This is a genomic window from Streptomyces sp. NPDC058001, assembly GCF_042886315.1.
Classification (GTDB): Bacteria; Actinomycetota; Actinomycetes; order Streptomycetales; family Streptomycetaceae; genus Streptomyces.
Genome location: NZ_JBHVQT010000008.1, coordinates 112,693 through 225,539, shown reverse-complemented (window position 1 = coordinate 225,539; position 112,847 = coordinate 112,693). Strand labels below are relative to the sequence as shown.

At 69.6% G+C, this 112,847-nt stretch carries 104 protein-coding genes and 4 pseudogenes (1 of these 108 running past the window's edge); 61 read left to right on the top strand and 47 right to left on the bottom strand.

The genetic code is table 11. From position 1 onward, the window contains the following. From ACFVT5_RS21460 to ACFVT5_RS21450, 3 genes and pseudogenes are all read right to left on the bottom strand, one after another. Positions 1-1,397: the 5' portion of a BTAD domain-containing putative transcriptional regulator gene (locus ACFVT5_RS21460; protein ID WP_389890051.1), read on the bottom strand. 457 nt of this gene lie to the left of the window's left edge; only the first 1,397 of its 1,854 coding nucleotides appear in the window; the start codon lies at positions 1,395-1,397; its stop codon lies beyond the left edge, outside the window. 242 nt (positions 1,398-1,639) lie between these two features. Further along, positions 1,640-3,667, bottom strand: coding sequence for a BTAD domain-containing putative transcriptional regulator (locus ACFVT5_RS21455; RefSeq protein WP_389890048.1), 2,028 nt, complete (start codon positions 3,665-3,667; stop codon positions 1,640-1,642). Positions 3,668-3,987: 320 nt separating this feature from the next. Next, positions 3,988-4,421 (bottom strand): annotated as a pseudogene (locus ACFVT5_RS21450) (FAD-dependent oxidoreductase); the annotation flags it as partial. Between the two features lie 386 nt (positions 4,422-4,807). Between ACFVT5_RS21450 and ACFVT5_RS21445 the strand changes: the two are divergent. After that, positions 4,808-5,309: pseudogene (locus ACFVT5_RS21445) on the top strand (2Fe-2S iron-sulfur cluster-binding protein); the annotation flags it as partial. Between the two features lie 7 nt (positions 5,310-5,316). Next, a pseudogene (locus tag ACFVT5_RS21440) lies at positions 5,317-6,063 on the top strand (enoyl-CoA hydratase/isomerase family protein); the annotation flags it as partial. Positions 6,064-6,278: 215 nt separating this feature from the next. Here the strand turns inward: ACFVT5_RS21440 and ACFVT5_RS21435 are convergent. Then, entirely contained in the window at positions 6,279-6,959 is a 681-nt protein-coding gene (locus ACFVT5_RS21435) for a DUF2637 domain-containing protein (protein WP_389890045.1), read from the bottom strand. A gap of 287 nt (positions 6,960-7,246) precedes the next feature. Further along, positions 7,247-8,119 (bottom strand): ketopantoate reductase family protein, encoded by an 873-nt coding sequence (locus ACFVT5_RS21430; RefSeq protein WP_389890043.1) that lies wholly within the window; start codon positions 8,117-8,119, stop codon positions 7,247-7,249. A 70-nt stretch (positions 8,120-8,189) separates the two neighbouring features. Here ACFVT5_RS21430 and ACFVT5_RS21425 point away from each other — a divergent pair, with 70 nt between their 5' ends. Then, complete coding sequence (locus tag ACFVT5_RS21425; RefSeq protein WP_389890040.1) at positions 8,190-8,819, top strand: TetR/AcrR family transcriptional regulator; 630 nt, start codon at positions 8,190-8,192, stop codon at positions 8,817-8,819. Positions 8,820-8,848: 29 nt separating this feature from the next. Here the strand turns inward: ACFVT5_RS21425 and ACFVT5_RS21420 are convergent. Further along, a pseudogene (locus ACFVT5_RS21420) lies at positions 8,849-9,091 on the bottom strand (hypothetical protein); the annotation flags it as partial. A gap of 472 nt (positions 9,092-9,563) precedes the next feature. On the opposite strand from ACFVT5_RS21420, the gene ACFVT5_RS21415 reads away from it, so the two are divergent. Continuing rightward, entirely contained in the window at positions 9,564-9,731 is a 168-nt protein-coding gene (locus ACFVT5_RS21415; protein WP_389890037.1) for a hypothetical protein, read from the top strand. Next, complete coding sequence (locus ACFVT5_RS21410) at positions 9,728-10,219, top strand: hypothetical protein (protein WP_389890035.1); 492 nt, start codon at positions 9,728-9,730, stop codon at positions 10,217-10,219. Before ACFVT5_RS21415 ends, ACFVT5_RS21410 begins: the two co-directional genes overlap by 4 nt. An 823-nt stretch (positions 10,220-11,042) precedes the next feature. Here the strand turns inward: ACFVT5_RS21410 and ACFVT5_RS21405 are convergent. Continuing rightward, a complete protein-coding gene (locus ACFVT5_RS21405; protein ID WP_389890033.1) occupies positions 11,043-11,447 on the bottom strand; it encodes an ArsR/SmtB family transcription factor in 405 nt (134 codons plus the stop codon). A 113-nt stretch (positions 11,448-11,560) separates the two neighbouring features. Here ACFVT5_RS21405 and ACFVT5_RS21400 point away from each other — a divergent pair, with 113 nt between their 5' ends. Together ACFVT5_RS21400 and ACFVT5_RS21395 are read left to right on the top strand one after the other, a co-directional pair. After that, complete coding sequence (locus ACFVT5_RS21400) at positions 11,561-13,543, top strand: heavy metal translocating P-type ATPase (protein ID WP_389890031.1); 1,983 nt, start codon at positions 11,561-11,563, stop codon at positions 13,541-13,543. After that, positions 13,540-13,944 carry a (2Fe-2S) ferredoxin domain-containing protein gene (locus ACFVT5_RS21395; protein ID WP_389890028.1) on the top strand — a complete coding sequence of 135 codons (405 nt, stop codon included), beginning with the start codon at positions 13,540-13,542 and terminating at the stop codon, positions 13,942-13,944. Before ACFVT5_RS21400 ends, ACFVT5_RS21395 begins: the two co-directional genes overlap by 4 nt. A gap of 78 nt (positions 13,945-14,022) precedes the next feature. On the opposite strand, the gene ACFVT5_RS21390 is transcribed toward ACFVT5_RS21395, so the two are convergent. The 4 genes from ACFVT5_RS21390 to ACFVT5_RS21375 form a co-directional block, all read right to left on the bottom strand. Beyond that, a complete protein-coding gene (locus ACFVT5_RS21390; RefSeq protein ID WP_389890725.1) occupies positions 14,023-14,382 on the bottom strand; it encodes a low molecular weight phosphatase family protein in 360 nt (119 codons plus the stop codon). Further along, positions 14,267-14,704 carry a three-helix bundle dimerization domain-containing protein gene (locus ACFVT5_RS21385; protein WP_389890722.1) on the bottom strand — a complete coding sequence of 146 codons (438 nt, stop codon included), beginning with the start codon at positions 14,702-14,704 and terminating at the stop codon, positions 14,267-14,269. Before ACFVT5_RS21385 ends, ACFVT5_RS21390 begins: the two co-directional genes overlap by 116 nt. A gap of 126 nt (positions 14,705-14,830) precedes the next feature. Continuing rightward, on the bottom strand, positions 14,831-15,829 hold the full coding sequence (trxB, locus tag ACFVT5_RS21380) for a thioredoxin-disulfide reductase (RefSeq protein WP_389890025.1): 999 nt from the start codon (positions 15,827-15,829) through the stop codon (positions 14,831-14,833). Continuing rightward, positions 15,826-16,239 carry an arsenate reductase ArsC gene (locus tag ACFVT5_RS21375; protein ID WP_389890022.1) on the bottom strand — a complete coding sequence of 138 codons (414 nt, stop codon included), beginning with the start codon at positions 16,237-16,239 and terminating at the stop codon, positions 15,826-15,828. The genes trxB and ACFVT5_RS21375 overlap by 4 nt, the downstream gene beginning before the upstream one ends. Before the next feature lie 91 nt (positions 16,240-16,330). On the opposite strand from ACFVT5_RS21375, the gene ACFVT5_RS21370 reads away from it, so the two are divergent. Next, entirely contained in the window at positions 16,331-16,639 is a 309-nt protein-coding gene (locus ACFVT5_RS21370) for an ArsR/SmtB family transcription factor (protein WP_389890019.1), read from the top strand. Continuing rightward, the gene (arsB, locus tag ACFVT5_RS21365; protein WP_389890016.1) at positions 16,636-17,748 is read left to right on the top strand and encodes an ACR3 family arsenite efflux transporter; all 1,113 of its coding nucleotides are present in this window, start codon (positions 16,636-16,638) and stop codon (positions 17,746-17,748) included. The genes ACFVT5_RS21370 and arsB overlap by 4 nt, the downstream gene beginning before the upstream one ends. A gap of 36 nt (positions 17,749-17,784) precedes the next feature. On the opposite strand, the gene ACFVT5_RS21360 is transcribed toward arsB, so the two are convergent. Then, positions 17,785-18,141 carry an ArsR/SmtB family transcription factor gene (locus ACFVT5_RS21360; RefSeq protein ID WP_389890013.1) on the bottom strand — a complete coding sequence of 119 codons (357 nt, stop codon included), beginning with the start codon at positions 18,139-18,141 and terminating at the stop codon, positions 17,785-17,787. Between the two features lie 259 nt (positions 18,142-18,400). Between ACFVT5_RS21360 and ACFVT5_RS21355 the strand changes: the two genes are divergently transcribed. Beyond that, positions 18,401-19,765: an NAD(P)-binding domain-containing protein gene (locus tag ACFVT5_RS21355; RefSeq protein WP_389890010.1), complete on the top strand. Its 1,365-nt coding sequence runs from the start codon at positions 18,401-18,403 to the stop codon at positions 19,763-19,765. Positions 19,766-19,793: 28 nt separating this feature from the next. Further along, complete coding sequence (locus ACFVT5_RS21350) at positions 19,794-20,261, top strand: ArsI/CadI family heavy metal resistance metalloenzyme (RefSeq protein WP_389890007.1); 468 nt, start codon at positions 19,794-19,796, stop codon at positions 20,259-20,261. A gap of 55 nt (positions 20,262-20,316) precedes the next feature. On the opposite strand, the gene ACFVT5_RS21345 is transcribed toward ACFVT5_RS21350, so the two are convergent. Continuing rightward, positions 20,317-20,577 carry a DUF3093 family protein gene (locus ACFVT5_RS21345; RefSeq protein WP_389890004.1) on the bottom strand — a complete coding sequence of 87 codons (261 nt, stop codon included), beginning with the start codon at positions 20,575-20,577 and terminating at the stop codon, positions 20,317-20,319. Positions 20,578-20,811: 234 nt separating this feature from the next. Beyond that, the gene (locus tag ACFVT5_RS21340; protein WP_389890719.1) at positions 20,812-21,501 is read right to left on the bottom strand and encodes a cytochrome c oxidase assembly protein; all 690 of its coding nucleotides are present in this window, start codon (positions 21,499-21,501) and stop codon (positions 20,812-20,814) included. 41 nt (positions 21,502-21,542) lie between these two features. On the opposite strand from ACFVT5_RS21340, the gene ACFVT5_RS21335 reads away from it, so the two are divergent. The 7 genes from ACFVT5_RS21335 (at position 21,543) to ACFVT5_RS21305 (ending at position 27,938) form a co-directional block, all read left to right on the top strand. Further along, positions 21,543-22,055: a hypothetical protein gene (locus ACFVT5_RS21335; protein ID WP_389890002.1), complete on the top strand. Its 513-nt coding sequence runs from the start codon at positions 21,543-21,545 to the stop codon at positions 22,053-22,055. 181 nt (positions 22,056-22,236) lie between these two features. Then, on the top strand, positions 22,237-22,710 hold the full coding sequence (locus tag ACFVT5_RS21330; protein ID WP_389889999.1) for a GNAT family N-acetyltransferase: 474 nt from the start codon (positions 22,237-22,239) through the stop codon (positions 22,708-22,710). A gap of 92 nt (positions 22,711-22,802) precedes the next feature. Continuing rightward, the gene (locus tag ACFVT5_RS21325; protein WP_389889996.1) at positions 22,803-23,342 is read left to right on the top strand and encodes a DUF6328 family protein; all 540 of its coding nucleotides are present in this window, start codon (positions 22,803-22,805) and stop codon (positions 23,340-23,342) included. 245 nt (positions 23,343-23,587) lie between these two features. Beyond that, a complete protein-coding gene (locus ACFVT5_RS21320; RefSeq protein ID WP_389889993.1) occupies positions 23,588-24,655 on the top strand; it encodes a zinc-dependent alcohol dehydrogenase family protein in 1,068 nt (355 codons plus the stop codon). A 93-nt stretch (positions 24,656-24,748) separates the two neighbouring features. Then, positions 24,749-25,390, top strand: a complete 642-nt coding sequence (locus tag ACFVT5_RS21315) for a CBS domain-containing protein (RefSeq protein ID WP_389889991.1) — start codon at positions 24,749-24,751, stop codon at positions 25,388-25,390. Between the two features lie 82 nt (positions 25,391-25,472). After that, entirely contained in the window at positions 25,473-26,111 is a 639-nt protein-coding gene (locus tag ACFVT5_RS21310; protein WP_389889988.1) for a CBS domain-containing protein, read from the top strand. Between the two features lie 114 nt (positions 26,112-26,225). Further along, a complete protein-coding gene (locus ACFVT5_RS21305; RefSeq protein WP_389889985.1) occupies positions 26,226-27,938 on the top strand; it encodes a GAF domain-containing protein in 1,713 nt (570 codons plus the stop codon). 21 nt (positions 27,939-27,959) lie between these two features. Here the strand turns inward: ACFVT5_RS21305 and ACFVT5_RS21300 are convergent, their stop codons facing one another. Next, positions 27,960-28,649: a response regulator gene (locus ACFVT5_RS21300; RefSeq protein ID WP_389889982.1), complete on the bottom strand. Its 690-nt coding sequence runs from the start codon at positions 28,647-28,649 to the stop codon at positions 27,960-27,962. Positions 28,650-28,875: 226 nt separating this feature from the next. On the opposite strand from ACFVT5_RS21300, the gene ACFVT5_RS21295 reads away from it, so the two are divergent. Further along, on the top strand, positions 28,876-29,484 hold the full coding sequence (locus tag ACFVT5_RS21295; protein WP_389889979.1) for a hypothetical protein: 609 nt from the start codon (positions 28,876-28,878) through the stop codon (positions 29,482-29,484). Between the two features lie 162 nt (positions 29,485-29,646). On the opposite strand, the gene ACFVT5_RS21290 is transcribed toward ACFVT5_RS21295, so the two are convergent. Then, positions 29,647-30,372: a helix-turn-helix domain-containing protein gene (locus ACFVT5_RS21290; RefSeq protein WP_389889976.1), complete on the bottom strand. Its 726-nt coding sequence runs from the start codon at positions 30,370-30,372 to the stop codon at positions 29,647-29,649. A 348-nt stretch (positions 30,373-30,720) separates the two neighbouring features. Between ACFVT5_RS21290 and ACFVT5_RS21285 the strand changes: the two genes are divergently transcribed. Then, on the top strand, positions 30,721-33,123 hold the full coding sequence (locus tag ACFVT5_RS21285; RefSeq protein ID WP_389889973.1) for a glycoside hydrolase family 65 protein: 2,403 nt from the start codon (positions 30,721-30,723) through the stop codon (positions 33,121-33,123). A gap of 33 nt (positions 33,124-33,156) precedes the next feature. On the opposite strand, the gene ACFVT5_RS21280 is transcribed toward ACFVT5_RS21285, so the two are convergent. The 4 genes from ACFVT5_RS21280 to ACFVT5_RS21265 form a co-directional block, all read right to left on the bottom strand. Continuing rightward, positions 33,157-33,615, bottom strand: coding sequence for a cyclic nucleotide-binding domain-containing protein (locus ACFVT5_RS21280; RefSeq protein ID WP_389889970.1), 459 nt, complete (start codon positions 33,613-33,615; stop codon positions 33,157-33,159). A gap of 29 nt (positions 33,616-33,644) precedes the next feature. Then, positions 33,645-34,154 carry a flavodoxin domain-containing protein gene (locus ACFVT5_RS21275; RefSeq protein ID WP_389889967.1) on the bottom strand — a complete coding sequence of 170 codons (510 nt, stop codon included), beginning with the start codon at positions 34,152-34,154 and terminating at the stop codon, positions 33,645-33,647. A gap of 64 nt (positions 34,155-34,218) precedes the next feature. After that, positions 34,219-34,878, bottom strand: a complete 660-nt coding sequence (locus ACFVT5_RS21270) for a CBS domain-containing protein (protein ID WP_389889964.1) — start codon at positions 34,876-34,878, stop codon at positions 34,219-34,221. Positions 34,879-34,928: 50 nt separating this feature from the next. Then, positions 34,929-37,616: a GNAT family N-acetyltransferase gene (locus tag ACFVT5_RS21265; RefSeq protein ID WP_389889961.1), complete on the bottom strand. Its 2,688-nt coding sequence runs from the start codon at positions 37,614-37,616 to the stop codon at positions 34,929-34,931. 227 nt (positions 37,617-37,843) lie between these two features. On the opposite strand from ACFVT5_RS21265, the gene ACFVT5_RS21260 reads away from it, so the two are divergent. Further along, positions 37,844-38,719 (top strand): universal stress protein, encoded by an 876-nt coding sequence (locus ACFVT5_RS21260; RefSeq protein ID WP_389889959.1) that lies wholly within the window; start codon positions 37,844-37,846, stop codon positions 38,717-38,719. A gap of 255 nt (positions 38,720-38,974) precedes the next feature. Beyond that, positions 38,975-39,598, top strand: a complete 624-nt coding sequence (locus ACFVT5_RS21255; RefSeq protein WP_389889956.1) for a hypothetical protein — start codon at positions 38,975-38,977, stop codon at positions 39,596-39,598. 140 nt (positions 39,599-39,738) lie between these two features. Here the strand turns inward: ACFVT5_RS21255 and ACFVT5_RS21250 are convergent, their stop codons facing one another. Both ACFVT5_RS21250 and ACFVT5_RS21245 read right to left on the bottom strand, forming a co-directional pair. Next, positions 39,739-40,287, bottom strand: a complete 549-nt coding sequence (locus tag ACFVT5_RS21250) for a serine/threonine-protein kinase (protein WP_389889953.1) — start codon at positions 40,285-40,287, stop codon at positions 39,739-39,741. A gap of 2 nt (positions 40,288-40,289) precedes the next feature. Continuing rightward, positions 40,290-40,652, bottom strand: a complete 363-nt coding sequence (locus ACFVT5_RS21245; protein WP_389889950.1) for a hypothetical protein — start codon at positions 40,650-40,652, stop codon at positions 40,290-40,292. Between the two features lie 418 nt (positions 40,653-41,070). Here ACFVT5_RS21245 and ACFVT5_RS21240 point away from each other — a divergent pair, with 418 nt between their 5' ends. From ACFVT5_RS21240 to ACFVT5_RS21170, 15 genes are all read left to right on the top strand, one after another. Beyond that, positions 41,071-42,075, top strand: a complete 1,005-nt coding sequence (locus ACFVT5_RS21240) for an amino acid ABC transporter permease (RefSeq protein ID WP_389889947.1) — start codon at positions 41,071-41,073, stop codon at positions 42,073-42,075. Continuing rightward, complete coding sequence (locus tag ACFVT5_RS21235; protein WP_389889945.1) at positions 42,072-42,860, top strand: amino acid ABC transporter ATP-binding protein; 789 nt, start codon at positions 42,072-42,074, stop codon at positions 42,858-42,860. The genes ACFVT5_RS21240 and ACFVT5_RS21235 overlap by 4 nt, the downstream gene beginning before the upstream one ends. A 64-nt stretch (positions 42,861-42,924) precedes the next feature. After that, positions 42,925-43,950: an ABC transporter substrate-binding protein gene (locus ACFVT5_RS21230; RefSeq protein WP_389889942.1), complete on the top strand. Its 1,026-nt coding sequence runs from the start codon at positions 42,925-42,927 to the stop codon at positions 43,948-43,950. Between the two features lie 89 nt (positions 43,951-44,039). Further along, positions 44,040-44,840: a GNAT family N-acetyltransferase gene (locus ACFVT5_RS21225; RefSeq protein ID WP_389889939.1), complete on the top strand. Its 801-nt coding sequence runs from the start codon at positions 44,040-44,042 to the stop codon at positions 44,838-44,840. Positions 44,841-44,859: 19 nt separating this feature from the next. Next, positions 44,860-46,077: an LLM class flavin-dependent oxidoreductase gene (locus ACFVT5_RS21220; RefSeq protein ID WP_389889936.1), complete on the top strand. Its 1,218-nt coding sequence runs from the start codon at positions 44,860-44,862 to the stop codon at positions 46,075-46,077. 19 nt (positions 46,078-46,096) lie between these two features. Then, the gene (locus tag ACFVT5_RS21215; RefSeq protein ID WP_389889933.1) at positions 46,097-47,482 is read left to right on the top strand and encodes an NtaA/DmoA family FMN-dependent monooxygenase; all 1,386 of its coding nucleotides are present in this window, start codon (positions 46,097-46,099) and stop codon (positions 47,480-47,482) included. Continuing rightward, positions 47,479-48,570, top strand: coding sequence for an LLM class flavin-dependent oxidoreductase (locus tag ACFVT5_RS21210; RefSeq protein ID WP_389889930.1), 1,092 nt, complete (start codon positions 47,479-47,481; stop codon positions 48,568-48,570). Before ACFVT5_RS21215 ends, ACFVT5_RS21210 begins: the two co-directional genes overlap by 4 nt. A 14-nt stretch (positions 48,571-48,584) precedes the next feature. Continuing rightward, positions 48,585-49,712: an LLM class flavin-dependent oxidoreductase gene (locus tag ACFVT5_RS21205; protein ID WP_389889927.1), complete on the top strand. Its 1,128-nt coding sequence runs from the start codon at positions 48,585-48,587 to the stop codon at positions 49,710-49,712. A 498-nt stretch (positions 49,713-50,210) separates the two neighbouring features. After that, entirely contained in the window at positions 50,211-51,653 is a 1,443-nt protein-coding gene (locus ACFVT5_RS21200; protein ID WP_389889924.1) for an aldehyde dehydrogenase family protein, read from the top strand. Between the two features lie 42 nt (positions 51,654-51,695). Further along, a complete protein-coding gene (gene iolD / locus ACFVT5_RS21195) occupies positions 51,696-53,660 on the top strand; it encodes a 3D-(3,5/4)-trihydroxycyclohexane-1,2-dione acylhydrolase (decyclizing) (RefSeq protein WP_389889921.1) in 1,965 nt (654 codons plus the stop codon). Continuing rightward, the gene (locus tag ACFVT5_RS21190; protein WP_389889918.1) at positions 53,657-54,541 is read left to right on the top strand and encodes an HpcH/HpaI aldolase/citrate lyase family protein; all 885 of its coding nucleotides are present in this window, start codon (positions 53,657-53,659) and stop codon (positions 54,539-54,541) included. The genes iolD and ACFVT5_RS21190 overlap by 4 nt, the downstream gene beginning before the upstream one ends. Further along, a complete protein-coding gene (locus ACFVT5_RS21185; RefSeq protein WP_389889915.1) occupies positions 54,538-55,773 on the top strand; it encodes a Gfo/Idh/MocA family protein in 1,236 nt (411 codons plus the stop codon). The genes ACFVT5_RS21190 and ACFVT5_RS21185 overlap by 4 nt, the downstream gene beginning before the upstream one ends. Before the next feature lie 4 nt (positions 55,774-55,777). Next, on the top strand, positions 55,778-56,725 hold the full coding sequence (locus ACFVT5_RS21180; RefSeq protein ID WP_389889912.1) for an NAD(P)-dependent oxidoreductase: 948 nt from the start codon (positions 55,778-55,780) through the stop codon (positions 56,723-56,725). Further along, the gene (locus ACFVT5_RS21175; RefSeq protein ID WP_389889909.1) at positions 56,722-57,612 is read left to right on the top strand and encodes a sugar phosphate isomerase/epimerase family protein; all 891 of its coding nucleotides are present in this window, start codon (positions 56,722-56,724) and stop codon (positions 57,610-57,612) included. Before ACFVT5_RS21180 ends, ACFVT5_RS21175 begins: the two co-directional genes overlap by 4 nt. After that, positions 57,609-58,457 (top strand): sugar phosphate isomerase/epimerase family protein, encoded by an 849-nt coding sequence (locus ACFVT5_RS21170; protein WP_389889906.1) that lies wholly within the window; start codon positions 57,609-57,611, stop codon positions 58,455-58,457. Before ACFVT5_RS21175 ends, ACFVT5_RS21170 begins: the two co-directional genes overlap by 4 nt. 81 nt (positions 58,458-58,538) lie before the next feature. On the opposite strand, the gene ACFVT5_RS21165 is transcribed toward ACFVT5_RS21170, so the two are convergent. The 4 genes from ACFVT5_RS21165 to ACFVT5_RS21150 form a co-directional block, all read right to left on the bottom strand. Beyond that, positions 58,539-59,558 carry a Gfo/Idh/MocA family protein gene (locus ACFVT5_RS21165; protein WP_389889903.1) on the bottom strand — a complete coding sequence of 340 codons (1,020 nt, stop codon included), beginning with the start codon at positions 59,556-59,558 and terminating at the stop codon, positions 58,539-58,541. After that, a complete protein-coding gene (locus ACFVT5_RS21160) occupies positions 59,558-60,559 on the bottom strand; it encodes a Gfo/Idh/MocA family oxidoreductase (RefSeq protein ID WP_389889900.1) in 1,002 nt (333 codons plus the stop codon). The genes ACFVT5_RS21165 and ACFVT5_RS21160 overlap by 1 nt, the downstream gene beginning before the upstream one ends. A 77-nt stretch (positions 60,560-60,636) precedes the next feature. After that, positions 60,637-61,398 carry an SDR family oxidoreductase gene (locus tag ACFVT5_RS21155; RefSeq protein WP_389889897.1) on the bottom strand — a complete coding sequence of 254 codons (762 nt, stop codon included), beginning with the start codon at positions 61,396-61,398 and terminating at the stop codon, positions 60,637-60,639. A gap of 54 nt (positions 61,399-61,452) precedes the next feature. Then, entirely contained in the window at positions 61,453-62,631 is a 1,179-nt protein-coding gene (locus tag ACFVT5_RS21150; RefSeq protein WP_389889895.1) for a phytanoyl-CoA dioxygenase family protein, read from the bottom strand. A gap of 108 nt (positions 62,632-62,739) precedes the next feature. On the opposite strand from ACFVT5_RS21150, the gene ACFVT5_RS21145 reads away from it, so the two are divergent. Further along, a complete protein-coding gene (locus ACFVT5_RS21145; RefSeq protein WP_389889892.1) occupies positions 62,740-63,786 on the top strand; it encodes a LacI family DNA-binding transcriptional regulator in 1,047 nt (348 codons plus the stop codon). A gap of 107 nt (positions 63,787-63,893) precedes the next feature. Here the strand turns inward: ACFVT5_RS21145 and ACFVT5_RS21140 are convergent, their stop codons facing one another. The 5 genes from ACFVT5_RS21140 to ACFVT5_RS21120 are packed head-to-tail and all read right to left on the bottom strand — an operon-like array spanning position 63,894 to position 67,667. Further along, positions 63,894-64,709 (bottom strand): SAM-dependent methyltransferase, encoded by an 816-nt coding sequence (locus ACFVT5_RS21140; RefSeq protein ID WP_389889889.1) that lies wholly within the window; start codon positions 64,707-64,709, stop codon positions 63,894-63,896. Positions 64,710-64,756: 47 nt separating this feature from the next. Next, positions 64,757-65,146, bottom strand: a complete 390-nt coding sequence (locus ACFVT5_RS21135; protein ID WP_389889886.1) for a hypothetical protein — start codon at positions 65,144-65,146, stop codon at positions 64,757-64,759. After that, positions 65,143-66,762 (bottom strand): glycosyltransferase, encoded by a 1,620-nt coding sequence (locus ACFVT5_RS21130; protein WP_389889883.1) that lies wholly within the window; start codon positions 66,760-66,762, stop codon positions 65,143-65,145. Before ACFVT5_RS21130 ends, ACFVT5_RS21135 begins: the two co-directional genes overlap by 4 nt. Before the next feature lie 8 nt (positions 66,763-66,770). After that, positions 66,771-67,139: a tail fiber domain-containing protein gene (locus tag ACFVT5_RS21125; RefSeq protein WP_389889880.1), complete on the bottom strand. Its 369-nt coding sequence runs from the start codon at positions 67,137-67,139 to the stop codon at positions 66,771-66,773. Continuing rightward, positions 67,140-67,667, bottom strand: coding sequence for a hypothetical protein (locus ACFVT5_RS21120; protein ID WP_389889877.1), 528 nt, complete (start codon positions 67,665-67,667; stop codon positions 67,140-67,142). A 434-nt stretch (positions 67,668-68,101) separates the two neighbouring features. On the opposite strand from ACFVT5_RS21120, the gene ACFVT5_RS21115 reads away from it, so the two are divergent. Genes ACFVT5_RS21115 through ACFVT5_RS21095 form a run of 5 tightly spaced genes read left to right on the top strand, consistent with a single transcriptional unit; the run spans position 68,102 to position 75,035 of the window. Next, positions 68,102-69,766, top strand: a complete 1,665-nt coding sequence (locus tag ACFVT5_RS21115) for a fatty acyl-AMP ligase (RefSeq protein ID WP_389889875.1) — start codon at positions 68,102-68,104, stop codon at positions 69,764-69,766. Next, entirely contained in the window at positions 69,750-70,598 is an 849-nt protein-coding gene (locus tag ACFVT5_RS21110) for a class I SAM-dependent methyltransferase (RefSeq protein ID WP_389889872.1), read from the top strand. The genes ACFVT5_RS21115 and ACFVT5_RS21110 overlap by 17 nt, the downstream gene beginning before the upstream one ends. 13 nt (positions 70,599-70,611) lie before the next feature. Next, entirely contained in the window at positions 70,612-70,872 is a 261-nt protein-coding gene (locus ACFVT5_RS21105; RefSeq protein ID WP_389889869.1) for an acyl carrier protein, read from the top strand. Further along, complete coding sequence (locus ACFVT5_RS21100) at positions 70,869-71,687, top strand: acyl-ACP desaturase (protein WP_389889866.1); 819 nt, start codon at positions 70,869-70,871, stop codon at positions 71,685-71,687. The genes ACFVT5_RS21105 and ACFVT5_RS21100 overlap by 4 nt, the downstream gene beginning before the upstream one ends. Positions 71,688-71,690: 3 nt before the next feature. Continuing rightward, a complete protein-coding gene (locus ACFVT5_RS21095; protein WP_389889863.1) occupies positions 71,691-75,035 on the top strand; it encodes an aminotransferase class I/II-fold pyridoxal phosphate-dependent enzyme in 3,345 nt (1,114 codons plus the stop codon). 44 nt (positions 75,036-75,079) lie between these two features. On the opposite strand, the gene ACFVT5_RS21090 is transcribed toward ACFVT5_RS21095, so the two are convergent. Together ACFVT5_RS21090 and ACFVT5_RS21085 are read right to left on the bottom strand one after the other, a co-directional pair. After that, positions 75,080-76,078: an NAD-dependent epimerase/dehydratase family protein gene (locus tag ACFVT5_RS21090; protein ID WP_389889860.1), complete on the bottom strand. Its 999-nt coding sequence runs from the start codon at positions 76,076-76,078 to the stop codon at positions 75,080-75,082. Beyond that, complete coding sequence (locus ACFVT5_RS21085; RefSeq protein ID WP_389889857.1) at positions 76,075-78,399, bottom strand: MMPL family transporter; 2,325 nt, start codon at positions 78,397-78,399, stop codon at positions 76,075-76,077. The genes ACFVT5_RS21090 and ACFVT5_RS21085 overlap by 4 nt, the downstream gene beginning before the upstream one ends. A gap of 179 nt (positions 78,400-78,578) precedes the next feature. On the opposite strand from ACFVT5_RS21085, the gene ACFVT5_RS21080 reads away from it, so the two are divergent. Further along, positions 78,579-79,745 (top strand): GNAT family N-acetyltransferase, encoded by a 1,167-nt coding sequence (locus tag ACFVT5_RS21080; RefSeq protein WP_389889854.1) that lies wholly within the window; start codon positions 78,579-78,581, stop codon positions 79,743-79,745. Between the two features lie 103 nt (positions 79,746-79,848). On the opposite strand, the gene ACFVT5_RS21075 is transcribed toward ACFVT5_RS21080, so the two are convergent. After that, complete coding sequence (locus tag ACFVT5_RS21075) at positions 79,849-82,092, bottom strand: MMPL family transporter (RefSeq protein WP_389889851.1); 2,244 nt, start codon at positions 82,090-82,092, stop codon at positions 79,849-79,851. A gap of 232 nt (positions 82,093-82,324) precedes the next feature. Here ACFVT5_RS21075 and ACFVT5_RS21070 point away from each other — a divergent pair, with 232 nt between their 5' ends. Then, the gene (locus tag ACFVT5_RS21070) at positions 82,325-83,059 is read left to right on the top strand and encodes a TetR/AcrR family transcriptional regulator (RefSeq protein WP_389889849.1); all 735 of its coding nucleotides are present in this window, start codon (positions 82,325-82,327) and stop codon (positions 83,057-83,059) included. Between the two features lie 153 nt (positions 83,060-83,212). Here ACFVT5_RS21070 and ACFVT5_RS21065 read toward each other — a convergent pair whose 3' ends face one another. Both ACFVT5_RS21065 and ACFVT5_RS21060 read right to left on the bottom strand, forming a co-directional pair. Then, positions 83,213-83,755, bottom strand: coding sequence for a DUF1707 domain-containing protein (locus tag ACFVT5_RS21065; protein ID WP_389889846.1), 543 nt, complete (start codon positions 83,753-83,755; stop codon positions 83,213-83,215). A 96-nt stretch (positions 83,756-83,851) separates the two neighbouring features. Then, a complete protein-coding gene (locus ACFVT5_RS21060) occupies positions 83,852-84,415 on the bottom strand; it encodes a TetR/AcrR family transcriptional regulator (RefSeq protein ID WP_389889843.1) in 564 nt (187 codons plus the stop codon). A gap of 347 nt (positions 84,416-84,762) precedes the next feature. Between ACFVT5_RS21060 and ACFVT5_RS21055 the strand changes: the two genes are divergently transcribed. Continuing rightward, positions 84,763-85,905, top strand: coding sequence for an oxygenase MpaB family protein (locus tag ACFVT5_RS21055; RefSeq protein WP_389889840.1), 1,143 nt, complete (start codon positions 84,763-84,765; stop codon positions 85,903-85,905). A 44-nt stretch (positions 85,906-85,949) separates the two neighbouring features. Here ACFVT5_RS21055 and ACFVT5_RS21050 read toward each other — a convergent pair whose 3' ends face one another. After that, a complete protein-coding gene (locus ACFVT5_RS21050) occupies positions 85,950-86,414 on the bottom strand; it encodes a MarR family winged helix-turn-helix transcriptional regulator (protein WP_389889837.1) in 465 nt (154 codons plus the stop codon). Positions 86,415-86,559: 145 nt separating this feature from the next. Here ACFVT5_RS21050 and ACFVT5_RS21045 point away from each other — a divergent pair, with 145 nt between their 5' ends. After that, positions 86,560-87,207 (top strand): nitroreductase family protein, encoded by a 648-nt coding sequence (locus tag ACFVT5_RS21045; RefSeq protein WP_389889834.1) that lies wholly within the window; start codon positions 86,560-86,562, stop codon positions 87,205-87,207. A gap of 91 nt (positions 87,208-87,298) precedes the next feature. On the opposite strand, the gene ACFVT5_RS21040 is transcribed toward ACFVT5_RS21045, so the two are convergent. After that, on the bottom strand, positions 87,299-89,032 hold the full coding sequence (locus ACFVT5_RS21040; RefSeq protein WP_389889831.1) for a right-handed parallel beta-helix repeat-containing protein: 1,734 nt from the start codon (positions 89,030-89,032) through the stop codon (positions 87,299-87,301). 93 nt (positions 89,033-89,125) lie between these two features. On the opposite strand from ACFVT5_RS21040, the gene ACFVT5_RS21035 reads away from it, so the two are divergent. The 6 genes from ACFVT5_RS21035 to ACFVT5_RS21010 all read left to right on the top strand — a co-directional run bounded on the left by ACFVT5_RS21035 (position 89,126) and on the right by ACFVT5_RS21010 (position 96,088). Further along, a complete protein-coding gene (locus ACFVT5_RS21035) occupies positions 89,126-90,049 on the top strand; it encodes a TetR/AcrR family transcriptional regulator (protein ID WP_389889828.1) in 924 nt (307 codons plus the stop codon). Between the two features lie 52 nt (positions 90,050-90,101). Next, positions 90,102-90,551: a MarR family winged helix-turn-helix transcriptional regulator gene (locus ACFVT5_RS21030; protein ID WP_389889825.1), complete on the top strand. Its 450-nt coding sequence runs from the start codon at positions 90,102-90,104 to the stop codon at positions 90,549-90,551. 283 nt (positions 90,552-90,834) lie between these two features. Continuing rightward, the gene (locus tag ACFVT5_RS21025; RefSeq protein ID WP_389889822.1) at positions 90,835-93,273 is read left to right on the top strand and encodes a SpoIIE family protein phosphatase; all 2,439 of its coding nucleotides are present in this window, start codon (positions 90,835-90,837) and stop codon (positions 93,271-93,273) included. A gap of 153 nt (positions 93,274-93,426) precedes the next feature. Next, positions 93,427-93,924: a hypothetical protein gene (locus ACFVT5_RS21020; RefSeq protein ID WP_389889819.1), complete on the top strand. Its 498-nt coding sequence runs from the start codon at positions 93,427-93,429 to the stop codon at positions 93,922-93,924. Positions 93,925-94,112: 188 nt separating this feature from the next. Continuing rightward, positions 94,113-94,370: an SHOCT domain-containing protein gene (locus ACFVT5_RS21015; RefSeq protein WP_389889816.1), complete on the top strand. Its 258-nt coding sequence runs from the start codon at positions 94,113-94,115 to the stop codon at positions 94,368-94,370. A 143-nt stretch (positions 94,371-94,513) separates the two neighbouring features. Continuing rightward, a complete protein-coding gene (locus ACFVT5_RS21010) occupies positions 94,514-96,088 on the top strand; it encodes an acyltransferase (protein WP_389889813.1) in 1,575 nt (524 codons plus the stop codon). Here the strand turns inward: ACFVT5_RS21010 and sigJ are convergent. Next, on the bottom strand, positions 95,974-96,936 hold the full coding sequence (gene sigJ, locus ACFVT5_RS21005; protein ID WP_389889810.1) for an RNA polymerase sigma factor SigJ: 963 nt from the start codon (positions 96,934-96,936) through the stop codon (positions 95,974-95,976). The two genes, ACFVT5_RS21010 and sigJ, sit on opposite strands and share 115 nt — an antisense overlap. Positions 96,937-97,133: 197 nt before the next feature. Here sigJ and wrbA point away from each other — a divergent pair, with 197 nt between their 5' ends. Next, on the top strand, positions 97,134-97,754 hold the full coding sequence (gene wrbA, locus ACFVT5_RS21000) for an NAD(P)H:quinone oxidoreductase (protein WP_389889807.1): 621 nt from the start codon (positions 97,134-97,136) through the stop codon (positions 97,752-97,754). Between the two features lie 103 nt (positions 97,755-97,857). On the opposite strand, the gene ACFVT5_RS20995 is transcribed toward wrbA, so the two are convergent. After that, on the bottom strand, positions 97,858-98,682 hold the full coding sequence (locus ACFVT5_RS20995) for a FadR/GntR family transcriptional regulator (protein ID WP_389889804.1): 825 nt from the start codon (positions 98,680-98,682) through the stop codon (positions 97,858-97,860). Positions 98,683-98,902: 220 nt separating this feature from the next. Between ACFVT5_RS20995 and ACFVT5_RS20990 the strand changes: the two genes are divergently transcribed. From ACFVT5_RS20990 to ACFVT5_RS20965, 6 genes are all read left to right on the top strand, one after another. After that, positions 98,903-99,712: a carbon-nitrogen hydrolase family protein gene (locus ACFVT5_RS20990; RefSeq protein WP_389889801.1), complete on the top strand. Its 810-nt coding sequence runs from the start codon at positions 98,903-98,905 to the stop codon at positions 99,710-99,712. Further along, positions 99,702-101,129: an APC family permease gene (locus tag ACFVT5_RS20985; RefSeq protein ID WP_389889798.1), complete on the top strand. Its 1,428-nt coding sequence runs from the start codon at positions 99,702-99,704 to the stop codon at positions 101,127-101,129. The genes ACFVT5_RS20990 and ACFVT5_RS20985 overlap by 11 nt, the downstream gene beginning before the upstream one ends. 488 nt (positions 101,130-101,617) lie before the next feature. Then, positions 101,618-101,896 (top strand): hypothetical protein, encoded by a 279-nt coding sequence (locus ACFVT5_RS20980; RefSeq protein WP_389889795.1) that lies wholly within the window; start codon positions 101,618-101,620, stop codon positions 101,894-101,896. A 113-nt stretch (positions 101,897-102,009) separates the two neighbouring features. Beyond that, entirely contained in the window at positions 102,010-102,618 is a 609-nt protein-coding gene (locus ACFVT5_RS20975; protein WP_389889793.1) for a hypothetical protein, read from the top strand. Positions 102,619-102,639: 21 nt separating this feature from the next. Then, positions 102,640-103,113: a hypothetical protein gene (locus ACFVT5_RS20970; protein WP_389889790.1), complete on the top strand. Its 474-nt coding sequence runs from the start codon at positions 102,640-102,642 to the stop codon at positions 103,111-103,113. A gap of 179 nt (positions 103,114-103,292) precedes the next feature. Continuing rightward, positions 103,293-104,105: an SAM-dependent methyltransferase gene (locus tag ACFVT5_RS20965; RefSeq protein WP_389889787.1), complete on the top strand. Its 813-nt coding sequence runs from the start codon at positions 103,293-103,295 to the stop codon at positions 104,103-104,105. 9 nt (positions 104,106-104,114) lie between these two features. Here the strand turns inward: ACFVT5_RS20965 and ACFVT5_RS20960 are convergent, their stop codons facing one another. The 7 genes from ACFVT5_RS20960 to ACFVT5_RS20930 form a co-directional block, all read right to left on the bottom strand. Next, positions 104,115-105,053, bottom strand: a complete 939-nt coding sequence (locus ACFVT5_RS20960; RefSeq protein WP_389889784.1) for a helix-turn-helix domain-containing protein — start codon at positions 105,051-105,053, stop codon at positions 104,115-104,117. A 117-nt stretch (positions 105,054-105,170) separates the two neighbouring features. Further along, entirely contained in the window at positions 105,171-105,413 is a 243-nt protein-coding gene (locus tag ACFVT5_RS20955) for a DUF397 domain-containing protein (protein ID WP_389890716.1), read from the bottom strand. Positions 105,414-105,685: 272 nt separating this feature from the next. Then, positions 105,686-106,489, bottom strand: a complete 804-nt coding sequence (locus ACFVT5_RS20950; RefSeq protein ID WP_389889781.1) for a hypothetical protein — start codon at positions 106,487-106,489, stop codon at positions 105,686-105,688. Beyond that, positions 106,489-110,562, bottom strand: a complete 4,074-nt coding sequence (locus ACFVT5_RS20945) for an SGNH/GDSL hydrolase family protein (protein WP_389889778.1) — start codon at positions 110,560-110,562, stop codon at positions 106,489-106,491. Before ACFVT5_RS20945 ends, ACFVT5_RS20950 begins: the two co-directional genes overlap by 1 nt. A 241-nt stretch (positions 110,563-110,803) precedes the next feature. Continuing rightward, positions 110,804-111,187, bottom strand: a complete 384-nt coding sequence (locus tag ACFVT5_RS20940) for a signal peptidase I (RefSeq protein ID WP_389889775.1) — start codon at positions 111,185-111,187, stop codon at positions 110,804-110,806. 48 nt (positions 111,188-111,235) lie between these two features. After that, entirely contained in the window at positions 111,236-111,649 is a 414-nt protein-coding gene (locus ACFVT5_RS20935; RefSeq protein WP_389889772.1) for a GNAT family N-acetyltransferase, read from the bottom strand. A 36-nt stretch (positions 111,650-111,685) separates the two neighbouring features. Continuing rightward, positions 111,686-112,204: a DJ-1/PfpI family protein gene (locus ACFVT5_RS20930; RefSeq protein WP_389889769.1), complete on the bottom strand. Its 519-nt coding sequence runs from the start codon at positions 112,202-112,204 to the stop codon at positions 111,686-111,688. Positions 112,205-112,320: 116 nt separating this feature from the next. Between ACFVT5_RS20930 and ACFVT5_RS20925 the strand changes: the two genes are divergently transcribed. Next, positions 112,321-112,785, top strand: a complete 465-nt coding sequence (locus tag ACFVT5_RS20925) for a UTRA domain-containing protein (RefSeq protein ID WP_389889766.1) — start codon at positions 112,321-112,323, stop codon at positions 112,783-112,785. Positions 112,786-112,847 lie beyond the last annotated feature (62 nt).

The window sequence follows — 112,847 nt, the reverse complement described above, 5'->3', positions numbered from 1 at the left end:
GGTTCGGCGGCGACGCGCTCCGCTCCCAGCCGGTGCGTCAGCAGGTCACGTGACTCGGCCTCGCTGAGCAAGTCCAGCGGTAGAGAGTAGGCGCCGTCCAAGGCGACCAGGCCCGGCAGCCGGTCTCGGCTGGTTACCAGGACCAGACAACCGGCCGTGCCGGGCAGCAAGGGCCTGACCTGATCGGAGTCGCGGGCGTTGTCGAGCACGACGAGCATGCGCTGTCCTGCGAGGAGGCTGCGATAGAGCCGGACCTGGTTCTCAAAATCCGCCGGTATTTGTTCCGGACGAACTCCGAGCGTATGAATGAATCCGCGGATCACCGTAGCGGGCTCCAGCGGGGTGCTGGTCGGGCCGAATCCATGAAGATTTACGTATAGTTGTCCGTCCGGAAAAAGATGGCCGGCTTTGTGGGACCAGTGCACGGCCAGTGCTGTTTTTCCGACACCCGCGGGTCCCGTGATGGTGGATATCATCACCGTGCGCTCTGCTTTCCCGGCGAGCGCGGTGATGGCTGTCTGTTCGCCCGTGCGTCCCGTGAAGTGAGGCAGGTCCGCCGGTAGCTGTGCCGGCTTCGGTGTCGGGGTGGTCGTCTTCGCTGACGGCGTGCTCGCTGAAGTGGATGCTGGGGCGGGAGCGGAGCGCAGTAATGTGGGATCGTTGTCCAGGATGCGCTGATGCACCGTGCTCAGCGCCTGGCCGGGGCCAACACCCAACTCCTTCCTCAGTCGGCGGCTGGTCATATAGAAGAAGTTGAGTGCGTCGGCCTGCCTGCCGGCGCCATAGAGCGCCATTACCTGAAGCTCGCAGAGACGTTCGCGCAGTGGATGGGAGGCGACGAGCGCGGAGAGCTCTGCGGCGGCCTGGTTGTAGGCTCCGAGCTCAAGAGTGCATGCCAGGCGCTCTTCCTCGGCAATCAAATGCAATTCGGTGAGCCGTGTTCGCTGAGCGGCCGCGTAGGGGCCCGGGATGCCTGCTAACGCGGTTCCAGTCCAAAGGGCGAGGGCATCGGCGTAACGAGCTGCGGCGGACACTGTGTTTTCGGCCTTGTGAGACTCGCGGGCCTGAGTGACGAGGCGCGTGAAGCGGGAGAGATCACTCGAATCGGGTCCGGTTTCCAGGAGGTATCCACCCCCCATCGACCTGATGCAGAGCCTGCCGTGTGATCCCAATATCTTCCGGAGGCGGTAGATATATGTACGTATCTGACGTGCCGATGAATGGGGGGCGCCCTCTCCCCAGACGCCGTCGACCAGCTCATCGAGCGTCGCGAAGGCCCCTTCCCGCACGAGCAGGGCGGCCAGAACAGCCCGTTGCTGGGGATAGCCCAGGTCCAGCTCGACTTCGTGGTGCCAGGCGCGGACCGCACCCAGCACGGTGAACGTAACGTCCGTCATGTACGGAACTCCAGGGAATGGAATGTGGCAAAGTCAGAAACCGGTCGAGTTTCACCCGGTGCAGGGCCTTGAAGGTGACCTTCGGCAAGGCGTTGGCGCGTTCGGCGACGGTGTGGGCGCCGAGGATCATCGCGTTGAACACCTGGTCGCACTCGGGGAGTTCACTGCCCTTGGGTTTCTTGACCGGGGGGCGGAAACCTTCCACGGACGCGCGAGCCGATCGAGCACGCAGCCGGCTGACTTCAGTAGCCGGCGAGCAGCCGGGTCAGCACGGCGTGTCGGTGCGCCTCGCCGTCCTCTTCGATCGCCCGTTCCCGCGCGTACGCGCGGACCAGGTCGTGCAGGCGATAGCGCGGCCGGCTCGTCTCGTCCACGCCTGCCGAATCGACCAGATGTACTGCGAGTAAATCGTCCACTATGGAGGTTCCAGGATCGGCCGCCGTCACTCCACTGCCGGACCGGCGCTGCCCACCACCGGCACCGTCGGCGGCCACGCCGACCCTGGGGAGTTCCGCTGCGGCGGCGAAGACCCAGGCCGGAACGTTCGGCGCGTCGAGCAGAGAGACCATACGCAGCGCGCGCCGGTGGTCAGGCGGCAACGCCCGGTACGACAGGCCGATGCTGGCTCGTACGTCAAGATCTCCGGCGGCGAACAGGTCCAGCCGTTGGCCCTCGTCCGCCAGTTCTGCCGCTGCTGCCGCCAGTTCGCGGTCGGGGCGGGTCTTGAGACGAATCGCCGCGATCCGCACGGCCAGCGGTAGCCCCGCGCTACGCCGGACGATGTCAGCCGCCGCTGCCGGATCGAGCGCCAGCCGTTCTTCGCCGACGACGGACCCGAGCAGGCGGAGCGCCTCGGCGTCGGAAAACGACCCCAGCGTCAGCCGGTGCGCCCCTTCAAGGCCGGCCAGCGGGCGGCGGCTGGCGACCAGCACGACGCTACCGGCGCCGGGCAGCAAGGGCCGCACCTGTGCCTCATCCGCCGCGTCGTCAAGCACAAACATGTAGCGACGGTCAACCGTGAGCGATCGTAACAGCGCCGAACACTCATCGACGTCCTGCGGAACGGAGGCGTGTGGCACCCCCAGGGCCCGCAATATCTGTCCCACGGCCTCCGCCGGGGTACGCGGCGCCGAGAGACCATGCAGGTGCAGGTAGAGCTGCCCGTCAGGGAAGGCGGACCGGAGCTGGTGTGCGACGTGAACGGCGACCGTGGTCTTACCGGCGCCGGCCGCGCCCGACAGGACGACCATGGTGCGCTCGCCGCTCGACCCGACCTCCTGGCACGCCTTGACCAGTTCACCGACGACGTCCGCGCGACCGGCGAAGTCGGGGATACCAGCGGGCAGGGTGCATGGTGCCCGCCGTGCCGGTTCAGGGTCCGTCGGGGTTCGCTGCTGCGGCTCCGAGATATGGGCCTCCTGTCGCTGCGCCGTGACCACACGGGTTGCTATCACCCGCTCCTGTTTCCGCTTGGCCGGCGCCGGGGTCGGTGTGGTCGGCGCGGTCCGGTCCACCTCACTGTGCAGTACCGACTGGTAGAGAGAGCGCAGTTCAGCTCCGGGCTCGGCGCCCAGCTCCTTGACGAGCCGTCGCCTTGTTGCCGCGAACACCTGGAGAGCTTCGGCGTCACGCCCAGCCGCATGCAGCGCACGCATCAACCCCGCAGCGAGCGGTTCCGCCAACGGGTGCTCGCCGATCAGTGCGTGCACCCGGGGTATGACCGCCTCGTGGTTGCCCAGCTCCAACTCGATCCGGGCCCACGCCACCATGGCCTCCACGCGGTACAGATCAAAATGTGCCCTGGTCCACTCTGCCCATGATCCGTCCACACCTTCCAGCGGGCGTCCCCGCCACAGTTCGAGCGCCTCACGCAGCAGCGCAACCCGTGCGCTGTCGTCCAGGTTCTTGCCAAGCGCCAGTTCGGCGAGCTGACGGAAGCGAAGCAGGTCAACCCAATCAGGATTGAGATCAAGGAGGTACCCACCGGCCTGGCGCTCCAGCTTCACCGGGGTGCCGTCAGCTGTCGTCACCTTGCCCAGCAGCCGGCGGATACGCGTGATGTGCGCGTACAGGGCATTGCGGACCCCTGCCGGTGGAGACTCGTTCCATACCCGGTCCACCAGGACGGACACCGCCACCGGCTGGCCGGAGTCCATGGCAAGGGCTGCCAACACCGCCCGCTGCTTGGGTGGCCCGAGATCAATGGCCCGTCCACCGGCCCTCAGCTCCACCGGCCCGAGTAGCTGAAGTTCCGCCACGCTCTCCGACATGCTGTGGACACGCGTCTGCGTAGTCGGACGATCGCGCATATGCCCGTCAACTCCCTTGCTTCATGATCGAGTTCACACTCACGCCCAGGGACTCAACCGGTCGTTTCCGGAACTTGAAGTCGAGCAGTGGTTGTGTGCATCGGCAAATCAACGCAGCGTTCAACCCAAGGGCCTGGTGCTGCTGGTCAGGAGGTCGTCGTCGACTTCATGGCAAGCCCGCGGTTGGCGAGCCACTCCTCGAAGACGTCCGATACGCCGCCAGGACTGCGAGTTCAGCGTGGCAGCGGCCGAGGGCTACGGCCTCGACCGGCCGCGCGGCCAGGAATGCCGCTAACCGGCGGCAGCTTCATGGCGCGGCGCAACCGCTCAGGTACGAGCGCTGCCGCCCAGGTGCGGAAGTCCGAGTCGAGGTTGCCCGTTCGGACCAGCGGCGCAGCGGTCTCAACAGGGGGAACAAAGGGATGCGGCGCCGCAGAGTTCCCCGATGCCGGAAACGCATCCGGGTGCCCTCCAGCGGCGGGATCGGGGCGAGCGGTAGGAGTAGATCGCTTTGCCGCAGCCGGGTCCAGTGGTGTCCGCCTTTGTGGAGGGCGTGCGGGCCCTCGTTCGTCCGGTACGGGCCCTCGGCCATCCGTGCCCGGCCGCCCGGGGTGTGGTGGGCCTCGTACACGGTGACCTTGGCGCCCGCCTCGGCTGCGTTGATCGCCCCGGTGAGTCCGGCGAAGCCGCCGCCGATGACGGTGATCCGGTGCATGGCTGGGGGTCTCCCTGGCGGTCGCTGGTGCTGTCAGGAGTAGGACGGTTCGGGGGAGCGGAAATGTGACATCGGGGCGCGGGCGGTGCGGTTGGCGGTGCGGCCGGAGCTGCGGACAGATGGGCGCCACCGATCCTGGCGGCCTATGCGACAAGGGCTTCACGTCGAGTGGGCATGCCACCACTGTGGTCCGGGGTAGGACCGTGATCACGGGCTCTAGGCGGTGAGTTGGGGGTGGTGACAACACCACCCCGTAAGGTCTGGCCAGAGACGGGGTGGGGAAATCGTGGCGGAGATATACACAGGTCGGACATCGCAGCCGCCTTGGGATTGGCGACGGAGGTGGACGAAACGCTCGTCATACGACGGACTGTCCATGACCTAGGGGCCGTTTTGACGCCGGCCGACTCGCCACGCTCATCCATGAACTGGTCGATGCCGATCACGTCGACTAGTGGTGGCTGTGCGGACCGCACGGGATGGTCCGAGGCGCCCGGAGCACCTTGACCGGTCTCAGGATTCCTGCCGATCGAATTCACCGAGAACTGTTCTTCGCCGATGACACCCCTGTCCGGGAGATACGGTCACGAAGACGCCACGGTCCAGGGCGCCGTCAGCCAAGTCACCATCACGCTCGATGGACGCTCCACCACCAGCGCGCTGCCGCGCACGGAGACGATCCTGGACGGCGCACCGAAGACACGCCCCGACCTGCCGTTCGCCTGCAAGGGCGGCGTCTGTGGCACGTGCCGCGCCCTGGTGGCGGACGGGACGGTCGACATGCGTCGCAACTACGCACTTGAGCCCGCTGAGGTAGACGCGGGCTACGTCCTCACCTGCCAGAGCTTCGCCGTCTCCGAAACCCTGACCGTCGACTTCGACACCTGAGGAACCCATGACACCCCGTCTGGAAGTCGCCGAAGGCGAAGCCGTCGGCACTCTCCGTCTGGACAGCCCGCTGATGAACGCCCTCGACGCCGCCACTCAGGACCGAGTGAAGGAACTTGCGGAAGAGGCAGCAGGCCGACGCGATGTCAGAGCCATAATTGTTTACGGCGTCGAAATGGTGTTCGCCGCCGGAGCCGACATCAAAGAGATGCAGCACAGGGACCACACCGCGATGGTCCTGCGAGCCCGCGACCTTCAGGACTCCTTCACGGCCGTGACACGCATCCCAAACCTGTCGTCGCGGCCATCACGGGCTTTGCCTTCGGAGGAGGTTGCGAGCTGGCCCTGTGCACCGACTACCGCATCGCGGGAGACAACACCAAGCTGGGCCAGCATCCCGAGATCCTGCTGGGCCTGATTCGCGGTGCGGCTTCCCGGGCTGGTCGGCCCTTTCAAGGCCAAGGACCTGACTTTCACCGGCCGCCAAGTCCCAGCCGACGACGCCCTCTCCACGGGGTTGGTGGATCGCGTCGTCCCAGCCGCCGACGCGGTCCACGGAGGCTCAGGCGTGGGCAACGGGACTCGCTTGTGGTCCGGCGATTGCGCTGCGTGCGGCGAAGGAAGCTGTCGACCCGGCAATCGAAACGGACGTGGACACCGGGCTCACGGTCGAACGGACTTGGTTTGCGGGCCTGTTCGCAACCGAGGACCACTTGCGGGCATGCGCAGCTTCGTGGAGGAGAGTCCTGGGCAGGGCGATGTTCCTTTGACGTCCGGCAACGGCAACGTGTTGGGTCGACTGCGGAGTATGCTGCCGCCCGAGCGGGTGCGGGATGTCCCCTGACGAATCTTTTGTCGCTCCAGCGACCTGAGTGCATCGCTCTTCTTGCCGAGTGCCTTTGCGTTCCTGCTGCGGCCAAGTTTGGAGCCCGTCAACGGCCAGAGTTCGGCCGTCTTTGAATGTCCCGCCTACGCGCTCGGGTGCGTGACGCCGTGACCGTTTCTCATGGAGCGCACCTCTGCGACCAGCCTCCTGGACTTGGCGGCGCTGATGTGGAGTTCCTTGCGGAGTGTTTCGGCGGAGATGGGGCGTTGCGTTCGATCTCGGTGGAGTGCGTCTTCCTCAAGTGCGCGGATAAGCATGGGGTCAGGCGGGTCGTCGGCCAGCGCATCTGTCGCGCCGGGGGAATGTTGGTGGCGTGGCGGTGTGCACGTGGAGTCCGCAGGCCCGCTGTGGGTGAGTAGTTCGACGGCCAGGAGCAGTGCGACGGGTGGCCAGCCCGCGACCAGGACCGGCTGCCATGCCAGCGAGGGTGCGGCGGCGATGTTGGCGGCGAGGGAGACGACGATGCCGAGGAGGAAGGCCGACCAGATCGCGAAGCGCGCACGGCCACGGGAGTGGCTGGACCCGTTCAGGAGGCCGACGGTGGCCAGGAGGAGTAGCCCGTCGACGGACAGCGGCCACAAGGTGGCGCTGATCTGGTCGGCTCCGCCGCGGATCGCGAAGCTCCGCTGGTGGACGTATGAGGCGTACGCGGCCACGGCCGAGACGACCAGGGCGCAGCCGCGCCGCAGAACAGCGTCCAGGTCGATGGCGCGGCCCCGCCGCTGAGCGGTGGGCTGCTTTCCTGCGAGGTGTCCGATGTCCATCTAACCCACCACCAGCGTCGTCTGCTGGGCGAAAGCGTGGGCGTAGTGTTCAAGTCCCCCCTCGGACACTTTGATCTTCATACCCCGGTGCTGGCCGAACTTCGGCCGGCACCGTTCGCGTTTCATCGGGCGGAGAAACCACGCCAACTCCGAAGGCCGGACGCTTCATTGCTACCGAAACGGTCATGAGGTCAGCGGTTGGTGTCCGTGGAGCCGGCGGAGCTGGGTTCGAGGACTGCGGGACTGGCGGTGGTGTGCGTGGTGGGGTTTTCGCCGTCCTGGGTCGCTCAGCGGGCTTCCGCAGGGGCGCGGAGCTGTTCGGCCAGCCGCTTGAGTTCGGCCGCCGTGGCAGGCGAGGGGTCGTTGAGTCCGCTGTGCACGGCCGTCGGGCTCTTCAGGAAGCGCCGGAGCACGGCCACAAGGAGCCCTTGCGGCAGAGCCCGCAACGCGGCGAACGCGCGAGGTACCAGCGGCGTCTCCATCGCGGCGAGGTTCTGCCGCATGAGGTGGAGCATGGCGCGGACGGCGTCCGGGTCGTCGGCCAGCGCTGCCGGGCCGCCCGCCGCGTGTACCGCCTGCCCGAGCGGGACCTCGAACGCGGCGTGCGTCCTGAGCCAGGTATCCATCTGCGGCTCGGCTTTCGCGTTGATCCCGGCAGTACGGAACGTCTCGACGATCCTTACCAATCGCGGGGTGGTACGGCCGTCGGGCTCGCCGATCGGTATCGCGACCCGGCGGGTGATGAAATTGCTCTTGCGGTAGCGGACCACGTCGCCGTCCATCGTGCCGCCAGTCGTGGGGAAGCCGAGCAGCACCCGTTCGTGGCCGATCACCGCACCCAGCGTCTCCGGGCCGGCTGCCCAGTTGAGCAGGAACAGCACGTCACCTTGGACACCGGCGAGTGATTCCAGCACCGCATCCACCTGGTGGGTGCGGACGAAGACGGTGATCAGGTCGTACCCGCCGTCCGGGTGCTCGACCACCGGTACCGGCACCCGCTGGACAGCCGGGCCGTCTTCCTCGGCGAGTTGCACTCCGCGCCGGCGCAGGGCGGTCAGGCGCTCGCCCCGGGCGAGGAGCGAGACGTCGTGGCCGGCCTCATGCATGCGGGCGGCGAACAGGCTGCCGCAAACCCCGGCGCCGTACACGAGCAGCTTCATGACAGCCCTCTTTCACACGTTCGTTTGACTCATACGTTCGTTTCATTCAAACATATGTAGAGTCCCTCGTGTGGCGACCCCAGACACCCGCACCCAGATCCTCGACGCGGCCGAGCACCTCTTCGCCGAGCACGGATACCGCGGCACCTCGGTCCGCGCGATCACCAAACTCGCCGGAGCGAACCTGGCCGCCGTCGGCTACCACTTCGGCTCGAAGGCAGAGCTGATGGCCGCAGTCGCCCGCCGCGTGATCGAGCCCATCAGCGCTGCCCAGTGCGCCGGGCTCGACACATTGCTCGCCCGGACCCCCGACCCACCGGTCAGCGAACTGGTGGAGGCATTCGCGGGGCCGCTGTTCGACGAGATGCCGGCCGGCGACGAGGGCGGCGCCCGGACGTCCCGGCTGATCGTGACGATCCTCAGCGACCCGGCCGAGGAGGCACGCAGCTGGACCGGCCCGGCCGAGGACTCGGTCCGCGAGCGCTACCTCGCAGCCTTCGCGCGCGCACTGCCCGGCCTTTCCCCGGAGGAGCTGCGGTTCCGGATGCGGGGGATCCTCGCCGTGACGGCCGTCGACCGCCTTGAGGTCCACCAGCAGCCCTCCCCTGGCTGTGTGTCCCCGGTAGCGGGCGAGGCGGCCCGGCGATGGGCGATCACGTTCCTGACGGCAGCGATGAGTGCGTCACCGACCCGGACCTGACGACCCAGGACAGACGCCGGCGGCGCGGGTCAGGCGGCGTGCGCCCTGTGGACGAGGGCAGTGAGACGCTTGTCGGCGGCGTTCTTGTTCCGCCAGCTGATGTATCGGCGGATCACACTGCCCTGGGCCTTGTGGGTCGGGTGGTCGGTGCCGTCGAGGGCGAAGTAGCGAAGGGTGGCGAACTGGGCCTCGATCCTGTTCAGCCAGGAGCTGTTGGTCGGGGTGTAGGCGATCCCGGCGTTATTGGCAGCCGCCCACGCGCCGACCCGCTCACCGACGTCGGCCGGGCGTCCTGCATGGCGGAGAGGGAGTGCTCGATGCCGGCCGGGGCGAATGCCCGGGTCAGACAGGAGTTGATGGGCCCGCGCAGCTCACGCTCGCGGAGGTAGACGTTCTGCGGGTGGTCGAGGTGGTTCGCATCCAGGTACCCGGAGCGAGGAGCAGCATGGGCTGCCCCAACTGAGCGCAGGTGACGACGATTTCGGCGATGGTGTCCGGTGGACAAGGCTCGATTACGTGGTCGTCGTCACGGCTCGAATGCCGGGTGAGCGGTCGGCTAGAGGCGTGACGTGACGGTCTCTCAGGGATGCGTCGACCAAGGAAGATACGTACCGCAAGGGGGTTGGCCCGACGCTGTCGACCTACAACGGCGCCTCCCAGGTTGCCGAGTCGACATTCACTTCGGAAGCCAGCGGCGAAGTCGGGGTCAGCGTCTCCAGCGGTCTGACGGTCAGCGTCAACACGATGGTCGCGAAGATCGAGGGCAAGTACGATGTGAACCTCTTCATGACGCTCAGCGCGAAGCTGGGCATCAGTGTCAAGGTCAAGACACCGCCGAAGAAGACCGCGGACGGCAAGTACGGCGCCTTCAGGGTCGGCTGGTACTTCTTGGAGGGGTGTTGTTTCCAGTGACACGGCTGACGGATCTCCGTGGCGCCGTTGCCATCTGCACGGTGCTGGGCTGCCTTGCACTTGGCGGCTGCACGGACAGCGATGGTGCAGACAGCCCCCGGTCCGATGCCGCGACAGCCGCTGCCCCATCGGTCACCCCGGCCAAGAATCCCGACAGACCGGAGCACAATTCCGGGGAGTCCGTCACGCGGGCACCCAAGCTGGTATCGGGTACACCGCTCACCGAGGTCGCCTCGGCCAAGGGCAACCGTGTCATGGAGATCGGGGAACTCCAGGCGCAGCAGCTGTCCGTGCTCGTGAACTGCCAAGGCGAGGCGACGCTGACGGTGGAACTGGAGCCCGTCGGCCTGAGTTTCCCGCTGGAATGTGTGACCGAAGAGGTCAGCAGCATCGACAACGAAATGCGGCTCAATCAGCCCAGGAAGAAGGGAACGGTCTCCGTGACCGCTCCCTCCACCGTTCGCTGGTCCCTGACCGTAGGTCAGTAGGCGTCCACGCCGACAAGGATGTCGCCATCGCCTTCGGCGGCTCTGCCCTCGCTCTCGTCGCCGTCTCCCTTGCCTGGCCACACGCTCGGCCCGCTGCGGCGAGCCGGCGGGGGCAGGTATCCGGGGCCTCCCAGCGGTCGCGCCGCCAAGAACGCCCTCGGCTTGTCGGCACCGAGCGAGGGGAACTCGCAGGCGCGCCATGCACCTCGGTCCGACGCCGGCCCACATCACAGGATCGTCGACTCGCCGACCGGGCCGAACTCGGCCTTGGGCCAAGCTGTTCCTCAGTGCTTCCCACGCTGTCCCGCCGTCGAGCAACTCATCGCCAATGTCCGAGTCCAACCGCGATCTCGCTGGGGAACCTGGTGGTGGGCGCGCTCTTCGACACCGGCGTCGGCCGGCTGCCGTGGGTCGCCCCGGCGGCCACCGGATTTGGGTGCGTGGCCTTGGTGGCACGGCTGCGCCGAACGGGACATCTCGCCGGTCGGCAGGTGGCGGTGTGACGTACGGGGTCTGTTCGTATCCCACACGCCGTACCCCACGCGCGGCGGCGGGCGAGGTGCCCTGCGGCTCTCGTCCGCGGTCCGCCGAGGCGCCGCTCAGACCACGATCCTGATCGCCATCGGACTCCTGGCCCTGATCCTGCTGGTGGTGGTGCACTTCATGAACCGTCAGGACGGCGAAACGGACTCGCCCAAGCCGGATAGCCCGCATCCGGCCAGGGGTGGTCGCCATGCGGTGGGGCCGGAGGACTGACGTCGGGCCGTCCGAGGGGCTGGTGCTCCTCGCGGCCGGTGACGGATCAATCCTTGTCGGCGGCCGGTCAGTTCGGGGCCACCGCCGGTTCGGGCGCCGCCGGAATGGCGGCGTCGACAGGGCTGTCGTGCAGGCCAAGCCGCAGGTGTTCCACGTGGTACAGGGCCTGTTCCAGGAGTTCCGCGACGTGGTTGTCGTACAGGGTGTAGACGATGGAGCGGCCACGGCGCTCACCCGTGACGAGGCCGAGGTTGCGGAGCAGTCGCAGTTGGTGGGAGCAGGCGGACTGCTCCATGCCCACCGCGTCGGCCAGTTCGCCGGCCGCGCAGGGGCCCTCCTGGAGGCGGGCGAGGATCCGCAGCCTGGACGGTGTCGCCAGTGCCTGGAGCGTGGACGCGACGTCTCCGGCACCTACCGCCTCAAGCCGTTCGCGCGGGGTGCTGGCGTTCTTGTCATCGACTCCATGGCCCATGGTGTCCATCGTACAGAAGATGAATGAAGAGGTGTTCATTCATTCCTGTATGGTGGAAGGGTCGCTTGGCGCTGCCCGTGAGTCCCTGAGTCCGTGAGAAGGAACCCCTCGTCATGTCTTTCACCGTCACCGACCGTCCCGCGCCGCCTTCGGCCGGACGGGCCGCCGTCGCCCCACGGCGGCGTACGCGCGTGTTCGCGCTGGCCGAGGCCCGCTGGGCGGCGACCGCCCTGGTCCTCTTCCTGGTCGCGCTGCCGCTCCAGCTCACGGGCGCTCCGTCCTGGGCATGGGGGCCCCTGTACGCGCTCGCGTACGTCACGGGCGGCTGGGAGCCGGCCTGGGCGGGGCTTCAGGCGCTGCGCGAGAAGACACTGGACGTGGATCTGCTCATGATCGTCGCCGCCATCGGGGCTGCCTCGATCGGCCAGGTGATGGACGGCGCGCTCCTCATCGTCATCTTCGCGACATCCGGAGCCCTGGAGGCGGTGGCGACCGCCCGCACACAGGACGCGGTACGCGGCCTCCTCGACCTCGCGCCGACCACCGCGACCCGGCTCATGGACGACGGCGCCGAGGAAACCGTCGCCACCTCCGAACTCACCGTCGGGGAGACGATCCTCATCCGCCCCGGCGAGCGCGTCGGAGCCGACGGCCGCGTCCTGGAGGGGGCGAGCGAGGTCGACCAGGCCACCATCACCGGTGAGCCGCTGCCGGTCGCGAAGGAGGCCGGGGACGAGGTGTTCGCCGGAACGCTCAACGGCACCGGCGCCCTGCGGGTCAAGGTCGAACGGGACGCCTCCGACTCGGTGATCGCCCGGATCGTGGCCATGGTCGAGGAAGCGTCCGAGACCAAGGCGCCCACCCAGCTGTTCATCGAGAAGGTCGAGCAGCGGTACTCGCTCGGCATGGTCGCCGCCACCCTGGCCGTGTTCGCGATCCCGCTCGCCCTCGGCGCCGACCTCACCAGCTCACTGCTCCGCGCGATGACCTTCATGATCGTCGCCTCACCCTGCGCGGTGGTCCTGGCCACCATGCCGCCGCTCCTTTCCGCCATCGCCAACGCCGGCCGCCACGGCGTCCTGGTGAAGTCCGCGGTCGTCATGGAACGCCTCGGGCAGATCGACGCCGTCGCCCTGGACAAGACCGGCACTCTCACCGAGGGCACCCCTCGGGTCACCGACATCCGCCCACTTCCCGGCACCGGACTGACCGAGGAAGCCCTCCTGACCCTCGCCGCCGCGGCCGAGCACCCCAGTGAGCACCCGCTCGCACGCGCTGTCGTAGACGCCGCCCGTACTCGCGGTCTGACCATCCCGGACGTGCGGGACTTCACCTCCGCTCCGGGTGTGGGTGTCACCGCCGGGGTCGGCGGCCACACGATCGCGGTGGGTGCCCCGTCCCGCCTGCTGCGGGAGGTTGAGGAGGCGCTCTCCTCCCGTGCCCTCGCGGCGGCGGCCGAACTGGAGGACAGCGGTCGCACCGCGGTCCTGGTCCAGCGCGACGGCATCCCGATCGGCGTCCTGGGCATCGCTGACCGCCTGCGCCCCGATGCGGCCACCACCGTGGCCTCCCTCGCCGCGCTGACCGGTTCGGCCCCGATGCTGGTGACCGGCGACAACCCGCGCGCGGCCGGCCACTTGGCCGCGGAGGTCGGCATCACCGACGTGCGGGCCGGGCTGCTGCCCCAGGACAAGGTCACCGCGGTACGCGAACAGGAAGCGGCCGGGCGCAAGGTGTTGGTCATCGGCGACGGTGTCAACGACGCCCCCGCGCTGGCCGCCGCCCACACCGGCATCGCGATGGGCCGGGCCGGCTCCGACCTCGCCCTGGAGACCGCCGACGCGGTCATCGTCCGCGATGAACTCGCCACCGTGCCCAAGGTGGTGGCCCTCTCCCGGGCGGCCCGTCGCCTGGTGGTGCAGAACCTGATCATCGCCGGTGTTTTCATCTCGGGCCTGGTGGTCTGGGACCTGGTGGGCCATCTGCCCCTGCCGCTCGGCGTCTTGGGGCACGAGGGTTCCACCGTCATCGTCGGCCTCAACGGACTCCGGTTGCTGCGCGACGCGGCCTGGCGGCGTGCGGGGAACCTCCAGTGAGCCGCCGACGCGGAGCCACGGCCGGTACGGAGAGGGTGGCGCGCCCCACCGTCACCGTGTGCCGGGGCTGTTGCTGCGGCACCTCCAAAGTTCCGTACCTGGACCACGAAGCCCAGATGTCCGACCTGCGTTCTTTGCTGGCCGGTGTCGCCATGGTCCGTCGTACCGACTGTCTGGATGTCTGCGAGCGCGCCAACGTCATCGTCATCCAGCCGTCGCCCGAGGGCCGCCGGGCCGGAGGACGTCCCGTCTGGCTCGGTCAGGTCAACGCCCCCGAGGCCGCCGCCGACATCACCACCTGGGTCAAGAACGGAGGCCCGGGGCTCGCCGACCCACCCGACATCCTCGACCTCTACACCTTCAGCCCTTCACGTCGGGTCCGGCACGAACTCGACGAGTAGATTCCTCGGAGGGTCGTCGGGTCTGCGCCTGGACGGGACGTTTCGCCCACTGGGGAAGCGGGCCGTCGGCAACACCCGCTACTGTTCGGCACCGGCTGGCCGTGACGCGGTGTCGGTCAGGTCCTTCAGCAGCAGCCCGATTCGTGCGTCGAGCGCGTCGCGTACCGACCGTGCGCTCTCCACGTCCAGTCCCGACAGGTCGGGCAGGTCCCAGTCCACGTAGCGCCGCCCCGGCAGGACTGCGCAGGCGTCGCGGCATCCGAGTGTGACGATGACATCGGCGGCGGCGACGGCTTCCGGGGTGACGGGCTTGGGAAACTCGTCATCGACGTCCAGTCCCCGCTCGGCCAGCAACTCCCGTACGACCGGGGCGATTTCGTCCCCCGGATCGGAACCCGCGGTGTGTACGTCGACGGAGCCGGCGGCCCTGTGTCGCAGCAGGGCGGCGGCCAGTTGCGAGCGCCCTGTGTTCTCGGTGCACGAAGAGCACTTCTGGAACGGCCTTGGGGCAGAGGCCCGAGGTCCGGGCCAGCGCGCCGAGCCGCTGGTCCGCGAAACGCTCCACGAGGACGGGCAGGTGACGCGTCGTACGGGCGCCGTGCCCGAGCAGTTCCGCGCACTCCTCGACGTAACGCGCGACGGTTTCGCGGGAGAAGGCCCGGCGATGTCGCGTCGCGAGCCGTCGCGCGATGCGTTCCAGGACGGCGTGGGTGTCTCCCAGCGCGGGGACACCGGGGCCGGATCGGCTGGGTTCGTCCATGGGGCACCTCGTCTGTTCGCCGTGGGGATCTGGGAACCTGTCGGCGAGACCGCGACCGTCTGACGTGCAGTACGACGTCATCAGGTGTGCGGTCATCTGCGGTGGGAGGTCATCTGCGATGGGAGGTCAGACGGTGGTCACGGCCGGCTCGCCCTCGGTGTGGGACTGCTTCGTACCGGTGTCGGCGAGGGCGGCGAGGTAACGCTCGGCGTCCAGTGCGGCAGCGCAGCCCGAGCCCGCCGCGGTGATCGCCTGTCGGTAGCTGTGGTCGACCACGTCGCCCGCGCCGAAGACGCCCGGGATGTTCGTGCGGGTCGACGGGGAGTCGACCTTCAGGTAGCCCTCGGAGTCCAACTCCAACTGGTCCTTGAGGAGTTCGGTGCGCGGGTCGTGGCCGATCGCGATGAACAGGCCCGTGACGTCCAGGGTGCGGGTGGTGCCCGTGAAGACGTCGCGCACCACGACTCCGGCGAGCTTGCCGTCCTGCTCCTTGATCTCGGCGATCTCGCTGTCGAAGGCGAAGGTGATCTTGTCGTCGGCGAAGGCGCGGTTCTGCATGACCTGGGAGGCGCGCAGGGTGGAGCGGCGGTGGACGACGGTCACGGAGCGGGCGAAGCGGGTGAGGAAGGTGGCCTCCTCCATCGCGGTGTCACCGCCGCCGACCACGACGATGTCGCGGTCGCGGAAGAAGAACCCGTCGCAGGTCGCGCACCAGGACACACCCCGGCCGGACAGTTCGTCCTCGCGCGGCAGGCCGAGCTTGCGGTAACCGGAGCCGGTGGCCACGATGACCGTCTTCGCCCGGTGGACCGTACCCGTGGTGTCCGTGACGGTCTTGACGTCCCCGGTGAGGTCGACCTCGACGATGTCGTCGTCGGCCATCTCGGCGCCGAAGCGTTCGGCCTGGGCCCGCATGTTCTCCATGAGTGCCGGACCGTCGATGCCCTCGGGGAATCCGGGGAAGTTCTCGACCTCGGTGGTCGTCATCAGCGCGCCGCCGGCGGAGACCGAGCCGCAGAAGACCAGCGGCTTGAGGTCGGCGCGGGCCGTGTAGAGGGCGGCGGTGTAACCGGCGGGGCCGGAACCAATGACGATGACGTCGCGAAGGTGCGTCGCGGTGGTCACGCCTGGGACTCCGGCGCGATCTCCTTGATCAGGCCCTCGACCAGCACCTTGATCTCGTCGCGGATGGGCCGTACGGCTTCGACGCCCTGGCCGGCCGGGTCCTCCAACTGCCAGTCCAGGTACCGCTTGCCGGGGAAGACCGGGCAGGTGTCGCCGCAGCCCATGGTGATGCAGACATCCGACTCCTTGACCGCGTCGACGGTGAGGATCTTCGGGACCTCGGCGGAGATGTCGATGCCGACCTCGCGCATGGCCTCGACGGCGGCGGGGTTCACGGCCGCGCCCGGGTTGGAACCCGCCGAGCGGACCTCGACGCGGTCTCCGGCCAGGTGGGTCAGCCACGCGGCGGCCATCTGGGAGCGGCCCGCGTTGTGGACACAGACGAACAGCACGGAGGGCTTGTCGGACATCAGCGGTCTCACTTGTCTCGCAACAGGGACGGGTGCGGTTCATATCAGCACCCGGTGGTGTCAGCCACCAGTGATGTGACAGTATCAGCCTATGATGACGTCAGTCGACACTGAACTGATCCGGGTGCTGGCCGACCCGCTCAGGCTCCAGATCGTGACCCTGCTCGCCCACGAGACGCTGTGCACCACCCACCTGGTGGAGGAGACCGGCGCCAAGCAGACGAACCTCTCCAACCATCTGAGAGTGCTGCGTGAGGCGGGCGTCGTGGAGACGGAGCCGTGCGGGCGCTTCACCTACTACAAGCTGCGCCCGGACGTCATCGCCCAACTCGCCGGCCAGTTCACCGATCTGGCCGAGACCGCCCGTAGCGCCGCCGAGAACAAGAGGGCCTGCCCGTGACCCCCGCCGAAGCATCCGCGACCACCGCGACGACCGAGGATTCCTCGGTCGTCGCGAAACTGTCGACGCTCGACCGCTTCCTCGCCGTATGGATCCTCATCGCCATGGCCCTCGGCCTCGGGCTCGGACGGCTGATCCCCGGCCTGAACGACGCTCTCGCGAAGGTCGAGATCGGCGGGATATCGCTCCCGATCGCCGTGGGCCTGCTGATCATGATGTACCCGGTCCTGGCGAAGGTCCGCTACGACAAGCTCGACGCCGTCACGGGCGACCGCAGGCTGATGGTGTCGTCGCTGGTCATCAACTGGCTCGTGGGCCCGGCCGTCATGTTCGCCCTGGCGTGGATCTTCCTGCCGGACCTGCCCGAGTACCGCACCGGCCTGATCATCGTCGGACTCGCCCGCTGCATCGCGATGGTCATCATCTGGAACGACCTCGCCTGCGGCGACCGCGAGGCCGCCGCCGTCCTCGTCGCCCTCAACTCGGTCTTCCAGGTCCTGGCGTTCGGCCTGCTCGGCTGGCTCTACCTCGACCTGCTGCCCGGCTGGCTCGGCCTCGGCGACGGCGAGCACCTCGACATCTCGATGTGGAAGATCGCCCTGAACGTCGTCATCTTCCTCGGCGTCCCACTGCTGGCCGGGTTCCTGACCCGCCGTATCGGTGAGAAGAAGCTGGGCCGCGAGAAGTACGAGTCCAACTTCCTTCCGAAGATCGGCCCCTGGGCCCTGTACGGGCTCCTCTTCACGATCGTCATCCTCTTCGCGCTGCAAGGGAAGACGATCACCTCGCAGCCGCTGGACGTGGTCCGTATCGCGCTCCCGCTCCTCGTCTACTTCGCGATCATGTGGTTCGGCACGTTCGCTCTCGGCAAGGTCATCGGCCTGGCGTACGACCGCACGGCGACCCTCGCGTTCACGGCGGCGGGCAACAACTTCGAGCTGGCCATCGCGGTCGCCATCGCCACCTTCGGCGTGACGAGCGGCCAGGCCCTCTCCGGGGTTGTCGGCCCGCTCATCGAGGTTCCGGTCCTGGTCGCACTTGTCTACGTATCGCTCGCCTGGCGCGGGAAGTTTGCGCCAGCCACGCTCGCGACCGCCGTGAGGGAGTAGCGATACGACGCCGTACCGTGCCGGATGGGTGGCGCGTCAGGTCGTCTGGCGGAGCATCTGACCCATCGCGGTGAGTACGGACGGTTCCACTCGGTAGTACACCCAGGTGCCGCGCCGCTCCGAGGTGAGCAGTCCCGCGTCCTTGAGCTTCTTGAGGTGATGGCTGACCGTCGGCTGCGAGACACCCACGTCGGAGATGTCGCAGACGCACGCCTCGCCGCCCTCGTGCGAGGCGACCAGCGAGAACAGGCGGACGCGGACCGGGTCTCCGAGTGCCTTGAACATCGCTGCCGTACGCACCGCTTCCTCCGCCGTCAGGGGACGCTCGGTCAGCGGCGGGCAGCACGGGGCGACGTCCGACTCCAGCAGCGGCAGCACCTCGGTATTCGACATGCGTCTATGTTGACACATGTCGAACAAAGGCTCAGGTGCTGCCGTATCCGCATTTCCGCATCTCCGCATCTCCGCGGGCGAGGGCGAGTCCGGACTGCCCGCCACCGATGACCGTGACGTCGAGTTGCTCCATCAGTCAGCCACTGCACTTGTTTCGATATTTGTCTATGTTGACGTCCATCAAAACAGGTGGGATGCTGGCGGCGGAAGCCATTGAAGAATGTCGATACAGAGCGTCGATACAGATCAGGGAGTCACCGTGAACGCGCCCACCTCCGCCCTTCCGACCGTGGTGATCGGTGCCGGGCCCATCGGTCTGGCCGCTGCCGCCCACCTTCTGGAGCGCGGCCTCGAACCGTTGGTCCTGGAGGGCGGCGAGTGCGCGGGAAACGCCGTCCGCGAGTGGAGCCATGTCCGGCTGTTCTCGACCTGGGCGGAGGTGGTGGACCCGGCGGCCGAGAAGCTGCTGGCCCCCACGGGCTGGGCGCGACCGGACGGCGCCACGTATCCCACGGGCGCCGACTGGGCGGCCCGGTACCTTCAGCCGCTCGCCGACGCCCTGGGCGACAGGGTCCGCTACGGTGCCCGTGTCACCGGCGTTTCGCGCGTCGGCCGCGACCGCGTCGTGGACGCCGACCGCGATGAGCAGCCCTTCACCGTCCACGTCCGGTACACCGACGGAACCGAGGAACGGCTCATCGCCCGCGCCGTCATCGACGCCTCCGGCACCTGGTCCACACCGGCCCCCCTCGGCGGCGACGGCCTCCCCGCACTCGGCGAGCGGGCCGTAGCCGACCGGATCACGTACCGTGTCCCCGACCTCAAGGACCCCGCCGTACGGGCCCGTTACGCGGGAAGGCGCACGGCGGTCGTGGGCTCCGGCGCCTCCGCGTTCACGGCCCTCGCCCTCCTCGCCGACCTGGCCGATGAGGCGGGGAACGGGACGCACGCGGTGTGGATCCTGCGCCGTGGCATCGGCGCGAGCACGTACGGCGGCGGCGAAGCCGACCAGTTGCCCGCCCGGGGTGCGCTCGGTCTGCGCGCCAAGGCCGCGGTCGACGCCGGCCATGCGAGCGCGGTCACGGGATTCCGTGCACAGGCTGTGGAGCGGGTGGGTGACCGGCTCGTCCTCGTCGCCGAGGACGGCCGCCGCCTTGACCCGGTGGACGAGGTCATCGTCCTGACCGGCTTCCGGCCCGACCTGTCCTTCCTCGCCGAACTCCGTCTCGGCCTGGACGAACGCCTCCAGGCCCCGGCCGCGCTGGCCCCGCTGATCGACCCGAACGTCCACTCCTGCGGCACGGTCTACCCGCACGGGGTCAACGAACTCTCCCACCCCGAGCAGGGCGTCCACCTGGTCGGCATGAAGTCCTACGGCCGCGCCCCCACCTTCCTCGCCATGACCGGCTACGAGCAGGTCCGTTCCATCGCCGCCGCACTCGCCGGCGACCAGGAGGCCGCCGAGCGCGTCGAGTTGACCCTGCCGGAGACCGGTGTCTGCGGCGGCGCGGGACTGTTCGACGAGCCGGAGCCCGCGGCACAGTCCGACGGCGGCGGATGCTGCGCCGCCCCCACCACCCTCCAGATCGGCACCGGCGCCCCGGTCTCCTCCGGCGGCTGCTGAACTTCCCACCTGTCCAGAGAGGTTCGTCATGTCCCGCGTCCAACTCGCCCTCCGCGTCCCCGACCTCGCCGCGTCCATCGCCTTCTACACCAAGCTCCTTGGCACCGGACCCGCCAAACTCCGCGACGGCTACGCCAACTTCGCCGTCGCCGACCCGCCGCTCAAGCTCGTCCTCGTCGAAGGCGCCGAGCGCGAGGAGACCCGTATCGACCACCTCGGTGTCGAGGTCGACACCACCGACGCCGTCCGCGCCGCCACCACCCGACTCGGTGACGCGGGCCTCGACACGGACGTCGAGGACGACACCACCTGCTGCTACGCCGTCCAGGACAAGGTCTGGGTGCACGGACCCGGCAAGGAAGCCTGGGAGGTGTACGTCGTCAAGGCCGACGCCGACTCCATGACCAAGCAGACAGGCAGCTCATGCCGTGCCGCTCAGACCGCCGCCGATCCAGCAGTGACCGAACCCTCCGGCGCGGGTGGTTGCTGCGGCTGACCTGAGGACGGCCTGATCGCGGCCGTCAGCGGTGGCCGGCGGGAGTCGCCGGCGATCAGAGGTCGCCGGTGACCCGGATCCGCAGCGAGCCCTGGGTGCTGACGTAGAAGCCGGCCAGGCAGGTGCCCGCCGCCAGGGCGATGAGGGCGGCGATCAGGCCGTAGGGCATGAAGACCAGGGCCATGGCGATACCGAAGAGGACGGCGATGACCCGCCACGCTGCGGGTGCCGTCAGACGTTCGTCGTATGAGAGTGCCTTGTACGCGGCCACTGCGTTCACCTTGTCGTATACGTCGAGGGCGGGGGAGCTGGTCACAGAGGGAGGAACGCTCGCGAGCGCGGCTGGTAGTGAAGGGTGGCGCCGGCGTCGACCTCTCGCTGCGCTCGGGGTCGGTGAGGCGGTGGCTGTCGTCGCGTAGGGGCATCGCCTGGGCGACCGGTTTTACGTCGAGGCCGCTGCTGCTCCGGTCGTCCGGTGAGACCAGCAGGAAGGTACCGAGGGCGGCGCCGAACGCGCCCACGATCACGGCGGCGATGTACAGGTGCTTCTTCATGATTCCTCAGGAGGACGGGAGTTGGCGGGACGGCGGTCGCGGGCGTGGAGGTTTGCGAGGTAGGCGTTGTAGGCGGCGAGTGGATCGTTGGCGTCGCCGCGGTCGATGCGGCGGTCGATGCGGCGGGCTTCCCGGGAGTCCGAGCGGATCCATTGGACGGTCAGGATGATGGTGGTGATCAGTACGGGGATGTCGCCGGTGGCCCAGGCGATGGCGCCGGCGTTGTACTGGTCGTCCAGGGCGTAGGCGACCCACGGCCGGTCGAGTGCCGACCACCAGTCCTCGCCGATCAGTGCCGTGGAACTCATCAGGGAGATGCTGAACCAGGAGTGGAACGGCATCGTCAGGATGAGCACGAACAGTCGGCCCAGGTGGGGCAGGCGGCGCGGGCCGGGGTCGATCCCGATGACGACCCAGAAGAAGAGCAGCCCCACCGCGAGGAAGTGCACCAGCATGGCCGTGTGGCCGAGGTGGCTGCGCATCAGGGTCGCGAAGAACGAGGTGTAGTAGACGGCGAAGGCGCTGCCGATGAACAGGACACCCGCCACCACCGGATGCGAGATGACCTTGAAGTAGCGGCTGTGCAGGAGCTTCATCAGCATCTCGCGCGGTCCGTCCGGCCCACCCCTGGGTGCGCCGGGCAGCGCGCGCAGCGCCAGGGTGGCGGGGGCGCCCAGGACGAGCAGGATCGGGCCGGGGTGTACGGCCCACCCTTCCCGGAGTTCTCATGAGTGTCTTCCTTGTATCGGCTCGGATCGCGTGGCTGCGGGCACGCCTGACGGTCCTGGCCGCTGTTGCCGCTGTGTTGACCCTTGCGTCCTGCGGAAGTGGTCCGGGCAGCGGCGAAGCGAAGGGCCGGCCCGGCTCGGCGTCCGCGAGTCCGAGGGTGCCGCAGGCCCGGCCGGCCCAGGTGGAGGAGTTGGCCTTGGCCATGGGCTGTACGGCACACATCACGACGGATGTCGACGACTACCGGCAGGGAGTCTGCAAGACGGGGAAGGCCAAGTACGTGTTTCTCAGCTTCGTCTCCGACCAGGGCAAGCGCGACTGGCTGGACACCGCGCAGATGTACGGCGGGGTCTATCTGGTGGGCAATCGCTGGGTGCTGTCGGCGGAGCCGAGACAGTACATGACGGCGGCCCGCAGCGAGTTGGGCGGCACCATCGAGGAGACCGGCGCGTTCGGCTCGTCGCCGTCGTCCCCCATGTCCTCGTCCCCGCCGACCTCACCGTCACAGTAGGAGACTTCTCGGCGTCGTTCCGGTGAGGCGATCCCGTACCCGTGTCCGACGGTCCGGGGTTTCATCGCGGCCCGGCGCAAGGGGATCGCAACCCAGGTGCGACCTTCGTAAGATCTTCTCGGCGGAGACGGTCAACGGCGGCCCGCCGATCCGCATCGCCGCGAAGCCCGAGGAGGTGGCCATGGCGATCGGAGTCCGGCTGTTCCGTCCCGGCGATGCCCCACGACTCGCCGAGATCGTCCAACGCTGCCTGCGAGAAGTGAACAGCCATGACTATCCGGCCGACATCATCGACAAGTTGTGCGCGTACTACACGGCCGAGCGGTTCATCGAACTGTCAAGCAGCCGTCTTGTCTACGTGGCCGAGGACGACGGAGTCCTCGGCACTGTCTCCCGAGACGGCAACAAGGTCTACACGATGTTCGTCGATCCCGATCTGGCCCAGCGAGGGACAGGTCGTCAACTCATGCGACACATCGAGGCCCTGGCCGCGCGCGACGGGTACGACCACATGGAAACCGGCGCCAGCATCACCGCTCACCAGTTCTACCTCAAACTGGGCTACACCGATGTCCGTGAGAGTGAAACCGAGTTCGGCCTCAACTACATCCTCCGTAAGCCCCTGCCATCAGCCGAAGTACCTCCGGATCAATAGGAGGAGCGCCCGGTGATGCCCATCCCAAGAGATCATCCGGGAGTTCAGTGCGCCGCGCGTTGTGGCCGCGTAGGTGCACGACAATGCGCTTCATGCCTCATACGTCTGTTCCGCCGGGTGACAGTCTCTCTCCGTTCGACCGGGAAACACCGGCGGCGCGGGCCGACCGTAACCTGCTCGAACTCCTTCAGGAACTGAGGGTCCTCCATACCGGCGTTCAGATCGTCTTCGCCTTTCTCCTCGGTGCGGCCTTCACCGCCCGGTTCCCGCAGCTCGACACCTTCCAGCGAAACACCTATGTGGTGACGCTGCTCCTGACAGTGGTCTCCTCGGCGGTCCTCGCGACTCCGGTCGCACTGCACCGCGGTCTGTTCCACCGGGGTGTCAAGATCCGGATTGTTGCTCTGTCCGCCAAGTTCGCCGAAGTCGGTCTGGCCTTCCTCGCTCTCGCGCTCAACGGCGCGATTCTCCTGCTCATCGATGTCGTTCTCGGCCGGACCGCAGCCGTCATTGTCACGGCCTGCACGCTCGCCATGTTCACCGGGCTGTGGTTCATCCTCCCAAGGGCACTGCGCCGCCCGCCCGGTACGGCGGTGGAGCCCCACCCGCATGACGCCGAACCGGAGCGGTAGCGTCACGTTTCTCGGCCCGGTTGGTGCGGTTGCAGTGCTCAGGCACGAGTTCGGTCCTCACCGGACGGCCGGTCCGTCGCGCCTGGCACGGGCCGGTGGTCCGACCGCTGACAGGGGCTGCCCGGCCTGGGCCGACAGGACCCGTTACGGGGTCGTCCGGCCCAAGCGCCCGTACCGGGCGCCGGGACAACCTGAGGTCAGGACGGGACCACAGGGGGCCGAACACCGGGAAGCAGGTCGAGGACATGAAGGCACTGGTATTCCATGGTCCGGGTCGGACGTCGTGGGACGTGGTGCCCGACCCGGCGGTCAAGGACCCGGCTGACGTGATCGTCCGGGTCGACGCGGTGACGATCTGCGGCACGGACTTGCACATCGTCAAGGGCGATGTGCCGGAGGTCGCCCCCGGAACGGTACTGGGGCACGAGGCGGTCGGCGAGGTCGTGGAGGCGGGGAGTGACGTCCGCTCGGTCAGGCCGGGCGACAGCGTCCTGGTGTCGTGCATCACCGCGTGCGGACGCTGTCGATTCTGCCGCGAGGGCCGGTACGGGCAGTGCCGCGGAGGCGGCGGCTGGTCGCTCGGGCATCTGATCGACGGCACCCAGGCCGAGTACGTCCGCGTCCCCTTCGCGGATCTCTCCGTGCACCCGCTGTCCCAGTCGGTCGACAGCGGTGAGGCTGTTCTGCTGGCCGACATCTTCCCCACCGCGTACGAGGTGGGCGTCCTCAACGGCGCCGTGCGGCCCGGCGACACCGTCGTGGTCGTCGGCGCGGGACCCATCGGGCTCGCCGTGATCGCGACGGCACGGCTGTACAGCCCGGCCCGGATCATCGCGGTCGATCTGGCGGAGAGCCGACTGGCGGCGGCGCGGGCCATGGGCGCGGACACGACCGTCGGCGCGTCCGAAGGACCCGAGCAACTGGTCGCCGATCTCACCGACGGCCTGGGCGCCGATGTGGTGATCGAGGCCGTGGGCGTGCCGGAGACCTTCGAGATGTGCACCCGGATGGTGCGCCCCGGTGGCCGTGTCGCGAACATCGGCGTGCACGGCAAGCCCGCCACGCTTCACCTCGAAGACCTGTGGATCAAGGACGTGACGATCACGACGGGCCTCGTGGACACCACGTCGACACCGCTGCTCCTGGGCATGCTGGCGGCGGGCACGCTGCCCGTGGCCTCGCTGGTCACGCACCGTTTCGAGCTGGGGCAGATGGAAGAGGCGTACGACGTCTTCGCCGGCGCCGCCGACACCGGGGCACTCAAGGTGGTGCTCGGCGGCCAGCAGCACGGCGCCGTGCTGCCGGTCGCCTGACGCGACAGGCGCGCCCGGCTCCCGTGGCCGACGATGGAGAGGGGGCGGCGGGCTCCATCGGGGAAAGCCCGAGCAGTCCAACGAGGTGATCGCATGCCCGCGTCCCCGCACATCGTGAGCGACGTGATGACGCACACCGCCGTCGCCGTGGGGCGGCACGCCCCGTACAAGCAGATCGTCGAACTCATGGACCAGTGGAAGGTCAGCGCTCTGCCCGTCCTTGAGGGCGAGGGTCGGGTGATCGGTGTCGTGTCGGAGGCCGATCTGCTGCCCAAGGAGGAGTTCCACCTCGACGAGCCGCAGGGCCCGGTCCCGTCGGTCGCGGACTCCGCCAAGGCGGGTGCCGTCGTCGCCGAGGAACTCATGTCCAGCCCGGCCGTCACCGTGCATCCGAGCGCCACTCTCCCCGAGGCCGCGCGGATCATGGCGCGCCGGCAGGTCAAACGTCTGCCGGTGGTCGACGACACCGGCATGCTGGAGGGCGTCGTCAGCCGGGGCGACCTGCTCAAGGTCTTCCTGCGGCCGGACGGGGAGATCGCCGACGAGATCCGGCACACCGTCCTCGACCACCTGCCCGCCACCGCCCGGGTGACCGTGTCCGTCGCCGAAGGTGTGGTCACCCTGGGTGGCACCCTGCCGAGCGCGACGCTGATTCCCCTGGTGGCGCGTGCCGTCCGCGCCGTCGAGGGTGTTGTCGACATCAGGCTCGACATGAACGCTCAGGAGCCGGGCTAGGTTCACGTGGCCTGTTCGGCCCGTTCGTCGGCGGCACGGCCGCGTTGGACCGGGGAACGAGGCAACAGGAGGTGTGGGAACGATGGAACACAACGATGTGGCGAGGGTGATGACCGGCGAGGTCGTGTCGGTCGTCCCGGAGACGCCGTTCAAGGACATCGCCAAGCTGCTCGCCGCCCAAGGGTTCAGCGGCCTGCCCGTGCTCGACGAGGACGACCGGGTCCTGGGCGTCATCTCGGAGAGTGACCTGCTCGCCCGGCAGGCGTCGGCCGACGCGGAGCGGCGGGAACCGGGTGGCGCTTCCCCCGGCGCCCCGGCGGAGCTGACCGCACGGTCACTGATGTCGTCGCCCGCGATCACCGTGGCGGCGAGTGCCACGGTCGTGGAAGCGGCCCGGACGATGCTGCGGCACGGCGTGGAACGCCTGCCCGTGGTGGACCAGCGGGACAGGCTCACCGGGATCGTCACGCGCCGGGACCTGCTCCGGGTCTTCCTGCGTCCCGATCCGGAGATCCGCCGGCACGTCGTGGAGGACGTCCTCGTGGACGCGCTGGGCCTTCCCTCCGACGCCGTGGGTGTCCACGTCATCGACGGAGTGGTGACGCTGGAAGGACGCCTCGGCGATGCCCGGCAGGCGGATCTCCTCATCCGTCTGGTGCGCCAGTCCGACGGCGTGGTGTCGGTGGTCGACCATCTCGTACGCCCCGACGCCGGGGGATGACGCCTGCCGTTGGGCAAATGCCCCGTGCTCATGCGCCGGACGACGGGTGCCCTCTATCGTGGAGGCACGGGGAATCGCCGGTCGGTTCGAGTGTCGCGAGTGCGCGGAGGCGTCGTGGACCGAGAGAGCGGGCGGGACCACGCGAACATCCCGCGGCTGCGCCTGGACGACCTGCTCGAAGAACTTCAGATACGGATCGACGAGGTACGGGGTACCCGGGACCGGGTGCACGGGCTCCTCGAAGCGGTTCTCTCGGTCGGCCGGGAACTGGATCTTCCGCACGTACTACGCCGGATCGTGGAAGCAGCCGTCGTCCTGGTGGACGCCGAGTACGGGGCGCTCGGAGTGATCGGTGAGGACCGGCGCCTCGCGGAGTTCCTGCCCGTGGGTATCAGCGACGACGTGCGCGCCCGGATCGGCGACCTGCCACGGGGGCACGGTCTCCTCGGCGAACTCATCCGCCACCCGGAGCCGCTCCGGCTGCCCGAACTGTCGCAGCACCCCGCGTCGTACGGATTTCCCGAGAACCATCCGCCGATGCATTCCTTCCTCGGCGTCCCCATCCGGGTACGGGACGAGGTCTTCGGCAACCTGTATCTCACCGAGAAGCGCGGCGCGAAGGAGTTCGACGACGAGGACGAGTCGGTCCTGTCGACCCTGGCCGTGGCCGCCGGAGTCGCCATCGAGAACGCCCGCCTGTACGAGGAGGCACGGCGCCGTGAGGAGTGGCTGCGGGCCGGCGCCGAGATCACCAGCAGCCTGCTCTCGGGCACCTCGACCACACAGGCGCTGCGTCTGCTGGTCGAACGGGCCATGGAGATCGTCTCCGCCGACCTGGGCATGGTCGCCGTACCGGCCAAGGACACGCCGGGGCTGCGGACCGCACTGGCCGTCGGCCGGGATGCGGGGAGGCACGACGGCGCGCTGCTCTCCCCGGACGACGGCTTCGCGCACGCCGCGTTCACGCGGGCCGAACCGGTCCTCTGCGGAGATGTCGCCGACGACGCCCGTACCGCGGGGGCCCCTGACCGTTGGGCAGGGCTCGGCCCGGCGCTGGCCGTCCCCATGGGCAGCGGCACCGTCGCGCGCGGCGTCCTCGTCCTCGCCCGCGGCGCGGGCCGCGCTCCCTTCACCCAGCGCGACTCGGCGCTGCTCCTCGGACTCGCCGGGCAGGCGGCGCTGGCCATGGAACTGGCGGAACGGCGCCGGGACGCCGAGCAGATCGCGCTCCTCAAGGACCGGGAACGTATCGCCAGGGACCTGCACGACCTCGCCATCCAGCGACTGTTCGCCACCGGTATGACCCTCCAGAGCGCGGAACGGTTCGTGGAACACCCGGAAGCGGTCGAACGGCTGGAGCGGTCGGTCCAGGACCTGGACGACACCATCAAGATCATCCGCTCCACGATCTTCGGGCTGCGGACGCACGACCGGGGCGCCGAAGCCCGGGGATTGCGCCGGCGACTGGCGGCGGCCGTCGCCGCGGCGACGGCGGCCCTGGGCTTCGCGCCGTCGCTCAGGCTGGAGGGCCTGGTCGACACCGACGTCCCCGACGCGATCGGCGACGACGCGGTCGCGGTGGTCGTCGAAGCGCTGAGCAACACCGCCCGCCACGCCCATGCGCACACCGCCGATGTGCACCTGGTCGTGGCCGACGACGCCCTGACGCTGACCGTCACGGACAACGGTGTGGGCCTTCCGGAGTCCCCGGTGCGCAGCGGGCTGAAGAACATCGCGGATCGTGCCACGGCGTCGGGCGGCACCTTCGAGCCGTCGTCCGCGCCCGGTGGGGGCACGCGACTGACCTGGCGCGTGCCACTGCGGTAGGCCCGCCCCGTACGGGCCCTCTCACGTCTCCGGGTGGTCGACCCGGTACGCGATGACGGCGGCCTGGATACGGCGGTGCACGCCGAGTTTGGCGAGCAGCCGGGAGATGTGGTTCTTGACCGTCTTCTCGGAGAGGAACAGGCGCTTGCCGATCTGCCGGTTGGTGAGTCCCTCGCCGATCAGCAGCAGGATCTCCCGCTCCCGTGTGGTGAGACCCTCCACACCGTCGGGTTCGGCGGGTGCCCCGGCCGGTTCCGTGCGCAGGCTGCTCATCAGCCGTGTCGTCGTCGCCGGATCGAGCATGGACTGGCCCGAGGCGACCGTTCGGACCGCCGACACCAGGTCGGAGCCCTTGATCTGCTTCAGTACGTATCCCGAGGCGCCCGCCATGATCGCGTCGAGCAGGGCATCGTCGTCGTCGAACGAGGTCAGCATCAGACACGCCAACTCCGGCATCCGCGACCGGAGTTCCCTGCACACGGTGATCCCGTCGCCGTCCGGAAGCCGTACGTCCAGGACGGCGACGTCGGGGCGCAGGGCGGGACCGCGCGAGAGCGCCTGATCGACGGTCGCCGCCTCGCCCACCACGTCGATGTCCGGTTCGCCGCCGAGGAGATCCGTGAGCCCGCGCCGCACCACCTCGTGATCGTCGACCAGGAACACCCGCACGGGGGTGGTCCGAAGCGATGAGGCAGGAGCTGAATCCGTCATGACCCGTCCTTCGGTCCGCTGAGCCGAGCCGGTCCGGCCCCTAGGAGGATCGTCACCCCCGCAGGTCCCGTCGCGCCAGGGCTGAACGGCCCCATCGGCCCACCCGGACGGGGCCGCACGGCCCCCGATCGGCACCATGTCGGCCCCTGACCACCACCGCACGGCCCGGCGCACGCTCGAAGCGTCGGGGACCTCGGGGACGTCGGGGGCGAGGAGGTGCGGGACGATGACGGAGCCGGAGCCGGAGAGGCGCGAGGGAAGCGTGGGTACCCGTAGGGGGCGGCTGCTCTGGAGGTGGCGCCGCAATCCACTCAGGCGCACCAGCGATCGCGCCGAGGCGTGGCTCGTGCTGTCGACCTGTGCACTGGCCGTGGCCGGCGGCGCTGTGGCCGGGGTCGCGGCGTCCCAGGCGGCGACGGCGTCATTCGACGCCCAGCGCGCGAGCCGCCACGAGGTCAGTGCCGTCCTCGTCACGAGTGCGCCCCCGGAGGTTCTGGGGACGGCGGTCGGGAGCCAGGTACGGGCTCAGGTTCGGTGGACCGCGCAGGACGGATCGGTGCATACGGGCACGACACGGGTGTGGGCCGATACGGCCGCGGGTGAGGCGGTGAAGGTTTGGACCAATCATCAGGACCGGCTGGTGTCGGCTCCTCCCACGGAGGTCGAGGGGAACATGGAGAGTGCCTTCACCGGGGTGCTGGCCGGTCTGGGCGTCAGTGGGCTGGTCGTGCTCGGTGGCCGACTGGTCCGCGTACCGCTCGACCGCATGCGTCTGCGTCAGTGGGAGACCGAGTGGGCCCGGGTCGGGCCGACGTGGCGCCGGACGACGCCGTGACGCGTGGCCGCGGTCCCGGGACGCGTCGCTGATCTCCGAGGCCGTGAGCCTTGGCGAGTCACCCAGTCACCCAGTCACCCAGTCACCCGGTCAGCCAGTCACCCGGTCAGCCAGTCGCCCGGTCACCCGGTCACCCGGTCACCCGGTCACCCGGTCACCCGGTCACCCCGCCCTCCCCGGGGGAGACAGCAGGTCGTGGCCGCCCTTCGCGGACCGGATGAGGCGGCCGGTTACGCCGCTGGGAACGATGCGGATCCAGAGATCGCGTGTGCCGCCCGCCCACGGTTCGGTTCCCGCCCGCGCGGTGAGGCGTCGCACGGTGTCCGGATCGGCGACGTGCTCGGCGGTTCCGACGACGAGGACGCTCCAGCCGGTACGCAGCTGCTCGTCCACGCGGTCCGCCTCGAAGGAGACCTCGGCACCGGGCGCGGCGGCGACCGGGCCTTCGGGGTCGGTGCGGTAGGTGACGGTGCCGCCCTCGACGGTGTAGTTGACCGGGAAGACGGTCGGCCCCGGGCGGACGGGCAGAGCCACCCGGCCGATGCCGTGGGTGTCGAGTCGGTCCCAGCATTCGCGGGTCGTGAGTTTCATGAGGACCGGGTGGTCGGCCGCCTGCGCTTGGCCGGGGGGCGGTGCGGCCGGGCCTTCCACCAGTTCCTCACGGCTCATCCCCAGTACCGTGGCCAGCCGCAGCAGGGCGGCGGGGTCGAAGTCGGCTCCGCAGTGCAGCACACGCCGGAGGTAGTGCGGGGACATCCCCGCCCGGTGCGCCGCCACTTCCCGGGTGAGTCCGAGCTGCTCGCACCGCACCGTGATGCGCCGGTCGAGGTCGGCCCGGCCGGACGATGCCCTGGTGGGTCCGGCGGACGGCGTCGCGTCCTTGTTCACTGCCCTCGACCTCCCGCCGTCGAGCACGGATATGAGCGGCAGCAGACCTCCTGGTCAGCTCCGCGGTCACTACCAGCTTCGTCCCGGCGCGGGTTCGGTGCCACAGGACGGGGCTCCCGGCCTCCGGGGCGCGGGCGCCCATCACGTGGATGTTTGTGCCGGGTGGGGCCCTGTCACATCGGGCCGGCATGCGGCACGGCGAGATCTGAGGTAGATGTCGGACGGGGAACGCCGTGTTCGGGGAACGCCCTGTTCAGATGCCATCGGTACGTCGTCCTTCAGCCGGTCCGGGGTCCACCGCGCGACACCGGGGCCGCGTGGCTTCCGGAGCAGAGGGAAGGACGGCGGATGTCGGAGTGGACGTGGGAGTGGACGGGGTACGACCCGGCGGCCGAACGGTTGCGTGAATCGCTCTGCACGCTCGGCAACGGTTACTTCGCCACGCGGGGCGCCGTGCCCGAGTGCCGGGCCGGTCTGGTGCACTACCCGGGGACCTATGTGGCCGGGTGCTACAACCGCCTGGAGTCGACCGTGGCGGGACGGCAGGTGGTGAACGAGGACCTGGTCAACCTTCCGAACTGGCTGCTTCTCCGGTTCCGGTTGCGCCGCGCCGGCGGCGCGTGGGGCCCGTGGTTGTCTCCCCACACCCACGCCCTCCTGGACCACCGGCACACCCTGGATCTTCGCCGCGCCACACTCACCCGGACCTTCCGTCACCGGGACGACGCGACGGGTGTGCTGGGCGTCGAGCAGACGCGCCTGGTGCACATGGGGGATCCTCACCTGGCCGCGCTGCGGACGGTTTTCACGGCCGAGGACTGGTCGGGAGAGATCGAGATCGAAAGCGGTCTCGACGGCGAGGTGATCAACGGCAACGTGCACCGCTACCGCACACTCAGCCGCCGCCATGTGGCGCGGGTGCGGACCGGCGCGTACGAACCGCGCACGGTCTGGCTGACCTGCCGGACCAGCGCATCGGACATCGCTGTCGCCCTGGCCGCCAGAACGACGGTCGCGGCGGACCGGGATCCGATCTCCTCGGTGCTCCGTCCGGCCCGGCACCGTGCCGTCCACAGCCTGGTCCTCCCCCTCTCTCCCGGCCGGACCGTCACCGTGGAGAAGACCGTGGCACTGCACACCTCACGGGACACGGCGATCAGCGACCCGCTCGGCGCCGCGATCGACCGGGTGTCCGCGGCGCCGGACTTCGCCGCCCTGCTGGACTCCCATGCCGCCGCGTGGGAGCGGCTGTGGCAGCGCGCGGAGATCCGGGTCCCCGGCGAGGCCGGCCGCATTCTGCGCTTCCATCTGTTCCACGTCCTGCAGACGCTCTCGCCGCACACCGCCGATCTGGACGTGGGTGTCCCCGCCCGGGGGCTGCACGGCGAGGCGTACCGGGGGCATGTCTTCTGGGACGAGCTGTTCGTCCTGCCCTATCTCAACCTGCGTTTCCCGGAGGTCTCCCGGGCGCTGCTGAACTACCGCTACCGCCGCCTCCCCCGGGCCTGCGGGGCGGCCACCGCGGCCGGACGGGCCGGGGCGATGTATCCGTGGCAGAGCGGAAGCGACGGCCGCGAGGAGACCCAGGAGTGGCATCTCAATCCTGACTCGGGCCGCTGGCTGCCGGACCACTCCAGGCTCCAGCATCACGTCGGCTCCGCGATCGCCTACAACGTGTGGCAGTACTGCGAGGCCAGCGGCGACACGGAGTATCTGCACACCAAGGGCGCGGAGATGCTGCTCCAGATCGCTCGTTTCTGGGCGGACATCGCGGTCTTCGACCCCGGCATCGACCGCTATCGGATCCGAGGCGTCGTCGGCCCCGACGAGTACCACGACCGTTACCCGGACTCCGTCCTGCCGGGGCTCGACGACAACGCGTACACCAACGTCACCGCCGCCTGGGTCCTCACCCGCGCCCTGGACCTCGTACGCCGCCTTCCCGCCTGGCGCCGCGACGAACTGTTCCAGCGGATCGGGCTCGACGCCGACGAGCTGCCGAAGTGGGAGGAGATCTCCCGGCGCCTGCGCGTGCCGTTCCACGAGGGGATGATCAGCCAGTTCGAGGGCTACGAAGACCTCACCGAACTCGACTGGGACGCCTACCGTGCCCGCTACGGCACCATCCGGCGGCTGGACCGCATCCTTGAGGCCGAGGGCGACACGGTCAACCGCTACAAGGCGTCCAAGCAGGCCGATGTCCTCATGCTCGGCTATCTGTTCTCACGTACCGAACTGCGGCGCCTGTTCCTGCGCCTCGGGTACGACCTGGACGACGACATCTGGCACAGAACCGTCGACTACTACCTGCGGCGCACCAGCCACGGTTCGACTCTCAGCGGACTCGTCCACGGTCTGGTTCTCGCCAGGGCCAGACGGGCCGACGCCTGGCAGTACGTCCGCGAGGCCCTGGAGGGGGACATCGCCGATGTCCAGGGCGGCACGACCGGGGAGGGCATCCATCTCGGGGCCATGGCCGGGACGCTCGACCTGGTCCAGCGCGGCCTGACGGGCCTGGAGACACGCGAGGACGCCCTCTGGCTGGACCCGGTGCCCCTCCCGGCACTCTCCGAGTACGGATTCGCGTTGCACTATCGCGGCCACTGGGGCATCGGCGTACGACGCCGGAGCGGACAGGTGGAGATCGCTGTGCCCGAGTCGGTGGAGTCACCGATCCGCGTGGTACTGGCCGATCGCGCGGTGACCATCCCGCCCGGGGAGATCTGCTCACTCGTCGTGCCGAACAGCTGAGAGGGCGTTCGGCGGCTTTTGATCGCACCCGCGTCAGTGGGCGATCCCGCTGCCGTGGGGCGCGTAGAGGTCCAGGAGCCGGATGCGGGCGGCCTGGAGACGGTGGGCGACCACACACCCCACCCAATGGGTGACGGCCTGTCCGATGGCGGGGTCTTCGGCACACAGGGTCCGGACGTCGGCGGCGTCGAACTCGTGGGCGCGTACCGGGGTCGCCGCCTCGGCCCCCAGATGCCACGTGTGCGGCGGGAACAGCCAGGACCAGCCGAGGAGTTCGCCATGGCCGAGTGACTCGATGACGGCGGCGCGGCGGCCCGGCACCTTCATGTCGAGTTCGACGGTGCCGCTGCGGACGACCCAGAAGCGGTCCGCGTGATGTCCTTCCTCGAAGATCCGCGTACCCGGCGGGAAGCTGACCTCCCGCGCGAGGCTCATCAGCCGCTGACGTGCGGCGGGCGACAGGGCGTTGATCATGGTCACGGATGGTGTCATCGTCTCGATCTCCTGTTCCGAAGGGGCTCTCAGGGCCCCACACGTTCGGCGACGAGTTCGTGAGCGATGTCCCGCGCCCACGAACGGATCTGCCCCTGATCCCGGAAGTCGCCTCCGCGTCCCTGCTTGAGCAGCATGCGCGCGACCCGGCCGCGCGCTCCGTCCTTCAGGCAACCGCCGAACGTGACGTGGCCCTCGACTCCGAGGCGCCGCGCTATACGGAAGGCACCGGGCACGGGGGGAATGTCCCGTTCGCTCGCCGACCGGTCCAGGGGGCCGCTGCTGAAGAGCCAGACCGGAAGGCGGACCAGGGCGTGGTGTTCGCGGCGTACGAAGCGGTGGGCGTCGCGCAGCCAGCGGCCCGCGTAGACGCCGCTGCCGAGGACCACGGCGTTGTACGCCGACACGTCGACCCGGTCGGTCACCTGCCGTGCCTCGGCCCGGAGACCCTCTCCGCGTAGCGCGTCGGCGATGACGGCCGCCACCTCGGCGGTGGATCCGTTCCTGGTGGCGTAGGCGACCAGCACGTTCGTCGTCATGGTGGGCCTCCTTGGTCATGGTGTGTGCGGGGCCATGGTGCGTCCGGTCATGGTGTGCGCGGGGTCAGGGTGTGTACGGCAGGCCCTCGCCGGTACTTCGTGGGTACCGGGCGGCGGGTCGCGGGTGGGAGTCGTCGACGCGGTAGGTGACGCGGTCCACCACGCCGACCACGCCGTCGACTTGACCGGTCATCCCGAGGACGATGGATTTCTCGCTGAGCTGCTCGACCCGCCCCGCCAGGATGACGACACCTTCCCGGACGATGACGGTCACGGCCGGCGGGGCGAGGCGCAGCGCGCCGACGATCACGGTCTCGACCACGTCACGCCGGATGTCCTCGTCCGGCCGGAGGAAGATCTGGAGCAGGTCGCGGCGGGTCACCATGCCGACGAGCCGGTCCTCCTCGTCGAGGACGGGGAGCCGTTCCATCCGGTGGGCCGCCATGGTGCGCGCCGCCTCCGCGATCGTGGCGTCGGCGTGGACCGTGATCGCGGGCGCCGACATCAACGCGCCGACGGTCCAGCCCCCGGGGGCCGCTGAGGACCGGTGCGCCGCCAGGTCGCTCGCCGAGACGACACCGATCACCTTCTCGTCGTCGTCGACGACGGGCAGCCCGCTGACCCGGTTCTCACCGAGGAGGCGCGCGGCCTCCTCGATGCGCGTCCCGTATGCGGCCTTGACCACATCGGTGACCATCACGGTCCCGACTTTCCTGTACTTCATGACGGTCCTTCCTCCCGTGTGCGCTGCGGCTCGCGGGCTTTCCGGCGAGGTCACCGAAGGCGGCGCAGATAGGGGTCGGGGATGCGGCGGGGTACCAGCCGGACACGGACGTCCAGTGGTGTCACGCCGTCCGGGCGGGCCATTACGGGGTTGAGGTCGGCCTCGGCCAACTGCGGCAGATCGGTGGCCATCCAGGAGAGCCGGAGCAGCAGTTGCTCCAGTCCTTCGAGGTCCACCGGGCCCTGGCCTCGGTAGCCGAAGAGCAGCGGGGCGCACCGGGGTGAGGTGATCAGGTCGTGGACGTCCTGGTCGCTGAGCGGTGCCAGCCGTGCCGCGTGGTCGGCGAGGAGTTCGGTCGCGGTACCGCCCAGGCCGAAGAGGACCAGCGGCCCGAACACGGCGTCCTGCGTCACCCCGGCGAACAGTTCGGTGCCGCGTGCGGCCAGCGGCTGGACGACGACGCCCGTCATCCGGTCGCCGAACCGCGCGACGAGGTCCCGGTGCGCGGCCCTGACCTGGGAGGCGCCGCGCAGGTCGAGGTGGAGGGCGTGCTGTTCGCTCTTGTGGATGAGCCCCGGCCAGTGGGCCTTGAGCACCACACCGCCACCGCCCGCGTCACTGAGACGGGCCGCGGCGGACACCGCGTCCTCCTCGGTACGGGTCCAGGCCCAGTCGAGTTGCGGGATGCCGTAGGCGTCGAGGAGGGCGGCGGTGTACTCCGGACCGAGCCAGCCGCCCTCGGTGTGGTCGGCGAGGAACTTCTCGACGGTACGCGCGGCGGCGTGCCGGTCGACTCCGGCGGGCCGGGGAAGGAGTCCGGGCGGGCGGGCCAGCCAACGGGAGCGGCGTACCGCATGGGACAGGGCCCTCGCCGCGCCCTCCGTGTCGCTGTAGGCCGGTATCCCGTTGCCGCCGGGGGCGGGCAGCAGGGCCACCCGTGGTTCCTGCGCGGGCAGGACCGCGACGACGGTGCGCGGGCGGCGTCCGCCACGCGTCAGCGCCCGGATCAGGTCGTCGCCGGTCGCGACGGCGATCGCGGTGGGTACCAGGACGACGACTACGGCGTCCACGGCCCCGTGTTCCGTCAAGCGGTCCACGCAGCGGCGCAGTTGCTCCTCGCTCACCGCCGGCGTGACGTCGACCGGGTTGGTCACACAGGCCCCTTCGGGCAGCAGGTTCCGTAGCTCGTCGGCCAGTTCGCCGCCGATGTCCGGCAGCCGCAGGCCCGCCTCGGCACAGGCGTCGGCGGCGAGGACACCGACACCGCCCGCATTGGTCACGACGGCGACGTTCGCCCCGGCCGGCAGCGGCTGGGCGTGCAACAGCGCGGCCGTGTCGAGGAGTTCGGCGACGGTCCGGGCGGCGGTGATCCCGGCCTGCGTGAACAGTGCCTGGCGGGTCATCGTCGGAATCGCGGCGGCGGCCGTGTGGGACACGGCGGCCTTGCGGCCCGCGTCCGACCGTCCCGCGTCGACCGTGAGGACGGGCATCCGGCGCGCCACGCGCCGTGCGGTCCGGGAGAAGCCACGGGGGTTGCCGAAGGATTCCAGATGCAGGATCGCGAGATCGGTGACACCGTCGCTCTCCCACCAGTGGAGCAGATCGTTGCCGCTGACGTCGTACTTGTCGCCCAGCGAGACGAAGGTGGACACGCCGATGTCCAGCCGCGCGAGGCCGTCGAGGACAGCGATGCCGACGCCGCCGGACTGCACGGCGACACCCGCCGAGCCGGGGCGCGGACGCCGCGCGGCGAAGGTGGCGTCGAGGGACACACCGGACGTGGTGACAGCGAGGCCGAGGCAGTTGGGGCCTACGAGGCGCATGTCGTGGCTGCGGCACGTGTCCAGTAGATCCCGTGCCTGTCCCGAGTCCAGCCCGGACGAGACGACGACCAGGGCCTTGATCCCGCGCTCGCCGCACTCGGCGGCCACGCCCGGCACGGCGGACGCGGGCACGGCCAGTACGGCCAGATCCGGGGCGATGGGCAGATCGGCGACCGAGGGGTGGCTGGGTACCGTCTCGATCGCTGTGGCCTGCGGATTGACCGCGTACAGGCGGCCGGTGAATCCTCCGTGGCGGATGTTGTGGAGTACGGCCCGCCCCACCGAGCCCGCCCTGCGGCCCGCGCCGACCACCACGACCGAGCGGGGGCTCAGCAGCGGACGCAGACTCGCCACGTCGGCGCTGCCTGCCCGGCTGTCCACGGCACTCAGATAGGGCTCTTCCGGTTCGAGGTCGACGGTGCAGTGCACCTCGGGCCCGTGGAAGTGGCGTGTGCAGGGCAGGCCCAGATCGCGGAAGACCTTGAGGATCTCGTGGTTCTCGGCGAGGGCGTCGGCCGTGAACTGCCCGACCCCGTCCTCGCGGGCCGCCGCCACCAGGTGTTCCAGGAGCAGGGTGCCGACGCCGCGGTGGTGGCGGCTGTCGGCGACCGCCACCGCGACCTCCGCGCGGGCGGTGTCCGGTTCGGCCTCGTACTCCGCGATGCCCAGGAGCCGTCCGCCGGCCTCCGCCATCAGGGCCCGCCGTCCCGCCGTGCCCGGCACCGCCGTGCGGTCGGCGGCCAGTGCCGCCGACCGGCCGCTGATCCCGAAGAACCGCAACCGGAGGTTCTCCGTGGACATCGCCTCGTAGAACCGCAGTATCGCGCCGTGGTCTTCCGCGCGGGCCGGCCTGATCAGCACCGTGGTCCCGTCGGCGAGCAGGGCGTGGGTACGGGGGTGTCGGCTGTCCGGCATGTGTGGCCTCCCTCGGAGCCTGGGGGTATGCCTCCACATTCGTTGCGGGGGGAAGGCGCCTGCCAGGGGCTGCGCGACCCTGGTCATGGGGCCGGTCGGTCCCCGGCAGGGACCCGTGCGGCCCTGCTGTCCGCCGCGTGGGCGATGCGAGGGTGGTGCGGAGACCGCGCACATGAGGCACACGAGGCCCGCTTCGTGACCGGACCGGGCGAAAGGTGGTGGGGGCGATGGACAAGCCCCTGGTCGTCGGTGTCGACGGCTCCGAGTCCAGTATCCGGGCGGCGGACTGGGCGGTGGAGGAGGCAGCGCGCCGCGGGCTGCGGCTGCGCCTGATCTTCGCCTCGCTCTGGGAGCGGTACGACGGGATCGCCCTGGCGGGCGGTCTGGGCCGCCCGCCGGAGGAGATCGCGGCCCAGCACGTCGTGGCGTCGGCGGCGGAACGCGCCACGCGCCGGCACCCGGAGGTGAGGGTGTCGACGGAGGTGGTGCCCCATGACGCGGCGGAGACACTGATCACCGAGAGCGGAACCGCGTTCGCGGTGGTCACCGGTGCACGGGGCCGCGGCGGGATCGCGGGGCTGCTCCTGGGATCGGTGAGCCTGACGGTGGCCGCCCACGCACGGTGCCCGGTCGTGGTCGTGCGCGGTGACAAGGCGGGCCTGGCCGGGACCCACGGGAAGATCCTGCTGGGAGTGGGGGACGCCCCGGTGGGCTCGGAGGCAGTGCGGTTCGCATTCGAGGAGGCCGCCGTCCGCAGGTCGACGCTGAGCGCGGTACGGACCTGGCGCGTCCCGTCGCACGAGGACACCGACCATCCGATGATGGCCGGGGAACCGGCGCGCTTCCACAAGGAACAGGCGTCCCTGCTACTGGAGAAGGCCCTCGAAGGGGACGCCGCCGATCACCCCGAAATCCGTCTGGAGCAGGTCACGCCGGAGGGGCCGGCGACGAAGGTACTCGTCCATCGCTCGGCGGCGGCCGACCTGGTGATCGTGGGCGCACGGCGCCGTGAGGGACACTTCGGGCTCCAACTCGGCCGTATCAGCCACGCGTTGCTGCATCACGCGCAATGCCCCGTCGTGGTGGTGCCGCACAGCACCTGAATCCCACGCCGTGTCGCGCGTGCGGCGCGACGGTCGAACGGCCCGGCCCGTGGCGAACGTACCCGCCACGGGCCGGGCCGTTCGCATGTCCGCCGACCTCCCCAACGGTGGCGGCACCCCAACCGGCCCTTCCCCACAGTGCCGTTCGGCCCCCCGAGCAGGGCCCAACGCCTCCCGCGCCGGTCGCGTCCCGAGCGGGACAGTGAGTCCGCAACCGAACACGAACGGTTCACATCCCGCGGAAAGGACGACCTCATGGCTACCGTGCACGACCACTCCGCCAGGCGCCCCGGCATCTTCCGGCACAAGAGGACGGACACCACCCCGGCGCCCGGCGAGACCACCGGATCCGTTGCCGGGACCCTCCTGTTCGCCCGGATGGTCGCCGTCGTCCGGATACTGGCCGCCGGGGTGTTCCTGTGGGCCTTCCTCGACAAGGCGTTCGGCTGGGGGTACGCGACGTCCGGCGGCAAGGGCTGGGTGGACGGCGGTTCTCCGACCAAGGGGTTCCTCGGTGGCGTGGCGGCGGGCCCGATGGAGTCCACGTTCCACGGCTGGGCGGGCGCGGCCTGGGCGGACTGGCTGTTCATGCTCGGCCTGCTCGGCATCGGCGTCGCTCTCCTGGCCGGGATCGGACTGCGGTTCGCCGCCGTGGCGGGCACCGTGATGATGGCGCTGATGTGGGTCGCGGAGTGGCCTCCGGCCCGCCACCTCTCCGACGGCTCCCCGAGCATGTCGACCAACCCGATCCTCGACTACCACGTCCTCTACGCGGCCGTCCTGATCGCCCTCGCCGCCGGGTACGCCGGACGCACCTGGGGACTCGGCCGCATCTGGGAACGCGTCCCCTTCGTCGCCCGCAACCGGTGGCTGGTCTGACCACGGCGCGGGCACGGTCGGCCGACCGGGGCCGGGGCAGATCGAGTGCCCCGGCCCCGGTGTGCTGTTGTCCGGTCCAGGCACGCTTCATTGCTCTTTGAACTCGGCAGCGCTGATGTGGAGTTCCTCGATCTCACAGATCAACGGGGAGCGACACAAAGGAAGGTGACGGCACCCACGGCTGGCCGCCGTAGCCGACGAGGGCTTCCATCAGATCTGTCCGCTGTCGCTCGGTCATCGGGGAGTGCGGCGAGGGAGGGGGCGTCTTCGTCCAACTTGCGGCGCACGACCGCCAATGCGTTGTGCCCGGTGAAGGGAGGCCGGCCGGTCAGCATGGCGAACAGCACCCCGCCGAGCGCGTACAGGTCCGAACGCCTGTCGCCGCGCTCGGTCAGGAACTGTTCGGGCGCGCCGTACTCAGGGGTGCCGGCCGGAGTCAGATGCGAGGAACTGGCCACGGTGAACATGGTCTGGACGAACCCGGCGATGCCGAAGTCGACGACTTTCACCTGCCCATCGACGGTGATCATCACGTTGTGCGGCTTGATGTCGTAGTGGATGACACCGGCCTGATGCGCGGCGACGAGCGCGGCACATATCCCGTGAACGAACTCCAGCGCGCGGGCGAGGAACATCGGACCCTCGTCGCGGATGTGCTCGGCGAGCGTGGCGCCCTCGACCTTCTCCATGATCAGGAACAGCGCGTCCTCGTGGACGCCGCGGTCGTGTAAAGGGCGACGGCATGAGCATGGTTGATCTGCGCGGCAGCCACCGCCTCGCGCTCGAACCGCAGGGCAAGCTCCGGGTGGGGTGCGTCGTCAACGGCGAGCAGCTTGATCGCGACATCGCGGCGCAGACTGCGGTCCCTACCGGCCCATACTTCGCCCATACCCCCGCGGCCGAGCCGCTTGATCAGCTCGTACCGGCCTCCGATCAGCTCCCCGCGCTCCAAGTCCACCTCTCGTTGACCACGCGTACTGTCCGAACCCGCGCCGTGGGCGCTGACCATCGTGACCGTCCACGTCAGTTTCGGGGTGCCCCGTGACGTCGTCAAGAAGGCCGAGTACGCGGTCTCACCTGGTGGTCACCCGCATTGACATTCTTTTCGGCACATGCCTAACTTGCCGCGCAGACCCAGGTGCCCCAGGGCCGGAGAAGTGATGGTGACAGCGATGTACGCAGCTGACGGGACGGCCGCATGGCGGCGCCTCGGCCGCGTCCTTCTGTGCGCGGACCGCTCCGTCGACCTGCTGCGTGTCAACAGCGCGCTGTGTACGGCCACTTGCCGCGCCGTCTGTCAACACTGACGGCTTTCTCGCTCTCTTACGACCACCGCTGTCGCGGTGTTCCCTCTCCCCGCCCAGCCCCCGTTCCGCGTGTACCCGTGCGTCGCCTCGTGCCGAGCCCCTCCCGCTCGGCGCGGTACTGACGCAATCCGTGGTCCGGGGTATCCGCATCCGCTGGAGCCCACCATGAGTGAATCTCCGGGCACCGCTGTGTCCTCCGGATCAGCACCGCCCGCCGAGGCGATCCCCCGCCCCGACACCCCTGCCGCGCCGAAGCCCCTGGCGGCGCAGCGAGTTCTGCCGCTCCGGCGCCCCGGCCGCTGGATCATCACGGCCGTCGTGCTCGTCCTGGTCGTCCAGATCACCCATGGACTGCTGACCAACCCCTTCTACCAGTGGGACCGTTTCCGGTACTGGTTCCTGCGCCCGACGATCCTCGACGGACTGCTCATCACCCTCGAAGTCGCCGTGTACAGCGCCGTGTTGGGCCTGCTCGGCGGCGTCCTGCTGGCAATCGCCCGGATCTCCCCGAGCCCGGTACTGCGCGCGGTCAGCTGGGTCTACACCTGGTTGTTCCGGTCGGTGCCGCTGATCGTGGTCCTGCTCTTTCTCTACAACTTCAGCGCGCTCTACGAGACGTTGAGCGTGGGAGTGCCGTTCGGACCGGCCTTCTTCACCTTCGACGAGTCCCGACTCGCCACCGACATGGTCGTCGCGGTCGTCGGACTGAGCCTGAACGAGGCGGCGTACGCCTCGGAGGTGGTGCGCGGCGGCATCCTCTCCGTCGACCAGGGCCAGCACGAGGCGGCCTCCGCACTCGGCCTGCCGAAGCGGTACCAGTTCGCGAAGATCGTCTTCCCGCAGGCGCTGCGCTCCATCACCCCGAACTACGTCAACCAGCTGATCGGTCTGATCAAGGCCACCTCACTGGTCTTCTACGTCTCGCTGCTCGACCTCTTCGGATCCGTACAGAGCATGGGCAGCACCTACCCGGGCGACATCGTGCCGCTGCTGCTGGTCGCCACCACCTGGTACCTGATCCTCACGAGTGTCGTGTCCGTCGTGCAGTTCTACGTCGAGCGGTACTACTCGCGCGGCGCGCTGCGCACCCTGCCGCCGACCCCGTTGCAGAAGGTCCGCACCGGTCTACGTGATCTGCGGGCCCGGGTCCGAAGGGAGACGGCGATATGACCGCCAAGACGACGCGCGAGATACGTCCCGCCACTGTGGAGGTGCACGACGTGCACAAGTGGTATGGCGCTCACCGGGTCCTGGACGGTGTGGAGTTGACCGTGCGGCCCGGCGAGGTCACGGTCATCCTGGGCCCCTCCGGTTCCGGCAAGTCCACCCTCCTCAGGGTGATCAACCACCTGGAGAAACCCGAGATCGGCCATGTCAGCCTGAACGGCGAGCTGATCGGCGTACGACGGCACGGCGAGCGGCTCAAGGAGCTGAGCGAGCGGGTCATCCTGGCCCAGCGCAGCCGGATCGGGTTCGTCTTCCAGAACTTCAACCTCTTCCCGCACCTGACCGTGCTGGACAACGTGGCCGCGGCCCCGGTGGCGACCGGCAAGCTGACCAAGCCCGAGGCCCAGGGGCTGGCCCGCGACCTCCTCGCCCGGGTAGGTCTCGCCGACAGGACCAGCGCCTACCCCCGGCAGTTGTCCGGCGGGCAGCAGCAGCGCGTGGCCATCGCCCGCGCCCTCGCCCTGCGCCCCGGCGTCATCCTCTTCGACGAGCCGACCTCCGCCCTGGATCCCGAGCTGGTCGGCGAGGTGCTGGCCGTCATCAAGGACCTGGCCGACAGCGGCACCACCCTTGTCATCGTCACCCACGAGATCGGCTTCGCCCGCGAGATCGCCGACCGGGTGGTCTTCATGGACGGCGGCCGGATCGTCGAACAGGGCCCACCCGCCGAGGTGTTGGACCACCCGAAACACGAGCGGACCAGGGACTTCCTCAGCAAGGTCCTCTGAACCCGCCCCCGCCACACCCTCATCGCACCACCACACCCTCGCCGCACCACCGAAAAGGACACCCATGCGCACCCTCAGCCTCCGTAACAGACTCGTCCGCGGCGTCACCGCGTCCGCAGCCGTCGCCTCACTCGCCGCAGGACTCTCCGCGTGCGGCGGCGACAGCGACGCCGCCACCAGGACCGGCAGCGCGTCGGCCGGGGCGGTCACCGTCGGCGCACTGTCCAACGGAGCCGCCAAGGAGACCGAACTGAAGGTGCCGGAGGTGAAGTCGATCAGCGCCGAGCTGCCCAAGTCGGTCGCCGAGAGTGGCAAGTTGGTGATCGGCGTCGGCGCCCTGCCCGCCGGATTCCCGCCACTGGCGTACGTGGGCCAGGACCAGAAGACCCTCACCGGTGCCGAACCCGACCTCGGCCGCCTGGTCGCCGCGGTTCTCGGGCTGAAGCCGGAGGTGAAGAACTCGACCTGGGAGAACCTGTTCGTCGGCATCGACAGCGGCAAGGTCGACGTGGCCTTCTCGAACGTCACGGACACCGAGGAACGCAAGAAGAAGTACGAGTTCGCCTCCTACCGGCAGGACAACCTCGCCTTCGAGGTACCGAAGAAGAGCACCTGGAACTTCGACGGCGACTACGAGAACCTGGCCGGCAAGACCGTCTCCGTGGGCGCCGGCACCAACCAGGAGAAGATCCTGCTGGATTGGAAGGCGAAGCTCGCGAAGGAGGGCAAGAAGCTCACCGTCAAGTACTTCCAGGACAACAACAGCGTCTACCTGGCGCTGTCCAGCGGGAAGATCGACGCCTACTTCGGCCCCAACCCCGGTATCTCGTACCACATCACCCAGGTTGCCAAGACGCCGAACCCGACGCGCAACGCGGGCAAGTACTCCGGTGCGGGAGCGACGCTGGAGGGTCTGATCGCGGCCACCGCGAAGAAGGACAGCGGGCTGGCCAAGCCGCTCGCGGACGCCGTCAACCATCTGATCGAGAACGGCCAGTACGCCAAGTGGCTCGCCGCCTGGAACCTCTCCAACGAGGCCGTCGCCAAGTCCGAGGTCAACCCGCCCGGACTGCCGCTCGACAACTCCTGATCGCCGCCCGTCCCAGGGGACTCCGTCGTCTCGCGGCGGAGTCCCGGCCGCGCCCCGCTGTGTTCCAGACAGGAAGACTCCGCACCGTCATGTCCATCAGCGTCCACCACGCCCCGTCCACCAGCCCGACGGAACCCCACATCCTGGACAACGCCGCCTGGGCCGCGCTGACCGGCCCGCACGCCCATCTCGCCGAGCGCCTGGGCCGGGCCGCCCGCTACCCGACGGACGTCTCCCCGTTCACCGCCCTGGAGGACCCCGCCGATCCCCGCGCCTGGGACGACCTGGCCGCATTGGTCGGACCCGGCACCGTCACCCCGGTCACCGAGGTCCGGACCCTGCCCGCCGGCTGGGAGATCGAGGACAGCGGTGAGGGCGTCCAGATGGTCGACACCGCGCTGTACACCGAACCCGCGCCCGAGGCGGTACCGCTCGGGCCCGCCGACGTACCCGAGATCCTCGGCCTGATCGCCCTCACTCGGCCGGGCCCCTTCCTGCCCCGTACCGTCGAGCTGGGCACCTACCTCGGCATCCGGGACCACGGGCGGCTGATCGCCCTGGCCGGTGAACGCCTCCGCCCGCCGGGCTGGACCGAGATCAGTGCCGTGTGCACCCACCCGGACCACCGCGGTCGCGGCCTGGCCACCCGGCTGGTCCGCGCGGTCGCGGCGGGCATCAGGGAACGCGGCGACACTCCCTTCCTCCACGCGGCCGGGAGCAACATCCACGCGATCCGGCTCTACGAGTCCATCGGGTTCACCCTGCGCCGCCGCACACGGTTCGCGCTCGTCCGCACGCCGGGCGGACAGCCGGATGCGCAAGGCCGGGACGGACAAGAAGTTCCCGCAGCCGCACCCTCCGCACCAGGGCCGGCTCCCTCGCACGGCTGATCAGGAAGGCACCACTCCCATGCCCTCGTCACCCTCCCCTCTGCACCTCGCCGTCGCCCTCGACGGCGCCGGCTGGCACCCGGCCGCCTGGCGCGAACCCGTCGCCCGGCCCCATGAACTGTTCACCGCCGCCTACTGGACCGACCTGGTCACCGAGGCCGAGCGCGGTCTGCTCGATTTCGTGACCATCGAGGACGGACTCGGCCTCCAGTCCTCGCACTTCACCGAACCCGACGACCGCACCGACCAGGTTCGGGGCCGTCTGGACGCCGTCCTCATCGCCGCCCGTGTCGCCCCGCTGACCAGCCACATAGGACTGGTGCCGACCGTGGTGGCCACCCATACCGAGCCCTTCCACATCTCCAAGGCGATCGCCACCCTCGACTATGTGAGCACCGGCCGCGCGGGCCTGCGCATACAGGTCACCGCACGCCAGAACGAGGCCGCGCACTTCGGACGCCGTACGTTCCCGCCGTTCCGGACAGAGGACTACGACACACCCGCTGTGCGGGAAGTGGTGGCCGACGCCTTCGAGGAGGCCGCCGACCATGTCGAGGTCGTACGCCGGCTCTGGGACAGTTGGGAGGACGACGCGGAGATCCGCGACGTGGCCACCGGCCGCTTCATCGACCGCGACAAGCTGCACTACATCGACTTCGAGGGCAAGCACTTCAGCGTCAAGGGCCCCTCGATCACACCCCGCCCGCCCCAGGGCCAGCCGATCGTCAGCGCCCTGGCCCACGCGACCATCCCTTACCGTCTGGTGGCTCGGGCCGCCGACATCGGTTACGTCACCCCGCACGACGCGGGCCAGGCCCGTGCCATTGTCGAGGAGATCCGCGCGGAGCAGACAGCGGCCGGCCGCGCCGAGGAGCCCCTGCACATCTTCGGCGATCTGGTGGTGTTCCTGGACGGCGACCCCGGTGCGGCGGCGGCCCGACGAGACCGTCTCGACACCCTTGCGGGACACCCGTACACGAGCGACGCCCGGATCTTCACCGGCACGCCCGCCCAACTCGCCGACCTTCTACAGGAGTTGCAGTCGTCGGGGTTGTCCGGCTTCCGACTGCGTCCCGCCGTCGCCGGTCACGACCTCCCGGCCATCACCCGCGGCCTGGTCCCCGAACTTCAGCGCCGGGACGCGTTCCGACGCGCGTACGAGGCCGACACCCTGCGCGGTCTGCTCGGGCTCGCCCGCCCCGCCAATCGGTACGCCGCCACCACCACGACCGCCTGAGCCGGAGGGACACCAACTCATGAGTACGTCACCCGACAAGCCGCTCAAGCAGATCCACCTCGCGGCCCATTTCCCCGGCGTCAACAACACCACCGTGTGGAGTGACCCCGACGCCGGCAGCCAAATCGAGTTCAGCTCCTTCGCGCACTTCGCCCGGACCGCCGAACGCGCCAAATTCGACTTCCTGTTCCTCGCGGAGGGTCTGCGGCTGCGTGAACAGGGCGGCGAGATCTACGACTTGGATGTCGTCGGCCGTCCCGACACCTTCACCGTCCTGGCCGCGCTGGCCGCCGTCACCGACCGGCTCGGGCTGACCGGGACCATCAACTCCACCTTCAACGAGCCCTACGAGGTGGCCCGGCAGTTCGCGAGCCTCGACCACCTCTCCGGCGGGCGCGCGGCCTGGAACGTCGTCACGTCCTGGGACGCCTTCACCGGCGAGAACTTCCGCCGAGGTGGCTTCCTGCCGCAGGAGGAGCGTTACTCGCGTGCCCGGGAGTTCCTGTCCACGGCGAACGAACTCTTCGACTCCTGGCGCGGCGACGAAATCCTCGCCGACCAGGTGACCGGCACCTTTCTGCGGGACGCGCGGGCCGGAGCCTTCGTCCACCGGGGCCACCACTTCGACATCGGCGGTCGGTTCAATGTGCCGCGCAGCCCCCAGGGCCGTCCGGTCATCTTCCAGGCCGGAGACTCCGACGAGGGCCGCGAGTTCGCCGCGTCGAGCGCCGACGCCATCTTCAGCAGATATGCCGGACTGGAGGAGGGTCAGGAGTTCTACGCCGACGTCAAGGGGCGCCTCGTCCGGTACGGCCGCAGCCGCGACCAGTTGCTGATCCTGCCCGCCGCGAGCTTCGTCCTCGGCGACACCGACGCCGAGGCGGAGGAACTGGCCCGCGAAGTGCGCCGGCAGCAGGTCAGCGGCGCCACGGCGATCAGGCACCTGGAGTTCGTCTGGAACCGGGACCTGTCCGCGTACGACCCGGAGGGTCCGCTTCCCGACATCGACCCGGATCTCGGGGAGCACACCATCGCCCGGGGCCGCGCCCAGGTCCGGATGTACCGCGACCCACTGGCCACCGTCCGCGAGTGGCGCGAACTCGCCGCCGCCAACAAGTGGTCCATCCGGGACCTGGTCATCGAGACCGGCAACCGGCAGAACTTCGTCGGCTCCCCGGCCACCGTCGCCGCGACCATCAACGACTTCGTCCAGGCCGACGCCAGCGACGGCTTCATCCTCGTCCCGCACATCACCCCCGGCGGCCTCGACCCCTTCGCCGACACGGTCGTCCCCCTGCTCCAGGAACGCGGCGTGTACCGCACGGAGTACACGGGCACCACGCTGCGCGAGCACCTCGGCCTGGCCCACCCGGACGATGTGCGCAACGAGCGTGCGGCGTCATGAAGTTCCTCGCCATCACCCTCATCGTGCACGCCCCGCACCCGGTGACGGGCGTACAAAAGCCCACCCAGGACCGCTTCCGCGAGGTGCTCGACAACGCGCTCCTCGCCGAGGAGTTGGGCTTCGACGGTTTCGGCGTAGGGGAGCGGCACGAGCGGCCCTTCATCTCCTCCTCGCCACCCGTCGTCCTCAGTCACATCGCCGCCCTCACCTCCCGGATCCGGCTGTTCACAGCGGTCACCACGCTCAGCCTGCTCGACCCGGTGCGGGCGTACGAGGACTACGCGACCCTGGACCACATCTCCGGCGGACGCCTCGATCTGATCATCGGCAAGGGCAACGGGGCAGCCCAGCGCGACCTGTTCCAGGTCACGCCCGAGGACCAGTGGGACCGCAACGCCGAGAGCTACGAGGTGTTCCGCAAGATCTGGCGCCAGGACAAGGTGACCGCCGAGACCCGTTTCCGCCCGGACCTCAAGGACGCGGAGGTCTGGCCCCGGCCCCTTCAGCAGCCGATCCGGGTCTGGCACGGCAGCGCGACCAGCAAGGAGTCGGTCGACCTGGCCGCCCGCTACGGCGATCCGCTCTTCTCCGCCAACGTCACCAACCCCATTGAGCCCTATGCCGAGTTGATCCGCTACTACCGAGAGCGCTGGGAACACTACGGCCACGATCCGGCCGCCATCGCGGTCGGCGCGGGGACGGCGGGCCTCTACGCGGCCCGCACCTCCCAGAAGGCGATGGCCGCCTACCGGCCCGTGTTCGAGGGGAACTTGGCGTTCCAGAAGAGGCTGGGCCTGGAGCCGGTGTTCTCGACCCTGGAGGACTTCGTGGAGCGCAGCTCGGCGCTGGTCGGCAGCCCCCAGCAGATCATCGAGAAGGTGCACCGCTATCACGATCGGTTCGGGCACACGGTGCTGCATCTGCACGCGGACGCAGGAGGACTGACGGACCGTCAACACCGTGACTCCCTCGAACTCTTCCAGTCGGACATCGCGCCGGTGCTGCGCCGCGAGATCCCCGATCCGCCGTTCCCATGGGGCCCGGTCCTCGCGGAGCCCGCGCCCGTGTCCCTGCCCGCCGACCACTGAGGAGCCCTCCGCACATGTCCGACATCCCCCTCGGCGTCCTGGACCTGGTCCCGATCGCGTCCGGTTCCACCGCCACCGAGGCGCTGCGCCACTCCATCGACCTGGCCCGGCACGCCGAGGACTTCGGGTACGCCCGTTACTGGTTCGCCGAACACCACCTCAACCCGGGAGTGGCCGGAACCTCGCCCGCGGTCGTCCTCGCCCTGACCGCCTCGGCGACCTCGACCATCCGGCTCGGCTCCGGTGCCGTACAACTGGGCCACCGCACCGCGCTGTCCACGGTCGAGGAGTTCGGCCTGATCGACGCACTGCACCCCGGGCGCCTCGATTTGGGCCTCGGCCGCTCCGGCGGAGGCCCGCCCGGCGGCCCCGCCACCCCGCTGCCGACCGCGACTCCGGTGGTCGACGGCCGCACCCCCAACGGCCTGCGTATCCCGCCCCGGTTCTCCTTCGAGCACCTGCTCGGTTCACCGCGCATCGCCCTCCAGCGCGAGCTGCTCCAGCAGCCGAACGCGGAGTCGCAGGACTACGGCGAGCAGATCGACGACATCCTGGCGTTGCTGGCGGGCACGTACCGCTCCGCGGACGGTGTCGAGGCGCATGTGGTGCCGGGAGAGGGAGCCGACGTCGAGATCTGGATCCTGGGCAGCAGCGGCGGCCTGAGCGCCGAGGTCGCGGGCCGCAACGGTCTGCGGTTCGCGGCGAACTACCACGTCAGTCCGGCCACGGTGCTGGAGGCGGCGGAGGGATACCGCGCCGCCTTCCAGCCTTCCGACGCCCTCGACAAGCCGTACGTCAGTGTGTCCGCGGACGTCGTGGTCGCCGAGGACGACGAGACCGCCCGCGAACTCGCCACCGGCTACGGCCTCTGGGTCCGCAGCATCCGTACCGCCGAGGGCGCGATCCAGTTCCCCACGCCCGCCGAGGCACGCGCCCACGCCTGGTCCGACGCGGACCGGGCGCTGGTCCAGGACCGACTCGACACGCAGTTCGTCGGCTCTCCGGGCCGGGTCGCCGACCACCTGGAACAGCTCCAGCAGGCCACCGGCGCCGACGAACTGCTGATCACCACGATCACCCACGGCCACGCGGACAGGGTGCGGTCCTACGAGTTGCTGGCCGAGGAGTGGCGCACGAGGTGATTGCGAGGACTTGAACGGCCGTTGCCCTGGGCTGAGTTCGCACCGGAGTCGGCTCGGCCCCGGAAGGTCAGGGCTGGTGGTCGGCGGTCTGGAGTCCGGTCATCAGGACACCGGGCACTGCGCCGTCTCCAAAATGCCCGAGGTGCTTCGGCTACTGATCGCCTGGATCGACCGACGACGACCGAACCGACAACGACCGAGCTGAGGCCCGTACCATCCCCGCCGGACGCGCCTCGCCAGAGCGTTCCGTCAATCGGCCTGGGATGGTCATGGGTCGGCGTCAGCCCCCCTGCGGATGAGGGAAAGAAGATGTATCCAATGATGCGATAATGATGGATTCTCCCCCTTCAGTAGAGCCCTGCGGCCCGCCTACCGTTGCGCCCATGTAAACGGCCCGGCCGTCGGCTGATCAGTGCGTCTTCGATCCTGCGAGAGGTCTCTCGGGAGTTTCTCGGAGGGGCGCGGGTCGGCCTTGACGGTTTCTGGAGGGAGAAGGCGATGGCGCCCGTGGAACTGCTCATCGGAAGCCGATGGCAAGCGTCGGCAGGGTCCGGACGGACCCGGGACGTGACGTCGCCCTTCGACGGCTCGACCGTGGGTACCGTGGGGGAGGCGGGCCCCGAGGACGTCGAGGCGGCCCTGGCGGCGGCGGAGCGAGGCGCCGCGGTATGGCGGCGTACACCCGCTCACGAGCGGATGACGATCCTGCTGCGCGCGGCGGAACTCGCCGAACAGCGAGCCGCCGACATCGCGCGGACCATCAGCTCGGAGTCGGGCAAGACCATCACCGAGGCCACCGGCGAGGCGGCGCGGTCCGGGGACCTGATCCGTCTCGCGGCCTTCGAGGGCACCCAGCTCTACGGTGAGACGCTGCCGCTGGACGCCAACCGTGGCACCGGCCTGGACAAAGTGGGCTTCACCCTGCGCCAGCCGTGCGGTGTCGTGGTGGCCATCACGCCGTTCAACTACCCCGCACTGCTCGTACTGCACAAACTGGCGCCCGCGCTCGCGGCAGGCAACGCGGTCGTACTCAAGCCGGCCACCTCGACACCGCTGACCGCGCTGGCACTCGCCGAGTGCTTCGTGGACGCCGGTCTTCCCGAGGGCGTGCTCTCGGTGCTCGTCGGCTCCGGCGGGGTGCTGGGGGATGCCCTCGTCACCGATCCTCGCGTACGGAAGATCTCCTTCACCGGCTCCACCGCGACCGGCGAGCACATCGCGCGGGTCGCCGGGGTGAAAAAGCTCTCCCTCGAACTGGGCGCCTCCTGCCCGGTCGTCGTGCTGCCCGACGCCGATCTCGAACTGGCCGCGAGCGCCGTCGCGTTGGGCGGATACGTCAACGCCGGGCAGGTGTGCATCTCGGTCCAGCGAGTGATCACGCACCCCGAGATCACCGCGGACTTCCTCGACGCCCTCGTCCCCAAGGTCGAAGCCATCCGCACCGGGGACCCGTCGTCCCCCGAGACCACCATGGGCACCCTGATCACGACCGCCGAGGCCGAACGGGTGGAGCGGGCCATCGCGCGGGCCGGAGCCGACGGCGCACGCGTCCTGACCGGTGGCGAACGCGACGGGACCCTCGTGACCCCGGCCGTCGTGGCCGATGTCGACCCCAACTCCCCGCTCAGCCAACAGGAGTTGTTCGGGCCCGCCGTCGCCGTCAGCTCGGCCGAGAACTGGGCGTCCGCCATCGCCCAGGCCAACGGCACCGCCTACGGACTCGGCGCCGGGATCTTCACCTCCGACGTGTCCGGCGCGGTCCGGGCCATCAGAGAGATCGACGCCGGCTCCGTCCACATCAACTGGACGCCTCTGTGGCGCGCCGACCTGATGCCGTACGGCGGTCTGAAGGGCAGCGGTTACGGCAAGGAAGGCCCCCGTGCCGCGGTCAGTGAGATGACCGAGGTCAAGACCGTCGTCCTGCACGGCAGTCCCTGGTGACCCGGCCGCCCCTCGTCCACACCCCCGATCAGGAGCCGAACCATGACTGACCGGACACAGCGGAGCACGGTGCGCCTCACCGTCGCCCAGGCCGTCGTCATCTACCTCTCCCGGCAGTACTCCGTCGCCGACGGCCACCGCCGCCGCCTCATACCGGCCGCGCTGGGCATCTTCGGCCACGGCAATGTGGCCGGGCTCGGCCAGGCCCTCGACCAGCTCAGCGACCAACTCCCCTTCGTCCAGGGCCGCAACGAGCAGGCGCTCGTCCATATCGCGACGGCCTACGGCAAGGCGAGCAAGCGGCACGCCACCCTCGCCGTGACCGCGTCCATCGGCCCGGGTGCCCTGAACATGGTGACCGGCGCGGGCCTCGCCACCGTCAACCGGCTGCCTGTCCTGCTGCTGCCCGGCGACACCTACGCGACCCGCCACCAGGGGCCCGTACTCCAGCAGTTGCAGCACCCCGTGGAGGCGGACGCCTCGGTGAACGACGCCTTCCGGCCGGTATCCCGCTTCTTCGACCGGATCACCCGGCCCGAGCAGTTGCTCACCGCGCTGCCGGCGGCGATGAGGGCGCTCACCGACGTCGACACCGGCGCGGTCGTCGTCTCCCTCCCACAGGACATCCAGTCCCACGCGTACGACTACCCGGTGGAGTTCTTCGCCGAGCGCGACTGGCCGATACGCCGTCCGGCGCCGGACGCCGACGAGGTCGCTGCGGTGGCGCGGATGCTCGCCGACGCGGAGAAGCCGCTGATCATCGCCGGTGGTGGCGTCGTCTACTCCGGTGCCAACGAGGAGCTGGAGGCGCTCGCCGACGCGGCGGGCATCCCCGTCGCGGAGACGTTCGCGGGCAAGGGCGCGGTCCAGCGCCGTGCCTGGTGGCAGCTCGGCGGCATCGGCCTTGAGGGCACTCCGGCGGTCAACATCCTTGCCCGGGAAGCCGACTTCGTGCTCACCGTGGGCTCGCGTCTGACGGACTTCGCCACCGCCTCGCACTCACTCTTCCAGAACCCGGACGTGCGCTTCGCGAGCATCAACGTCAACGTGCACGACGCGGGCCGTCTCGGCGCGACCGCCATCGTGGCCGACGCCAAGCGGGCCTTGGCCGCGCTCACGGGTGCCGTACGGGCGAACGGCACCACCACCCCGGCGGACTGGCAGGAGAGCGTGCGCGCCCTGGACGAGCAGTGGCGGGAGCGACGTGCCGCCGCGCTCGACCCGGACACCGCCTTCGACTTCGCGTCGCTGCCCGACGACTCCGACGTCGTACGCGACACCGACGCGGTCCTCACCCAGGGCCAGTTGATCGGCCTGCTCCAGGAGCACGCACGGTCCGGCGACACGATCATCGCCGCCGCCGGCGGTCCGCCCGGCGACCTGCAGAAGGTGTGGGACGCCACCGAAGGCCGGTTCGCCCACCTGGAGTTCGGCTTCTCCTGCATGGGCTACGAACTGCCGGCCGCGATCGGGGTCCGCCTCGCCGAGCCGGACCGGTCGAAGCGGGTGCTGTCCCTGCTGGGCGACGGAACCTTCCTCATGGCACCGACCGAGCTGGTCACGGCCGCACAGGAGAGGCTCCCGGTCACGATCGTGATCCCGGAGAACCACGGCTACCAGGTCATCCGCCGCCTCCAAATGGGGTGCAACGGGCGGGAGTTCGGCAACGAGTTCCGCTACCGCGACGGCAATCTGGACATCGGATCCGACAAACCCGCCCGCCTGGACGGCGACTATCTCCAAGTCGACCTCGTCAAGACCGCGGAGGGCCTCGGGGCCCGCGCGATCCGTGCCACCACCGCCGACGAGGTGCGCACCGCGCTCGCCGACACCCGCGACCACGAAGGACCGGTGGTCCTGGTCGTCCCCGTGATCCCGCACGCCGACCTTCCCGGCGCCGGCGTGTGGTGGGACGTGGCCCCGGCTGAGGTCTCCGAGCAGGAAGCTGTCGCTCAGTTGCGCGACGAGTACGAAGAGGGTCTCGCGTCCCAGAGGTGGTACGGATGAACGGCTCTCCCCTGGACCCCTCTCCCTTGAACCCCTCGCCCCTGGGTCCCTCACCCCTGGACCACGGCCGCCTTCGTGCCCGACTCGCGGCCGGTGACGTCACCCTGGGCACCTTCGTGGGCACCGCCTCCGCGATCACGGCCGAGGTGTGCGCCGCCGCCGGTGCCGACTGGCTGCTGCTCGACCTTGAACACGGCGCGGGGGGCGAGGAACAGGCCCGTACGACCATCCCGATCGCGGCGGCCTACGGCGTCCCGACCGTCGTACGAGTGGAGTCCGCGGCGCGCATCCGCGTCGGCCGAGTCCTCGACCTGGGCGCCGCCGGGATCATGCTGCCGCGACTCGACACGGCGGCCGAAGTCCGGGACGCGCTACGGCACTTGAGGTATCCGCCGGTGGGGGACCGGGGCGTGGCCACGTACAACAGGGCGTGCCGCTTCGGGCTCGATCCCGCGGCCCTGGACCGGGAGGGCGAGATCCTCGGCGTGGTCCAGATCGAGTCGGCGAGCGCCCTGGCGGAGGTCGAGGTGATCGCGGCGATGGACGGCGTCGACGTCCTGTTCGTCGGCCCCCGCGACCTCAGCCACGACCTCGGCGTGCCCGGCGATTTCGCCGCACCGGTCTATCAAGAAGCCCTGGCGCGCGTCCGCGAGGCCGCCGCCATGCACGGCAAGGCCGGCGGACTCCTCGTCCCCGACGGTACGGCCGCGGCTGCCAAACGGACCGAGGGCTGGACGTTCATCGCCATCGGCTCCGACTCGACCCTGCTCGCGGCAACCCTGTCCGCCGCGCTCGACCAGGCCCGGCGCCCGCCCCGGCCCGAGCCCCAGCAATTGCCCGAACCTCAGCCCCAGCCCCAGCCCCAGGAGACACGATCATGACCCCCACCACCCCGGGCGCCGCACGCGAGATCGGCGCCGCACGTGAGATCGGCGTCGGACTGATCAGCGTCGGCTGGATGGGCAAGCTCCACAGCCGCGCCTACCAGGCCCTGCCCTCCGTCTACCCCGAGCTGGGCATCAAGCCCCGCCTCGTGCACGCCGCCGACACGGCCGAGGACCGCGCGGCCTACGCCCGTGACGTCCTCGGCTACGAGAAGGCCACCACCGACTACCGCGCCGTCCTCGACGACCCGGACGTCGACGTCGTCTCGATCTGCGCGCCCAACCTCCTCCACCACGAGATCGGCATCGCCGCCGCCAAGGCCGGCAAGCCGTTCTGGATCGAGAAGCCCGTCGGGCGCGGCGCCGAAGAAACCGCTGAAGTCGCCGCCGCCGCCCGCGCGGCGGGAGTCGTCACGTCCATCGGCTACAACTACCGGCACGCCCCCGCCGTCGAGCGGGCCCGGGAGCTGATCGCCGAGGGAAGACTGGGCCGTATCACCAACGTGCGTGCCACCTTCTTCTCCGGCTACGCCTCCGAACCCAAGGGCGCCCTGTCCTGGCGCTTCAAGCGGGACCTGGCCGGGCACGGCGCGCTGGGCGATCTGCTGAGCCACGTCGTGGACCTGGTCAGCTACGTCGTGGCCCCGATCGAGGAGGTCTCCGCGCTGACCAGCACCGTCTACACCGAACGCCCGATCCTGCCCATGGGCTCGGGCACGCACTTCGCGGTGATCGAGGACGGCGAGATGGCGGCCGTGGAGAACGATGACTACAGCGCGGCCCTCGTCCGCTTCCAGGGCGGAGCCGTCGGCACCCTGGAGGCGTCCCGCATCATCGTCGGCCCGCAGTGCGGCTTCGGTTTCGAGATCTACGGCACCGACGGCTCCGTCGCCTGGAATTTCGAGCGCATGAACGAGCTGCGCGTCGCGCTCGACCGCAGTGGTCCCCATCAGGGCTACACCACGGTGCTCGGCAACGGCCACCTGGGCGACTACGCCCACTTCCAGCCCGGCCCCGGCAACAGCATGGGTTACGACGACCTCAAGGTGATCGAGGCCAAGAAGTTCCTCGCCGCCGTGGCCGGCATCGAGCACCACAACTCGACGATCGAGGACGCGCACGCCGTCGCCGAGGTGATCGCGGCGGCGGCGGCCTCCGCGGCGAACGGCTCCTGGCAGCCGGTCCCCCGGGTGCCGGGTGCGAACTTCGGGCATCCGGCGCGGAGTTGATCGTATGCCTGAGCACGTCGTAGTGGCCCTCGGCCCCGTCGACGCCGACACGGTGGTCCCCGTACTCGGCCAGCGGGTCACGTTCGTTACCGACCCCACACCCGACGAGATCGCGGTCGCCGAGGGCGCCGTAGTCCGCGCCGACCGGCGCGTTGACGAGGACTTCCTTCGGCGGGCGCCACGGCTGCGGGTCATCGCCCGCACCGGCGTCGGCGTCGACCTGGTCGACGTGACGGCGGCCACCGCCCGTGGCATCCCCGTGGTCATCACCCCGGGCAGCGGCACCCGGGCCGTGGCCGAGGGCGCCTTCGCCCTCGCCCTGCATCTGACCAAGCGGCTGAGACCGCTGACCGATCTGGTAAAGGACGGCCGCTGGGCCGAGCGGAACGCCGTACCGGTCGGCGACCTGGACGGCGCGACGCTGGGGATCGTCGGCTACGGCCGCATCGGTCGCCGGGTGGGTGAACTCGCCGCCGCCTTCGGGATGCGGACGCTCGCCCACGACCCGTTCAGCCCGCCACCGCCCGAATTCGCCTGCGCCGACCTCGCCGAACTGGCCGAGTCGAGCGACGTACTCACCCTGCACACGCCGCTCGTGGAGGACACGCGGCACCTCGTGAACGAGCGACTGCTGGCCGGCGTCAGGCCGGGAGCGATCCTGATCAACTGCGGCCGGGGCGGCCTGATCGACCCGGACGCCACCCTGGCCGCCCTGGAAGCGGGCCGCCTCTCGGGCGTCGGACTAGACGTGTTCGACCCCGAACCGGCCCTCCACCACCCGCTGTTCGACCACCCCGACGTCGTCCTCACCCCGCACCTGATGGGTATGACACGCCGGGCGATGACCCTGACCTTCGTCGACGCCGCCCGTGGTGTCGCGGACGTCCTCGCGGGCCGCCCGCCGGCCGCGGTCGCCAACCCCGACTGGAACCACCGAAAGGCCACGGCATGACCACCTCACCGCTGAACAGGATCGCCGGTGCGCCCATCTCCTGGGGTGTATGCGAAGTCCCCGGCTGGGGCTACCAGTTGACGCCCGAACGGGTGCTGAACGAGATGCGCGAAGTCGGCCTGGCCGCCACCGAGATCGGCCCCGAGGGCTTCCTGCCCGGCGAGCCGGACGCCATGGCCCGCGTGCTCGCCCACCACGACCTCCACGCGGTCGGCGGCTTCACCCCGCTGCTGCTGCACGTGCCCGGACACGACCCGCTGCCCGAGGCCGAACAACTCCTGGCGAGCTACGCCGCCTCGCACGCGGAAGTCCTCGTCCTGTCGGCCGTCACCGGCCAGGACGGCTACGACTCACGCCCCGAACTCGACGCGGACGGCTGGAAGTTGCTGCTGTCCAACCTCGACCGGCTGGCCTCACTGGCCGCCGAACGCGGCGTACGCGCCGTCCTGCACCCGCATGTCGGCACCATGATCGAGAACGGTGACGAGGTCCAACGGGTCCTGGAGCACTCGGCGATCTCGCTCTGCCTCGACACCGGGCATCTGCTCATCGGCGGCACCGACCCGGCCGAGCTGACCCGCCAGGCACCCGAGCGCATCGCCCACACCCATATGAAGGACGTGGACGCCTCCCTCGCCGCCAAGGTCCAGTCCGGGCACCTCAGTTACACCGAGGCCGTACGCGAGGGGATGTACCGCCCGCTGGGCGCGGGAGACGTGGACGTCCAAGCCATCGTCGCCCACCTCACCGCACGCGGCTACGACGGCTGGTACGTCCTGGAACAGGACACCATCCTGACCGAGGAGCCCAGGGAGAAGGGGCCGGTCGAGGACGTGTGGGCCAGCGCCGAGCATCTGCGCTCGGTACTGCGAGGGGTTGGAGAATGAGTGCTGACGACCTGCTGGCCACCTGCTGGACCACCGCCGGCGACACCGCACCCGACCAGGACGACCAACGCAGTCCGCTGAACCTGCGGGAACGGGTGGAAGCGGCGGGCGACGCCGGATTCAAGGGCTTCGGCCTGCTGTACGCGGATCTGGTGGAGGCCGAACGCGAGTACGGACTCGCCGGCATCCGGTCCCTCTTCGCGGACAACGGAATCGGCCACATCGAGTTGGAGCTGCTGACCGACTGGTGGACCGAAGGACCCCGGCGGACCGCGTCGGACGCCCTGCGCACCGGACTCCTGAGGGCCGCCGAGGCGCTCGGCGCACGCACCCTCAAGATCGCCCCCGATGTGGCGGACGAGCCCTGGGACCTCGGCGCCTGGGCCAAGGACTTCGCCACGCTGGCGGCCCAGACCGAGGGCGTGGGCGCCCGGCTCGGGATCGAGTTCCTGCCCTGGTCCAACCTCAAGACCGTGCATGACGGACTCCGCCTTGTCGAGGCCGCCGGTCACCCGGCGGGCGGCCTCATCATCGATGTCTGGCACACCGAGCGCGCCCACACACCACCCGCCGACCTGGCAGACGTACCCGGGTCGCGGATCGTGGGCGTGGAACTCAACGACGCCGACAGTCAGGTCGTCGGCACCCTTTTCGAGGACACCGTCCGGCGCCGACGCCTGTGCGGAGAGGGCTCCTTCGACCTTCCGGGGATCGTCAGCGCGCTCCGTACGGCGGGCTTTTCCGGGCCCTGGGGCGTGGAGATCCTCTCCGACACACACCGTGCGCTGCCGGTGCGGGAGGCCGCCACAGCGGCGTACCGGTCTGCCGCGACGCTGCTGAAGTAGACACGGCAGCGGAAGTGCGGAGGGAGAGGGCGGTACCGGTCCGGTACCGCCCTCTCCCCTTCGTTCTCCGTTCGTTCTCCTTTATGCCGTGGCCGGGAGGACCGTACGTGGCCGGACCGGGAACCCCGCCGCCCGGTAGGCGTCGTCGATGAGCCGCATGGTGATCAGCGCGTCGTCGGCGTCGAGCGCCAGCGGTGCACCGCGCCGCAAGTGGGCGGCGAAGGCGTCGAGTTGGTAGATGTACGAGGACTGGCGGCCGAGTTCCTCGGTGCGCTCACCGGCGGCCGTACGCACGATGACCCGGTCGTCCAGGTGGGGCTGTACGAAGTTCACCGCCGTGGCCTCGCCGCGCGAGCCCACGACGCGGCAGCTCATCTGCCAGGTGTGATGGGCCATGTGACAGCGGGCGCTCCCCGTGGCGCCGCCCGGGAACTCCAGATCGGCGTCCAGCCACGCGTCGACCCCCGCGGCCCCCGCCTTCTCACCACCGCGCGCGGCGATCAGCCGGGGCGCCCCACCCGCCCAGGGCGCCAGCACGCGTTGGGCGTGCAGGCTGTAGCACCCGAGGTCCATCAGCGCGCCGCCCGCGAGCGGGAGCGACCACCGTACGTCGCTGTCCGGTGGCGCGGGCATGGCGACCATGGTCTCGACGTGCCGGAGTTCGCCCAACTCTCCGCTCCCCAGCAGCTCGTGCAGGCGCCGGGTGACCGGGTGGAACAGGTAGTGGAAGCCCTCCATGAACACCGTGCCCGCCTTGGCGGCGGCCTCGTGCACCTCGGCCGCCTCCGTCGCGTTGCTCGCGGACGGCTTCTCGGTGAGGACGTGCTTGCCGGCCTGGAGCGCGGCCAGATTCCAGGGCCCGTGCAGGCCGTTGGCCAACGGGTTGTAGACGACCTCGATCTCCGGGTCAGCGACGAGGGCGGCGTAGGAGTCCGCCACCCGCTCCACGCCGTGCGTGGCGGCGAACGCCCCGGCCCGGTCCCGGTCGCGGGCGGCCACCGCGACGAGGCGGTGACTGCCCGCACGGGCCGGCCCCACGATCGACAACTCGGCGATCCGGGCCGCACCCAGGACGCCGATCCGCAGGGGCTCGTCCGTCATCACTTGCGTACCTCGTCCAGTCGTACGGGGCGGTGCTCATGGAGCGACAGGGTGCACGCCTCCGCGATCCAGCTCGCCTCGATGGCGTCGGCGACCGTGCAGGGGGAGGGCCGGGTGCCGGCGACGACCTCGGTGAACGCGGTGAGTTCGGCGCGGTAGGCGGCGGCGAAGCGGTCCATGAAGAAGGTGTGCGGCGTCCCGGCCGGAAAGGTGCCGCCCGGTTCGACGGAGCGCAGCGGCAGCTTGTCCTCCAGGCCGACCGCGATGCTGTCCTTCATGCCGTGCAACTCCAGGCGCACATCGTGACCCCGGGCGTTGTGGCGGGAGTTGGAGATGACGGCGATGGTGCCGTCATCGAGGGTGAGCAGCGAGGACGCCGTGTCCGCGTCGCCCGCCTCACGGATGTACTCCGCACCCCGGTTGCCGCCCGCCACGTACACCTCGACCACCTCGCGGCCGGTCACCCAGCGCACGATGTCGAAGTCGTGCACGCTGCAGTCGCGGAAGATGCCACCGGAGACGGCCACATAGGCGGGCGGCGGCGGGGCCGGGTCCAGCGTGGTGGACCGTACGGTGTGCAGGTCGCCCAGCTCACCGCTCAGCACGGCCCGGCGCGCCGCCACACAGCCCGCGTCGAAGCGTCGGTTGTAGCCGATCTGCACCTCGACGCCGCTGCCCTCCACCGCGCGCAGCACCTCCAGGCTCTCCTCGACCCGGAGTGCCACGGGCTTCTCGCAGAAGACGGGGATGCCCGCCTTCACGGCGGCGAGGATGAGCTGGGGGTGCGCGTCGGTCGCGGCGGCGATCACGACACCGTCGACTCCGGCGGCGAGCAGCGCCTCGGGCGAGTCGGCGGCGGTCGCCCCGAAGCGTTCGGTGGCCCTGGCGACGGCCGCGGCCACCGGGTCGGTGACCACCAGCGAGTCCACCGCGTCAAGACCGGCGAGGGTCTCCGCATGGAAGGCGCCGATACGGCCCAGTCCCATGATGCCTATACGCATGAGAATCTTGCTCCTTCTGCCCGAGGGCGGTTCAGCCGATGGCGGGTTCAGCCGAGGGCGGTTCAGCCAAGGCCGGCTCAGTCCTGGCCGCCGAAGACGATCTGGTCCCAGTCGATGACCGAGCCGGTCACCACGCCGCTGCGGTCCGAGAGCAGGAAGACGACGAAGTCGGCGATCTCGTCGACCTGGCCGAGCTTGCCCATGGGTTGCGACCTGGCGGCCCGCTCCCGCCAGTCGTCGCCCGCGTCGTGGAAGGCGCGCTGCGTGGCGTCCTCACCCTCGGTGTCCGTCCAGCCGATGTTGAGGCCGTTGATGCGGATCCGGTCCCAGCGGTGCGCGTGGGCGGCGTTGCGCGTCAGGCCCGCCAGACCGGCCTTGGCGGCGGAGTACGCCGCCAGGTGGGGCGGCCCGCCGTGGGCGCAGTTGGAGATGATGTTGACGATGCTGCCCGGCGCCTCGCGGGCCGTCATGTCGGCCACCGCGGCCTGCATCGCGAAGAACGGCGCGCGCAGATTGATCGCCATGTGCTGGTCGAACAGTTCCGGTGTGGTGTCCAGCAGCGAGCCACGCGACGTCAGCCCTGCCGCGTTGACGAGAGCGTCGACGCGCCCGTGGGCGTCGACGGCCTGTACGGCGCTGTCGCGCGCCTGCGCCGGATCGGAGAGGTCCGCCCGTACGAAGCGCGCGCCTGTCTCGGCGGCCAGTTTCTCGCCGACCTCGGCCCGGCGGCCGGTGAAGACGACGGTCGCGCCTTCCCGGACGGCCGCCCGCACGATGCCCGCGCCGACGCCCTGGCTGCCGCCGTTGACGAGGACGACCTTGTCATCGAGCAGTCCCATGAGTGCTGTGTCCCTTTCCGCTGAGTGCCGTGACCCTTGAGTGGCGTGTCCCTTTCAGCGGTGTCGGCGCTCGGCCGCCGCCCGCAGTTCCCGGCGCAGCCGCTCGGGGTCCCAGCCGTCGGCGACGGCCTGCCGAACGGTGTCCGCCGGGGAGCGCGGGGCGAGACCTTCGACCGGCGGGTCGAGGTCGAGGTCGGTGGGGAAGGGGTAGCCCTCGGCGGTGGCCGCGATCACGCGGCGCAGCCAGTCCTCCGAAGCGCCCTCGGACTTGCGGCGCAGCAGCACCGGGAACAGGGCGCTCGCCATCGCGTCGCGGTCCACCGTCTCCATCGCGCGGCCGAAGGCGGAGGAGATCTGCAACAGATTGGCCATGCGCCTGATGTCGGCGCTGCGGTTGTGCCCGGCGGCGTGGAAGAGCGCCGGGTTGAAGAAGACCGCGTCGCCCTTGTTCAGCGGGAGCTGCACATGTTCCGCGTCGAAGTACTCGACGAAGCGCGGCAGCCGCCAGGCCAGATATCCGGGCTCGAACTTCTGCGAGTGCGGCAGGTACAGGGTCGGGCCGGACTCGACGGGCATGTCGCAGTGGGCCACCGCCCCCTGCAAGGTGAGTACCGGCGACAGCCGGTGGACGTGCGCCGGGTAGGCGGCGGCGCGCTCCTGGGAGAGGAAGCCGAGGTGGTAGTCGCGGTGCACGTTCTGCGCCGCGCCGCCCGGGTTGACCACGTTGATCTGGGAGGTCACCTGGTAGGCGGGGCCGAGCCAGGCTTCGGCGATCAGCTCCAGGACGTCGTTGGCGTAGTAGTCGGCGAACACCTCGGGCGCCCGCAGGGCCACCTTGTCCAGGGCGTTCCAGACGCGGTCGTTCGCGCCGGGCTTGGCGAAGTGGTCGCCGCGGGCCGCGCCAGTGGCGCGTTCCTCCTCGATCAGCCCGTGGAAGGCGTCGGACGCCGCGTCCACGATGGCCGCGTCGGTGAAGGCACGCTTGAGGACCACGATGCCGGGCCCGTCCAGCAGAGCCCGGACCAACTCGTCCTGCACGCCCCGACGGCCCTCGGGCGACGCCGCCAGTGCGCGGAGCCGGTCGCTGTCGTAGAGCGGGACGTTCTGTTCGACCCGCTCGGCCGAGGGGTGGTCGGCGGGGTCGGTGCGCTGCTCCACCAAGGAGCGGAAAGCGTCGAGATCGCAGTCCGCCTCGGTCAACCAAGTCCGCGCCGCTGCGGCTGTGGGAGACATCCGGGTCCTTTCGCCATCCGTGCGTTTCTGCCAGTCTTGGGAACCCGAACCCATCATTCAATGCTTATCAGTACATCAAAAATCCATCATCGGTCTGGGGAATCAGCCATGCGACACCGCTACCCGATCAGGGAAATCGCCCGCCAGGCCGGACTGAGCACGGCCACCGTCGACCGCGTCCTCAACCAGCGGGGCAACGTGACGGAGGGCACCATCAGGGAGGTACATCAAGCCATCAAGGACCTGGACCGTCAGCAGAGCCAGGTCCGGCTCGGGGGCCGCACCTTCATGATCGATATCGTGATGCAGACTCCGGAGCGGTTCTCCACCGCGGTACGGGACGCGCTGGAGGCCGAACTGCCCTCCCTGCATCCCGCTCTCGTGCGCTGCCGCTTCCACTTCCGTGAGACCTGCCCGCCGAGCGAACTGGTCGGCACCCTGGACAAGATCGCCAAACGTGGTTCACAGGGCGTGATCCTCAAGGCCCCCGACGAACCGGAGATCGCCGCCGCGGTCGGGCGGCTGATCGCCGCCGGCATCCCCGTCGTCACCCTGGTGACCGACCTGCCGCACAGCGCGCGGCTGGCGTACGTGGGCATCGACAACCGCGCGGCGGGTGCCACCGCCGCCTATCTCCTCGCGCAGTGGCTCGGCAGTCGGCCCGGCCATGTGCTCACCACGGTCAGCCGTGGCTCCTTCCGGGGCGAGGAGGAGCGCGAGATGGGCTTCCGCAGCGCCATGCGGCTCGCCGAGCCCCGCCGCTCCCTGGTGGAGGTCACCGACAGCGACGGGCTCGACGCCACCCAGCACGATCTTGTTCTTGACGCACTCAAGCACGACGAGGACATCATCGCCGTCTACTCCGCGGGCGGCGGCAACGTCGCCACCCTCGACGCCTTCGCGGCGCTCGGGCGGGAGTGCGCGGTGTTCATCGCCCACGACCTCGACCACGACAACACCCACCTGCTGCGCGAGCGCCGCATCTCCGCGGTCCTCCACCACGACCTGCGCCAGGACATGCGCCGTGCCTGCCAGATCATCATGCGCGCCCACAAGGCACTCCCCGACGACGGCCCGTCGTTGCCCTCGGCGATCCAGGTGGTCACGCCGTTCAACATGCCACCGGGTGCTCCGCCCGCGTCGTCCGCCGACTGAATCCCGTCGTGAGCGTTCGCGCGGGCGTGCACTGCGCCGGAGGCTACGGCCGGCCGCGGGCCGGACCCGGCGGCTTGGACCCCTGACGGCACCGCCGGTTGTGGAGATCAGGGCTTGCGGGCCACCCCTCCGTGTTCCGCGATGACCACGGGCGCGGGGGAGTCCTCCTCAGGCCGCCAGAGCGGGACCGAGACCACACCGGGTTCGAGCAGTTCCAGGCCGTCGAAGAAGGACGTGATCTCCGCGACCGTGCGCAGGTTGTAGGGGATGGCGCCGGTCTTGTTGTACGCGCTCTGGGCTTCCTCGAACACGGGGTCGATGCCCAGCGAACCGTCGTTGACGCAGAGGTAGCTGCCGGACGGGAGCGCCGCCATCAGTCCGGTGACGATCGAGCGGGCCTCGTCGTAGGACGCGACGTGGCCGAGGATGTTGCTCAGGACCAGTGCGGTCGGCTGGGAGAAGTCGAGCGTCTGCGCGGCGCCTTGGAGGATGCGCTCGGTGTCCAGCACGTTCGCGTCGATGTACGCGGTCTTGCCCTCCGGCGTGGAGTACAGCAGGGCACGGGCGTGCGCGAGGACCATCGGGTCGTTGTCGACGTAGACGATCCGGGTCTCGGGCGCGATGCGCTGGGCGACCTCGTGGGTGTTGTTGGCGGTCGGCAGACCGGTGCCGACGTCCAGGAACTGTCTGATGCCGGCCTCCGCCACCAGATAGCCGATGCTGCGGGCCAGGAACGCCCGGCTGCTGCGGGCGATGGTGACGATGCCGGGGAAGACATCCGTGTACGCGTCGCCGGCCGCCTCGTCGACGGGGTAGTTGTCCTTCCCGCCCAGCCAGTAGTTCCAGATCCGTGCCGAGTGCGGCACCGACGTGTCGATCTTCTGATGTTCGGCCGGTCCGGGCGTGGAGGCGTTGTCCGTCATGAGTGGCGCTCCGTCTTTCGGCAGGTCACGGTCAGGGCAGAGATGGTTCACCGCACAACATATGCCCCCAACGGCGCGAGTGCGTACACCAGTTCACCATCGGCCGCCGTGTCCCTTACCTGCGTGACAGTCGCCACCGCACCGTCACGGGGTCGAGGTCTGTCGGGCTCGCCGAGGGCGATGTCGAGCAGGCGGGCGGTGTTCAGTTCCGTGAGGGCGTGCCGGACAAGGGTGGTGTCCGCCGTGGGGTGTTCGCGGGCGACGGCTGTGGTCAGCTCGGGCAGCGTGCGGGTGCCGTCGGTGAGGTGGAAGACGGTCGCGCACAGCGGGCTGAGGAGGTGCCCCTGCTCGGCGTGTTCGTCGTAGACGGCCAGGCGACCGTCTTGGGCGATCGTCTTGACGCGCAGCCCTTCACGACGGGCTCGGGGGGCTTTCATCGGAGGGCTCCTTCCCCTGCGGCGGCACAGCGGTGCGAAGACTGGCCGTGCAGCCGTTCCGCCACAAGATCGAACTGTCGGGTCTCGGTGGCGATGGCCGGGACGGTACGAAAGCGATCCGGCCGGTCCCAGCGGGCCAGATACCGGTCGAGCGAGGTGTGCCGCTGGATCCAGGCGCTCATGTCTTCGACGGTGTCGGGCAGTTCGTCCAGGAGATGGGTGAAGGCGCTGCGGTGGTGGGCGATCGCGAGGGCGGTCACATCGCTCCCGGCGGGGACGGCTTGGAGGCTGTGGTTCCCCTCGGCGCACGCAGGGACGGGCTCGCTGTCCGGGGCGCCGAGGTGGAGCAACGACCAGCGCCGGTCCGCGAGTTCGCGCAGAGCCTGACGCAGCACCGAGGCACTGTCGGGGAGGAAGAGGGCATCGTCTTCCACCACCAGCAGGGACTCAAGACCGTCGGTATGGGCCTGCTGAATCGCCTGTCGGTGGGAGAGCGCGCGGCCGATACGGTGATCGGCCGGTGTCGCGGTGGCCGGCTGGCGATGGATGCGTTCGGGACGGATCCCGAGTGCGCCCAGTCGTCTGCGCAGAGCCTCCCAACGGTCGGGCCGTTCATCAAGGTTGATACAGGTGATGCCGTCGAAGGCGTTGAAGGGATTGCGTTTCTCCGCCTGGTAGTCCGCCATGCCCTGGCGCACGGCCCTCTCTCCCAGGACGGCGGAGAAGTGGTCCAGCGCCTCGTCGGGGCTCTGGCCGAGTTCGTCGAAGCCGATGAGGTAGTTGAACAGGCTCTGGTACCACGTCGAGTTGGCCCGGCCGGTGCGTGGTCTGTCGAAGCGGTGGGTCCAGCGCAGGGCGGGCAGACACCACGTGGTGTGACCGGCGCGGCGGAACTTCTCGTGCAGGTGGCCCTCCTCGGCTCCGTGCCCGGCGAAGGCGGGATTGAGGCCGGGCCAAGCCGTGGTGCGGCAGGCGAACAACCCCAGACCCTGCATGCCGATCTCGGAGGGCGGGGCGCCGGGATCGGTGCCCCGGGGGTCCGTGCCCCAGACCCCGTACATCAACTGCCCCCAGCGGGGCTCCCAGTGGGTGGACACCTCGCTCCCGTCCGGGGACACCAGGGGCCCCTGAATCAGGTCACCGCTGTCGGGACGCTCATCGATGTGGTCCACCAGCGCGGCCAGGGCCCCGGGAGCCAGTTGAACGTGGGAGTCCACGCACAGCACCCAGTCCGACACGGCCTCCCGGAAGATGCGGTCGCGGGCGGCGGTGCCCACACGCCGGTCGTACGGGACATACCGCAGCCGCGGAACATCCTGCTCCAGCCGTTTCAGCGACCAGCTGTGTGGACCGGAGGGATGATTGTCGACCACCAGGATATTGACCCGGTCCATCACCTCGGCGTGATGGAGCAGCAGACTCGTGACGGTGAAGTACACACCGTCGTAGTCGTCGTACGTCGCCATTCCCACCGTGAGGGTCCGTGCCTCCTGGACCGGTCCGGGCTCCGGCCGCATCCGGAAACGGTCATCGGACGCGGCCACCAGCTCGCGCAGAGCCGCCAGTCCCGCCTCGTCCGCTCCGGCCGCCGTATCGGGGCTTTCCACAGGGGCCATGTCCTACCTCACTCGCTTTCGCGGTGCTCTGTCAGCTTGCGCAGGTGCTGCACCTCGGCGGTGAGTTCATCGATACGGCGGTTCAGCGCCTGGACACAGACCATGGCGATGCCGTTGGCGTCGACAAGCGGGATCACTCGGGTGTTCGCATGGTGGAAGTCGAAGGCGGCGTGCCAGTCCTGGGCCATCGGCCCGATGTGACGCACCTCTTCGGACTCCCACAGATACCGCCAGGTGCTGATGGGCAGCGCCGCGACCGTCTCCAGTACGTGGTAGCCGTTGACGGCCCCGGCCGGGGCGACCCCATCGGTACCGTGGGCGGCGGTGTGCTCAGGGGCGGGTTCGGCACCAGGACCGGACCGCCGGAACGGCCACACTCAGCGGCTCCAGTCGACGGGGACGACGGCGCACTTGAGCCGGCGATCGCTGGGGCCCGGTGTGCTGGTGCAGGAGTCCGTGCCGATCGTGATCGTCCCGTGTGCCGAGGCCGTGGAGTGGACGCCGTCGCCGACCAGTACGGCGTCGTAGCCGTTCAGCAGTTCCTGGACGGTGCCCGGACCGAAGTTCTCCGTGGCGGTGATACCTGCCATGCCGGTGTAGTTGGTGTACGCCTGGCCCAGCAGTCGGCCGCCATTCGTATAGAACCGGACAAGGCCGCCCACCACCGGCTGCCCGGTGCGGACATCGGTGGCGGTGGCGGTGATGTTCTCCAACTGCAGCGACGTGATGTTCAAGGTCGCCTGGCTGGCACCCAGGCTCGTGGGCTTCAGGCTCGGGCAGTTCTCCTCGCCGCAGGCGGAGGGCTGGGCCACGGCGGGTGTGGCGGAGGCGGCGATGGCGCCGAGCGAGAGGGTGCTCATCGCGACGGCCGCGAGACCGGCGATCTTGTTTCCAGTCAGGTTCATGTTTGCCTTCCGCGGGCGAATCGGTGACGGAATTTGCGGGGTGCCATTTCACCCGAGCGGGCCCACCAGTCACGCTCGACAATCAGGCCATATGGGGCACTGGATATGCACTTCATCCCATCAGGTGAACGCCGATGCCGAGGCTGTGTTCGGCCCTCGATGTCCTGTCCGAGTGCGCCGTTCGAGGGCCCTGTCCGGGGGTTCTGTCCGAGGGTTGAGGCTCTCGGCCCGGCGTTACAAGGGGGAGGTGAACGTTCTCACGTAATCAAATGACTATCAGGAAATCGGTTCATGTGTGAATGCTTTATTATGAGGATGTTGGTTTATTTCCTGGAATGGGGAAAAGGCTGGTTATCATGGGCGGCACCTGAATTCCGTGAAGGCTGAAAGGTGAGTCCCCGTTGCATGACCGATGGATCACATCGACACTTCAGATGTTCGAGGGGGACGCGCGTTTCGCTCACGGGTATGTCGACGCGGACGGGAAGACGGTCTCTTTGTCGCGCGCCGAACTGCTCGCGGCCGTACGTGCCTCGGCCGGTGGGCTGATCGCCGCCGGGTTGCGTCCGGGGGACCGGGTCGCGCTGGTCGCCGGTGAGCCGGGGCCTTTCGTGCACGCGTTCCTCGGGGCCGTCTGGGCCGGTCTTGTGCCGGTGCCGGTTCCTCCGCCGCCTCAGCTCGGGCGCCGTGACGCCTGGCGCGAGGCACTCGGCGAAGCCCTGGCGGTCGCCGAACCGCGAGCCGTCATCGCACCGGAGGAGACACTGCCGCTGCTGTCCGACCTGCGACAGCCCTCTCTTTCGTACACGTACGAATCCCTCAACACCGCTGAGGCGGCGGCCGGTCCGCGAGAGCCCGTCCCCTACCGTCCCGACCGGATCGTCTATCTCCAGTTCAGCAGTGGCAGCACCGGCCGTCCCCGCGCGGTGGCCGCGACCGCCGGTGCTGTGAAGGCCAACTCGCTTGCCATCATGCGGGACGGACTGGCCGCCGACCCCGACCATGACCACGCGGTGAGCTGGCTGCCGCTCCACCACGACATGGGGCTGGTCGGATTCGTGCTCGCCCCGCTGGTGGTGGGCGTGCCGGTGACGCTCATGTCCGCGCAGATGTTCGTCCGCGACCCCGGGATGTGGATGCGCACGATGTCCCGGGTGAAAGGCACCATCACCTTCGCCCCGAACTTCGCCTTCGGGCTCGCCGCCAAGCGGATCCGTCCCGAGGACATCGCCGGTCTCGATCTGTCACCGGTACGCGTCCTCGGCTGCGGAGGAGAGCCGGTCAACGCGAGCACGCTCCGCCGGTTCACCGAGGCGTACGCGCCCGCGGGACTGGATCCGGCCGCGCTGCTCCCGTGCTTCGGGCTGGCCGAGTCGACTCTCGCGGTGACCTTCGGGCCACGGGGGCGCGGCGCACGGACCGACGCCGTCTCACCCACCGTCCTGCGGGACACGGACCGGGCGGTTCCGGCCGACGGCGGAGAAGAGCCGCTGCACGTGATGAACTGCGGCAGGCCGTTTCCGGGACACGAGGTCACTGTGGTCGACGGTCAGGGGGCACAACGCCCCGACCGCTCCGTCGGGGAGATCTGGGCCCGTGGTCCCTCGATCGCCGCGGGGTACGTCGGTGACGCCGAGGCCACCGCACGGACCTTCCGCGAGGACGGCTGGCTGCGCACCGGGGACCGGGGCTATCTCGCGGACGGCGAACTGCATGTCACGGGACGTGTGAAGGACGTCCTGGTCGTCAACGGCCGCAATATCGACCCGACTCGCCTCGAATGGCTGGTGGAAGCGGTGCCCGGGGTCCGCGCCGGAGGCGTCGTCGCCTTCACCCGGCCCTCGGCTCACACGGAAGAGGTCGTCGTGATCGTGGAGTGCCGCCCGGACGCCGCACCCGGCCTGGACCGGGCGATCCGGGAAGTCGCGGCAGAGCACTTGGCGCTGACCGTCGGTGACGTCGTCACGGCCGGGCCAGGGACGATCCTCAGAACGACATCGGGGAAACCGCGCCGCCAGGAGATGCGCGGCAGGTACCTCGCCGCACAACCCACCGTCACGGAACGGCGTGCGGAGGCACACGATGTCCACAGCGGCTGAGGTCGATGTCAGCTATGGAGCGAGCCCCGACTTCTTCCGGCTCTGGCTCGGGCAGGAACTGCACTACACCTGCGCCGTGTTCGACCACACCGACGACCTGCGTGAGGCACAGCTCGCCAAGCTTGCCGTGATGTACGACTACGCCGGGGTCCGGCCGGATTCCAGCGTGCTGGACATCGGCTGCGGCTGGGGCGGCACCCTCGCGTATCTGGCCGTCGACCGACAGGTCAGGGATGTGCACGGCATCACGCTCTCCCGCGATCAGCACGCGGAGATCGAGCGGCTGAACCAGCCGGGTGTGCACGTCAGTTGTGTGGACTACCGCGACTACGAGCCGGCGGAAAGGTTCGACGCGCTGATCTCGATCTGCATGATCGAGCACGTGTGCCGACCCGAGCAGGTCCGCGCCGGCGAGGCGGTGGACATCTACCGGGACTACTTCCGAAGGGCCTGGGAATGGACCGTGCCGGGCGCCTCCTTCGCCCTCCAGCACATCATCGGCGACCGTGTCCCGCGCGACCTCGCGGACATCCGTGAATTCGGCTGGTACAGCCGCCGTATCTTCCCCGGCGGATTCGCACCGCGCATGGAGCACATCGTGCAGGCGGTCGGCCCGTACTGGGAGATCGTCCGCCTCCGCACCCGGCGTTCGGACTACGCGCGGACCACCGGCCACTGGCGCGCGGGCCTGCGGCGGAACGAGAAGCTCATCCGCACGACGTGGGGCGATGAGCTGTTCGTTGATTTCGATCGATATCTCACTTTTTGTATGCGCGCCTTTGAGCAGGGATACCACTCCCTGGCCCAGTGGTCGCTCCGGCGTATCGACTGATCAGGAGAGTTCCATGAACCTTGCCGAAGCACTCGCGGTATTGCAGAGCGCCGGTGAACAAGTCAGCGATCACGAACTGGGGCCGTTGAGCGCGGAAGCCGAACTGCACGCCCTCGGCCTCGACTCCGTACAGCTCCTCGAAATGATCACAATCGCCGAACAGAGCATCGGTCTCCGCCTGCCGGACGAGGCATTCGGACGCGTACGCACGGTCGGTGATCTCTGCGAGGTGCTCACGGCCGCGACCCCGGAGCGGCAGGCGGGCGCCCGATGACCTCCCGTGCGCTGCGTGAGGCGTTCCACCGCGAGTACATGTCGTTCTTCGAACGGGCGGAACGCACCCGTCGCTGGAACCTCTTCGACGATGTCCCCTGGGATCGGCTCGACGAGTCCCCCCGGGACGAGCGCCTCGCGCTGTGCGCCGAGACGTTCTGCGGCGTGGAGATGTTCCTCCCCGACTATCTGCGCGAGCATCTGTCGCTGCTGGCCGGCGACTACGGCCAGGCGTGGTTCGCGGCGAACTGGGGTTACGAGGAGGCCAAACACTCCCTGGTGCTCCGTGAGTACCTGCACCGCAGCGGCCAGCGCACCGAGGAGCAACTGCACGACTACGCCGAGGAGATCATGGCCCGCAAATGGCGGGCACCGCACAGCGACCCCCGCGAGATGACGCTCTATCTCGCCGTACAGGAGCTGACCACCTTCGTGATCTACCGCAAGCAGCGGGAGTTGGCGCGCCGCACGGGCGATCCCGTCCTGGCCGAGGTGTACCGATTCATCGGACGCGACGAGATGGCCCACGCCCGGTTCTACCAACGCATGCTCGCCCTGCACCTGGACGTCGACCGCGCGGGCACACTCGCCGATCTCGCCCACGTGGTACGCACCTTCCGCATGCCCGCCCAGGATCTGCTGCCCGACTACGCCCACCGCACCGCCGTCATGCGCACGGCGGGGGTGGACGCGACGGTGTTCTTCACCGACGTGGTGCTGCCCCTGCTGACCGCGCTGGGGCTCACCCGCGAGGACCTGTTCTCCGTCCCGGTCCGGCCGGCGCCGACGGGCACCTTCACCCGTACGGAGAGCTGAGCAATGGTTCCGATCGCGATCACCGGTATGGCCTGCCGTTTTCCCGGCGCCCCGGACATCCCTGGCTACTGGCGGCTCATCCACGGCGGCGTGGTGGTCGGCGGCCCCGTCGGCCGGCGATGGAACCACCGGCCGTTCCACCGCCCGCAGGACCCCCGCGACCCCGACGGCTCCTACAGCGACCGGGTGGCACACCTTGACGACGTACGTTCCTTCGCGGCTTTGCACTACGGACTGCCGCCACGACGTGTGGAGGTCGCCGACCCCCAGCACCGGCTGCTGATCGAGCTGACCCGGGTGGCGTTGCAGGACGCGGGACTGGAACGCGGCCCGTTCCCCAGGGAGCGTACGGGGGTCTACGTCGGTGCCTCGGTGACCGAGTACAAGGACATGCTGACGTCCCGGATCCGGGCCCGCCAGCTCGCCCAGGGGGAGTTCGGGAGCGTCGACGCGGCGGACGCGGAGCGGCTGACGGCCGCCGCCGACGCGGTCGCGCCGATGAACGCCTACACCGTGCCGGGCAACATGCTGAACATGGCGGCGGCATCCGTCAGTTCCGTCTTCGACCTGGGCGGCCCGAGCTTCGTGGTGGACTCGGCGTGCTCCGCGTCCCTCGCCGCCGTGCACGAGGCGGTCACCCATCTGCGTACCGGTCAGTGCGAAGTGGCCCTGGCCGGCGGGGTCTACCTCAATCTGGTGCCGGACATCCTCATCGGCTTCTCCCGCATCGGCGTCGTGTCCCGCACCGGCGTCTGCCGCCCCTTCGACCGGCGTGCCGACGGATTCGTACTCGGCGAGGGCGCCGGAATGGTGGTCCTCAAGCGACTCACCGACGCCCAGCGCGACGGCGACCGGGTGTACGCGGTCATCCGCGGCAGTGCCTGCACCAACGACGGCCGTTCCGGCGGCCCCATGACACCGAGCAAAAAGGGACAGACCGCCTGCCTGGAGCGTGCCTACGACGACGCCGGTGTCTCACCGGGCAGTGTGGATTTTGTCGAGTGCCACGGCACGGCCACCGCGACCGGTGACGCGGTGGAGATGGCCGCACTGCGTGACCTCAGGTCGGGATCGCCCGCCGGGCCACCGGCCTATGTCTCCTCGGTCAAGGCGAACATCGGCCATACGCTCTCCGCCGCGGGCATCGCGGGCCTGCTGAAGGCGGCGCTCGTCGTCCACCATGGTGTCGTTCCGCCGCAAGCGGGCTGTGAACAGGTCGAACCCGAACTGCTCCCGGACGGAGGCACGTTCGCGATCACGCGCGAGCCACGCGCCTGGCGGCCCGAGCGGGACGCGCCGCGCAGGGCCGGTGTCAGCGCCTTCGGATTCGGCGGCACGAATGTGCACATGGTGCTGGAGCAGGCCCCGGAGCCGCCGGCGGTACGAGCCGCCCCACCCGGGGCCGACGGCCTGCTGTTTCTCCTGACGGCCGGCTCGGACACCCTGCTCGCCCACTACGCCGATCAACTCGCCGGCACACTGGACGAGCCGGAACCACCGGCACTCGCCGATGTCGCGTACACCCTTGCCTCGCGAACTCCGCTGGCGGCCCGTGCCGTGGTGACCGCCGCCACCCACACCGAATTGTCCAAGCGGCTCGGCGAGTTGGCGTGCGCGCTGCGCGACGACACCGCCGTGCCGCCCGGCACGTGGGTCCGGCGCCCTGGCCCTGTCCCGCGCGACCTCGGCGGACCACCACCCTCTCAGGCCGAGCGCCTGCTCGACTCGCAGCGGCCACCGTCCGTCGCCGCCGGACGACTGGTCAACCTGCCGGCCAGTCCGGTCGAGACCAGTACCTACTGGGCGCTGGACGAACCCGAGCACACCACGGCGCCCGACGGCTCCGTGACCGAACGCCTGCTGGCCGTCATCGCCCGGGTGTCGGACTTCCCCCCGGACGTGCTCGGACCGGACCAGGCACTCGTGGACGACCTGGGCTTCGACTCCCTGCTCGTCGCCGAACTCGCCGACCAACTCGCCGCCGAATGGCCTGACTTGCCACCGCTCACCCGCGAACTGACGCGGCCCGGGACGACGGTGCGGGAGATCGCGGACTGGATCACGGCGCATGACCGCATGCCCCGTGACCGCACGGCGCATGACCGCTGCCACGTGCCGGGGCCGACCCCGGCACCGTCCGCTGAGAGGCTCCCGGGGAACGATGGGGCCGCGGGCATCGCCGACCAGTTGCGACTGCTCGGCCTGCCGAGCCCGTACTTCGCCGTTCACGACGAACTCCTGGGCGCCACCACGGTCGTTGACGGAGTGCGCCTGACCAATTTCTCCGGATACGACTATCTGGGGCTCGCCAAGGATCCCGTGGTGACCACCGCCGCGAAGGAGGCCATCGACCGGTACGGCACCTCCGTCTCGGCCAGCCGCGCCGCTTCCGGGGAACGACCGGTGCACGGCCTCCTGGAAGACGCATTGGCCCGGCACCTGAAGGCGGAACAGGCACTCACCCTCATCGGCGGGCACCCCACCAATGTCGCCGTACTGGGGCATCTGCTGGGCCCGGCCGACCTCATCGTCCATGACGCGTTCGCGCACAACAGCATCCTCCAGGGAGCCCAGCTCTCCGGCGCCCGGCGACGGGTCTTCCCGCACAACGACATGGCCGCGCTGGATCGCCTGCTCACCGAGCAGAGGCCGTTGCATGAGCGCGTCGTCGTCGCGGTGGAGGGCGTCTACAGCATGGACGGTGACCTCGCTGACCTGCCCGCGCTGATCGAACTGCGGCGCCGGCACGACGTTCTGCTGTACCTGGACGAGGCACACAGCGTGGGGGTCCTCGGCGCGACCGGAGCCGGTGCGGCCGAGCACTGGGGCGTCCCGGGAGACGAAGTGGACATCCGTATGGGGACCCTCTCCAAGGCAATGGCGAGCTGCGGCGGGTACATCGCGGGCGCCGAACCACTCATCACCCATCTCAGGCATACGACACCCGGATTCATCTACAGCGTCGGCATGCCGCCGAGTGCGGCGGCGGCGGCACTGGCCGCGCTCGAACGGCTCCGCGAGGAACCCGCACTCGCGGCGACGGCCCGCGCACGGGCGGCACGATTCAGGCAGCGTGCCGAGGAGGCGGGCCTGAACATCGGCCTCAGCGTGGACGGTTCCTGTGTCGTGCCGGTCATCACCGGTGACGCGGCCGGCGCGCTGCGGCTTGCCGATCGGATGCGCCAACGAGGCGTCAACGTACAGCCGTTCACCCCACCGGCGGTCGAGAACCACCAGTCACGCCTACGGTTCTTCGTGACCGCCCGGCACAGCGAACGGGAGATCGACGAAACCGTCCGGACCCTGACAGCCGAATGGGCGGCGCTCAAGGACGCGCTCACCACCTGACGGCTCATCGCTTGACGATCGGAGCGGGGCGCGCCGGTGCCCCGCTACCGTGCCAGCAGGTCGGCCAACCCCTCTTCCAGCCGGACAGCGGGAACGAAACCCAGCTCATGGCGCGCCCGCTCCATGGAACAGGTCCACCACGCGCTCCTCAGCTCGACCGCCTTGTCACGGTTGAGCGGAGGATGTACGCCGCGGACCCGGCCGACCAGCTCGGCGCCCCGGGCCACCGCACCGACCACGGGAAGCGGCACGGGCAGTACCAGCGGACCACGGCGGCGGCCGAGTGCCTTCGCCAGCGCCGCGCACAGGTCCTCCCAGGTGTGCGTGGTGCCGTCCGACACGGTGTAGACGCCATCGGCGGGCCGCGTCGAACTGAGCCGACGGCCCCGGAGCGCCGCCGCCAACAACGCCTCGCACACGTCATCGACGTGCACCAAGGAGTATCCGCGTGGACCGAACCCGGCCTTGAGCACCACTCCCGCACGCACCATCGGCAGCAGTGAGGGAACGAACGCCGGGTCCCCCGGACCGTAGACGATCGGAGGGCGGACGATGGTCGCGGGCAACCGGTCGGACAGTGCGCGCACCGCCTCCTCCGCGGCGAGTTTGCTCCGTCCGTAGCGGGACACCGGCCGGGGAGGGTCCTCCTCCCGGCGGGGCCGGCCCTGGTACGAGGGACCTGCGGCGGCCAAGGAGGAGCACAGGACGAGCGGCGGCGGGGACGTCAGCGCGGCGACCTCCTCCGCGAGTCTGCGGGTGCCCCCCTCGTTGCACCGGCGAAATCCCTCGTCCGTGGGCGACTTGACCAGGCCGCCGAGATGGACGACGTAGTCGGCGCCGCGTACGACCTCACGCAGACCCTCCCCGGTGACGAGGTCACCGGTCACCGGACGCACCCCCGCCGCGGTGATGACCCGGTGCGCGGAGGTACTCCGTACCAGGGCGACCACTTCGCCGCCCTCGGCGATGATCCGCCGGCACAGCCTCTGGCCGATGAACCCCGTCGCGCCGGTGATCGCGAAACGGGGGCGTGCGGTGGTCACGTGTCCTCCATCGGTGCCGCTGGAAGGGGAGTTCCTGGAAGGGAAGTTTCCGAAGGGGGAGTACCTGAAGGGACACGGCGGTTCTTTCCGCGTCCGAACCGCGGCATCCACCAATTGGCGCGCCCGGCGAGCCGCATCACGGCCGGGACGAGCAGGGCGCGGATGACGGTGCAGTCCAGCAGTACGGCGAACGCGAGCCCCACGCCGATCAGCTTCAACAGGACGAGGGACGAGAGCGCGAGGGCCGCCGTGACCGTGGCGAACACCAGGGCGGCGGACGTGAACAGCCTGCCCGTGCGCTGCAACCCGATGGCCACCGCCGTCGCCGTGTCGCTCCCACGGCGGTGCTCCTCGACGATGCGGGACAGCAGGAACACCTCGTAGTCCATCGACAGACCGAAGGTCACACAGAACATCAGACTCGGCACGACCACGTCCGTGACGCCGCCCGCGGTGACGTCACCGAGCAGCGGTGCGAGGCGACCCTGCTGGAAGACGGCGACCAGGACCCCCGAAGTGGCCGCCAGACCAAGGGCGTTGAGCAGGAGTGCCTTGACGGGAATGAGCACGCTCCGGGTGAACGCCAGTAACAGCGCGAAGGCGGCCAGTACCGTGACGCCGACAACCAGGGGCAGCCGGCCGGCCAGCACCTGTTCGGTGTCAGCGAGCCTGGCGCCGGGCCCGCCGACCAGGACAGGTCCGGGCGCGGGTACCGCGCGCAGCCCGGCGGCGAGGCGGCTGCCCTCGGGGGACAGCGGGTCGGTGCCCTCCGGGATCACCGACAACCAGGTGCCGCCGGGCCCCGCGAAACGGGCGGACGACGCGTCCGGCACCGCCGACCGCAGCCCGTCGCGATATGTGCCGGTCCTGGCCTCCACCCGCCGTACCCCCGGCACCAGGGCGAGCCGACGGGCATACGCGTCGAGTACCGAGTCGGGCACAGGGTCGGTCACCGGGTCCGGCACAGCGCCGGTCACAGGGCCGGTCACCGCGCCGGTCTCCGCGCCGGGTCGCCCGGCGGTCGGCCCGGGAAGCACCACGCTCGCCGCGTCCACCCATTCCGACCCGAAGTCCGCGCGCAGCCGCTGGGACGTCTCGGCGACGGGTGAGGACGGCGGCAGGATCCGGTCGTCGTACATTCCGAACCGCACCTGGGTCACCGGAGCCGCCAGCAGGACCAGCAGGGCGAGCGCCCCCACGGTCACCAGGACCGGGCGTCGCATCACCGCGCGTGCGAGCCGGAACCACGCGCCCGACGACACGGCCTGGCGAGGGCGACGGAGCCGGGCGAACACATCCCACCGGTCGAGACGTTCACCCAAAAGGATGAGTAGGGCGGGCAGTACCGTCAACGCCCCGGCGGCCGACGCGCACACCACCGTCACTCCGCCGTAGGCCAGCGATCTCAGCAGCGGCAGCGGGAAGAGCAGCAGTGCGGACAAGGAAGCCGCGATGGTCGCGGCCGAGAACACCACGGTGCGGCCGGCGTCGCGCAGGGTCCGCCGCAGCGCCTGGTCCGCTCCGCCGCCACCGGCCAGCTCCTCCCGGTAGCGGCTCACGAGCAGCAGGCTGAAGTCCACCGCGAGCCCGAAGCCCAGCGCGGTGGTGATGTTCAGGGCGAAGAGCGACACCTCGGTGACAGTGCTCAGCAGCCGCAGGACCGCCGTCGTGGCGGCGACCGCGACCACGCCCACCACGACCGGCAGCAGAGCCGCCGTGACACTGCCCAGAACCCAGAGAAGGATGAGCAGGACCAGCGGTACGGCCACGAATTCGGCGAAGCGCATGCCCTCCTCGCTGAGCTTCTCCGTCTCGTCCATCACCGCCGCCGCACCCGACGCCGATACCCGCAAAGGCCCCCTCGTACCGGTGAACCGGTCGATGATGTCGCCCGCCGCGTCACGGGTGGCCCGTTCACCGCCCTGCAACCGGATCAGTACGAGAGCGGAGTGCCGGTCCTCGGTACGCAGGGACGGAAGCCCTTGCTGCCAGTACGAGTTCACCCAGGCGACGCGTTGGTCCTCCGCCACCCGACGGGTCAGGTCGCGGCCCGCGGCGGTCACCTCTGGGGCATCGACGGAGTCCGGCGTGGTGGCGTGCAGGATCAACTGCGGTGGCCCGGCGTGGAATTCGGAGGCGAGCAGGGCCTCGGCGCGCACGGAGTCGGCGGCCGGCGGGGTCCAGCCCCCGGGGGACAGCAGATGGGTCAGACCTACCGCGTACCAGCACGCCAGCGAACCGAGAAGGCAGGTGAGGGCCACGACCAGCCGTGCGCGGCGCCGTGACCGGCGATCGAATCCGCCGAAGGGCTCTTGCCTCACGGACCGACCCGTCTCCCTCCGTCTGCGACTCATGCCTCACGGCTCACCGCTCACGCCTCATGAGGAGTCAGTCTTAGCACAGGTCGTCACGAGTGGTGATCGATCAACTACGTTGAGTGCTAGCCTTGTTGAGTTTCCGAGCGCGGGACCGGTATCGGCCGAGGAGGGGTTGCGAGGGCATGCAGAGCTGTGACGCGTACGACGTGAAGGCGGTGCGTACTCGCGCGGACCGATCGGCGTTCATCGGCTTCCCTCATGTCCTGCACCGGCATGAGCCCATGTGGGTTCCTCCGCTGCGCGGCGATCAGCGCAGGCTCATGGACCGCGGGTCCCATCCCTTTTACGAGTTCGGCGAGGCGCGGTTCTTCCTGGCTCGGCGAGACGGTCGCGTCGTGGGCCGCATCGCGGCCGTTCACAACCCGAACCACAATCGCTTCCACGACTCGAAGGACGGCTTCTTCGGGCTGTTCGACTGCGTCGACGATCCAGATGCGGCCGAGGCGCTGTTCACCGCCGCCGCATCCTGGCTACGGACGCGGGGACTCGAAACGCTGCTCGGCCCGGTCAGTCTCTCCACCAACTACGAATGCGGAGTGCTCACCGAGGGATTCGACCTCCGGCCCGCCGTCCAGATGCCGTACAACCCGTCGTACTACCCGCAGTTGATGTCCGACTGCGGATTCACCACGGCGATGGAACTGCTGGCCTGGGAGCTGCCCGCCACCGTTCACGAGAACCAGAGACTGCTGCGCCTCCTGCGGTCCGGGAGGGACTGGGGAGTCCGTATCCGCCCGCTGGATCTGCGGAACTTCGCCGCCGAGTCGGACCTGGTCAAAGAGGTCTACAACGCCGCCTGGGAACGTAATTGGGGGTTCAGCCCGATGACCGACCGTGAATTCGGCGCCCTGGCCCAGCAGTTGCGCCCTCTTCTCAGGCCCGGACTGGGCATGGTCGCGGAAGTGCACGGGGAGCCCGCCGGTGTCGCCCTGGCGCTACCGGACTTCGCCCCCGCGCTCGCGGCGGCGAACGGACGCCTGCACACCTGGGGCATTCCGCTCGGCCTGGTGCGGTTGCTGCGCGCGCGCCGACGGCTCGACCGGGTGCGGGCCATGGTCCTGGGCGTGCGGGAGGAGTATCGCGGCCGTGGCATCGAACTGCTCCTGGGAATGGAGGTGTCCCGCGCCGCACAGCGGCTGGGCTATCCCGTCATCGAGGCGTCCTGGACGCTGGCCGACAACTACCGTGCCAACCGGACGATGAAACTCATCGGGGCCCGGGTGACCAAGAAGTACGGCATCTGTCAACGCCCGCTGGACCACCTCGTTCCCTCTACGACGGCTTCCTGAGACCCGGATGCAGCCCCCTGCGCGAGTTCCGGACGCACCACCCGCGGGAACATGCCGCTGCCTCGCCGGTGTCGGCGAGGCAGCGGGACGTGGCTCCGGGTGGTCAGACTCCCGTCGTGTTCTTCGCGTACGGCGTCTCCGCCGTGGGCGTCGGTGCGGTCGCGGGCTGCGGTGTGGGGCCGCCTTCGCTGAGACCGAACCGGCCGTGGACCTTGCGTAGGAAGCCGGGCGCGTACCAGGCCGAGCGGCCGAGCAGGCGCATCGCGGCGGGTACGAGGACGCCGCGTACGGCGACGGCGTCGATGAGGATGGCCAGTCCGCTGCCGAGGCCGAACATCTGCATGAAGCTGATCTTGGCGGTGCCGAAGGCGAAGAAGCTCACGGCGAGCAGGCAGGCCGCCGCGGTGACGATGCGTCCCGTGTGTCCGAGACCGTTGGCCACGGCGGACTCGTTGTCGTCGCCCAGATCGTGGAGTTCCTTGATCCGGCTGGTGACGAACACCTCGTAGTCCATGGAGAGGCCGAAGGCGATGCAGAACATCAGCACGGTCATCGACACCTCCATCGGCTGCGCCGAGACGCCGAGAAGGGATGAGAGGTTGCCGTCCTGGAAGATCCACGTCATGACGCCAAGGGTCGCTCCCAGGCTGATCACGTTGAGGACGAGGGCCCGCAGCGGCTGTACGACACTGCCGGTGAACAGGAAGAGCAGGACGAAGGTGGTGAGGGCGACCAGGGCCACGGCGATCGGGAGCCGGCTGCTGATGGAGTCCTTGGAGTCGACCAGTTCGGCGTCGACTCCGCCCACCAGGGGCTGTGATCCGGCGGGCGGCGTCGCGGCCCGCACCGCGTCGACCAGGCTCTGTGCCTCGTCCGACCGGGGCGGCAAGTCGCTGACCACACTGATCCGTTGGGCGTCGGACCTGCCGAGTGCGGCATTGCCGGGCCCGGTCGCCGCGGACTGTCCTTCGGTATAGGTCCCGGTGCTGGTCTCGACGCGGGCGACGCCCTGGAGTCCGGACAGTTCGACCGCGTACGTCGCCAACGGGGGCTCGCCCACCGGGTTGTCGATGACGACGTGGAGGGCCGCCTCGTCGTTGCCGTCGAAGTTCTCCCGCAGTGCCGTGGCGACCTGGCGGCTCTCGGCGCCTTCGGGCAGGACCCGTTCGTCCGGCGTGCCGAAGGTGATGCCGAGGAGCGGGCTCGCCGCCAGTACCAGGACCGCGAGCACGGGCAGCGCGGTGAGCGTGGGCCGCCGCATCACGGTACGGGCCAGCCGCCCCCACATCGACGCCCCGGCGCCGACGGGCCCCCGCTTCGCCCACGGCAGCCGCCCGCTGTTGACCCGGTGCCCCAGGACGACGAACAGGGCCGGCATCACGAACAGAGTGCCGATGGCCGCGATGGCGACGACACCGACACCGGCGTAGCCGAACGAGCGGAGGAAGTACTGCGGGAACACCAGGAGCGCCGCGAGCGCGGCGGCCACGGTCGCGGCGGAGAACGCGACGGTGCGGCCCGCGGTGTGCACGGTCCGCCGGACGGCGTCCTCCACGCTCGCCCCGGTCACGAGCTGTTCCCGGAAGCGGCTGATCATCAACAGGGCGTAGTCGATGCCCAGTCCGAGGCCCAGCGCGGTGGTCAGGTTGGTCGCCGAGACGGAGACGTCGGTGACGCTGCCGAGGAGGGAGAGTTGGGCGAACGAGCCCAGGATGGCGATGATCGCGATGGCCAGCGGCAACAGGGCCGCGACCATACTGCCGAACACGAACAGCAGCAGTACGAGGGTCAGCGGTATGGCGATGGTCTCGGCCAGGACGAGATCGTCGACCACCTGCGTCGACATGTCCGCGCCCACGGCGGCGCCGCCTCCGGCCCGGACCGTGAGCGTGTCCATGTACGTTCCGGTGTAGGCGTCGAGGATGGCCGTGGCGTCCTTCTGCTGCTGTGTCTCGTCGCCCTTCACATGGGCGAGCACCATGGCCTCGCGGCCGTCCCGGGAGCGCAGGCCGGGGCTCTCCGTGTCCCAGTACGAGACGACGTTCGCCAGGCTCTTCTCGTCCTTGAGGTCCGCCACCAGGGTCCGGCCGCTCCGCTGGGCCGCCGGGGTGTCGATACGGCCGTCAGGGGCGCTGACCAGTAGGACCAGGTTCGTCTCTCCGCCGAACTTCTCGTCGATGACCTCAGCGGCCCGGGTGGACTGGGACGCCGGGTCGTCGAAGCCGCCCCCGAGCAACTTGCCGAACGCGCCGGCGCCCACGACACCCATGAGTGCCACGGCTACGACGGCGACGACGAGTACCAGCCGGGACCGTCGAATCGACACTTCGGCTATGCGTTCAAACACGCCCGATCTCCTTTGCGTCCTTGCGGTGGAACGACGTGAAGCAGCCGGGACATGGGGAGAACCGGCGCGGTGCTCGGCGGGTCTCGTCGCCCGTCGGAGGTAAGTGCGGTGTCGCACTCTTCGTCGCCGCGAACGACGCTAGTGGGGTGACGGAAGATTTGGCAGTGTTAGATTTTCTTCACAGCACCAAGGCTCTTGATAGCCCGCCGGGTCCATGTCGTACGGTCGCCGTATGCCGACAGACGAACCCATAACGGCCCCCGTCTCCCTGCGCGAGCGGCGCCGGGCCGCCGCTACCCAGGAGATCCTTGACGCCGCCGAGCGCCACATCACCGAACACGGGCCCGCGGCCCTGTCCCTGCGCGCGGTCGCCCGCAGTCTCGGCATGACCGTGCAGGCGCTCTACCACTACTTTCCGCGCCGCAATGCCCTCGTCACCGAGCTGATCGCCAGGACGTACGACGACTTGGCCGACGCCGTGCAGGCCGCCATCGACTCAGCGGCGGACGACCCGGCCGTGCCGCGCGTGGTGATCGCGGCCGAGGGCTACCGCCGATGGGCCATCGCCCACCCCGAGCGGTTCCAACTCCTCTACGGAACACCGCTGCGGGACTACGAGGCACCCGCCGATGGGCCCACCACCCAGGCGATGCGGCGGATGGGCGCGATCTTCCAGCACGAGTTGTTCGGCGGGTTCACCGACGCCCAACTCGCCGCGGCCGGCACCCTGGCTCCCTCGTCCCCGCTCCGGGGGCATCTGGAGAACATGCCACCGGAAGGTTCGGGAAACCTGCCGGCCGCCGCGACCGCTCTCCTCATGAGCGCGTGGGGACACATGCACGGCCTCGTCGTCCTGGAGGTGTTCGGGCACACTTCTTTCCTCGGCGACCACCAGGCCGAGATCTTCCACATGGCGATGCGGAACATGCTGGACGACGTCCACAGCCGGATTCCCGCACAGGGCTGACCGGATCGCCAACTGCCGTTCCTGGTCCGAGTACTTCGCCTACAGCCGACGCGGACCGACGAATGCCATGACATCGCCGGCATCTTCGGCTGGGCCTACTGAGCCACACCCTGAGCCTTCTTGACAGCCCGGATCTGGTGCCGGACGGGGGCCTCAACGCCGTGCGTGGCGGATCTTCAACCGTCCGAACCCCATGGCCCCGGTGATCCGGATTCGCGGCCCGCCGGGGCGGGGGTGCCTCGGGGGCTCGTAGCGCGCGTCCTTCCACACGGTCTCCAGATCCCCGATGTCGACGACCGCGTCGCGAGGCACCGTGATCTTGGCCCTGCCGTATTCGAGTCGCAGCTCGATGTCGACCGCCGGATGCTCGAAGTCCGCCTGGGACAGGTCGAGATACACCTTTCCGAACGCCGACTCGACCTTGAGGAACCGAGGTACCCGCCATGCGCCGCGCCGCTTGATCCGTCCGGAGGCGGCGGCGATCGTGGAGGTGGTGCCCGCGTTCTCCGCCGGGAGGGAGGTCAGCGCCCGCACCAGTTCGCCGTGCGTCTTGGCGACGAGTGCCTGATCGAGGCGTTCGTCCATCTCTCCGTGCGAGATGTGCCCTTCGGCGTACGCCTCCTGGAGGCGCCGTACAGCGGTGTCGCGATCGTCCTCGCGGATCGGCGGCGGCGGGTCTTCCTGCGGCGGAGTCACCGTTTCACTCTATCGTCGGGCCACCCCTCGGCTCCGTCTCAGGGCCGTTGTTCCGTTACCGGTGGCGTGGCCGAGCGGAATGACGGAAGGCGCGCGTTACGGGGTGGGCTTCAGGTAGTTGAGGACGAGCCGGGTGAGTTCGTCGAGGAACTGGTCCCGTGGGATGGGTGGTCGGTCGAGCAGATAGCGCACGGTGAGGTGTTCGACCGTACGCACCGAAATCCACACCGCCGTATCGAGGGCGATGTCCGGGCGCAGACCGGTGCGCCGCGTCGTCAGATAGGCGAAGACCAGTTCGCCGATGCGCTGCTCGAAGGCGCTCAGGGTGCGGCCGTCGTCCAGTCGGGTGCCGTGTTCGACCGCCGCCCGGAGAAAGGCCGGCTCGACGTCCAGCCCGTCGAACAATGCGAGGAGGGTGGCCCGGACTATCACGGGCACGGGCTGGTCGAACTGTCCGGACATCTGGGTGGTGACCCGGGAGACGAGGGCGTGGCTGTAGCGCTCCAGGACCGCCGAGACGATGGCGTCCTTGTGCGGGAAGTACTGGTACAGCGACCCGGGGCTGATCCCGGCCGCCGTCGCGATCCGGCTGGTCGACGCACCCTCGTACCCGTACTCGATCAGGGTCTGCCGGCCGGCGTCGAGGATGCGTTCCACCATCGCCCGGGACCGTTCCTGGCGTGGCGTCTTGCGTGGAGACGTGCGAGCGGCCGTGCTGCGCGGAGCCTTGCGGCGAGGCGACGGCATGGCGTTCAGAATGCGAATTGAACGCGAGTACGAACGGCTGTCAGCATCGGCTCATGGTCGCACAGAAGCCACCGCTGCGTGAGGGGCCGGTCGAGTCAAGTGCCGTCCCGACAAGCCCACTTGCGCGTCCGCACCTTCCGCAACCACACCTTCCTGATCCACACGTCCCGTATCCGCGCCCCCCGTATCCGCGCCTTCCCTTTCCACAGCGCTTTCGCGAGACCGAGCGCGTCAACCGTCGCGTGGGCAGGCCGCTGCGGATGCTGTTGCGCCAAGACGCCCTCGATCCGGTGTTGTTGGACACCATCGGCGAGCGGCTGACGGCACGTGACGAGGTCGGGGCGGCACTGGCGAAAGCCCTGCGGAAGACCGACGCCACGCATCCGGACCGGGTGACGATGAGTCAGTTCCGCCGCGCGCTCGCCGACGGGATCGACGCGGTATCCCAACCCCCGCAGCCGTTACGGGACTTCTTCGCCGCGATCGACGCGGTGCCGGACTGGGTGGACTTCGACCTGGTGAACGAGGGCGGACGGGCGGTACGACGATTCGCCCCCAACTCCGCTGACGTGCTCCTACAGTTGGCGCTGATCGGCTCCTACCGGTTCGGTGGGCCACCGGATCTGCTGGTCGAAACGGGCGGCCTGAGCGGCGGCTCCGCACTGCGCAGGCTCGCCGAGACCCAGCAGTGGGCGATCGCGGTGAGCGGCCACGACGCGATGCGGCGCCCCGGCATGGGCTTCCGGCTCACCGTGCACGTCCGGCTGATGCACGCCCTGGTCAACCATGAGATGGAGCACAGCGGACGGTGGGACACCGGCCGGTGGGGACTGCCGGTGAACCAGTCCGACCTGGCCGCCACACTCGGACTGTTCAGCGCGGTCCAACTGCTGGGTGTCCGGCTGCTCGGTGTGCGCGTCACGCACGCCGAGTCGCGCGCGGTGATGCATCTGTGGAAGTACGTCGGCTGGCTGATCGGTGTGGACGAGGACTGGCTGTGCGACCGGGAGCTGCGCCAACACCGCCTCAACTACCACCAGTTGATCACCCAGAGCTACGGCAGTGCGGCCGGTCCCCCCTTGGCCAACGCCGTCGTGGACGCCCAGGGCGCCTTGCACTTCGACCACTTCGCCGGAGTGCGCCGCGCCTACGCCCGAGCGAGACTGCTGAGCATGCTCCGCTACTTCCTGGGCCGCCGGGGACTGCGGGACCTGGGCCTTCCGATGGCCTGGCCCTGGGCCGTCCCGCCCCTGCTGGCCTGCAACATCCTGCGATACCACGTCCTCGGCCGCACCGAGGCGGGCCGCGCGTATCTCCTGCGCCGCGGCGACCGTTTCACCGGCCGACACCGGCACCGCTACTTCGGCGACCAGGCACCGGACGTCGGAACGCTGCACGTGTAGGCCACCCCGCCTCGGCAGCGACCCAGGGACGCCCTTCCATCCGCTCACGGGTCCGGGTGCAGCAGTTTGCCGAGGAGAACGGAGAGTTGCGCGCGCTCCGCCGGAGTGAGGGCCTGGAAGGTTCCGTCCAGGAATTCGGGTACGGCGTCCTCGGCCAGGGCGAGGAGTCGGCGGCCGGAATCCGTGAGGGTGACGGCGTACGCGCGGCGGTCCGCGGCGTCGCGTTCGCGGCGTACGTGGCCTGCCTGTTCGAGGCCGTCGCAGAGGCCGACCATCACGCTGCGGTCGATGCGCAGTTCGTCGCTCAGGACGCGCTGTGAGCAGGGGCCGACGTCGGCGAGCATCTTCAGTACCAGGTGCTGGCCGACGCCGATCCCGAGCGCGCCCGCCCGGGTGTCCGCCGCGCGGGCCACAGCGGTCGAGGCCCGGCACAGAGCGATGTCCAAGCGCTCCGCGGCGAGCCGGGAGAAGTAGGCGGTGCTCGCGTTGTCCCTGTTCGTGGACGGCATGGTGTGTCCCTCCTGGCTGCCGCCACCGTACCAGCAATCATCTGCGTCCAGATTGTTTGACCACAGAGTATGTGAATCGTATGCTCACCAATCATCTGTTGGTCAACTATCTGTACTCCGATCATCTGGCGCCCGGGAGGCGACCGTGACCCTGGATCTGACCCCCGATCAACTGCTGTCCACCACTCGCGCGGTACGCAAACGCCTCGACCTGGACCGCCCGGTCCCACGGTCCCTGATCGAGGAGTGTGTCGATCTGGCCACGCAGGCCCCGACGGGACGCAACCGGCAGCGCTGGCACTTCATCGTCGTCACCGACCCCGAGCGGCGCCGCCTCGTCGGGGACATCTTCCGCCGCGCGCTGGCGACCGGGGGTGGGCAGCCGCCGACCGAGCGGGATCTGCCGCGCATGTTCGCCCACCCCGGCTCCATGGAACGGATCTCGGACGGCCTGCGGCACCTGCACCGCAACATCCACCGCGTGCCCGCCTTTGTCGTCCCGGCCGTCGAAGGCCGCACGGAAGGCGCCTCGGTACTCGACCAGTCCATGACCTGGGGATCGATCCTTCCGGCGGTGTGGAGCTTCATGCTCGCCGCCCGTGCGCGAGGGTTGGGCACGGTGTGGACCACCGCGCAGGGCCCGCTGGAGAAGGAACTCGCCGACGCGCTCGGCGTGCCCTACGACGAGGTGATGCTCGCCGCCTTCATCCCCCTGGCGTTCACCGTCGGTACCGACTTCAAGCCGGCCCACCGGATTCCTCGGGAGCGGGTCCTGCACTGGGAGCGGTGGTAAGGCCGTGGCGAACAGAGGTTGAAGCCGCGTTGCTGGGCCGGTGTGATCAGTGCCGCCTCCGTCCCGTGCGGCGGTCGATACCGGTGGTTGCTCAGCGAGGGCGGGGCGGGCGGCGGCCCGCTGCCTCCGTGATGGCGACGGCCCTCGGGTCGGTGGCGAAGGACGCGGCCGGCAGGGTGGTGTTGTCCTTGAGGACCACACCGTCGGGTGCCTCGCCCGGGTCGGCGTCCCACACATTGCCGAGGAAGACGACGTGTTCCAGGGGCGGCCAGACCGTCAGGACCACCGGAGCGTCGGCGCGGTGCACGACATTGGCCTCGACGGTGACATAGGCGGCGCCGTAGTCCGTGTAGAGGCCGAAGTTGTACGGGGTGATCGTGTCGCGTACGACATTCCCGCGGATCAGCGCGCCGTTGGCGTGGGAGTCGCCCTGGGGGCCGGAGACGTAGATGCCGCCGCCGTCCGCGAGTACCCGCATCGTGTCGTGGACCAGGTTGTTCACCACCTGTGTGCCGCGCCCCTCGTAGACCACGATGCCCGCGTGCGGCACGTCGTTGACCTGGTTGTGGGCGATGACGGTGTCCCGTGTGCCGGTCACCAGGATCGCCGGGGAGCCGCGGTAGTCGAGGCCGATGTGGTGGATGTGGTTGTTCTCGACGTGGTGGTCGCGTGCCCCCTCGCCGATGACCAAGCCGCCGCCGGCGACCTCGGTGATCTCGCTGTCGCGGACCGTGTTGTCGGCGCCCTTGCCACGGAACTCCACGGCGACCGCGCCCAGTCGGACGAAGCGGCAGCTCTCCAAGGTGACCCGGGAGGTGTCCTCGAAGATCAGGTTGCCGGGCATGCTCGCGTTGTCGCCGGGGACCGTCACCTGCCCCTGTCCCTCGGCGAAGGTGACCGTCTCCATGCCGCCACCGTCGTAGTAGCCGTTGCCGTGGTAGTGGAGGAAGCCCTGAGGGGTGCTGGGCCGGAGCCAGGTGGCATCGGCGAAGGTGATTCCCCGGAAGGTGATGTTGTGGACACCTTGGGCGTGCAGCAGTGTCTCCAGCACCGGCGCGACCACGCCGGCCGGGGGCTCGGCCCCGCGCGGCCGGTAGTGCAGCACGGTGCCGACCGTGGCGAAGGTGCCTTCGGTGAGGAATGCCGGGCTGTTCTCCGCGGAGGTGGGGGAGTCGACCCCGTAGGACTCTCCGGCGCCGGGGCCCTCCCAGGTGAGGATGGAGTGATACAGGCGGGTGGCCTGCTCGAAGGCCGGAGCGGCCATGGTGATGGTGGTCGTGTCCGCGTCACCGGAAACGGCCGCGACCCGACAGCGGCCCTCGGACCAGGGATAGGCGCCCCGGTAGACGAACTCGACGTCACCCAGCCAGAGTTGAGGTCCGGCCCCCTTCGTGGTGTACCCGTCGGCCGTACGGACCAGGGCGTGACCGTCGAGGGGCAGAGCCGCGCGCTCGACGCGGTGTCCGTGGGCGTAGAGCTGGCGGGGCGCGGGGCCGGGTGTCTCGGCGCGATGGATGCCGCCGTGATGGGTGCCGTGATGCGTGCCCTGGCGAGTGCCGTCGTCGGACGCGGTCCAGTCCGTGATCTCGCGACCGCCGCTGATCACCACCTCCTCCTGGTCCGGGGTGCCGTAGCTCTGCGCCTGGTACACGACGCCGGAGTGCGCGGCGGTGAGCAGGAACGTGTCGGTCAGGCGGTACGTACCGGCCCTGAGCGTGACCACCGTTCCCGGCCTGGCCGCGTCACGGGCCCGCTGGAGCGTGGCGAACGGCCGCTCGACGGTGCCCGGTCCCGTGTCGTCGCCCGACGGATCGACGAAGATCATCAAAAGCCCCCTGTCTGGCATGGGTGTATACCTGTACGGGTGTACGCCGTACACATCTGGTAGACAACGTACACAGCGAAAGGAGGTCGCGTCATGTCGAATCCGGAACGCAGTACCGAGCTGCTGTGGGGAACCGGGCCCCGGCACGGCCTCAACCTGGAGCGGATCGTGCGCTCCGCCGTCGAACTCGCCGACGCGGAAGGGCTGAGCGCGGTGTCGATGCGGCGCCTGGCCGAGCGGCTCGGCTTCACCACGATGGCGCTGTACCGGCATGTGCCCGGAAAGGCCGAGCTGTTGGCCCTCATGCGCGACGCGGTCCTGGCCGAACTCGCCCCGCCGGGTCCGCCTGCCGGACAGGGCCCGTCCGCCGTATCGGCCCCGCCCGTCGCGGCCGACGGTCCGGCGTCGGCGGGATGGCGCGCGGACCTGGAGGCATGGGCCCGCGCCGGGATCGCCCTCCAGCGGCGGCACCCCTGGCTGGCGGAGCTGGGGGACGACCGGCAGGTGCCGGGGCCGCATGCCATGGCCTACTTCGAGCACGCGCTGAGCATCGTGGCCCGCACCGGCCTGCCGCCGGCGCAGGTGGTCGCGGCGGTGACCCTGGTCGGCGAGTTCGTCGACGGCGTCGCCCGGCAGGCGGCGGCGACGGCGCGCACGGAGCGGCGTACCGGGGTCGGTGACGACGAGTGGTGGGGGCAGCGCGACTCGCTCTTCGCCCAACTGGACGACCGGTACCCCACCTTGGTCAGGCTGTACGAGGAGGGCGCCTACGACGCCCCGCTCGACCCCTTCGAGTTCGGCCTGCAACGGGTGCTCGACGGGGTCGCGGCCCTCATTCCCGTAGGCGACCCCACAGAAGTGCGTGACGAAACGCGTGACGTTAAAGGGTGCGAGGTGTGCGGAAACCCCGTAGACCGCAATCCCGCGGGCCGACCCCGTACGTACTGTTCCCGCGCCTGCCGACAGCGGGCCTACCGGCTACGTGGCGCGGCGGACCCCCAGGGGAACCCACAGTGAGTCGCCGGAACGGACAGGTCAGGGTGCCTGTGCCCTGTCATATTCTGGTCCCGTGAGTAGCGAACCGGTTTCGCCGGAGGACACGGCGGCGCAGCTGATGCGGGCCATGACACGGCTGCGGGCGCGGTTGCGCAGGGAGGCCCCGATCGATGACCTGCCGTGGAACTGGTCGCATCTGACCACGCTGCACCGGATCGTGAAGGACGGTCCGGCGACCGCCACCGAACTCGCCCAGGCCGAGCACGTACGGCGGCAGTCGATGGCGGAGACGCTGGCCGCGCTACGGACCGGTGGGTTGGTCAGCACCGCCAAGGACCCGAACGACGGGCGCAAGTCCCTGGTGAGCGCGACCCCGGCCGGGCAGGCGCTGTGCGAGCGGATCCCGGCGGCGCGGGAGGCATGGCTGTCCGACGTGATCGGTTCCACGCTCCGGGGCAGCGAGCGCCGGACGCTCGACAGGGCCGCGGAGATCATGAACCGCCTGGCGGACTCCGAGATCTGACCGACCGGCGATCTGACCGGCATTCGCTCCCGTACTACCACTCAAGCTTGGCTGTGACGGGGCGGGCCCGCTGGGGAGGTCACGGTGGAGGTGGGCAGGCTGCCTGACAAAGATTAGCAGGCAGCCTGCCTATGTGAAAAATTGCTCCTGCCCGGGAGCCCTGGGGCGGGCCGCGTACTACCGGGCGGCGTAGCGTTGAAAAAGAGACAAAGAGACGGAGACTCGAAGAGACAGAGAGTGATGAGGTGACCATCTGTGGCTCTGCGCGATGAAGGTGGCGTACATGGCACAGCAACGGGGTGACGAAACGCGGAGGCTGGACGACGACCCGTTCGAGGAGGCCGCCACCGCCTACGCGGAGGTCGACCCGAACGGCACCGTGACCGCCTGGAACGAAGGGGCCCGTCAGCTGCTGGGCCATACCCCTGACCAGGCGCTCGGACGGCCCGCGACGGCGTTCCTCGCCGGACCTCAGTCCGCCTCGCTGCCTCTGCCCGGGTCCACCCGCTGGCACGGCACGCTCACGCTGCGACACCGGGACGGCGGAGTCCTTCCGGTACGGATCCTGGCCCACATGATGGACCCGGACAAAGCACCGGACAGCGACTGGCTGCTGGTCTGCCGCCTGCCGCAGGGCGAGCCCGCACTGCGGCGCGAGGACGTGGCGACATGGGAGTTCACGCAGTCGCCGTGCCCGACCGCGATCTACGACACCAGACTGCGGTTGATCACCCTCAACGACGCCATGGTCGACGTCATCGGACTGCCCGAAGAGGAGATACGCGGCCTGCGTCTGTCGGAGATCGGCGGCAAACCCGCGAGCATCGACCTGGAGCGCGACATGCTGGAGGTGGTGCGCACCGGTCGGCGTGAGCACATCGAGACATACATGCGGACGGGCGGAGAGTTCCGGGATCACGCCTGGTCGGCCCATATGACGCCGCTGATCGACGACGTAGGCACCGTGCGGGGCGTGTGTCTGACCGCCCACGACATCACCGAGCGGGACCTCGGCCGACGGCGCCTGTCGCTCGTCAACGAGGCGAGCGTGCGCATCGGCACCACCCTCGACATCACCCGTACCGCGGAGGAACTGGCCGACGTCTGTGTGCCGGAACTCGCCGACTTCGTCACGGTCGATCTGCTGGACACTCCCTGGGACGCACCCAGGGGCGCGCTCCGGCCGATCCCCGAGCCGCCCGAGGGCGGTGACCTCGTGCTGATCCGCGCGGCGCACAACTCGGTCAACGAGGGCTGCCCCGAAGCGGTGGTCGAACCGGGCGAGGCCGCCGTCTACGAGCCGTCGTCACCGCACGCCGTCTGTCTCGCGCTCGGCCGGGCACTGATCATTTCGGAGTCCGAGAGCAGGGCGCGAGGATGGCCCCCGGAGGCAACACCGCGCGGTCGGCGGGCACGCAAGTACGGGATGCGTTCGATCATGGCCGTCCCCGTCCAGGCGCGCGGGACGACACTCGGCGTCGCCGTCTTCTACCGCCTCCGACAGACCGAGGCGTATGTCCCCGACGACCTGCTGCTCGCCGAGGAGATCACCGCGCGGGCCGCCGTGTGCGTCGACAACGCACGCCGTTTCACCCGCGAGCGCGAGACCGCCCTGGCCCTGCAACGCAGCCTGCTGCCAGGGTCGTTGCCGAGACCCGCCGCCATGGAGGCCGCCTCGGGGTATCTGCCGGCGGCGCTGCACGACGGGGTCGGCGGCGACTGGTTCGACGTCATCCCGCTGTCCGGCCTGCGCGTCGCGCTGGTCGTCGGAGACGTGGTCGGCCACGGTATCCAGGCGTCCGCGACCATGGGACGGCTGCGTACCGCCGTGGGCACCCTGGCCGATGTCGACCTGCCGCCGGACGACCTGCTCACGCACCTGGACGACCTGGTGATCCGGCTGTCACAGGAGGAGTCGGACGGCGGTGCCCTCACCGGCGGCGTCGGCGCGACCTGCCTGTACGCGGTCTACGATCCCGTCTCCCGGATCTGCTCGATGGCCAGTGCCGGTCACCCGCCGCCCGCACTCGTACTGCCCGACGGCACCGTCAGTTTCATCGACGACCTGGCCCCCGGGCCGCCGCTGGGCGTGGGCGGCCTGCCCTTCGAGTTGGTCGAACGCAAGGTGCCCGAGGGCACACTGCTGGCCCTGTACACGGACGGCCTGGTGGAGAGCCGTACGCGCGACATCGACGAGGGCCGCGTGCTGCTGGCCCGCGCGCTGGGCGGGGCGCATGACGAGTCGGTGGACAGCCTCTGCCGGTCCGTCCTGCGCGAACTGGTTCCCGTCGCGGGCGGCGTACGCGACGACGTGGCCCTGCTGTTGGCCCGTACCCGTGCGCTGGACGCGTCGCGGGTCCGGGACTGGGACATCCCCGCCGATCCCGCGGCGGTCGCCGTCGCCCGCAGTGAGGTGGCCGATCAACTCGCCCGCTGGGGCGGGGAGGACCTGGTGTTCACCACCGAACTCATCGTCAGTGAGCTGGTCACCAACGCCGTACGCCACGGCTCGCCGCCGATCCGGCTCCGCCTCATCCATAACGGCACCCTGATCTGCGAGGTGTCCGACGCGAGCAACACCTCCCCGCATCTGCGGCGCGCCCGCGCCTATGACGAGGGTGGCCGCGGTCTGCTCCTCGTCGCCCAGATCGCCCAGCGCTGGGGGTGCCGTCACCACGCCATCGGCAAGACGATCTGGGCCGAACAGCCGCTGCCGGGCTGAGAGTTGAGTGGACCGCCCGACGGATTCCTCAGCGTTCACCGGGCGTTCAGGCCGCCGGTGTGCTCGGCCGGGCGAGCGTGACATACGGTCTCGCGGCAACGGGGGATCCGAATTCGGGGGGATTCGATGGTGAGATATGTCCACCATTACGTCGTGGGCGTCACCATGGCGGTGTGCGCCTCGGCCATCAGCGCGGTGGTGGCCTTCGTCGTACGGGGGTTTCCGGCGGCGGACGACGACGGTGGCCGGTGGGTCCTGCTCTTCCTGGTCGGCTCCTGCGCGCTCGGGGGGCTCCTCGGGGTTTCACGGCTCCCGCACCTCAGCGAGCTGCGGATGTTCGAGGCGGCGGTGCCGCTGAACGACCCCGAAGCGGTCCTGCCCCGCGACGACACCGTGCGCCGGCACCTTGTCGATGTGCAGATCCTCCTCATATTTCTCGTGCCGTCGCTGGGCCTGGCCCTCTTCTGGTCCCCGTGGGCGGTCCTGTACCCGCTGCCGCTGGCCGCCGAGTGGCTGGTGCGAACCGGCGTGGCGGCCCGCTGGGAGCGGCGGCACGGCCTGCTGCTGTGGCGCGGCGACCTCAAGGAACAGCCGCTCGGCAAAGGGCAGATGCTGTACTCCTCGGTCGGACCCGGGACACCGACCCGCTGACCGCCCCTTGCCGCCCCCTTGCCGCCCCCTTGCCGCCCCTTCCCGCGCCGACCGGTCGCCCGGGAGGCTGGTTCGGGGGCCGGTGGCGAGTGACAATGGAGAAGGAAAACGGCGCGGGCGACAGGGTCCACACCCTTCCACGCGGTCAGAGGAAGTGACCCGCGATGTTTTACCGGCATCACCGTGGCATGCCTGGCGTGCACGTGTGGGGCTTGGTGGCGATGTCGATCAGCGCGGTGCTGTTCTGGGCCCTGCTCATCACCGTCATCCTGCTGCTGGTGCGCATGCTCAACCGCGTCTCCCGGCACTCGAACGCCTCCGTCGCGCCGTCGTCCGAGAGTCTGCTCGGCGAACGCTTCGCCCGTGGGGAGATCGACGAAGAGGAGTACCGGACCCGGCTCGGTGTGCTCCGAGCGGCAAGTCCAGGCCCTCCGAAACAACCATGACCGGGGCCGTCAGCCGTGACCGGAGGACCATGACCGGCTGAGTCCGGGGCCCTGATCACCGTACGGGCGGGCGAGAAGGGGCCCCGGACGGTGTGTGTGTGTTCGGGCGGATTCCTCGCGACCGTCGAAGGTGTGTCGAAGGTGTGAGGGCAGAACGGAATCGTTGTGCCGACCTGCTCCGCGTGTGCGCGATCGGTGCCGTGGTGCTGGGCCACTGGCTGCTGGTCGACGTCACCTATCAGGGTGGGACACTCTCCGGCCTCGATGCCCTCGACTATGTCGGCTGGGCCCGCTGGCTGACGCTGTTGTTGCAGGTCATGCCGGTCTTCTTCCTCGTCGGCGGATACGCCAACGCCGTCTCCTGGACGGCCCGCCGAGCGAAAGGTGAGGACTGGTGGTGCTGGGTACGGGGCCGGGCGATCCGGTTGCTGTGGCCTACGGTGTTCTACGTGGCGGTGTGCGCGGTCGCCGCCGTCGTCGCCCAGCGCGCGGGCGCGGACCCCACCACGCTGGCCCGAGCCGGCTGGCTGGTGGCCCTGCACCTGTGGTTCCTGCCCCTCTATGTGCTGCTGATCGCGCTGACGCCGCCGCTGCACGCCGCACACCGGCGGTGGGGCCTGCGGGTGCCTGTGGTCATGGCGCTGGTGGCGGCCGGCGTGGACATCCTCGTACTCGGCCCCCGGCTCCCGCTGATCGGTTTCCTGAACTACCTGCTGGTGTGGGGCTGTATGCACCAGTGGGGATTCGCCTGGCAGGACGGCTCACTCACCACCCCCAGGTGGCGGTGCCGGGTGATGGCCGCGACCGGTTTCGTCCTGCTGGTCGCGCTCCTGGGCTGGGGACCCTTCCCCGTCGACATGATCGGTGCGGGCACCCGCGTCGGGAACACGTCGCCGCCCTCGATCGCCCTCCTCGCGTTCGCCGCCACGCAGATCGGACTGCTGCTGATGGCCGAGCCCGCGCTGCAACGGCTGCTCACGCGCCCCCGGTTGTGGGCCCGGGTCACCCGTCTCAACAAGGGGGTCATGACCGTCTATCTGTGGCACATGGTTCCGGTGATCGTGGTGGCCGTCGCCTTCTACCCGACCCGTCTGCTGCCCCAGACGGTCATCGGCACCTCGCAGTGGTGGGTTCAGCGCGTCGTGTGGATCGCGCTCCTGAGCGTCGTGCTCGCCGCGGTCGTCCTCTGCCTCACCCGGGTGCAGCGCCCGCTCCGCCGCCTTCCGGTGGGGGCCGGTGCCAGAGGATGGTGGTCCCCGGTACTGCTCGTCTGCGGCCTCGGCGCCTGCGTCCCGGCCCTCACCGCCCTCGCCGTCCAGGGCTTCGCCCCAGCCGGACACCTCGCCGTGCTCCCGCTCCTCCTCCTCGCCGTAGGACTCCCCGCAGCGGTGTGCTCGGGCCGCCCACCTCCGGCGCGTACGAGGGACGGGGCACCCGAGACCCCTGGCCGACCGCCGTCCCGCAGGACGCCGAAGGGGCCGCTGCCGAGGGGCTCGGTACCGAAGGGCCCGTACGCCTTCCGTATCGCCCTCCGTATCACCTCCCGTATCGCGCCCTGGAATTCGGAGCACCCAGCCGTTCTCCGAAGCCGACGGAGACACTGTCACTGTCCCGTCCACCGCCGGAGCTTCTCCGGGTTCCGGACCGACCAGATGTGCTTGATCCGGCCGTCCGCGATGTCGAACGCCATGACCGTCACGGTGACCCCGCCCTGCTGAGTCACCAGACCGGGCTGACCGTTCACCGTGTGCTCCAGGATCGTCATGTCGGGTGCTCCGGCGGCGAGATCCACGAGGACGCGCGCGATCTGCTCCCGGCCCTGGACCGGGCGGAGTTGGGCGCTGACAAGGCCGCCGCCGTCGGCGACGGTCCGGGCGTCGGGGTCGAGGAGGCCGATGAGCGCGTCGATGTCCTTGGCCTCCCACGCATCCTTGAAGTCCCGGACGATGTGCGCGCGTTGGGCTGCCGGGGTCGCGATCGCGGGAGCCTGCGAGGCCCGAACACGACGGCGGGCCGACGTGGCCAACTGGCGGCATGCCGCAGGGGTCCGGCCGACGATCTCGGCCACTTCGGCGAACGAGTAGCGGAACACATCGTGCAGGATGAACGCGACGCGCTCGGCCGGGGTCATCGAGTCGAGTACGACGAGGAGGGCCATGTTGACCGACTCGTCCAGGGTGACCCGGTCGGCGGGATCGTCCGTACCGCCGCCCGACGCCCCGTCGATCCACTCCGCGCGATCCGGCAGCGGCTCCGGAATCCACTCGCCCACATAGCGCTCCCGCCGGGCCCGTGCCGAGCGGAGCAGGTCGAGGCAGATACGGCCGGCGACCGTCGTCAGCCAGCCGCCGGGGGACGCGATGGCTTCCCGCTGCGGCCGGGACATCGTGTACCAGCGGGCGTAGGTCTCCTGTACGACGTCTTCGGCGTCGGCCAGGGAGCCGAGGAGCCGGTAGGCGAGATTGAGCAGGTGCCGCCGTTCGCTCATGATCGCGCGCAGGCCCGGATCGGATGCGCCGTCTCCCGGTACGGACACGCCATCTCCCGGCTCGGATCGGGTGGTCATGGTGTCGGCTCCTTGCTCGCGTCCGTACTCGCGTGCGGTCTCGCGGTTGTCCTCACCGTGTCCGACGAGACATCGCACCGGACTGTGAGGTCGGCGCCGCACCTCACATCCGGCGATGCCGCCTCGTCGTAACGCTGAGCCGGGCAGAACCCGGCGGCAGAACCCGACGACAGAACCGGCGAAAGAGGAAACCGATCATGGAATCCGTGAACCTCGCGATCATCTACTACAGCGCCACCGGCAACGTGCACGCCCTGGCGCGAGCCGCCGCCGAGGGAGCGGAGAAGGCCGGCGCGAACGTGCGACTGCGCAAGGTCGCCGAAACCGCCCCGCCGGAGGCGATCAGCGCCAAAGCGGACTGGAGCCGACACCTCCAGGACACCGCCGACGTGGCCGAGGCCACCGGTGACGACCTGGGCTGGGCCGACGCGGTGCTGTTCGGCACCCCCACCCGTTTCGGCAACCCGGCCAGTCAGCTCAGGGCGTTCATCGACACCCTCGGCGGCCTGTGGTTCCAGGGCGGGCTCGCGGACAAGGTGTACTCGGCCTTCACCGCGAGCAACACCCTCCACGGCGGACAGGAGTCCACCCTCCTGGCGCTGGCCAACACCTTTTATCACTGGGGCGGCATCATCGTGCCGCCCGGCTACACCGATCCCATCCAATTCAAGTCGGGCAATCCGTACGGGACTTCACATGTGGCCGGTGAAGAGGCGCCCGGCGAGGTCGCTTTGCAGGCCGCCCGCTATCAGGCCCGGCGCGCCGTCGACACCGCTGCGGCACTCAAGGTCGGCCGTACCGCCCTGGGAGTCCGCTGACGAAATACAATCCGGGCCAGGATTACGGCAGTTCGGCGCCGACGCGTCGTGGACGGCTCATAGACACGCCGAGCGTGCCACCTGATCGAGTGGTGTGCCCCGGTCAGGCGCCGGGCTCCGCCCCGCCCGGCGCCTGGTCCCGATCCTGCGCCTGATCCTGGCCCTGATCGGCCTCCGCCCGGTCGCCCGACGCCGTGAGGCCCACGTACATCGTCCGGTGCAGGGCGGCCACATGGTCATGGGCCAGCCGTGCCGCCAGCGCGCCGTCGTGTGAGGCGAGCGCCGCGCGGATCCGCCGGTGCTCGTCGTTGCTGTCCCGCAGGTAACTCATCGGGTACGGAAGGAAGTACAGGTACAGCTCCTTCGTCACGCGCTGGTACATCTCCAGCGCGGACGGCACCCCGGCCGCGCGCACGAGTTCCAGGTGGAACCGCTTGTCCGCCGCGTGGAACTCGGCCCAGCTCCCGGCCGTGTCCATCTCCGCGATGTGCGCGTCGAGTTGATCGAGTACGGCCGCATCGGTCCGGTCGGCCGCGAGGTGCGCGAAACCGGCCTCCAGAACCCCGCGCTCATCGATCAGCCGGTGCACCCGCTCGCTGTCCTCCTGATACGCGGCGACCTGGCTGACCGTGTGCCGGTGCGGCCGGTCGGCGACGAAGGTACCGCCGGACCTGCCGGGCCTGCGCTGTACGACACCCTCCTGCTCAAGCGCGGCGAACGCGCGCCGTACGGTGATCTCCCCGACGCCCAGCGCCGCCGCCGTGGCCTGGATGTTCGGCAGCCGCTCACCCGGAGCGAGCAGCCCGAGGTCCACCGCGAGCGAGATCCGCGCCCGGACCGTGTCCACGGCGCTGGTACGGCGGATCGCCGCGAGGGCACTGGTGGTCAGGGGGTTCGGTGTGCCGGCTACGGCGTCCTCGGGGGCCATCACGCCAGGGTATGCACCGGGCCGAGCGGGTCGCCCGCACTCGTGGACACATGACGGATTTACTCGATCGAAACCCGCGTGGCCATTTACCTGATCAAACTGAGCATGTTTCCATGCTCCCACCACACCACGAGCACCACAGCACCCGACAGCACGGCACCACACAGCACGGCACCGCCACACACACCACAGCACCGCCCGCGACCAGGAAGCCCCCGGCATGAAGATCGCAGGACTCCAGACGGCCGGAACCCCCGGAGACGTCCCCGCCAACCTCCAAGAACTGGACGAGGCGGCCCGCCGCGCCCGAGCCGGAGGCGCCGATCTGCTGGTCACCACGGAACTGTTCCTGACCGGATACGACATCGGCGACGCCGTCCACGACCTGGCGCGCACGGACCTGCTGTCACCAGCCCGGGACATCGCCCGCACCCACGGCATCGCCCTCGTCGTCGGCGCACCGGAACACGACGGCGGCGCCTACTACAACAGTGCCTTCTTCATCGACCCGGACGGCGAGGTCCTCGCCCGGCACCGCAAGACACACCTCTTCGGCGACCTGGACCGCGCGTACTTCACACCGGGTGACCGCCTGACCACACTCGTCGACCACGCGGGCGTCCGTATCGCCCTCCTGATCTGCTACGACGTGGAGTTTCCCGAGAACGTGCGGGCAGCGGCACTCGCCGGGGCGGACCTGGTCGCCGTTCCCACCGCGCAGATGGAGCCGTACGCTTTCGTCGCCGAGCACCTCATCAGGGTGCGCGCGTGGGAGAACCAGATCTACATCCTCTACGTCAACCACGACGGCGCCGAGGACTCACTGCGCTACGTCGGCCGCAGCTCCGTCGTCGCACCGTCGGGCGCCGTTCTCGACAGCGTCGAGCACGGCAACCACCTCATCCACGCGACCGTCGACCCGCTCACGGTCCGGGAAGCCCGCGCGGCCAATCCATATCTGACCGACCGCAGGCCACAGCTCTACGCGTCCCCGCCCCTCCCCGCCCCCGAGGACTCCCATGCTCAATGATCTCTCCACGGAAGAACCCGCAGGTCACCGCAGTCCCACGAACCTCTCGGGGCGGCTCGGCACCGGCGCCATCGTGTTCATGGTCATCGCCGCGGCGGCCCCGCTCACCGTCATCGGCGGCAATGTCCCGCTCGCTGTCGGCAGCGGACCGGGCGCCGGTGCCCCGGTCGGGTTCGCCCTGGCGTCCCTGATCCTGCTGGTCTTCGCGGTCGGCTTCGTCACGATGACCCCGCATGTGCCGGAGGCGGGCGCGTTCTACGCCTACGCGACCCGTGGCCTGGGCGGGCGCGTGGGGGTGGGCACGGCCGCCGTCGCACTTGTCGCGTACACCGCGATCCAGGTGGCCGTCTACGGCTATCTCGGCTGGGCCGTGGACGACTTCATACGGTCCTTCGGCGGCCCGTCGACACCGTGGTGGGTGTGGGCGCTCCTCGCGCTCGGCATCGTCGCCCTCCTCGGCTACCGGCACATCGAACTCAGCTCCAAGGTGCTCGGAGTGGCACTCGTCCTGGAGATCGCCGTGGTCGTCGTGATGGACGCGGTGATCTTCGCCCGGGGCGGCGCCCACGGCATCAACGTCGAGTCCTTCACCCCGGACGCGGCCCTCTCCGGACCCCTCGGCATCGCCGTCCTGTTCGCGCTCACCGGGTTCATCGGCTTCGAGGCGACCGCCGTGTTCCGCGACGAGGCCCGCGATCCCGACCGGACCATCCCGCGCGCCACCTACCTCGCCGTCCTGATCATCGGCGTCTTCTACACCGTGTCCTGCTGGGCGCTCGTCCTGGCCGCGGGCACCGGGGAAGCGTCCGCCGTCGCGCAGCGCACCCTCGACGGCGAAGGCAACTGGCTCATCGACACCGCGCAGACGTACGTCGGCACCGCCCTGCGCGATGTCATGCAAGTCCTGCTGCTCAGCAGCCTGTTCGCCTGTGTGCTGTCCTTCCACAACGTCATCGCGCGCTACACCTTCACGCTGGCCCGCAAGGAGTTGATGCCGTCGCGTCTCGGCGAGGTCCATCCGCGCCATCACGCGCCGTCCTTCTCCTCGGTCGTCCAGACCACGACCGCACTGGTCCTGGTGGTGGCGTGTGCCGTGATCGGCCTGGATCCGCTGGTCGGTGTCTTCGGGTCACTCGCCGGCGTCGCGACGGTCGGCATGGTGCTGCTCATGCTCACCACCTCGGTCGCCGTGGTGGTCTTCTTCGCCCGTAACTCCGGCGCCGCGGCGGGCCGGACCTGGCAGACCCGCGTCGCACCCGTGCTCGCGGTCCTGGGGTTGCTGGCCGGTCTGTGGCTGGTCCTGTCCCACTTCACGCTGGTCACCGGAGGCAGTCTGACCGTGAGCGTCGTACTCGCCGCCGTGCCGTTCCTGGCTTTCGCGGCGGGTGCCGTCAAAGGCTCCGGAACTTCCCGATGATCCGGCTCGGAGCATTTGCATACGCGTATTAGCTCCAGGTATCTCCTGGTGATGATGAGGGTGGCGCATATATCTGCGTCGCCCTCATTGTCGATCTTCATCCATTTGGGCGAATGACAATACCCTCGCCCTGTGGGGTGACTGTCATGTTCTTGCCGATCATTCGACCCCGAGGCTGCCATAGGTCACCACCGGCGAACAGATAGCGTCGGAATGCGTTCAAGTTCGGTCATTCATCGACGCGGGCAGTCGGATTAACGGCCGGGTGTCGCGCGTGCCGCGTTGACTTCGACAAGCGGATGAGCCTTTCAGCGGCATTCCCATAATGCGCGAATTTGCAAAACGATTTGAGAATCGCTATTGCTCGCGATTCGGGGGTACATTCTGCTGGCGTCGGCCTCTTGAGATGGGGGCGCGACATTCATTCAGCAAGGCGGCCCCGGGGCGGTGGAGCGCCCAGGGGCCGTCGATCAAGCAAGGAGAATTCAATGCCTGACCCGTTTCGCCGGGAGGTCCTCAACCGGATCTCGGCGTCCCGTAAAGGCAGTATCCCGCAGCACTCATGGCATCAAACCGCGCGGTTGGTTTGGACCACATCAGGAATGCTGGCCGTCGCGTGCGTGAGCGTGGTCGTCACGGTCCGGCTGTGCGGTGCGGACGCGCTGGACATGGTGGTCGAGGTCGTCGCCCTCGCGGGTGCGATGGCCACGTTGATCACCGTGGTGAGCGGCCTCGCCGCCCCCCGTTGCAGGTGCCGTCGGCGCTGATGTCGTACGGGCCAGGCGGGCTCCGCCCCCTGGCCCCTCAGCCGGCCACCTCGCCGCCGTACGGCGGTTCGGTGCCTGGAGTGTCTCTGTGGGACCTGTGGAACCTGGGGGAAATGGCGATGGTGAGTACCGACTGTGCGACGGACTGCGGCTTCTGCGGCAGCCCGTTACAGCGCAAGACCGGTCCGGGACGGCGCCGGGAGTACTGCGACAAGACCTGCCGGCGGCGCGCGCAGCGCCGTCGTGAACAGGAACGGAGCAGCGCCACCGCTCTGACCCTTCCGCAAGGGGCGGACCTGGCCGGCGAACTGCGCGCGCTTTCCGCCCGCCTCGCGGAACTGGAAGGCCGCCGCGCACCCCTCGCCTCCCTGCTGGAGTGCGCCCGCCTCATCGATCTGACGGTGACGGGCTATGTCGGGGCTGCCGTGCACGACGCCCGGCAGCGGGGCACGGACTGGACGTCCATCGCGGACGCCGCCGACGTGAGCGTGCAGGCGGCACGGTGCCGGTGGAACGACACCGTCCTGCTGGCCCTGATCGGGCAGCGCCGCCCCACCCAGTGGCATCCGTCCGCCTGGCACTCCGTACCCCCGCCGAACAGCGGCTCCCGGGCAGCGGCATCGCCCGACGCGCTCCCTGCCCACGCGCCACCGTCCGGCGGGCCGTCGTCCGGCGGGCCGTCGTCCGGTACGGGCGGTACGCGGCCCACCGGTCGGGCGTGAGCCATGGCGTCGGGAGAACGCGTGGCGCGCCCGGACCACTTACCGCCCTCGCCCCGTTTCGCGTGGTTGCCTCCCGGGGCCCGCCGACTCGACTTCATGGTCTTCTACGACCAGGCCCACCTGCCCTACGTCCGCTACGCCCAGACCCGTCTGGGCCGGCTCTCCGTGGCCCGCGAGGCGGTCGAGGCGGCGTTCGCGGACCTCGCGTCGGACTGGCCACGGGCGTTGAGCAGTCCCCGGGCGCCCGCGATGGCCTGGGAACTTCTTCAGCGGGCCATAGCCCGTCACGCGGTGGCGCGTGTCCTGCCGGGTGCGCCCCCGCATGAACTCATGGTGCTGCATTGCGGTTTGGGCCTGCCGACGGACACCGTCGCCTATCTCCTGGGTCGAGATCCGCTGACCGTGAAGGCTCATCTCGCGGTGGCGCGACGCACCGCCGCGCACCCCCCGCATTGCGCGGCGGAGGATGCCTGCCCCGACCGATCCACCCGTTGAGTGCGTTTCGCTCCGTTGTGCGCCGGTTCGTATTTCTCACCGCGTATGGTCCTGACCGCTCCCGGCGTGCGGCGCTCACTCGATCTGGTGATCACCCGCGCCTGGCGGGCCCCGCAACTGCCCCTCTACGATGGGTAGTTCACCGGTCGCTGCCCCTGCCTGGGGACAGAGGGGGACGGATGGACCACGGGGATCAACCCCTTTCTCACTCGATCGACCTGAACACACCCAGCGTGGCCCGTATGTACGACTGGCTCCTGGACGGCATCGACAACTACGAAGTCGATCAGGCCGCCTGCCAGGACCTGTTGAAGATCGCCCCCAGCACCAAGGCGCTGGCGCAGAACAACCGCGCGTTCCTGCGCCGTGTGGTCCGCGTCCTCGCCGAGGACTACGGCATCCGGCAGTTCCTCGACCACGGGTCAGGTCTGCCCACGCGGGACAACGTCCACGAGGTCGCCCAGCGGATCGACCCCGAGGCCCGCGTGGTCTACGTCGACAACGACCCGATCGTCCTCGCCCATGGACGTACGCGCCTCGTGGAGAACGACCGTACGGCGATCGTGCAGGCCGACATGCGGGACACGGCGACCATCTTCGAGCACCCCGATGTGGTCCGGCTGATCCGCGCGGGTGAGCCGACGGCCGCGCTGTTCGTCTCCGTCATGCACTGTCTGAAGGACGACGACGTCCAGCCCCTGATCGAGCGGGTCAAGGCCAGGCTTGAGCCCGGAAGCCTGCTGGTGATCTGCCAGTTGGTCAGCGAGCACGAGGACGTACGCACCCGTGTCACCGCGCTCATGAAGGACGCGACCCACGACAACTGGGGCCGCGTACGCGAGGAACACGAGGTCCGTGGCTATCTCGACGGCCTTGACATCATCGAACCGGGCCTGCGCGACGTGACCGACTGGCGCCCGGACAACGAGGTCGTCCCCCGTCAGCGCGACGACGACTGGGTGGAATGGGGCGGCGTCGGGCGCATGCCCTGATCGTCGTTTCTAGGGGCGCCGGTGCTTCTCCTCGTACCTCTGGATCATGTCGTCGAGGAACGCGATGCTCTCCGACCGTGACAAGGCGTGTCCCATCAGCTCGGTCACCACCGTCCGGTACTGGGCGAGCTTCTTCGGATGGGTGATGTACTCGGCACTCTCCATGTGTTCCACGTAGACGACCTCGGTCGGGCCGCCGTCCGCGAGGTGCAGATGGGTCAGGGGGAAGCTCGGTGCCCGACTCGCGCCGTCCCCGTCGAACGGGATGATGTGGATGCTCACATGCGATGTCTCTTCGTCGGCGGCGCGCCGGAGATGCTTGAGCTGTTCGCACATCATGGCCGGGTCGCCCATGTTCCGCCGCAGCACCGACTCGTCGATCACCACGACGACCTCCGGGCGCTGCGCGTCATCGAAGAGTTCGGCCCGCACCAGGCGGTCCCGCACATGCCGTTCGATCGTCACGGAATCGGCGTCCGGCATGGCCGCCTTGACGAGTAGCCGGGCGTAGTCCCTGATCTGGAGAAGCCCGGGAACCACATGGCTCTGGTACGTCAGGATCCTGGTGGCCGACGCCTCCAAGGACACGAGACGGCGCAGATAGCCGGGTGTCACATCGCTGTAGCGCAATCCCTTCCGCTCCAGACGTGTCTGGCGCAGCAGTTCATGCACGTCGTCGTGCTCGGACTCGGGGACCCCGTACCCCCGGACGAGATCCCATACGTCCCGCTCCTTCGGCAGGGAGTACTCGCCACGCTCCAAGCGGCTGATCTTGGAGACCGAGCCCCGGATGAAGGGCGCCGCCTCCCTCAACGACAGGTTCCGCTCCGTGCGCCACTGCCGCAGCAGATCCCCCAGTTGTCGCGCCGGCAGGGTGCGGCTCTCCGGTTCGGCGCGTAACGGGATGGGCTCCGACGATTCCCAGGGTTGCTGGTTGTCAGCGGACATGCGAACTCCTAGCGGGACTGGACAGAACCACACCAGTATTTCAGCCTGGAGAGCGCATGTCCGCCAGATCAACCTATGGCCAGGGCCCGGCCGTTGTACGTGGCCGAGCCCTGGATCTCAGGCGCTGCGGGCCACCAGCTCGTCGAATTCGCCCGCACCCGCACCGGCGACGAACGCCGTCATCTCGGCCTTGGTGAACAACAGCGCGGCGCCGTCGGGGAACCGGGAGTTGCGCACCGCGACCCCGCCCCCCGGGACCAGCGCGACTTCGACGCACTCGCCGATTCCGGCGCTCGCGGCGCTCTTGACCCACCGCTCCACGGGGATCTCGCTCGCCCGCATCCCGTTGGTGAACTGCATTTCGGACACCCACTCTCTTCCGCGGTTCGGATCTCCCACCACCGACACACCACGGACACACGACGGACCACCGATGCGCCGGACGATTCCCATAACCGCCGGTACAGAAATCCCATCTGCAATGGCCTGGGGCGGGAGGATGAGAAACATGGTAGGGAGTGCGGACCGCCGCGTAAGTCCCCCGTAAGAGTGCTGAGTTGCTGCCCAAGTGCGGGACGGGGGCACGGAGACACCCGGGACGCACGAGCACCCACCACCGCGCCCTGTCCAGTTCAGTCGGCGCAGTGCGCGGCGGCGATCGGAGTGGTGGTGACGGCGTCTTCGCCTGCGGAGTCGGTGCGCCGGACGAACCGGTAGCACTGCTGGTCTCCGGTGGTGTGTACGAGGGCGGTGACGGTGACCGTGTGGTTCCGGCCGGTCACGGTGGTCACTTCGTAGGTGGCTCCGTCGAGTGGTTCGAGGAGGGTCTGGACCTGTGCGCGGTTCACCGATGTCCGGGTGATGGCGCGCAACGCTTCCTGAGCCGCCTGGGCCGCGGCGGTGATCGGCTGCCTCCGCGTACAGGCCGCTTCCGGCTGAGGGGTCACCTTCGCGTGCCATGTGCCGCTGTCGCGCTGGAAGGCCAGGGCGTAGCAGCGGGTCGCCGACTCGATGCGGACCGGTCCCCACACGGCGGGCCGGACTTCGTACCCGTCGGCGAACAGCGCGACGGCGGTCAGCCGTTCCGGGGTCTTGGCGTACGTCACCTTCGCCGCCACCGTGCCCCGGCCGAGGTCGGGGTCTTTCGCATGGCGCAGGACGATGTCTTCCGCCGCTTCACGGCTGACGTCTCCCTGGGCCGTGGTCAGCGCCCGGACGGTCACGGACGCGGCGCGGCGGGCCTTCTGTTCGACCACCGCCTGTGCCTCCTCGCGGCGGTCCGTATTGCCCGTATCGGCCCGGTGGGACGCGTATGCCATCCAGGCGAGGACGGAGCCGAGCGCGAGGATCAGGACGGTCAGCACGGTCAGGCAGCCGCCGGTCACGGCGCGGGAACCCCGCCCCGCGACCGGCGTCGAACTGGATGCGCGTGCCACTAGCTGCCCTGGTAGCCGATATCGGCGAGGGTCTGGTCCATCACAGCAGAGTAGGCCGTGGTGCCCCGGTTCTTGGGGTGGAACGATTCGAGGCTGGCGCAGACCCCGACCACGGGAATGCACGGAACCGGATTCTCCGGGTCTCCCGAGTGGTAGTCGCCGTCGCCGTTCGGGCCTGCCACGATGCGGTTGATCCATTCGTCGCTGTCACAGATCCCGTGACCGTGGAAGGCGCTGGTCGGGTCGGCGAACGCCACCTTGACCCCGCTGTTCTTCAGCGCCGTGACCTTGGCTTTCTGCTTGTCACGCAGGTCGTCGGCCAGGGCGTTGAGTGTGTCGAAGTCGGCTGTCAGGCACGGCTGGTCGGCGACGAGGTGCGGGTAGCCCATGAGAACGATCTGCGCGTTGGGAGCCTTCTGGCGGATCTCGCCGATGAGTCTCCCGGTCGCTTCGACGGCTGTGTCCGTCTTGGCGGTGTAGTCGTCCTTGTCGCATACGCCGATGAGATAGCAGTGAGTGATGGCGTTGGTGAAGTTCCCGCCGTCGTTCCCGCCGATGGTGAGCATCACCAGGGTGGTGTCTCGGCTGAGGACGCCGGAGTTGATCTGCGCGATTTCGTGGAACTGCCCCTGAGCCTGCGGTTTGCTCGGATCGTCCCAGGCGGCGGGTTGTACCTCGGTGTCTCCGTTGGCGATGTCCTTGCCCCGTACGTGCCAGGTGGCGGCTCCGGAGCAGGTGACGTTCTGTAGATCGGCGACCGTGGAGTGCGCGTCGGAGAGGTCACCGAGGGGTGTCGCCTGGAACGGCAGGAGTATTTTGCGGTTCCACGCGTTGGCGCTGCGACGGCAGGCGTTCCACTGCGTGGTGCCGTGGCTGCGGTCGGACTCGGGCGAGTAGCTCCCGGCGCCTTCGCCGGAGGAGTACGAGTCGCCCATTGCGACGACCATGTGCTGTGGCTTGCCCGGGAGTTCCTGGAAGGCGACCGACGTGAACGCGATGTCCTCGTCGGCGGTGCCGTCGTCGGTGGTGTTCGACAGCTCCACGCGGGGTGTGCCGGTGAAGTGGTAGACACCGAGTTCGGCCCATGTGCTCTTGCCGTAGTGGGTGTTGATGTAGCGGTCACGGTCGCCGCCCTCGACGCCCTTCACCACGTAGTGGGCCTGCTGGGTATGGGCCCCCGTGTCCGGCAGATGCACGAACACCCGTGCCCAGCCCAGGCTTTGACCGAGGGTCCAGGTACCGGTGACGGTCATGGCGCCGGACGGGCCGCCGAGGTGGGAGTCGTCGCGGCTGTGGGTGTACCAGAAGTGGCCGCCGTAGCCACCGCCGATCTGATGCAGGTCCGCCTTGGCCTCGTACTGGTTGTCCGAGTCGGCGTTGAAGCCGAACTCGAAGCTGCCCGACGACGTGACCTGGCCGCAGTCGCTCCATGACTCGGTCCCGTTGGGCACCGAGGCGACGACATGGGAGCCGGTCGGTGCGCCGGAGCAGACCGGTTCGCCGTTCTTCAGCCGGTAGCCACGGCCGGGTTCGGCGCGGAGTGTCGCGTACTTGATGTTCTCGTGGCCGCAGTCGGTGGCGCAGTCGGCCTTCCAGGTGGCGTTCGATATGTGCCACCAGTACTGCGCGTAACACGCCTCGGTCTGGCAGTCCGGCGGGTTGGTCGAGTCGCAGTTGTTGTACGTGTTGCAGAACGTGTCCAGCGGCGGTGAGACCTGGCTGCGCTGGGCGTTGTTGACCCACCACGCCGGGTAGAAGCCGGCCGAGGAGAACCCGGATTCGCCCTGCCAGTCCTGGCGGCCGTCGCTGCTGTACGAGAACCCGGTGTCGATGGACCAGGCGGACCAGCCCATCACCTTCTCCTCGTACGGCCAGTCCTGCGGGTGGGCGGCGTCATGGTTCGCGTCGGGGTCGACGCTGGTGTCCATGAAGGGGTGGCCCCAGCTCTTCTTGTAGATCGGGTTGGCCGGGTTGTTGTACCAGCCGAGACCCCACGGGCCGCTGGAGTGCGGGGTCGGGGGGTTGAAGCCGAGGTTGTAGTTCCACACGGCGGTGAACCAGTTCTCCACCCGCGACGGGTCGTCGTCGTTGACGGTGACCTCCTGCCCGGCGGTGTGCACCTCGTTCCACTTGTCGGCGAGGATCTGCACGGACGCGGCGATGTTCACCGCGTAGTCGACCGCGACGGCCTTCTGCTTGTCGGCGGGCAGACTGGTCTCGTTCGGCTTCTCGTGCCCGGCCAGGCGCATGCCGTCGGTGATCTGGCCGACGCCGTAGCCGCAGTCCGAGTCGTCCCAGTGGATCTTCCAGTAGTCGGTGGTCGAACCGCCCGCGTCATGGCCGTAGTAGCCGTCGACGGCCGCCAGCGGGCTGCCCATCTGCCCCGGAATCGCACCGGACTCGGCCTGCCACAGGTTCGACTCCTGCGCGAGGACGCCGAGCAGTACATTCGCGGGGATGCGCCCGCCGCCGATCAACGTCGGCTGGGGGAACAGTCCTTGAGGGTCGATGGTGCCCAACCCCGTCTGACTGCGGTATCCGCCCTGCCGGATCCAGTTGGAGCGGAGCTGGCCGCGTACGGCCATGTCCACCGCCCACTCGACCTGGTTGGGCGTGGGCTGGAGTGCCTGGGCGTTCACGTCGTTGCGGGAGACGGAGCACCAGCGGTCGGGGTCGGTGGGGGTGGTGGAGACGGCGGTGGCCGATGCGGTGCGGTTGAGCTGGGCCTTCGTTCCGGTGCTCGCTGATTTGCCCGTGTCGCTGTCGGTGAGTGCGGGGGACAGGGTGGACGACGAGGGGGATGCCGGGGCTTGGGCGACGGCCGGTGAGACGGTCTGGGTGAGTTTCCGCGCGGTGGCGGTGGCCGTGGAGGTGACGGTCATCGGGGTGTCCGCCGGATCCGGGGTGTTCGGCTGCGCGGCGGGCTCCTGCTTGGTGAAGCCTTGGCCCGAGTTCTTGATCCGCTCCAGGCCCGCCTTCACACCGGGGGAGAGCACCGGGTCGACGGCGAGGCGGCCGTGGGTGGAGACCGTCGTGTCGGCGGGTGCGTTGGTGAGTACGGTGACGCCGGTTCCGTCGGTGCGGAGGCCGCCGGTGCCGGGGTTGCCGACGGGATGGCCGGTGAGGAACACGCGGCCCGCCGTGCCCTGGGCGAGGTCCAGGTCACCGAGCTTGCCGGAGGCCAGGACGGTGGGCTCGCCGTGTCCGCTGAACACCTTGGCGTGCGCTGTGGAGTTGCCCTCGCGGTCGACAAAGGCGATCTGTCCGTGGGCGGCGGGCCTGATGTCGAACGGGACACTGTCCGCGCCCGCCAGCTTCTTGACCTTGCCCGAGCGAGCGATGTGGATCAGGTCGTGTCCGCGTCCGGCGACCGTGCCGTCCTTGACCGGTACCGCGCTGGTGATCTCACCGTCGAGCGCGGCCGTACCGGTCGTCTTCCCGGCCGTGTCCACGGTGACCAGGCGGGTCTTCATGGTGCGGACGTCGTTCATACCCCGGAACGCGGTGAACGCGGCCGTGTGCAGTTGGGGGTTGCAGGTCGGGTCGAAGTAGGCCAGCGACGCGGTGAACGGGAGCTTCGTCACCCGGCCGCTGTCGAGGTCCACGACGGCGGTGAACGCGCCGCCCTGCATCAGATCCGGCTTGTTGGTGAAGCTTCTCGGCGCATAGGCGACGGCGGCATGGGAGTGGTCCATGACGCAGGCGTTGCCGATCCACGAGTCGGCGGGCATGCCCGGCTCGGCCAGTGTGGCGGCGGTCTTCCACGCGTACGCCTTCGCGCTGTCCGCGACCAGGATGCGCAGCCCCGCGGTGTCGGCGACTGCGGTGACGGCCCGGTCGTCGGAGGTTTTCCAGCCCTTCCCGAGCTTGCCGTCCGGGTTGTCGGTGACGCGGCCGTCCGGCCGGGGTGCCGTCTCACTACGGGCGGAGGTGGGGTCCGGGTTCGGCCGGGGCCCGGCGGTGGCGGGTGTGGCCTGGAGCAGCCCGCCGGCGAGCGCGGCACAGGCGGCCAGGGCCAGGAGGCGCGGATACGGTCTTCTTCTTCCGGACTTTCCGGATCTTCCGGGTTCCAAGTGACTGTCTCCCCGATGTCGACGTGCCCAGGGAATGGTCTGGTCCACCCCTGCGGGCGGCGGTCACTGTAGGCGTTGCATGTATATGACAGGCAAAGAAATGGCCATGCCGTGGCCGAGAATCGCCCTGTCGGCGGATTGCCGGAATGTGACTCGGTGGGGCCTCAACAGCCTCCGGTACGGGTGAGGTTGTGGTGGCGGAATGTGGGGGAGGTGAGTGCGGTGTGATCAGGTTGGCTCATTACTGCCGTGGCCGTGCGTCGTCCCCCACCGCGTATCCGGGTACGGACGGCCACCGCACAGTCAGTACGACCGACTCCTCCTCCGCGAACCAGGAGTGGTCGACTCCGCGCCCCCAGACGACGAAATCACCCTGCTGCTGGAGAAGGACGCTGCGGCCGGGAAGTTCCACGCGGAAGCGCCCGCTGATGAGTACGAGAAGAGCGGTGCGTTCCTCGCCCTTCACCCACTGGGCTCGCTCGTCGCCGCGCGGATGAACGCCCCATTTGATCTCCACGGCCTCGCTGTGGCGCGGATCGCCGACGTCCTTGAAGTGGCCGAGGAGCCAGCCCCGGTCGAGTGCCGCGTCCTTGCCGGCGTTGCCCACGTACACGTTGTCGTTCACGTGGTCGGATGCTAATGCCTTGTCAGGCACCCTGCGCCGGTCGGTCTATTACTGATCGAATGTCCAGGTGAGCATGGTCTGCCCCCCTTCCGGGACGCCGTCCGCGCGGCGGTACGTCGAAAGTGCCGCCGTGTTGTCCTCGTCCGTGATCGTCCACACGCCGTAGCAACCCCGTTCGCGCGACAGGTCCGCGAGCGCCGACACCAGAGCCCGGCCGATGCCACGCCCGCGGAACGACTCGTCCACGCCCAGCTCGTACAGGAACATCTCGGTCCCCTTGTCCGGATGAGTCATCTCGACACCGGTGACCATCCCTGCCGGAGTGTCGTCCACGTAGGCGATCAGGAGGTGATGGCGCGCATCCGCGAGGAACTGTTCCGTCGCCTCCTGCCGTGGGGTGGTGTCGAAGAGGTGCCCGGCGGCGTTGACGGCTTCGACCTGGGTGATGCGACGGATCTCCATGCGGGGATCGTGGCAGGTTTCGGTATCGAGACCCAGCTACACCGGCGGTTGGGGGTCGTACTGAATACCTCGGCGCACCTGACGTGCGCGCTCCGGGGACGACAGTCGGGCGACGAGGTGGAGGGCCATGTCGATACCGGCCGAGACTCCGGCGGACGTGACCGTGTCACCGTCATCGACAAACCGATCGTCGGCCCGTACGTCGATGGTCGGGTCGAGTTCCTTGAGGAGTTCCAACGAGCCCCAATGGGTGGTGGCCGGACGCCCGTTGAGCAGGCCGGCTGCGGCGAAGACCAGCGAGCCGGTGCAGACGCTGGTCATGAGCGGAACCGATTCGCGCTGCCCGCGTACCCACTCCAGGTGCCCGCTGTCGTTGAGCAGGGGCCGGGTTCCCTGACCGCCGGGATGCAGCAGGACGTCGAGCGCGGGCATGTCGTCCATCGAGTGATGCGACCCGACGGTGAGCCCTTTCGCGCAGGTCACGTTCTGTTCTGAGTTGCTGAGTGCCGGACATCGGTGCCGACAAACCGGATCATTTGAGAGGGCGGCTGGCATCCGGATCTACCGGACCAGATCACCTGACATTCCGGGGATTCATCCGTCTCAGTTGATCTGATCGCTCCAGGTCTCGGGCATGTGGTCGGACCAGATCGCTTGGGACGGGACAGATCGTGCGTGAACGGATGCCGTTGGCGCGTACCGCCGGTGAGTACGCGGAGGTTCTGTCGGCCGAGATGGTGCCCGCCCCGGAGGACGTGGCCATGGCCCTGGACGTTCAGCCCGGCGACCTGGTCGTGCGCAGGCGCCGGGTGACGTTCGAGGGTGAGACCCCGACCGCGACTTCATGCGGTTGGTTCACGTCCGAGGTCGCCGATGCGGCGCCCCGGCTGCTCCAGCGTGAGCGGGTGCGTGAGGACACGACGCGCTATGTGGAGATGCGGACCGGTCGCGGCCCGTGCACCGCCCGGCCGGCGTCGGCCGAGGAGTTGGAACTCCTGCGCCTCACTGGACCGGAGGCCGTCGCCGAGTCACGCCATGTGGCGTACTGCGCCGAAGGCCGGCCGCTCACCTACGAGGTGGGTATCTCGCCCGCCGGGCGCTGGGCACGCACGGAGGAGTACGCGATGGGCCGGTGAGTCCTACTGAGCTTCAACCAGGGCGAGGGCGGGGCCGGCGGAAGCGGCGGCCAGTGCGGGGA

Bases quoted from the DNA above. Each gene is read 5' to 3' on its own strand.
- ACFVT5_RS21455 (WP_389890048.1), bottom strand. From the start codon at position 3,667: ATGTCGGAGAGCGTGGCGGAACTTCAGCTACTCGGGCCGGTGGAGCTG.
- ACFVT5_RS21435 (WP_389890045.1), bottom strand. From the start codon at position 6,959: ATGGACATCGGACACCTCGCAGGAAAGCAGCCCACCGCTCAGCGGCGG.
- ACFVT5_RS21430 (WP_389890043.1), bottom strand. From the start codon at position 8,119: ATGAAGCTGCTCGTGTACGGCGCCGGGGTTTGCGGCAGCCTGTTCGCC.
- ACFVT5_RS21415 (WP_389890037.1), top strand. From the start codon at position 9,564: ATGGTCGCGAAGATCGAGGGCAAGTACGATGTGAACCTCTTCATGACG.
- ACFVT5_RS21405 (WP_389890033.1), bottom strand. From the start codon at position 11,447: ATGGGCCATGGAGTCGATGACAAGAACGCCAGCACCCCGCGCGAACGG.
- ACFVT5_RS21400 (WP_389890031.1), top strand. From the start codon at position 11,561: ATGTCTTTCACCGTCACCGACCGTCCCGCGCCGCCTTCGGCCGGACGG.
- ACFVT5_RS21385 (WP_389890722.1), bottom strand. From the start codon at position 14,704: ATGGACGAACCCAGCCGATCCGGCCCCGGTGTCCCCGCGCTGGGAGAC.
- ACFVT5_RS21375 (WP_389890022.1), bottom strand. From the start codon at position 16,239: ATGTCCGACAAGCCCTCCGTGCTGTTCGTCTGTGTCCACAACGCGGGC.
- ACFVT5_RS21370 (WP_389890019.1), top strand. From the start codon at position 16,331: ATGATGACGTCAGTCGACACTGAACTGATCCGGGTGCTGGCCGACCCG.
- ACFVT5_RS21360 (WP_389890013.1), bottom strand. From the start codon at position 18,141: ATGTCGAATACCGAGGTGCTGCCGCTGCTGGAGTCGGACGTCGCCCCG.
- ACFVT5_RS21350 (WP_389890007.1), top strand. From the start codon at position 19,794: ATGTCCCGCGTCCAACTCGCCCTCCGCGTCCCCGACCTCGCCGCGTCC.
- ACFVT5_RS21335 (WP_389890002.1), top strand. From the start codon at position 21,543: ATGAGTGTCTTCCTTGTATCGGCTCGGATCGCGTGGCTGCGGGCACGC.
- ACFVT5_RS21330 (WP_389889999.1), top strand. From the start codon at position 22,237: ATGGCGATCGGAGTCCGGCTGTTCCGTCCCGGCGATGCCCCACGACTC.
- ACFVT5_RS21325 (WP_389889996.1), top strand. From the start codon at position 22,803: ATGCCTCATACGTCTGTTCCGCCGGGTGACAGTCTCTCTCCGTTCGAC.
- ACFVT5_RS21320 (WP_389889993.1), top strand. From the start codon at position 23,588: ATGAAGGCACTGGTATTCCATGGTCCGGGTCGGACGTCGTGGGACGTG.
- ACFVT5_RS21315 (WP_389889991.1), top strand. From the start codon at position 24,749: ATGCCCGCGTCCCCGCACATCGTGAGCGACGTGATGACGCACACCGCC.
- ACFVT5_RS21310 (WP_389889988.1), top strand. From the start codon at position 25,473: ATGGAACACAACGATGTGGCGAGGGTGATGACCGGCGAGGTCGTGTCG.
- ACFVT5_RS21300 (WP_389889982.1), bottom strand. From the start codon at position 28,649: ATGACGGATTCAGCTCCTGCCTCATCGCTTCGGACCACCCCCGTGCGG.
- ACFVT5_RS21295 (WP_389889979.1), top strand. From the start codon at position 28,876: ATGACGGAGCCGGAGCCGGAGAGGCGCGAGGGAAGCGTGGGTACCCGT.
- ACFVT5_RS21285 (WP_389889973.1), top strand. From the start codon at position 30,721: ATGTCGGAGTGGACGTGGGAGTGGACGGGGTACGACCCGGCGGCCGAA.
- ACFVT5_RS21280 (WP_389889970.1), bottom strand. From the start codon at position 33,615: ATGACACCATCCGTGACCATGATCAACGCCCTGTCGCCCGCCGCACGT.
- ACFVT5_RS21275 (WP_389889967.1), bottom strand. From the start codon at position 34,154: ATGACGACGAACGTGCTGGTCGCCTACGCCACCAGGAACGGATCCACC.
- ACFVT5_RS21270 (WP_389889964.1), bottom strand. From the start codon at position 34,878: ATGAAGTACAGGAAAGTCGGGACCGTGATGGTCACCGATGTGGTCAAG.
- ACFVT5_RS21265 (WP_389889961.1), bottom strand. From the start codon at position 37,616: ATGCCGGACAGCCGACACCCCCGTACCCACGCCCTGCTCGCCGACGGG.
- ACFVT5_RS21260 (WP_389889959.1), top strand. From the start codon at position 37,844: ATGGACAAGCCCCTGGTCGTCGGTGTCGACGGCTCCGAGTCCAGTATC.
- ACFVT5_RS21255 (WP_389889956.1), top strand. From the start codon at position 38,975: ATGGCTACCGTGCACGACCACTCCGCCAGGCGCCCCGGCATCTTCCGG.
- ACFVT5_RS21250 (WP_389889953.1), bottom strand. From the start codon at position 40,287: ATGGAGAAGGTCGAGGGCGCCACGCTCGCCGAGCACATCCGCGACGAG.
- ACFVT5_RS21240 (WP_389889947.1), top strand. From the start codon at position 41,071: ATGAGTGAATCTCCGGGCACCGCTGTGTCCTCCGGATCAGCACCGCCC.
- ACFVT5_RS21235 (WP_389889945.1), top strand. From the start codon at position 42,072: ATGACCGCCAAGACGACGCGCGAGATACGTCCCGCCACTGTGGAGGTG.
- ACFVT5_RS21230 (WP_389889942.1), top strand. From the start codon at position 42,925: ATGCGCACCCTCAGCCTCCGTAACAGACTCGTCCGCGGCGTCACCGCG.
- ACFVT5_RS21225 (WP_389889939.1), top strand. From the start codon at position 44,040: ATGTCCATCAGCGTCCACCACGCCCCGTCCACCAGCCCGACGGAACCC.
- ACFVT5_RS21220 (WP_389889936.1), top strand. From the start codon at position 44,860: ATGCCCTCGTCACCCTCCCCTCTGCACCTCGCCGTCGCCCTCGACGGC.
- ACFVT5_RS21215 (WP_389889933.1), top strand. From the start codon at position 46,097: ATGAGTACGTCACCCGACAAGCCGCTCAAGCAGATCCACCTCGCGGCC.
- ACFVT5_RS21210 (WP_389889930.1), top strand. From the start codon at position 47,479: ATGAAGTTCCTCGCCATCACCCTCATCGTGCACGCCCCGCACCCGGTG.
- ACFVT5_RS21205 (WP_389889927.1), top strand. From the start codon at position 48,585: ATGTCCGACATCCCCCTCGGCGTCCTGGACCTGGTCCCGATCGCGTCC.
- ACFVT5_RS21200 (WP_389889924.1), top strand. From the start codon at position 50,211: ATGGCGCCCGTGGAACTGCTCATCGGAAGCCGATGGCAAGCGTCGGCA.
- iolD (WP_389889921.1), top strand. From the start codon at position 51,696: ATGACTGACCGGACACAGCGGAGCACGGTGCGCCTCACCGTCGCCCAG.
- ACFVT5_RS21190 (WP_389889918.1), top strand. From the start codon at position 53,657: ATGAACGGCTCTCCCCTGGACCCCTCTCCCTTGAACCCCTCGCCCCTG.
- ACFVT5_RS21185 (WP_389889915.1), top strand. From the start codon at position 54,538: ATGACCCCCACCACCCCGGGCGCCGCACGCGAGATCGGCGCCGCACGT.
- ACFVT5_RS21180 (WP_389889912.1), top strand. From the start codon at position 55,778: ATGCCTGAGCACGTCGTAGTGGCCCTCGGCCCCGTCGACGCCGACACG.
- ACFVT5_RS21175 (WP_389889909.1), top strand. From the start codon at position 56,722: ATGACCACCTCACCGCTGAACAGGATCGCCGGTGCGCCCATCTCCTGG.
- ACFVT5_RS21170 (WP_389889906.1), top strand. From the start codon at position 57,609: ATGAGTGCTGACGACCTGCTGGCCACCTGCTGGACCACCGCCGGCGAC.
- ACFVT5_RS21165 (WP_389889903.1), bottom strand. From the start codon at position 59,558: ATGACGGACGAGCCCCTGCGGATCGGCGTCCTGGGTGCGGCCCGGATC.
- ACFVT5_RS21160 (WP_389889900.1), bottom strand. From the start codon at position 60,559: ATGCGTATAGGCATCATGGGACTGGGCCGTATCGGCGCCTTCCATGCG.
- ACFVT5_RS21155 (WP_389889897.1), bottom strand. From the start codon at position 61,398: ATGGGACTGCTCGATGACAAGGTCGTCCTCGTCAACGGCGGCAGCCAG.
- ACFVT5_RS21150 (WP_389889895.1), bottom strand. From the start codon at position 62,631: ATGTCTCCCACAGCCGCAGCGGCGCGGACTTGGTTGACCGAGGCGGAC.
- ACFVT5_RS21145 (WP_389889892.1), top strand. From the start codon at position 62,740: ATGCGACACCGCTACCCGATCAGGGAAATCGCCCGCCAGGCCGGACTG.
- ACFVT5_RS21140 (WP_389889889.1), bottom strand. From the start codon at position 64,709: ATGACGGACAACGCCTCCACGCCCGGACCGGCCGAACATCAGAAGATC.
- ACFVT5_RS21135 (WP_389889886.1), bottom strand. From the start codon at position 65,146: ATGAAAGCCCCCCGAGCCCGTCGTGAAGGGCTGCGCGTCAAGACGATC.
- ACFVT5_RS21130 (WP_389889883.1), bottom strand. From the start codon at position 66,762: ATGGCCCCTGTGGAAAGCCCCGATACGGCGGCCGGAGCGGACGAGGCG.
- ACFVT5_RS21120 (WP_389889877.1), bottom strand. From the start codon at position 67,667: ATGAACCTGACTGGAAACAAGATCGCCGGTCTCGCGGCCGTCGCGATG.
- ACFVT5_RS21115 (WP_389889875.1), top strand. From the start codon at position 68,102: ATGTTCGAGGGGGACGCGCGTTTCGCTCACGGGTATGTCGACGCGGAC.
- ACFVT5_RS21110 (WP_389889872.1), top strand. From the start codon at position 69,750: ATGTCCACAGCGGCTGAGGTCGATGTCAGCTATGGAGCGAGCCCCGAC.
- ACFVT5_RS21105 (WP_389889869.1), top strand. From the start codon at position 70,612: ATGAACCTTGCCGAAGCACTCGCGGTATTGCAGAGCGCCGGTGAACAA.
- ACFVT5_RS21100 (WP_389889866.1), top strand. From the start codon at position 70,869: ATGACCTCCCGTGCGCTGCGTGAGGCGTTCCACCGCGAGTACATGTCG.
- ACFVT5_RS21095 (WP_389889863.1), top strand. From the start codon at position 71,691: ATGGTTCCGATCGCGATCACCGGTATGGCCTGCCGTTTTCCCGGCGCC.
- ACFVT5_RS21080 (WP_389889854.1), top strand. From the start codon at position 78,579: ATGCAGAGCTGTGACGCGTACGACGTGAAGGCGGTGCGTACTCGCGCG.
- ACFVT5_RS21070 (WP_389889849.1), top strand. From the start codon at position 82,325: ATGCCGACAGACGAACCCATAACGGCCCCCGTCTCCCTGCGCGAGCGG.
- ACFVT5_RS21060 (WP_389889843.1), bottom strand. From the start codon at position 84,415: ATGGTGGAACGCATCCTCGACGCCGGCCGGCAGACCCTGATCGAGTAC.
- ACFVT5_RS21055 (WP_389889840.1), top strand. From the start codon at position 84,763: ATGCTGTTGCGCCAAGACGCCCTCGATCCGGTGTTGTTGGACACCATC.
- ACFVT5_RS21050 (WP_389889837.1), bottom strand. From the start codon at position 86,414: ATGCCGTCCACGAACAGGGACAACGCGAGCACCGCCTACTTCTCCCGG.
- ACFVT5_RS21040 (WP_389889831.1), bottom strand. From the start codon at position 89,032: ATGATCTTCGTCGATCCGTCGGGCGACGACACGGGACCGGGCACCGTC.
- ACFVT5_RS21035 (WP_389889828.1), top strand. From the start codon at position 89,126: ATGTCGAATCCGGAACGCAGTACCGAGCTGCTGTGGGGAACCGGGCCC.
- ACFVT5_RS21025 (WP_389889822.1), top strand. From the start codon at position 90,835: ATGGCACAGCAACGGGGTGACGAAACGCGGAGGCTGGACGACGACCCG.
- ACFVT5_RS21015 (WP_389889816.1), top strand. From the start codon at position 94,113: ATGCCTGGCGTGCACGTGTGGGGCTTGGTGGCGATGTCGATCAGCGCG.
- sigJ (WP_389889810.1), bottom strand. From the start codon at position 96,936: ATGACCACCCGATCCGAGCCGGGAGATGGCGTGTCCGTACCGGGAGAC.
- wrbA (WP_389889807.1), top strand. From the start codon at position 97,134: ATGGAATCCGTGAACCTCGCGATCATCTACTACAGCGCCACCGGCAAC.
- ACFVT5_RS20995 (WP_389889804.1), bottom strand. From the start codon at position 98,682: ATGGCCCCCGAGGACGCCGTAGCCGGCACACCGAACCCCCTGACCACC.
- ACFVT5_RS20990 (WP_389889801.1), top strand. From the start codon at position 98,903: ATGAAGATCGCAGGACTCCAGACGGCCGGAACCCCCGGAGACGTCCCC.
- ACFVT5_RS20985 (WP_389889798.1), top strand. From the start codon at position 99,702: ATGCTCAATGATCTCTCCACGGAAGAACCCGCAGGTCACCGCAGTCCC.
- ACFVT5_RS20980 (WP_389889795.1), top strand. From the start codon at position 101,618: ATGCCTGACCCGTTTCGCCGGGAGGTCCTCAACCGGATCTCGGCGTCC.
- ACFVT5_RS20975 (WP_389889793.1), top strand. From the start codon at position 102,010: ATGGCGATGGTGAGTACCGACTGTGCGACGGACTGCGGCTTCTGCGGC.
- ACFVT5_RS20965 (WP_389889787.1), top strand. From the start codon at position 103,293: ATGGACCACGGGGATCAACCCCTTTCTCACTCGATCGACCTGAACACA.
- ACFVT5_RS20960 (WP_389889784.1), bottom strand. From the start codon at position 105,053: ATGTCCGCTGACAACCAGCAACCCTGGGAATCGTCGGAGCCCATCCCG.
- ACFVT5_RS20955 (WP_389890716.1), bottom strand. From the start codon at position 105,413: ATGCAGTTCACCAACGGGATGCGGGCGAGCGAGATCCCCGTGGAGCGG.
- ACFVT5_RS20935 (WP_389889772.1), bottom strand. From the start codon at position 111,649: ATGGAGATCCGTCGCATCACCCAGGTCGAAGCCGTCAACGCCGCCGGG.
- ACFVT5_RS20930 (WP_389889769.1), bottom strand. From the start codon at position 112,204: ATGCCAGCCGCCCTCTCAAATGATCCGGTTTGTCGGCACCGATGTCCG.